Genomic DNA, 114,070 nt, shown 5'->3' on the forward strand with positions numbered 1-114,070 from the left:
GGATATTCACCAAGCTCGAAGGTGGTGCAGTACCTGTGGGAGCGGGTTTACCCGCGAAAAGGCCAGTACAGACAACATGAAGCTATCAGGAAGAAGCGGTAGCGCCCTCAGCCGCCTGCTCACGGCTGGCATAGCGCTGCGCCAGTACCGCACACACCATCAGCTGGATCTGGTGGAACAGCATCAGCGGCAGGATCATCGCGCCGATGCCGCTACCCACGAACAACACCTGCGCCATCGGCACCCCGGTCGCCAGGCTCTTCTTGGAGCCGGCAAACAGGATGGTGATGCGGTCTTCCAGGTTGAAGCCCAGTACCTTGCCCAGCATTCGCGTACCGAACAGCACCACCGCCAGCAGGATACCGCAGACGGCGAACAGCCCCGCCAGGTGCTGTGGCGACACGGTGTGCCACAGGCCGGTGACCACGGCCTCGCTGAACGCGGTGTAGACAACCAGCAGGATCGAACCTTGGTCCACGATCTTGAGCCAGCGGGCATTCTTCTTGACCCAGGCACCGATCCAGCGCCGTGCGATCTGCCCGGCCACGAACGGCACCAGCAGCTGCAGGGTAATTTTCAACACGGCATCCAGCCCCGAACCGGTATCGCCACTGGCCCCCAGCAGCAGCATGACCAGCAGCGGCGTCAGGAAGATACCGATCAGGCTGGAAGCGGCAGCGCTGCAGATGGCCGCAGGCACGTTGCCGCGGGCCAGCGAGGTGAAGGCGATGGCCGACTGCACGGTGGCCGGCAGCGCGCACAGGTACAGCACGCCCAGGTACAGCTCGTTGCCCACCAGCGGCACGAACAACGGTTTGAACGCCAGACCCAGCAGCGGGAACATCACGAACGTGCAGGAGAACACCAGCAGATGCAGACGCCAGTGGCCAGCACCGGCGATGATCGCCTCGCGCGACAGCTTGGCACCGTGCAGGAAAAACAACAGGCCGATCGCCAGGTTGGTCAACCAGCCAAAATACACCGCGCCGTCGCCCGAGCAAGGCAGCACGGTGGCGATCAGTACCACCCCGAGCAGGCATAGGGTGAAGTTGTCGAACAACATGCGCAAATACTTCATAACGTTTTCCATCTTGTCGTTGTGCAAGGGCAGACGATAAGGTCTGAGGCTTTTTCCTGCTAACGCCGGAACCCCCATCGGTGTCGCTCAACGGACACTCTCACAAATAGGACCTTTGCATGCCACGTGTACGTCTCGCCCCACTGCTCATCCTGTTCGGCCTCGCCTCGGCGCACGCTGCCGGGCCGATGCAGGCCAAAGTGGACGAAGTTATCCGGCCCCTGATGAAAGAGCAGGACATCGCCGGCATGGCCGTGGCGGTCTACGTCAACGGTCAGGCCCACTACTTCAATTATGGCGTGGCCAGCAAAGCCGACAGCAAGGCGGTAACTGCCGACACGCTGTTCGAGATCGGCTCGCTGAGCAAGACCTACACGGCCACCCTCGCCGCCCTGGCCAGCGCCGAAGGCAAGCTCGACCTGAACGCCCCAGCCCGGCGCTACCAGCCAGCGCTTGCCGGTGCGCCTCTAGGCGACCTCAGCGTGCTGGAGTTCGGGGCCTACAGCGCCGATTGCCTGCCATTACAGTTCCCGGACGCAGTGCAGACGCCACAACAGACGCTGGCATTCTTCCGCAATTGGCAGCCGCGCAGCGAGCACGGCACCCAGCGTTGCTACTCCAACCCGAGCCTGGGCCTGTTCGGCGACCTTGCGGCGCGTGCGCAGCAGCGCACCTTCGCCGATGTCATGACCAGGCACCTGTTGCCGGAGCTGGGCTTGCGACACACGTACCTGCAGGTACCACAAAGCGAGCAAGGCCTGTATGCCCAGGGCTATGACGCGCAGAACCGCCCCGTGCGGGTCAGCCCTGGCCCGTACGCCGACGAAGCCTATGGCATCAAGACCAGCGCCAGCGACCTGCTGCGTTACCTGCGCCTGAACATGCAAGCGACCGAACTTGCAGCGCCACTGCGCAAAGCCATCGCCATCACCCAGGCCGGTTACTTCAGCGTCGGCAACATGACCCAGGGCCTGGGCTGGGAGCGCTACCCCTACCCGGTCAGCCTGGACACCCTGGTCGATGGCAATAGCCCGCGGCTGATCCGCGAACCCCAGGCCACTCAGCGCCTGAACCCGCCTCTGCCTGCACTGCCGGCGGCCTGGTACAACAAGACCGGCTCCACCAACGGCTTCGGCGTCTACGCCGCCTTCGTCCCAGCCGAAGGCAAGGCCATCGCCCTGCTCGCCAACCGCAATTACCCTAATGAAGCCCGTGTGCGCGCGGCCTTCCAGATCCTGTCCAATTTTGACCGCTAAGTCACCGCCAGATGGATTGTCAGACAACATGTAGTGAGAAAAAATATTCACTACAAAACCATTGACGCCATTCCTCGCCCTTGTGCATGATGAAGCCGTCTCCCTGATCGGGAGCGGTGGCAAGGGTGTTCCAGACGGTTTGCGCGGTAACGCAGGCCGTCCGTGGAGAGGGAATCTGTCCAAAAGGCAGCGTGAGAAAGCCCCTGTTGCGATGCTGCTGTAGCAGCCTTGGTAGTGCGCTACAACCTGTGGCGCCAACTGTGACAATCAACAACAAATAGGTGATGGGGGCTTTATGATGAACTTGAACAACAATCCGACAATCGACCAATTGGCCCAGCTGTTCGCAGTACGCAAGGACAGCCTCGACGACCACCTGCTGTGGGTCAGCCAGACCGGCGAGGTGCGCATCGACCGCCTGCCGCCAAACACTGTCGAAGATGAATTTGAAGCGCACCTGCCTAGCATGCGCGCACGCTTCAAGGTCTACCGCCGCGGCCAGGGCTACGTCGGCAAGAAGGCCGCCGCCGATACCGAGTTCGTCGGCCGCGTCCTGCAGACCCTGCAACAAGAATGGCCCGCCGCCCGTGAGCGGCAGGCAGTCAAGGTGATCGAACCGCTGAACTGAGGGTTCGCCACCACTTACGGAGCCCGGCCTGCATAGGCCGGGCTTTTTCATGCCTGCTAGAATGCCGGCCCGTGATTGTGGAGCCCAGCATGACTACCCCTGCATATGGCACTGGCGACGCTTCGTACCAGGCCGCTGGCGGCATCGACGGCCTGCGCCGACTGGTCGACGACTTCTACCGGCTGATGGACCAGAACCCAGTCGCCGCCCCGGTGCGGCAGATGCACCCGGCCGATCTCGCTGGCTCGCGCGACAAGCTGGCGTGCTTCCTCAGTGGCTGGCTGGGCGGGCCACCGCTGTACGCCGAACGCTATGGCTCGATCGGTATCCCGTCGTTCCATGCGCAATGGCCGATCGACGCGCAACACGCGGGAATCTGGCTGACGTGCATGCGCGATGCAATTGCCTTGCAGCCTTGGGAGCCGGCTTTCGCCGACTACCTGCTGCGCCAGCTTCAGGTGCCGGCCCAGCGCATCGTCCAGGCCGCCAGCGCGCGCCACCCTCAGGCCTGAAGGCGCCGCGGCACCACGGGCAACGGCAACGCACCCGTGGCCAGCGCCCGAGCCCGGTCTACTCCCCACACCAGCGCGCGGGTCATGGTTTCGCCCGGCCGCGCCGGGTAGTACTCCTCCAGCAGCGCCCTGCCGTCCTGGCCGTACAGCCCGAGGAACAGCTGCGTGGCGCCGAGCCGCGACAGACGCACCTGGATGTCCAGCGTGGTGCCGTCGCTGAGTACTTCGTCGTGGCAGCGGCTATGCAACTGTGCATCGGCCCACTGCCAATAGGTCTCGTCCCTGACTCGCATGGAAAATCAATCCTCTCTTTCCTGAATGCCGCGCCAGAAGACCACAACTGCGCAAGCGCCGCGAGGGCAACTCGCGGTTACCATGAGCAGGATCAAGCAACACCAACAAAAACCCCGCCATCGGGCGGGGTTGTGTGAGCAGGTTCACTTTTTCGCAGGCTTACTTTCTGGCCGGCACCCTTGGCGTGAAGCGGCCCTTCTTGCTGCGCTGCAGGTGGGCTGGCTTGAGGTCTTCTGATTCATCCAGGGTCATGTGGGCAAAGCCCAGGCGAAATGCCGCCTGCCCACAACGCACCTGGCTGTTGATCGGGAATGCATCATTCGTGTCTTCGAAAAAGGACTCGCTCATGCCCTGTCTCCATGTCAGTGGCGACCGCGTCGGCCAACAACGGGCTGACCTGAAAAACGCGACCTGTGACTGTGAGACTAGCCGGTCACAAGCGGACTGCCCGGCCAAACCCGGCAGACCCGACCAGTGGCATTTAGCTACCTCAGCCGCACGGCAGTACCGGTGGCGAACACCACGACCATGCCCCCTTGCACTGACGGCATGCTGATCTCGAAGTCCACGCCCACCACTGCATCGGCTTGCAACTGCCGTGCCCGCGCCTTGAGCTCCTCGGTGGCCTGCTCGCGGGCCTCGCGCAGGGCGCTTTCCAGGGTCTGCGAACGGCCACCGAAGACGTCACGAAAACGGGTGAAGAAATCGCGCACGAAGTTGATGCCCTGCACCGATTCGGAGCTGACCACGCCAAGGTACTCGGCAATCGGGCGGCCTTCGAGCTGGCTGGTAGTAGAGATGATCATGCTGAGCTCCTTGGCCTTGCAAAAAAAAACCAAGTCTACCAAACGCCAAAAACCAATCGCCGGCAACCAGCGCTCACAAATGATTCACGGTTTTTCAGGTGTATGCAGTAGCTGTGGGCGCTTCTGTCATGCTCAACGTCTAAAACCTGGCCGATCCATGTGGGCGCCGCGCTTGCCGGCGATGGGGCCTTCAGCTCATTGCGCGCTGGCCGCCCGCAGGCGCTGCCCCAGCTTCGCCCCGAACACATTGACCAGCAGGCCGAGCATCACCAGCAGTGCCCCCCACCCTTGCACCGCCGTCAGCCGCTCACCCAGCAACCAGGCCGAGGAGCTGAGGCCAATCACCGGCACCAGCAGCGAAAACGGCGCCACTTTGCCTGCCGGGTGGCGCGACAGCAACTGGCTCCACAAGCTGTAGCCGAGCATGGTGGCAACGAACGCCAGGTAAGCCAGTGCCAGCACCGAGCTCCAACCGATATTGGCCAGCGAGTGGCCGATCCGCTCCGGCCCTTCCAGCCACCACGACAAGGCCAGGAAGGGCAACGGTGGAATCAACCCGCCCCAGATCACCAGCGCCACCAGGTCCACCGAGCCAAAGCGGCGGGTGATGATGTTGCCCATGCCCCACATGGCCCCGCCACACAAGGTCAGCAGCAACGCCAACAGCGGCACATGGCCACTGTCTTCACTGCCGATCAGCGCCAGGCCGCTGGCGGCGACCAGCAACCCCAGCACACTGGCCAGACGCAGGCGCTCACCAAGGAACAGCGCGGCAAAGCCGAGGGTAAAGAACGCCTGTGACTGCAGCACCAGCGACGCCAGGCCCGGCGGCATGCCGCTGTACATGGCCTGGAAAAGGAAGGCGAACTGGCCCAGGGAGATGGTCGCGCCATAGGCAATCAGCCAGCGCCATGGCAGCTTCGGCCGCTTGACCAGAAGAACCGCCGGAAACGCCACCAGCAAAAAGCGCAACGCCCCCAGCAGCATCGGCGGCAAGCCATCGAGGCCGACCTTGATGACCACGAAATTGACTCCCCAGGCGACAATCACCACCAGGGCGATCAGCAGGTCCTTGAGCGGCATTGCAGCTTCCTTCTTCAGGCGTTCTAGACATATTTCGTAACAGCATAAGGCCATTTTCCCGCCAGGGACCAGCACAGTTGTGGCCAACCCTTGCACAACAGATTGGCTGTTATGCCCTTGCAGGCTTCACTTGACCCTACTTGTATAGACATGCTCATATCAGGCAGACGCCATCTGCGCGGCCTGCAGGCGTCACCCTTTCCCTGACACAAAAACAATGAAGTGGAGCCCACAAATGTCTCGCAAATCCGTGCTCGAACGGCGCTCTATCGATTACATTCCCGAAGCCGAGCGCCATGGCAAGCTGTACAGCCAATTCACCCTGTGGCTCGGTGCCAACCTGCAGATTACCGCCATCGTCACGGGCGCCCTGGCCGTGGTGCTGGGCGGCGACGTGTTCTGGTCGTTGATCGGCCTGCTGCTAGGCCAGCTCATCGGCGGCGCGGTCATGGCCCTGCATGCGGCCCAGGGCCCGCGCCTTGGCCTGCCGCAGATGATCTCCAGCCGCGTGCAGTTCGGTGTCTATGGCGCGGCCATCCCGATGGTGCTGGTGTGCCTGATGTACCTGGGCTTCACCGCCACCGGCACGGTGCTGTCCGGGCAAGCCATCGGCCAGTTGCTGAGTGTCAGCGATAGCACCGGCATCCTCATCTTCGCCTCGGTGATCGTGCTCGCCACCCTGGCCGGCTATCGCGTGATCCACTGGATCGGCCGGGTCGCCAGCGTGCTGGGCATCATTGCCTTCGTGTACCTGTTCAGCCGCATCCTCATGCTTGCCGACATCGGCCAACTGCTTGAAAACCGCCACTTCAGCTGGGCCACCTTCCTGCTCGCGGTGTCGCTGGCCGCCTCCTGGCAGATCGCCTTCGGCCCCTACGTGGCGGATTACTCTCGCTACCTGCCGAGCAGCACCTCGCCGGTGAAGACCTTCCTCGCCGCCGGCCTGGGTTCGGTCATCGGCGCCCAAGCGTCGATGATCCTCGGCGTGTTCGCCGCAGCGATTGCCGGCGGGGAGTTTTCCGGACGTGAAGTGGCCTACATCGTCGGCCTCGGCGGGGCCGGCACCACCGCTGCGCTGCTGTACTTCAGCATCGCCTTCGGCAAGGTGACCATCTCGACGCTGAACTCCTACGGCAGCTTCATGTGTATCGCCACCATCATCAGCGGCTTTCGTGGCCACCTGGCGATCAGCCGCGTTCAGCGCCTGGTGTTCGTGCTGGCCATCGTCGGCGCCGCCACCCTGGTAGCCCTGCTCGGCCAGCATTCGTTCCTCAGTGCATTCAAGTCGTTCATCCTGTTCCTGCTGACCTTCTTCGTGCCCTGGAGCGCGGTCAACCTGGTGGACTATTACTTCATCACCAAAGAGCGCTACGACATCCCGGCCCTGGCCGACCCCGAGGGACGCTACGGCCGCTGGAACTGGCCTGGCATCAGCGTCTACACACTCGGCGTGCTGGTGCAGATGCCGTTCATCGATACCAAGCTGTACACCGGCCCAATGGTCGCGCACCTGGGTGGCGTGGATGTGTCATGGCTGATCGGGCTGGTGGTGCCTAGCGTGCTGTACTACTGGGTGGCGCGCCGGCGGGCCGCAGAGGCACCGGCCAGCATGAGCGTGCCGCGGGCGCGCTGATCGCGTTGCCACCGAAACTGAACGCGCGAATGGCCGTGTACCAAGATCGCCAGTGCCGGCCCTTCGCGGATAAATCCGCTCCTACAACAAGTCCACTGGCGTTGCAGGAGCGGATTTATCCGCGAACGAGTGGTTAGTCAGTTTCGATAATCAGGCGCAATCCGCTCCAGCATTCGCAACAAAGCCCCCCAGGCCAGTTGCAGCGCATCCGGGTCATTCAGCTCGCCCTGTTTCAAGCCCCGCATCGGCTCATTGAACTGCCGTTCGGTATGCGCGCACACCGCTTCCGGGGGCAGTACCAGCGGCCCGGCACTCTGCGCCGCCAGCTGGATCTCGCAGGCCTTCTCCAGGTAATACATGCGCAGAAACGCCTCGGCCACCGAGCGCCCGGTGGTCAACAGGCCATGGTTGCGCAAAATCATCACCGGTTTGTCGCCCAGGTCCGCCACGAGCCGTTGCTGCTCATCCAGGTCCAGGGCAATGCCTTCGTAAGCGTGGTAGGCGACCTTGCCATGGAACTCCATCGACATCTGGTTGACCGGCAGCAACCCGCACTCCAGCGCCGCCACCGCGCAACCGGCGCGGGTGTGGGTGTGCAGCACGCACTGGGCATCCTCGCGGGCGGCATGGATGGCGCTGTGGATGACGAACCCGGCCGGGTTGACCGGGTGTTCGGTGGGCTCTACCGGCTGGCCCTGCAGGTCGATTTTCACCAGGCTCGACGCGGTGATTTCGTCGAACAACAGGCCATAGGGGTTGATCAGGAAATGGTGCTCGGGGCCTGGCAGGCGCAGCGAAATATGGGTGAAGATCAGGTCCGACATGCGGAAATGGGCAATCAGGCGGTAGCATGCGGCCAGTTGCTGGCGCAGGGTCTGTTCCGTGGCGGTCATGGTTGTTCTTCCTGTTGTTTTTTTGGCTGCTGTTCAGCCCATCGCCGGCAAGCCAGCGCCCACACGTACCGCGCAGGTTTGCGTGTGCGGCGGCTGGCATGCCGGCGATGGGCAGCAACGCGGCCCCGATAAGCTACATCATTTACTGGCCCAGGCATTGAAGCGCTGTTCCAGCTCTTCGCCATGGTCGACCCAGAACTCCACATTCATCGCCAGCGCGCCCTGCAGGTTTTCTGGCGAGGTCGGCACCCAGCTGGCCAGCGCCGGGTCAAGCTTGGCCGCCGCCTGGGTGTTGGTCGGCCCATAGGGGATCTGCTCGACATAACGCACCTGGGTATCCGGCTGGTTGGCATAGCTGATCAGCCGCTTGGCCTGATCGACATGCTTGGAGCCCTTGATGATTGCCCAATAGTCCATTCCATACAGGCTACCGGGCCAGACCACCGCCAGCGGGCTGCCCTGCTGCGCGGCCACGGCGATGCGGCCGCTGTAGGTCGAGGTCATCACCACATCACCCGCCGTGAGCCATTGCGCCGGCTGCGCGCCAGCATCCCACCACTGGATATACGGCTTGAGTTCAGTCAGCTTGGCAAAGGCACGTTCGACACCTGCCGGGGTCGACAGGACCTTGTACACGTCCTCAACCTTGACCCCGTCCGCCAACAGGGCGAACTCCAGGTTATACACCGCGCGCTTGCGCAGCCCGCGTTTGCCCGGGTACTTCTGCACGTTCCAGAAATCGGCCCAAGAGCTCGGCGCCTGGGCCAGCTTGTTGCGGTCGTAGGCAATCGCCACGCTCCACACCAGCGCTGCCGAGCCGCAGTCCTGGGCGGCAGCAGGGATCAGTTCGGCGGCATGCCCCAGCCGCTGCCAGTCGAGGTGCTCGTAGATCCCTTCGTCGCAGCCGCGCATCAGGTCCGGCCCCTCGATCTGCACCACGTCCCAGTCGACATTACCGGTATCGGCCATCACCTGGATGCGCGCCATCTCGCCGTTGTATTCGCTCTGGATCAACTTGCTGCCGTCCTGGGCGCTGAAAGGCTGGAAGATCGCCACATCCTGGGCTTTCTGACCGGCGCCGCCATAGCCGACCACGACCATCTGCGGCGCCGCTTGCACACTGCCCAGGCCTAGGGCCAACAGCGCTGCGCAAAGGCCGGTATTGCGGGGAAATGCCTGCATCGAGTTGCCTCCTGTCGGTACCTTCCAGCGAGAGCTCGAAGGCCCGTTTCTTGTTTTGGTGAGGTCACGCGCCACTGCCGTGGCTGGGAAAAAGCTAGTCCGGCACCAGTAAAAAAACAAGTTGATTTTTTACTACCGCTACACTTTCATGAGAAAAACAAGAACAACACCGCACCGGAGCCGCCCGCATGACGACCGCCTTCACCCACCTGTTCGAACCCCTGCAGATCCGCGGTAAACGCCTGAAAAACCGCATCATGTCGACCGGCCACGACACCTGCCTGCCCACCGACAACCTGGTCAACGACAAGCTCATCGCCTATCAGCGCGCCCGTGCCGCCGGCGGCGTCGGCCTTATCGTGCTGCAAGTGGCAGGGGTGCACGACAGTGCCCGCTACACTTCGCACGTGCTGATGGCCACCGACGACGCCTGCATCGACGGCTACCGGCGCCTGGCCGAGGCCTGCCATGCCCACGGCACGGTGGTGCTGTCGCAGCTGTTCCATCCGGGGCGGGAGATCATGGAGTCCGCGGACGGCCTGCTGGCGGTGGCCTACTCGGCCTCGTCGGTACCCAACGAACGCTTCCGGGTGATGCCGCGTGCGCTGGACCAGCCGATGATCGACGAGATCGTCCAGGGCTATGCCAGCGCCGCCCGGCGCCTGCACCAGGCCGGCCTGGACGGTGTCGAGGTAGTGGCCAGCCACGGCTACCTGCCAGCGCAGTTCCTTAACCCACGGGTGAACCAGCGCAACGACGGCTACAACGGCGGGCTGGAACAGCGCCTGCGCTTTCTGCGCGAAGTGCTGGCGGCAGTCAGGGCGGCCACCGACGAGCAGTTCATTGTCGGCCTGCGCATCAGTGCCGACGAGCGCGACAGCGAGGGCCTGAGCGAAGACGAGTCACTCGCCGCCGCCCAAGCCCTGCAAGATCAGGTGGACTACCTGCATATCGTCGCCGGCACCTCTGCGTCGTTGGGCGGCGCCGTGCATATCGTGCCGCCCATGGCTGTCGCGCCGGCCTACCTGGCGCGCGAGGCCGGGACCTTCAAGCAGCACCTGAACATTCCGTTGTTCGTCACCGGGCGCATCAACCAGCCGCAGGAAGCCGAACTGATCCTGGCGCGTGGCCAGGCCGACGTGTGTGGCATGACCCGCGCGCTGATCTGCGACCCGCAGATGCCAGCCAAAACCGAAGGCGGCAAGATCGAGAACGTGCGTGCCTGCATCGCCTGCAACCAAGCCTGCATCGGCCACTTCCACAAAGGGCTGCCGATCTCCTGCATCCAGCACCCGGAAACCGGCCGCGAACTGCAGTATGAAACACCGGTTCCCATTACCGTGCGCAAGCGCATCCTGGTGGCCGGGGGCGGCCCCGCCGGCATGAAGGCTGCAGCCGTTGCCGCGGCACGCGGGCATGAGGTCACGCTGTACGAAGCCAGTACACAACTCGGTGGCCAGATACAGCTCGCACAATTGCTGCCGCGGCGCAGCGAGTTCGGCGGCGCCAGTACCAATTTGCAGCGGGAGATGGAACTGGCAGGCGTACGCGTAGTACGTAATACGCGTGTCGACCGCGCCCTGGTCGAGCGTGAACGCCCCGACCTGGTGATTGCCGCTACCGGCGCCACGCCCTATTGGCCATCGTTCGAACGCAGCGGCGAATTGCAGGTGGTGGACGCTTGGCAGGTACTGCGCAACGAGGTCAGCCTCGGCCGCTCGGTGCTGGTGATCGACTGGCGCAGCGACTGGATCGGCCCGGGCATCGCCGAGCGCCTGGTGCGCGACGGCCACCAGGTGCAGCTGGCAGTGAACGGCACCCACTGCGGCGAAAGCCTGCCGCTGTATGTACGCGACCAGCTGGCCGGCGAACTGCACCGCCTGGGCATACCGATCACGCCTTATGCCCGCCTGTACGGCAGCGACGACAACACCGTGTACCTGCAGCACACCGCCAGCGGTGAACCGATGATCTTCGAGGACATCGACAGCCTGGTGCTGTGCCTCGGCCATCAACCGCAGGACACCCTGGCGGCGGAACTGGCAGGCTTGGTGGAGGTACGGCGCATCGGCGACTGCCTGGCCCCACGCACTGTCGAAGAGGCCATCCACGACGGCCTGACAGTTGCCTGGGCGCTCTGAGCCTGTCCATACTGCGGCTTTCCCGATGGACCGAAACGCATGAGCCAGCACCCCCAGATCCCGCCCGCCGCCGAAGATGGCGGCGCCGCGCCGCAGTTCCTCGGCGGCCGCATCCGCGGCTTGCGCAAGCGCCGCGGCATGACCCTGGCAGAGCTGGCGGCGCACAGCGAGCTGACCGCCGGCTACATCAGCCAGCTGGAGCGCAACCTGTCGTACCCGTCGATCCCGGCGCTGTTCAACATCGCCCGCAGCCTCGGCGTGACCATCCAGTGGTTCTTCGCCAGCGAAGCCACTACCGCCCCCGAAGACCAGGGTTACGTGGTGCGGCGCAACAGCCGGCTGAGCGTGCATTACGAGGACGGCATCGTCGACCAGCTGCTGACCCCGCAACCCAACCGCCAGCTGGAGATGCTGCACTCGCGCTTTCCACCGGGCACCTACAGCCAGCAGAGCTACAGCCATGAGGGTGACGAAGCGGGTTATGTGCTCTCGGGCAGTTTCGAGGTATGGGTGGGTGAGCGCCACTTCCTGCTGGCCGAAGGCGACAGCTTCAGCTTCTCCAGCCAGGCGCCACACCGCTATGGCAACCCTGGTGAAGTGGACGCCGTGGTGATCTGGGTAATCACCCCGCCAACATTTTGAAAAGATCTGCCAGCTGGCCCTGTAACATCGTTGACTGCAATTACGGTCTACTGTGTCTTTCTGACGTTCCAGGAGCACAACGATGAACAATATCCTGATCATTGGCACCGGCATCGCCGGCCCATGGAGCGCCCTGAGCGCAATCCGCCAACTGAACCTGCAGGGCCAGCGGGATGCCCAGGTAACGTTGCTGGCGCCGCAGGCCGAACTGCAACAGCCGTTGGCTCAGTGCAACCTGTGCCTGGTACAAGGCACTGCCTCGCATGTCGACGCCGCCGACCGGCGCGTGCACTACCGCACCCAGACAGGTACCCGCTGCAGCCTGCCGTATGACCGGCTGATCGCGGCGCAGCTGTGGCCCTACGCGCCATGCAGCTGACGCCCGCGCCCAATGCATTTGCGCTTTTCTCCGAACCCGTGGCATAGATGCAGGTCCACCGCCTTACGTGGTCGCTTTCGCGCTTTCCAAGGAGAACTTCTGCATGAGCAAGCCCCCTTACGTCCCGCCCAAGGTCTGGCGCAACGATGCCGCGTCCGGCGGCCAGTTCGCCAGCATCAACCGGCCGATCGCCGGGCCGACCCATGACAAGGACCTGCCGGTCGGCAAGCACCCGCTGCAACTGTACTCCCTGGCCACACCCAACGGCGTCAAGGTCACCATCCTCCTCGAAGAGCTGCTCGCCCTGGGCCACAGCGGCGCCGAGTACGACGCCTGGCTGATCCGCATCGGTGAGGGCGACCAGTTCTCCAGCGGCTTCGTCGAGGTCAACCCCAACTCGAAGATCCCCGCCCTGCTCGACCGCAGCGTCGAGCCGCCGGTACGGGTGTTCGAATCTGGCTCGATCCTGCTGCACCTGGCGGAAAAGTTCGGCGCCTTCCTGCCCAAAACCCCGGCCGCACGCACCGAAAGCCTGAACTGGCTGTTCTGGCAGATGGGCTCCGCCCCCTACCTTGGCGGCGGCTTCGGCCACTTCTATGTGTACGCGCCGGAAAAATTCGAGTACGCGATCAACCGCTTTACCATGGAAGCCAAGCGCCAACTCGATGTGCTGGAACGCCGCCTGGCGGTCAGCCGCTACCTCGGTGGCGACGAGTACAGCATCGCCGATATCGCCGTGTGGCCATGGTACGGCCAACTGGTGCGCGGCAACCTGTACGGTGCGGCCGAGTTCCTCGCGGTAGATGAATACCCACACGTGCAGCGCTGGGCCGAAGCCATCGCCCAACGCCCGGCCGTGCAACGTGGCACCCGGGTCAACCGCACCTGGGGTGATGAAGCCAGCCAGGTGCCCGAGCGGCATTCGGCGGCTGACCTGGATTGAACCAAGGGTAACGGGGCCGCTGTGCGGCCCCGACAATGCCCCGTTGCAAAAAACCATTTCTGCGGCGCAAACCTCCCTCCCCCGATCCCTTCTTGTACACTCCTCGCACTAGCCCCAACCTGCACAAATTTTGGTGAAAGCATGATCGAGGTAACCGAGGTTTCCATTGCCGAGCTGCGCGACGCGCTCGAAACCGGCCGCACGACGGCGGTCGAGCTGGTCAAGGCCTACCTGGCACGCATCGACGCCTATGACGGCGCCGACACCGCCACCGCGCTGAACGCCGTGGTAGTGCGCAACCCTGAAGCGCTCAAGGAAGCCGAAGCCTCCGACGCCCGCCGCGCCAAGGGCCAGCCCCTGAGCCCGCTGGATGGCATCCCCTACACCGCCAAAGACAGCTACCTGGTCAAAGGCCTGACTGCCGCTTCCGGCAGCCCGGCATTCAAGGACCTGGTCGCCCAGCGCGACGCCTTCACCATCGAGCGCCTGCGCGCCGCCGGTGCCGTGTGCCTGGGCAAGACCAACATGCCACCGATGGCCAATGGCGGCATGCAGCGTGGCGTCTATGGCCGCGCCGAAAGCCCGTATAACGCCAGCTACCTGACTGCTCCATTCGCCTCTGGCTCGTCAAACGGCGCCGGTACCGCCACCGCCGCCAGCTTCAGCGCCTTCGGCCTGGCCGAGGAAACCTGGTCAAGCGGCCGCGGCCCGGCCTCGAACAACGGCCTGTGCGCCTACACCCCGTCGCGCGGCGTGATCTCGGTGCGCGGCAACTGGCCGCTGACGCCAACCATGGACGTGGTGGTGCCCTACGCCCGGACCATGACCGATCTGCTGGAAATCCTCGACGTCGTGGTCGCCGACGATGCCGACAAGCGCGGCGACCTGTGGCGCCTGCAGCCTTGGGTAGCGATCCCGGCCGCCTCCTCCGTGCGCCCGGCGTCCTACCTTGACCTGGCCGTCGACGCCAGCGCCCTCAAGGGCAAGCGCTTTGGCGTGCCGCGCATGTACATCAACAAGGACGAAGCCGCCGGCACCTCCGAGAAGCCTGGCATCGGCGGCCCGACCGGCCAACGCATCAATACCCGCGACAGCGTCATCGCCCTGTGGCAGCAGGCACGCCTGGCCCTGGAAGCAGCCGGCGCCGAAGTGCTGGAAGTCGACTTCCCGCTGGTGTCCAACTGCGAAGGCGACCGCCCGGGCGCGCCGACCGTTTACAACCGTGGCATCGTCAGCAAGGAATTCCTCCATGACGAACTGTGGGAGCTGTCGGGCTGGGCCTTCGACGACTTCCTGCGTGCCAACGATGACCCGAAACTCAACCGCCTGGCCGATGTCGATGGCCCGCAGATCTTCCCGCACGACCCGGGCACTCTGCCCAACCGTGAGGACGACCTGGCCGCCGGCATGGACGAATACGTCAACATGGCCAAGCGCGGCCTGAAGACCTGGGACCAGATCGAGACACTGCCCGATGGCCTGCGCGGGCTGGAAAAGACCCGCAAGATGGACCTCGAAGACTGGATGGACGCGCAGGGCCTTGACGCCGTGCTGTTCCCGACCGTGGCCGATGTCGGCCCGGCCGACGCCGACGTCAACCCGGCTTCGGCGGACATCGCCTGGAGCAACGGTATCTGGGTGGCCAACGGCAACCTGGCCATCCGTCACCTGGGCGTGCCGACCGTGACCGTGCCGATGGGCGTGATGGCCGATATCGGCATGCCGGTGGGGCTGACCTTTGCCGGCAAGGCGTATACCGACAATGCACTGCTGAGCTTTGCTGCGGCCTTCGAGGCCACTGGCTCGCGCCGTATGATTCCGCCGCGCACGCCAGCCCTGGGCTAATTTACAGGGGCCGCTTGGCGGCCCATTCGCGGGTGAACCCGCTCCCACAGGTACTGCACAGGCCCTGAAGGCGGTGGAGCTCCTGTGGGAGCGGGTTCACCCGCGAATGAGGCTGGAAAAGCCAATCGCAGAATTCAACTTAATGTGCAAAAATACACAATAAGTTGAATTCAGTGATCACCCCATGTCCCCAGCTGAAGAACGCCAGCTCACCCTCACCGTCCTCAAGGCCGCCATCCAGGCCTTGGGCAGCGTTGCCGCGCGCAACATGGAAATCCTCCTGCACGACCTCGACCACCCGGAACACTCCGTCGTGGCGATCGTCAACGGCCATCTCTCGGGCCGCGCAGTTGGCAGCCCGATCCTCGCCGCCCCGGAGCAAGACCAGGGTTTCAAGGCCCTGATGCAGGCCAGCGCCGATCAGCAAGGCGCCGAGCCCGTGGTACTACCCGACTACCCCACCACCCTCAAGGGCCGCACCCTGCGCAGTGCCACGGCCATCTTTCGCGACAGCAGCGGCCACCCGTTCGCCAGCCTGTGCGTCAACACCGACGTCACCGGCCTGGACGCCGCCATGGATTTTCTTCGCCAGCTGCAGCCACTGGGCGCTACGCCGGCCGAGGCCAATGGCAGCGAGCCCGCCGACATGGCGCTGCTGATGGGCGAGATCATCGAAGGCGCGCTGCAACGCAGCGGCCAGGGGCGGATGAACAAACAGGCCAAGGTCGAAGCCGTGCGGGTGATGCAGGAACGCGGCCTGTTCATCGTCAAAGGCGGCGTGGAAAAAGCCGCCGCTGCCCTTGGCGTGACCCGTTACACCATTTACAACTACCTTGAGCAACTGCGCGGAGCGAGCCAATGACCCTGCACATCCACACCCCTCTGATTGAATCCCGCCCGCTGTCGCTGGCCACCGGCGGTGCCGTGTGGCTGAAGCTCGACGCCCTGCAGCCCTGTGGCTCGTTCAAGCTGCGCGGGGTCGGCCACGCCTGCGAGGTGCACCATGCGCGGGGCGCACGCCACTTCGTGTCTTCGTCGGGCGGCAATGCCGGGCTGGCGGTGGCTTATGCAGGGCGCAAGCTGGGGGTGCCGGTGACCGTGGTGGTGCCCGAGACCACCACCGAACGGGCCAGGCAACTGCTGCGCCTGGAAGAAGCCAAGGTGGTGGTACATGGCAGCTCGTGGCAAGAAGCCAATGAACGGGCATTGACGTTGGTCGGTGCAGATGATGCCTTCATTCACCCGTTCGACGACCCACTGCTGTGGGCCGGGCATGCCAGCCTGGTCGACGAAGTCGCGGCAGCCGGGCTCAAGCCGGATGCGGTGGTGCTCTCGGTTGGCGGCGGTGGCTTGCTCAGCGGTGTGGTCGAAGGGTTGCAGCGCAATGGCTGGGGCGATGTGCCAGTGCTGGCCGTGGAGACCACAGGCGCCGCATCGCTGCATGCAGCCATGCAGGCCGGGCAAACGGTGGAACTCGAACGCATCGCCTCGGTGGCCAGCTCGTTGGGCGCAAAGCGCGTGGCCGAACAGGCACTGGCGTGCACCCGCCAGCATCCCGTGCACAGCCACCTGGTCAGTGACCGGGCTGCGCTGGAGGCTTGCGAGCGCTTCCTGCTGGACCATCGGGTGCTGGTGGAGCCGGCGTGCGGCGCGGCGCTGGCGCTGGCTTATGAAGCCGATGCCCTGGCCAGTTACCAGAACGTGCTGGTGGTGGTGTGTGGCGGGGCAACGGCTACGCTGGATCAGATTCAAGAGTGGTTGAAGGTGGTCGATCAAAGGGTGGAATGAACGACGGCATGGCTGCCGGGTTCGTCGTGGCATCTTTAGCGCCTGTGGGACCGAGCGCCGCCCGCGCGGCGCATCGCGGATAAATCCGCTCCTACATCTGTTTCGGACCAGTAACGCCTGTAACAGTCGCGCGCGACCGCCTTGCTCGTACGACGCGATATCGAGCCATGCGCCAAGGCGTTCGCGCGCAAATCTCCCAGGATCAATTGGCCCGAAACAGACGTAGGAGCGGATTTATCCGCGATGCGCCGCGCGGGCGGCGCTCGGTCTCACAGGCGCTGAAAATGCCATGGCAAGCACAAGCCATTGGTCAGCCTGTCATCAAGCTGTTCATTTCCCCCTGTACTACTGAACCCACCACTGCCGAAACATTTCACCTGCAACTACAGCCGCGCAGACGAAATACACCATCCGCCCTTTCGATCTGCGGCAAGTGAAGGCACAATGCGGGTCTTTTTTTTGGCCGGCCTGGCCGGGGGCCTTTAAATGATCAAGACGCCGTACTACCTCATCGACAAAACCAAGCTGCTGAGCAACATGGAGAAGATCGCCTACGTGCGCGAAAACTCCGGTGCCAAGGCACTGCTCGCCCTCAAGTGCTTCGCCACCTGGTCGGTGTTCGACCTGATGCAGCAGTACATGGACGGCACCACCTCGTCCTCGCTGTTCGAGCTCAAGCTCGGCCGCCAGAAATTCGCGGGAGAGACCCACGCCTACAGCGTGGCCTGGGCCGATGACGAAATCGAGGAAATGCTCGAGAACTGCGACAAGATCATCTTCAACTCGATCGGCCAGCTGCAGCGCTTCGCCGAACAGTCCGAAGGCAAGGTCCGCGGCCTGCGCGTCAACCCGCAGGTGAGCAGCTCCGACTACCTGCTGGCCGACCCTGCCCGCCCGTTCAGCCGCCTCGGTGAATGGGACCCGGCAAAGATCGAACAGGTGATCGAGCAGATCTCCGGCTTCATGTTCCACAACAACTGCGAGAACGGTGACTTCAGCCTGTTCGACAAGATGCTGTCGCACATCGAAGAGCGCTTCGGCCACCTGCTGCACAAGGTCGAGTGGGTCAGCCTCGGTGGCGGCATCCACTTCACCGGCGAAGGCTATGCCCTGGACGCCTTCTGCGCGCGCCTGAAAGCCTTCTCGCAGAAGTACGGCGTGCAGGTCTACCTGGAACCAGGCGAAGCCGCCATCACCAACAGCGCCTCGCTGGAAGTGACCGTGCTCGACACCCTGTACAACGGCAAGCACCTGGCCGTGGTCGACAGCTCGATCGAAGCGCACCTGCTCGACCTGCTGATCTACCGCCTCAACGCCAAGATGGCCCCTAACGACGGCGAGCACACCTACATGGTCTGCGGCAAGTCGTGCCTGGCGGGCGACATCTTCGGCGAATACCAATTCGACCGCCCGCTGGCCATCGGCGACCGCCTGTCGTTCATCGACACGGCCGGCTACACCATGGTCAAGAAAAACTGGTTCAACGGTCTGAAGATGCCATCCATCGTGGTCAAGCAGCTCGACGGCAGCGTCGAGGTGGTCCGCGATTTCGGTTTTGAAGACTACGTTTCCAGCCTGTCGTAAGACCGGCTTTCCAAGTAAGGAGCAAAAGGTAAATTGAAGAAGAACGTTCTTATCATTGGTGCAGGAGGTGTCGCCAAGGTGGTGGCCCACAAGTGCGCGCAGCATAACGACGAACTGGGTCGTATCGCTATCGCGTCACGGAACATCTCCAAATGCCAGGCCATCATCGACAGCGTCAAGGCCAAGGGTAGCCTCAAGGTACCCGCCGACATCCAGGCCTTCTCGCTCAATGCCCTCGATGTCGAGGCGACCAAGGCACTGATCCGCGAGACCGAATCGCAGATCGTGATCAACGTCGGTTCCGCCTTCCTCAACATGTCGGTGCTGCGTGCCTGCATCGATACCGGTGTCGCCTATCTGGACACCGCCATCCACGAAGAGCCGGGCAAGATCTGCGAGACCCCGCCGTGGTACGGCAACTACGAGTGGAAACACCTCGAAGAGTGCCAACAAAAGAACATTACCGCCATTCTCGGCGTCGGTTTCGACCCGGGTGTGGTGAACAGCTACGCAAAACTTGCGCAGCAGCAGTACTTCGACAGCATTGATTCGATCGATATTCTCGACGTCAATGCCGGTTCCCATGGCAAGTACTTTGCTACCAACTTCGACCCGGAAATCAACTTCCGTGAGTTTACCGGGCAAGTATGGAGCTGGCAGAACAGCCAGTGGACCAGCAACACCATGTTCGAAGTCAAGCGTACCGACGACTTGCCGGTAGTAGGTTCGCAGAACCTGTACCTGACCGGCCACGACGAAGTTCATTCCATCTCGAAGAACCTCAATGTGCCGAACGTGCGTTTCTGGATGAGCTTCGGCGAGCACTACATCAATGTGTTCACCGTGCTGAAGAACCTCGGCCTGCTGTCCGAGCAACCGGTGAAGACTGCCGAAGGCCTGGAAGTGGTGCCGCTGAAAGTGGTCAAGGCCGTGCTGCCTGACCCGGCCTCGCTGGCCCCGGGCTACACCGGCAAGACCTGCATCGGTGACCTGGTCAAGGGCACCAAGGACGGTAAGCCGCGCGAAGTGTTCATCTACAACGTGGCCGACCACGAAGAAGCCTACGCCGAGACCGATAGCCAGGGTATTTCCTACACCGCCGGTGTACCGCCAGTGGCCGCGGCCTTGCTGGTCGCCCGTGGCGAGTGGGATGCCAAGCGCATGGTCAACGTCGAGGAGCTGCCAGCCGAGCCGTTCCTCAAGGCGCTGGACGTGATGGGCCTGCCGACCCGCGTGAAAGATGAAAATGGCGATCGTCCCTGGGACGCTGAAGCCTAAGCAGTAAACAGAAGGGGCGCCAACATGGCGCCCCTTCTGCTTTACCAGGCCCGGCCCCTTCGCGGCGGTTCGACGCCTCGAAGACGCCAGTGCCGGTTGTCACCTATTTACGGGCCTCCAGGATCAGGTTGAACGGTGTCTGCGTCGCCCGCCGGAACTGTGTGAACCCCGCCTCCTCGAACACCGCCCGCAACCGCGCCTCCCCGGCCTGGGCCCCCAACCCCAGCCCCACTTCCTGGGACAACGAATTCGGCGTGCAGATGAACGTCGACGCCGCATAGAACAAGCGCCCGACCGGCGTCAGGTTGCCCTCCAGCGAATCCTCGGCATAGGGTTCCACCAGCATCACCGTGCCGTCCGCCTTCAGCGCCCGGTAGGCATGCTTCGCCGCGCCCACGGGGTCGCCCATGTCATGCAGGCAATCGAAGAAGCACACCAGGTCGTGGTCATGCCCCGGGTAATCCTTGGCCGATGCCTGCTGGAAGCTCACGCGCCCCGCAAGCCCCGCTTCGCGCGCACGCTCGTTGGCCGTGGCAATGGACGGTGCGTGGTAGTCATAGCCCGTGAAGGTAGACGCTGGAAACGCCTGCGCCAGGACCAGGGTCGAGGCGCCATGGCCACAACCGACATCCGCCACCTTGGCCCCGGCCTGCAGCTTGGCTACCACACCTTCCAGCGCCGGCAGCCAGTCCGCGACCAGAAAGGTGCGGTAACCGGGCCGGAAGAAGCGCTCGGTGCCACTGAACATGCACGGGTGGTGGTCACCCCAGGCCAGCCCGCCGTCGCCGCGCATGGCCGCCACCAGCTTGTCCTTGTCATGGAACAGCGCCGCGATGACCGCCGCGCCACCGGCCATGTAGGCCGGCGAGTCTTCCAGCGCCAGGGCCATGGCCTGCTCCTCTGGAAGGACGAAGGTGCCCTTGTCATGCACCATGTAGCCAGACGCTGCCTGGGCGTTGAGCCATTCACGCACCAGCCGTGGGTGGCATCCGGTCTTCGCCGCCAGTGCCTCGGGGCTGGTCGGCTGGCTGTCTGCCATGGCCCGATACAGCCCGAGCTCATCGCCGAGGATCACATTGGCCAGGGTCGCCGCAGCGCCCATGTCTCCAACCAGCTTACCCACGAATTCGTGAAGCCTTGCCTCGTCCATGACCTGCCCTCCTCTGCAAGAAGGCCACCGTCGACGAGGAAATCCGGTTCAAGGGGAGCGGTGGTCAGCGGGATAATGGGTATGTATCGGATTTAAGTTTAGTCTCTCGACGCGAACGGTGGACAATGCAATGCCGTGCGCGGCTGACAAACAGGAAAAAGAATCAACCACATCTAAAGCAATTTCTCGACAGTTACTGTCATACAACTGTCACCTCTTACTTCAACTTATTCCTAAGAAAGCGCCCGTCTTTCTGGCACTTCATAAATGGCTGTCTAAGCTCTCGATTTGTGCCTTCCCCTGATTGGGGCGCGTGCACGTTACATGTGCTGATTTTCCCCCGCTAATACCAGGCCTCGCCAGTTGCGCTTTTTCGCGCTGATGGCAGCTGTACGTCTTTTATTTCCAGAAACTAACGGGTGCGCAAGAAGTCGCCAGGCCGAGCAGCATCGGCCGGCGGGCTCAGGTAACAAAAATTAAACAAGAATGTGACATTTTTTTTCAGCTTTTTCGCCAAGGATCTGTCCGGCCGAATCCCAAGCCCCTGCGTGCAGGGCTACCGACTACAGGTTCACACCATGGAGCTGCTGAATGAAGGTTACGGTTTTTGGTACCGGCTATGTCGGCCTGACTCAGGCAGTCTGCCTGGCCCAGGTGGGGCATTCGGTGTTGTGCATGGATATCAATGCCGAACGGGTTGCAACCCTCAGCAAGGGGCATTGCCCGATCTTCGAGCCCGGCCTTGCGCCGCTGCTGGAAAAGAGCCTGGCTTGCGGTCGCCTGCGTTTCACCACCGACGCCCGTGAAGCGGTGCAACATGCAAAATTGCAGTTCATCGCCGTCGGCACCCCGCCCCAGGCCGATGGCAGTGCCGACATGCGCCATGTGTTCGCCGTGGTCGACAGCATCCTCCAACATGCCGATGGCCCCAAGGTCATCGTCAACAAGTCCACCTCGCCGGTCGGCACGGTAGACCGCATCAAGGCGCGCATCGGCCAGGCCGTGGCCGATGGCGAACGCTACCAGGTCATCAGCAACCCCGAATTCCTCAAGGAAGGCTCGGCGGTGGATGATTGCATGCGCCCGGACCGCATCATCATTGGCGGTGCCGCACCGGCCGAGGTCGAGCTGCTGCGCGAGCTGTACCAGCCATTCAGCCGCAACCGCGAAAAGCTCATGGTCATGGATGCACGCAGCGCCGAGCTGACCAAGTACGCCGCCAACTGCATGCTGGCGACCAAGATTTCCTTCATCAACGAAATGGCCAACCTGGCCGAGCTCCTGGGTGCCGACATTGAAATGGTCCGTCGCGGCATCGGCTCGGACCCGCGCATCGGCTATGACTTCATCTACCCCGGCTGCGGTTTCGGTGGTTCGTGCTTCCCCAAGGATCTGCAGGCACTGCGCAAGAGTGCCGAGGCCGTAGGCTTCGACCCGCAGCTGCTAAGTGCAGTAGAGGCTGTCAACCAGCGGCAGAAGAGCCGCCTGTTCAGCAAGATCCAGCGCCACTACCCAGGCGGGGTGCAGGGCAAGGTCTTCGCCTTGTGGGGGCTATCGTTCAAACCCAACACCGATGACATTCGCGAAGCCTCCAGCCTGGTGTTGCTCGAAGCGCTGTGGGCCGCCGGCGCCAGCGTCCAGGCCCACGACCCGCAGGCCATGGAGGACATTCAGCGGCACTACGGCCAGCGCCCCGACCTGACGCTGGTGCCCTGCAAGGACGATGCGCTGGAAGGCGCCGATGCCCTGGTGATCGTCACCGAATGGCAAGACTACCGGGTGCTGAACCTGGACAAGGTCCCGCAGCAGCTGGCTGACCGCGTGGTGTTCGACGGTCGCAACCTGTTCGAGCCCGAGCACATGGCCGCCGCCGGCCTCACGTACTACGGCATCGGCCGTGGCCAGGTGAAACAGCCATGACCGTTCTGATCACCGGCGCAGCCGGATTCATCGGTTTTCACCTGGCGCGCCGTTTGTGCGAAGCGGGCGTCGAGGTGGTCGGCATCGACAACCTCAATGCCTACTACAGCGTCGAACTCAAACTGGCACGCCTGCAACAGTTGCTGACCTACCGCAACTTCCGCTTCCAGACGGTCGACATCGCCAATGCGGCCGACCTGCAGCAACTGTTCGCCGGGCAGCCATTCAGCGAAGTGATCCACCTGGCGGCGCAGGCCGGTGTGCGCTACTCGCTGGACAACCCCAGTGTCTACGGGCAGTCCAACCTGACCGGTTTTCTCAACCTGCTCGAAGCCTGCCGCCAGCACCCACCGCGTCACCTGGTCTATGCCTCCAGCAGCTCGGTGTACGGCGCCAACAGCAAGCAGCCATTCAGCATCGACGACCCGGTCGAGCAGCCGATTTCGCTGTATGCCGCAAGCAAACGCGCCAACGAGTTGATGGCGCACAGCTACGCGCACTTGTACCAGTTGCCGGTCACTGGCCTGCGCTTCTTCACCGTCTACGGCCCGTGGGGCCGCCCCGACATGGCGCTGTTCAAGTTCACCCGGGCGATGCTCGCTGGCCAGCCGATCGAGGTCTACAACCATGGCCAGATGGCGCGTGACTTCACCTATGTCGACGACATCGTCGAGAGCGTCCTGCGCCTGCGCCTGAAGGCCCCGCAGCCCGGCGCCGGGCAAGCACCCTGCCAGCTGTTCAACATCGGCCGCGGCCAGCCCGTGCGGCTGCTGGAGTTCGTCGAGTGCCTGGAAAACACGCTGGGCATCAAGGCCCGGCGCAAGTACCTGCCCTTGCAGGCCGGTGACGTGCTGGAAACCTGGGCGGATGTCGACTCACTGACGCGCTGGATCGATTTTTCGCCGAGCACACCGCTGGAGCACGGCGTTGCCGCATTCGTCGGCTGGTACCGGGATTTCTACCGGGTTTGAACCTCGCCACCATTACAAGAACACAGGTAGCCTCAATGAATGACCCTATTGACCTCTCGGTACTGATCCCCGCCAAGAATGAGGTCGACAACCTGCCGGCATTGCTGGGGGAAATCCGCACGGCGCTGGCCACCGAACATTACGAAATACTGGTGGTCGACGATGGCAGCAGCGACCAAACCCTCAACGTGCTGCAGCAGTTGAAACAACAAGGCTTCACGCAATTGCGCATCCTGCGCCACGACCGCTCGCTGGGCCAGAGCACCTCGATCTGGCACGCCGCCCAGGCCGCTCGCGGGCGCTGGCTGGCCACCCTGGATGGCGACGGGCAGAACGACCCGGCCGACATCCCCGGCATGCTCGCCCTGGTGCGCGGCAGTGAAGACCTCGGCGGCGGCATCAAGCTGGTGGCCGGGCACCGCGTCAACCGCCGCGATACCGCCAGCAAACGCTGGGCCTCGCGTTTTGCCAACGGCCTGCGCAGCCGCCTGCTCAAGGACGCCACGCCAGACACCGGCTGCGGCCTGAAGCTGATCGAGCGTGACGCCTTCCTGCGCCTGCCCTACTTCGACCACATGCACCGCTTCATCCCGGCGCTGATCCTGCGCCACAAGGGCCGCATGCTGGTGCACCCGGTCAACCACCGCCCACGCCATGCTGGGGTATCCAAGTACGGCAACCTGGACCGTGCCCTGGTCGGCATTCTCGACCTGGTCGGGGTCTGGTGGCTGATCCGCCGCACGCGCCTGGACAGCCAACCACAGGAGCTCGAAGGATGACCCGCGAAACCCTCTGGCTGATCGTCGGCTTCGCCGGTCAGGTCGTGTTCACCGGCCGCTTCGTCCTGCAGTGGCTGTACAGCGAATTCAAGAAACGCAGCGTGATCCCGGTGGGCTTCTGGTACCTGAGCATGCTCGGCAGCGCTTTGCTGCTGATCTACGCCATCTACCGCCAAGACCCGGTATTCATCATCGGCCAGTCGTTCGGCCTGGTGGTGTACCTGCGCAACCTGCAACTGATTGCCCGCCACAAAGAGCAGAAGGAATAACCCTTGCCAAGGTTCAAGACGCTCGGGGCCGAACGCCTGGCCCTGGTTGTACTCGCCGTGCTGCTGGTAGGCGCCGGTATCGGCTGGCGCCAGCCGATGAACGTCGATGAGGAACGCTTCCTCGGCGTGGCCCTGGAAATGCTCCAGAGCGGCAACTGGTTCATCCCCCATCGCGCAGCGGAAATCTACGGCGACAAACCACCGCTGTTCATGTGGACCGTGGCCCTGTTCAGTTACCTGACCGGTTCACCAAATGTCGCCCTGTACCTGCCGGGGCTGATGTCGGCGGCGACCATCACCCTGGTGCTGCATGACCTGGGGCGGCGTCTGTGGACCCGGCGTATCGGCGTGATTGCCGCGCTGCTGTTCCTGGCGACCTACCAGAGCTACAGCATCCTGCGGACCGGGCAGATCGACAGCTTTCTGTGCCTGTGGGTAGCGCTGGGCCTCTACGGCATGGTCCGCCACCTCTTGCTCGGGCCGGCCTGGGGCTGGTTTTACCTGGCCTGTGCAGCCATGGGCCTGGGCATCATCAGCAAGGGCGTGGGCTTTGTTCCGGCACTGATGCTGCTGCCCTATGGCTGGGCCGTGCGCAAGCGCTGGCGCGGCGTGGTGGCCTACCCTGGCCAGGCCTGGCGCTGGAGCCTGGGGCTGGTCTGGCTATTGGCAGGTTGCGCCGTGTGGCTGCTGCCGCTGCTGGTCTCCATTGCCCACGGGGGGGGCGCGGCGGAGCTGGCCTACCTGAAGGAGATTCTGCTGCGCCAGACCGCCAGCCGCTATGCCAATGCCTGGGACCATCGCGAGCCATTCTGGTATTTCTTCGTCAAGGTCATCCCACAGTACTGGCTGCCGCTGATCCTGGCCCTGCCGTGGCTGGTGCCGGCCTGGCGCCGACAGCTGCAAAAACGCGATGGGCGTTTCCTGTTGCTGCTCGGCTGGGTCGCCCTGGTGCTGCTGTTCTTCAGCCTGAGCAGCGGCAAGCGCAAGCTCTACATCTTCCCGGCCCTGCCCGGCCTGGTGCTGGCCATCGCCCCGCTGGTGCCTTGGCTGCTCAAACGCTGGTGGCAGCGCCGCCCCGGCTGGCGCAAGGCGTTCACCGCCATTGCCCTGACGTGGTTCTGCCTATGGTTCGCACGTGGCTTCGTCGAGCCCATCAAGGAAGGCCGCAACCCTCACGAAACCTTGATGAGCGACGCCGCACGCGCCACCGGTAGCGCCGAGCTGGTGCTGGTCAACTGGCGTGAAGGGCACTGGCTGTTCGCCCATCAGCCCATCGTTCATTTCGGCTTCGCCAACCAGTCCAAGCCCGAAACGGCGGTGTACTGGTTACGCCATAACCCGGCAGCCTTCGCCTTGATTCCGGCAACGGAACTGGGCCGTTGCTTCAACGCCGACAAGGCTCACCGGCTGGGCGATACCTCGCGCGCCGAGTGGTACGTGGTCGGCGCCGATGCCGACAACGGCCAATGCCAGCCCGCTGCACCGGCGCAGGTCTACCACTTCGCCTGGGCCGACACCCCCGGCAATCTGCAAACCGCCGCTCAGGGGGCTGCACAATGACTACCCAGACCCTGCCCGCCCCGCGCCGGCACCTCTGGCAGCGCTTGAACCGCTGGGGCCAGCTCGGCGCAGTGGCGGTGCTAGTGGCCATGGCCTTGATCGGCATCGAAGCCGCGCGCTCGTTCTGGCCCCAGCAGCTCTACGCGCACCTGAGCAACCACTGGACGGGTGACACTGCGCCCGGGAAGAACCTCTGGCTGCCGGCCTTTCAGGTCACGATCGACGCCAGGGTGGTGGAGCCAGGCCTGAACAACCTGTCCGGCATCGCCTACGACTACGACCGGGACCGGCTGCTGGCAATCACCAATGGTGTGCCCATGGAATTGCTCGAGCTGAGCAAGGGCGGCGACGTTTTGGCGCGCTACCCGCTGGTGGACTTCGAAGACACCGAGGGCCTGGCGTACCTGGGCAATGGCCGCGTGGCCATCAGCGATGAGCAGATGCAACGGCTGGACGTGATCACCCTGCCCGCCCCCCCGCAGCCGATCCATGCCAGCGAGGCGCAGTGGATCACCCTCGACATCAACCCGACCTACCGCAACAAGGGCTTCGAGGGGGTGACCTACGACCGGCAGCACGATCGCCTGTTCGCCATCAAGGAGCGCGACCCGCGGCAGCTGTTCACCGTCACCGGCATGCTCACGGCGCTCGGCGGCGGCCCCCTGCAGTTGACAGTCAGCGACCGCCGCGACTGGGTCAAGCGCAGCGTGTACGCCACCGACCTGTCCGACGGCTACTATGACCCGAACACCGGCCACCTGCTGGTGCTCAGCGACCAGTCGAAGAACATCACCGAACTCGATGGCGATGGCCGCTTCGTCAGCATCCGATCGCTGCGGGCCTGGCTCGGCGGGCTGCAGCATGACGCCCCGCAACCCGAGGGCATGACCATGGACAGCGCCGGCAACCTCTATATCGTCAGCGAGCCCAACCTGTTCTACCGCTTCAGCAAACCCTGAAGCCTGGCACCTCGACCTTTCGCCGCTGGCCCCTTGCAAATGCACAAATCTCGAAATACTGTATGAATATTCAGTATTTCGAGACATCCCCATGCAGCTCATCGCCAAACTCGGCATTCTCGCCGATGCCGCCAAATACGATGCTTCCTGCGCCAGCAGCGGCGCGCCTAAACGCAGCTCGCGCGGCAGCGAAGGCCTGGGCGCGACCGATGGCATGGGCATCTGCCACAGCTACACCCCCGATGGCCGCTGCGTGTCGCTGCTCAAGGTGCTGCTGACCAACTTCTGCCTGTATGACTGCCAGTACTGCGTCAACCGCCGTTCCAGCAATGTGCCGCGGGCCCGCTTCAGCCCCGAGGAAGTGGTGCGCCTGACCCTGGACTTCTACCGGCGCAACTGCATCAGCGGCCTGTTCCTCAGCTCCGGCATCATCCGCTCGGCCGACTACACCATGGAGCAGCTGATCCGCGTGGCGCGCCTGCTGCGTGAGGAGCACAACTTCCGTGGCTACATCCACCTCAAGACCATCCCCGATGCCGACCCGCTGCTGATCGAAGAAGCCGGACGCCTGGCAGACCGCCTCAGCGTCAATATCGAATTGCCCACCGACGCCAGCCTCAAGCGCCTGGCCCCGGAAAAACAGGCGCACACCATCCGCCAGGCCATGGGCGTGATCCATCAGGGCCAGCAGGCCGTAGCCGATGAACCGAAAGCCCCGCGCTTCACCCCGGCCGGGCAGAGCACCCAGGTCATCGTCGGCGCCGACGCCACCGACGACAGCACCCTGCTGCGCAACGCCGAGTCGCTGTATCAGGGTTATGGGCTCAAGCGTGTGTACTACTCGGCCTTCAGCCCGATCCCCGACAGCCCCGGCAGCGTCCCCCTGGCCGCCCCGCCACTGTTGCGCGAACACCGCCTGTACCAGGCCGACTTCCTGCTGCGAAGCTACGGCTACAAGGCCGGTGAGCTGCTCGGCCAGGCCGGCAACCTGGCGCTGGACATCGACCCGAAGCTGGCCTGGGCGCTGGCCAACCGCGAGGTATTCCCGCTGGATGTGAACCGCGCAGAGCCCGCGCTGCTGGCACGCATTCCCGGCATCGGCCTGCGCAGCGTGCAACGGCTGGTGGAACTGCGCCGCGAGCGGCGCGTGCGCTATGACGACCTGATCCAGCTGCGCTGCGTGCTGGACAAGGCGCGGCCGTTCATCGTCACCAGTGATTACCGCCCCGCCGATGGCGAGCTGCGCAGCGGCGTGCTCAGGGCGCGCCTGCGCGAACCCCAGGCGCCGCAGCAGATGGGGTTGTGGGGGTGATTGCGCTCGATTGCGATGACCAGTTCGGCACTTGGCGCAGCCAGGCCCGTACCCTGCTCGGGCACGGTATCGACCCCGCCAACGTGACCTGGGCACAAGGCCCGATCAGCGACCTGCTGGCCCTGCCCACGCCCCTGCCAGAAGGCCCCGGCCCGTTTCGCGCCAAGGTGCCCGCCACGCTGCTGACGCAACTGGAGCAAGCCGCACGCTACCGCGGCGAGCAACGCTGGAACCTGCTGTACGAGGTGCTCTGGCGCGTGGCCCACGGCGACCGCACAGCAATGCTGGCCGGTGACCGCCTGGGCAGCGAATTGCAGCGGCGTATCAAGCAGGTCAGCCGTGAAGCGCACCATCTGCACGCATTCGTGCGCTTCGTGCCACTACCAGAGGCACTGGCCGAGCAATTGCAACTTGATCTGGTGGCCTTCCACGAACCTGCTCACGACATCCTGGAAAGCGCCAGCGCGCATTTCGCCGACCGCCTCGGGCGCCAGCGCTGGCTGATCGCAACGCCACAGGACGGCATTCGCTTCGACGGCCAAGCCTTCGAATATCACCGCCGTTGCCCGAACGATTGGCGCCAATGGGCACAACATGCCGAAGACCCCGGCGCTGAACTGTGGCGCACCTACTACCGGCACACCTTCAACCCGGCCCGGCTCAACCCCGATGCCCTGCGCCTGCACATGCCGGGGCGGTTTTGGCGGCACCTGCCGGAAGGCATGCTGATTCCACAGTTGGAGGGGTTGGCGCGGCAAGGCAAACAGCGCGATGGGCAAGCACTGGAAGTGGCCAGCCAGCGTGGCAAGAAGATCACCCGCTCCGGTGATTTGTGAAAAATTTGTAATAGATTTGGCATACCACCTTCCCAAAGTGCGAAACATCCTGACAAAATTACTGCTAATCATTCTCATATTCACTTGTATTAGCAGTCATCAGGAGCCCACCCGTCATGCTGTCGCCCCTCGCGCACACGCGCCCCCTGCCCGCCCGCAACCTGCTCGCCATGGCCGTGTGCATGGCCATCGTTACCCCGGCCCTGGCCGAAGATGCCCCAGCCACGCTGGAACTGGGTGCCACCGAAATCAGCTCGGACGCGCTGGGCAGCACCACCGAGGGTTCGGGGTCCTACACCACCGGTTCCATGTCCACCGCCACAAAGTTGCCGATGAGCATGCGTGAAACGCCCCAGGCGGTCACCGTGATCACCCGCCAGCGGATGGACGACCAGGCCATGACCAGCGTAAACGACGTGGTCAAGGCCACCCCCGGCCTGTTCCTCGACTATTCCAACGGCCCAGGCCGGCAGAGTTACTCGTCGCGCGGTTTTGACATCGATAACCTGATGTACGACGGCATCCCCAGTGGCTACACCGGCTGGGTGGTCGGCGCCCAGCCGAACCTGGCAATGTTCGATCGAGTGGAAGTGGTGCGTGGCGCCACTGGCCTGGTCACCGGTGCGGGCAACCCGTCGGCGGCCATCAACTTCGTGCGCAAGCGCCCGCTGGCCGAGCAGAAGGTCACCCTCACCGGCGCCGCCGGCAGCTGGGACGACTATCGCGGCGAAATCGATGCCTCCAGCCCGCTCAATGACAGCGGCACCCTGCGCGGGCGTGTGGTGGCGTCCTACCGCGACGCCAACAGCTACGTCGATGATGTCGAGGAAGACCACGGCCTGTTCTACGCGGTGACCGAGGCGGACCTGTCCGATGACACCAGCCTGATGCTCGGTCTCTCGCACCAGAAGGACAAGACCAACTACTTCTGGGGCGCCATGCCCACTGCCCTCGACGGCCATCACATGGGCTTCTCGCGTTCCTATAATCCGGGCACCGACTGGGAGAACAAGGACCAGGAAATCAACACCCTGTTCGCCGAGTTGCACCACCGCCTGGCCAATGACTGGAAGCTTCAGCTCAACGCCAACTACTCGCAGCAGGATGCAACCTTCACCGGCTCCTACCAGTCGCGCTGGGCAGGCCTGCAGGCGCCGCTGCAACGCACGGTCTACCAGTCCAAGCACCAGGAAAACCAGACTGGCCTGGACGGTTTCGTCAGCGGCCCGTTCGAGCTGCTCGGCCGCACCCACGAACTGGTGGTCGGTGCCAGCAAGCGCATCTATGACATGGACACCCGTAACTACAGCCCGTACGACATGTTCTGGCCGATCAACGGCAGCAAACCGGACTTCGTGCACACCGGCAACCAACGCGAAGTCACCACCCAGGATGGCGTGTACCTGACCACCCGGCTGAACCTGGCCGACCCGCTCAAGCTGATACTCGGCGGGCGCCTGGACTGGTACGACTACGACAACCGCGATGGCGACGGCGACTACAAGGTCACCCGCAACGTCACCAAGTATGCCGGCCTGATCTACGACCTAGACGACCACCATTCGGTTTATGTCAGCTACAGCGACATCTTCACGCCGCAAAGCAACAAGGACACTTCCGGTACCCCGGTGAAACCGATCGTGGGCAAGAACTACGAGGTCGGCATCAAGGGTGAATACTTCGACGGCGCCCTCAATGCCAGCGTCGCGCTGTTCCGCATCGACCAGGAAAACCGTGCCACCCAGGTCTTCGTCGCGGATTGCCCGCAGACGTCGTGCTACGAAGCCTCGGGCGAGGTACGCAGCCAGGGTATCGACATGGAACTGCAAGGCGCCTTGACGCCCAACTGGCAGATCGGTGGCGGCTATACCTATGCGCGCGCGCACACCATCAAGGACGCTGCCAACCCTGCCAACGTCAACCAGCGTTTCGACACCGACACACCGGAGCACCTGTTCAAGCTGAACACCGTGTACCACTTCCAGGGCCCACTGGAAAAGCTGCGCGTCGGTGGCAACATCTCCTGGCAGAGCCGTATCTACAACGACTTCACCGTCGCCGATGGCAGCGAGTACCGGTTGGTCCAGGGTGCCTATGCGGTTACCGACCTGATGGCCGGCTACCGGGTCGACCAGCACCTCGACCTGCAGCTCAACGCCAACAACGTGTTCGACCGCAAGTACTACTCGGCCATTGCCAGTTCAGTGGACTATGCCGGCGATACCTGGGGGGCGCCGCGCAACCTGATGCTGACGGCCAAGTACAGTTTCTGATTGTTCGCCGTTACATCTTCAGCGCTTTTGAGACCGAGCGCCGCCCGCGCGGCGCATCGCGGATGAATCCGCTCCTACATTTGTTGCAACGTGGCCACGCCTGTTACGCCAGGGTTGTCAGCCCTGGCGCATGTCTTGAGCCGTGCAAACCGGCTGGCAACCCTGGCGTAACAGGCGTGGCCACGTTGCAGCAAATGTAGGAGCGGATTCATCCGCGATGCGCCGCGCGGGCGGCGCTCGGCCTCACAGGCACTACTGATTCAATCAGCCAAACAGCCTGGCCAGGCAGCTGAGCTTCTTCTTGTACGAACGCCGGGCTGCCAGTGCATCCTCAAGGCTCACCGCCAGGAACCGCGCCTGCTGGTTCGGCTGCATCTGCCCGATCAGGTCCAGGTCGGCACTGATCACCGTGCCGATCATCGCGTAACCACCGCCCGACACCGCATCCCGGTGCAGGATGATCGGCTCCAGCCCTGCCGGCACCTGGATCGAGCCGATCGGGTAGCAACTGTCGACGATGTTCGACGGGTCCGACCCCGCCCCGAACGGTTGCTCGCGTGGCTGGAAGCTCAGCGCACCCCCGCCCTTGTAGCGATAGCCGATGCGGTCGGCCTCGGAGCCGACGGTCCAGGCATCGGTGAAGAAGCGCTTCGCCGCCGCCTCGGTCAAGCGGTGGAAATACAGCCCAGGCACCACCCGCAGCACCACCTCGCCGCCCAGCGATTGGCGCAAGGCCATCGGCAGACTGGCCCCGGCGCGGCTCTTGCCACTCGGCACGCCGACCGCCAACAGGTCACCGGCCACCAGCTTGCGCCCTTGCAAGCCACCGAGCGCACCCAGTGCATAGGTCGAACGGCTACCAAGCACCTCGGGCACATCGATGCCGCCCGCCACAGCCAGGTAGGCCCGCGCGCCGGCCGTGGGGAAGCCGAAGCGCAACACCTGCCCGGCACGCACCGCGAAGGCGGTATCCGGGCGCTGCTCGCGGCCATCGAGCAGCACCGGCATCTGCGCACCGCACACCGCAACCAGCGCGTCATGCTGAAACTCCAGTTCCGGCCCTACCAGGGTGCACTCCAGGCCTGCCGCAGAGGCCGGGTTGCCGACCAGGTGGTTGGCAGCCTGCAGCGCATACTGGTCCAGCGCACCAGAGGGCGGGATGCCCAGGTGGTAATAACCTTCGCGGCCCATGTCCTGCACCGAGGTGGCCAAACCGGGTTTGATGACCTTGATCATGCCAGCACCTCCTGCAGCGATCTGGGGTAGCCGACCGGGTCGGCAAGGAATGCATCCAGCGAGAACTCCACCGGACGGATACGCAGGTCGAAGCGCCCATCCTCCACATCCGCCACAGCCTGGTCATACGCTTGGCGATCAATGGGCTTGAACTGCACGATATCGCCCGGGCGGAAGAACACCATGTGCTCTTTCAGGTACGCCAGCGACTGCTGGGGGTCGTAGATCGGTGCCGGGGTCACGCCGAACATCTGGTAGCCCCCTGCCCCGCGTACCGAATAGATGCAGCCGAAACAGCCACCATGGCCAAGGGTCAGCTTGGGCGTGTCGGTGCGCGGGCGCAGGTACTTGGGCACCTGCAGCTGGCGCTCGCGCTCGACCATCTGGAACATGAACGGCAAGCCGGCGACGAAGCCGACCATCGACACGAACCACGGCGCGCCACTGTGCGCGGCAATGAACGCCTCGACGTCGGCCAGCCCGTTGATACGCGCCGCATATTCCAGGTCGGTGCTGTTCGGGTCCTGGTGGCGGTCACGAAAGCGCATGAGCGTTTCGTGGGTCCAAGGGTCGTTGTACAGCACCGGGATCTCGATGATCCGCGTGCTCAGCGAACGCTCGGCCACCGCTTCGGCCTCGGCGCCACGCACCGCTTCGAGCAGTGCCTCGGGGGCGATGCGGTCGGGGTCGAAGCGGATCTGGAACGAGGCGTTGGCCAGGCAGATGTCGAGCACGCCCTCCAGCGCCAGGCGCTCCACCGCACGGGTCACCGCCATGCCCTTGAAGAAGGCCTCGAGCGACATGCTGTCGCTGACTTCGGCGAACAGGTGCTCGTCGGCACCGAAGCTGTAGCGGATCGGGGTACTGGCCATGTCTGCTCCTTTTTTGGAATCTTTATCGAACGGCAGGCAAAACAATCCTGTGCTGCAGGCCGTGGCGTCTTCGCGCCAGCAGCCACTGAAACTCAACGCGGTGCACGCACCTCGATGCCGGCGGCATCCAGCGCCGTACGCGTGGCTTCGACCAGGTCGAGCGCACCGGGGGTGTCGCTGTGCAGGCAGATCGAATCGAACTCGATTGCCAGGTCCTGGCCTTCCACGGTGCGTACCTGGCCCTCCTGGCAGGCCCGCAGCACCCGCTCGGCGACCCGCTGCGGTTCGTAGCCACGCACGTTGCGGGTGAACACGATGGAGCCACTCAGATCGTACTCGCGGTCGGCGTAGAACTCGCGCACCACCGGCTGCCCGAGGTCCTGGGCAATGCGGCAGATCACCGAGCCGGGCATGCAGTACAGCAACAGCTCGGGCTCGATCACCTGCAGGTTTTCCACCAGCAGGCGCGCGGCCTCTTCGTCACGGGCCAGGTGCATGTACAGCGCGCCATGGGGCTTGATGTGCTGCAGCCTGACGCCCTGCGCCCGGGCAATCTCGCGCAGCGCACCGAGCTGGTAAAGGATATCGTCGACCAGTTCCTGGGCCGGTGCATTGATGTGCCGGCGGCCGAAGCCGACCAGGTCACGGAAGCCTGGGTGCGCGCCCACGCCCACGCCCAGCGCCTTGGCCCGCTCGACGGTGCGGCGCATGGTCCCGGGGTCGCCGGCATGGAAGCCGGTGGCGATGTTGGCCGAGCTGATGAAGGCCATCAGTTCGTTGTCGACGCCATCGCCGATGGTCCAGGGACCGAAGCCTTCGCCCATGTCAGAGTTGAAATCCACTGCCCGCATCGCTGTTCTCCTGGCTTGTGACGGCATGCAAGCCACGGTAGATTCTCCCGACCCCCTTGGGAAGATCTATAAACAGATAGGGTGTCTTCTGAAAATCAGATACCCAGGAGCCCACCGTGTCACTGACCCTGCGCCAGGTTCGCTATTTTGTCGCCACCGCCGAGATCGGCCAGATCTCCCAGGCGGCGATCCACCTCAATATTTCCCAGTCGGCAGTCACCACCGCGATCAAGGAACTGGAAGCGATGCTGGGCGTGTTGCTGTTCCAGCGCTCGGCCCAGGGCATGAGCCTGACCGACGCTGGCCGGCACTTCCTCAACCGCGCCTACGTGATCCTGCGCAGTGTCGACGATGCCCTGAACAGCCCGTTGCCCGATGTGCGCGCCAGCGGCCTGTTGCGCCTGGCGGCGAGCTACACGGTGATCGGCTACTTCCTGCCGCACCACTTGCAGCGCCTGGAACACTGGCACCCGGACGTGACCCTGGAAGTCCATGAGCAGGAGCGCAGCGCCATCGAGCAAGGCCTGCTGGAGGGGCGTTTCGACATGGCGGTGGTGCTCACCGCCAACCTCACCCACCCGGATATCGTCTCGGAAACCTTGTTCAACTCCGAGCGCCGGTTGTGGCTGCCCGGCCATCATCCCCTGTGCGAACGCTCGGCGGTGAGCCTGGCCGACGTGGCCCGGGAGCCGTACATCCTGCTCACTGTCGACGAGGCCGAGCAGAGCGCCATGCGCTATTGGCAACAGGCCGGGCAACGGCCGAATGTGCGGGTGCGCACCAGCTCGGTGGAGGCGGTGCGCAGCATGGTCGCCAATGGCAGCGGCGTGGCGATCCTCTCTGACCTGGTGCACCGCCCGTGGTCGCTGGAAGGCAAGCGCATCGAGACGGTGACCATCACGGACCCAGTGACGCCGATGAGCGTCGGCCTGGCCTGGCACCGCGAGCGCGCGTTCAGCCCGGCGATGCAGGCGCTGCGCAACTACTTCCATGATGCCTTCCTGGCGCCGCAGCAACTCTCGGCCCGGCGCTGAGCCCAAGACCGTTCACAAATCCTGTAGGAGCGGCCTTGTGTCGCGAAAGGGCCGCAGCGCGGCCTCGGCAAATCATGCGGCGAAGCTGAGATTGTGGGGGGCGCTGCGCACCCCTTTCGCGACACAAGGCCGCTCCTACAGGTGTTAGACGCGCCGGCCTTTTTTCAAACCAAGAGCAAGCAATGCGCATCACCAGCGGCCCTGCCACCACCGCCTGCGGTCTGGCGGCGATCCTGCTGTGGAGCACGGCAAGCGGCCTGATCCGCAGTGTCAGCGAGTACTTCGGCCCGATCGGTGGCGCTGCGCTGATCTACACCTTTGGCGCCGCCCTGCTGGTGCTGCTGCTCGGTCGCCCACGCCTGCGCCATGCCTCGCGTTTCTACCTGATCTCCGGCTCCGCGCTGTTCGTCGCCTACGAAGTCTGCCTGAGCCTGGCCCTGGGTTTCGCCGTCAGCCGCACCCAGGCCATCCAGCTGGTCGTGGTCAACTCTCTGTGGCCGAGCCTGACCGTGCGTACTGGGTCAGCAGCGAAACGCTGCCGCCCTTCTCGCTGCGTCGCAGCCTGGAGCTGCTGGCGGCTGCGGTGGGCATGGCCGCCGGCTACGCCTTGTGGAACATCGGCATCCTGCGCGGCAACCTGACCCTGCTGGCGACCGCTTCCTATTCGGCGCCCATGTTGTCGTCAGCCTTCGCCGCCGCCTGGCTGGGCGCTCACCTGGGGCTGCAGTTCTGGCAGGGTGCGTTGCGGGTGACGGCCGGCGCGCTGCTGTGCTGGCAGGCTACCCGCCAGCGCGCAGCCAGCTGAATCACCAGAGCCTGACGGTGTAGTCCAGGTTCACCCGCAGTTCGTTGTCATCGCGGTGGGTCGCCCCCGCCGCGAAGTCATTGCGATACCAGGCATGGCGCAGGCGCAGCGTCACGCCTTTGAACGTGCCCTGCTGCACGGCATACGACAGCTCCACATCCTTCTCGCTCTCGCTTGACCCGCTGCCGCCCAGCTGCGCCAGCTCGATGTTGTCGCCGCGTACATAGCGCAGCATGCCCTTGAGCCCCGGCACCCCGAACGGGGCGAAGTCCTGGTCGAACCTGGCTTGCCAGCTGCGCTCCTTGGGGTTGATGAACTCCGAGCTGAGCGTACCTTCGGTGATCACCAGCGGCTCGGTGCCGTACACGTACGGCATGGCGGTGTCGCCATCCAGGCGCATGTAGCCCACGCCTAGGCTGTGGCTGGCCCAGGTGTAGGTCAGCATCAGCGCGGTGTTGCGGTTGTCGACCTTGCCGGCCTTGGCAGCACCGTCCTCACCGGCAACGAACAGGCGGAAATCGCTCTTCAGGCGGCCGGCACCGACCGCGCGGTCGTCGACGAAACCGAAGTAGTCCTTGCGGTACATCTGGTCCAGTTCGGCATGGTAGTAGCGCAACGTCAACGCGTCGGACCAGGCGTAGTCGCCCCCCAGGAATGTGAAGCGGTCCGAGGTGGCCGCGCCATTGAAGCGGCCGTTGGGCGCGGCGACACTCATCTTCTGATAGTCGGTGGAATCGCGCAGGTTGATCCGGTCGAGCCAGCCGGCGTGCAGGCTGAAACGGTCGATATCGCTGGAGCGCAAGTAGGCGCCCCGGAAGGTCTGCGGCAGCAGGCGCGTGGGGCTGGCAAAGGCGATCGGCAGGAAGGTGCTGATGGTGCCGCCTTGCAGCTCGGTGTGCGAAATCCGCACCTTGCCGGTCAGGCCCAGTTCGGAATACTCGTCCGCGAGTTCACGGGTTGTCCGGTCGAACGGCAGCAGGCCGGTGCCCGCACGGTCAGGCGAAGAGTCCAGCTTCACCCCAAGCATGCCCTTGGCATCCAGGCCGAAGCCGACCGGCCCCTCGCTGAACCCGGAGCTGACATTGAGGATGAACCCTTGGGCCCACTCGCGGGCGGCGGCCTGTGGTGTGGTACCCAGGTAGTTGCGGTCGAAGTAGTAGTTGCGCAGCACCAGGTCGGCGTGGCTGTCTTCGACAAAGCCAGCGGCATGGGCAGCACTGCTGAAGAACAGGCCAACGGCCAGGCAGGTTTTCGGGGCCTTGTGCATGGTCATTTTACTTTCTTGTAGTTGTAGGAAGCCCTGCCGCAGGCGCAGCAGGGAGCACGCAAGGTCGAGCAGCGCGTGGGGTCAGACTGGGCGGCGGCCGATCAGGCGGAACAGCGCCAGCGCGGCAATCACCACACCCGGGGCCGAGGCCAGCAACACGCCGGCGGAACCGGCGCCAAGGGCCAGCATCTGGCCGGCCACCAGCGGCCCGCTCATCGCCCCCAGGCGGCCGACGGCGACGGCCGCACCCACGCCGGTGGCGCGCACGCGCACGGGGTAGAAATGCGGTGCCAGGGCATACAGCACGCCCTGCCCGCCGGTGGCGAAGAAGCCCGCGCAAAAGCCGGCGGCGAGCATGCCGCGCAGCTCGCTGGCCAGCCCCAGGCCGGCCAGCGCCGCGAGAATGCCCAAGTACACCAGCGCCGCCGTAGCCCAGGCCGGCAGGCGTTCGAGCAACAGGCCCAGGGCCAAGGTACCGATGGCTGCGCCGATCTGCAGGGCGAACATCACCCAGCTGGCGTCATGGCTGCTGAAGCCCTGGCCGACCAGCAGGCTCGGCAGCCAGTTGATGAGGATGTACACCACCATCAAGGTGAAGAAGTAGCTCAGCCACAGCAACCAGGTCGCCCCCTGGCCGAACAGCTCGCGGCGCAGGTTCGGCGTGGCCTCGGCCTGGGCTGTGGCGCGAAACTGGCCGGACTCGGGCAGGTAGCGCAGGAGCAACGGCAGGATCAGCAGCGGCCCGGCACCGCCGACATGGAACACCCGCTGCCAGTCACCGCTGTAGCCGGCAATACCGATGCCCGCGGCCAGTGCCGCGCCCAGGGGCACACCACAGTACATCAGGCTCACCGCGCTGCCGCGCAGGCGCTGGCCGGCGGCTTCACTGGTGAGCGCGATGAGGTTGGGCAGTGCTGCGCCCAAGCCGACACCGGTCAGCAAGCGGGCCGCCAACAGGCTGGGCAGGTTCCAGGCATGGGCCGTGGCCAGGGAGAACACACCGAACAGCGCGACCGAACCGATCAGCACACGCTTGCGGCCTACGCGGTCGGCCAGCCAACCGCCGATCAGTGCGCCGGGCAGCAAACCGAGGATACCGGCGCTGAACACCCAACCCATTTGCAGCTTGCCCAGCGCGAAGGCGCTGGCCATGCCGGGGGCGGCGATGCCGGCCGCTTGCAGGTCAAGGCCTTCGAGCAGGGCGACGAGGAAACACAGGCCGATCGTGGTGGCCACGCGCGGCGATGCATTAGCAGAATCAGTCATTGGGGTTACCCGTATTGTTTTTGTATTAGGTCGTCCTTGAAAGGGGGCTGCTTCGCAGCCCATTCGCGGCTGAAGGCCGCTCCTGCAGGGAATGCCGTCTCCCAAAGAACGCGGTCTCCTGTGGGAGCGGCCTTCAGCCGCGAATGGGGCGCAAAGCGCCCCCGGGTCACGATTTCATCAGGTCCAGCGCCACATCGACGATCATGTCTTCCTGACCACCTACCATCCGCCGCTTGCCCAGCTCGACGAGAATGTCCACTGCCTTGATGCCATAGCGGGCAGCGGCCACTTCGGCATGGCGCAGGAAGCTTGAGTAGACCCCGGCATAACCCAGTGCCAGGGTTTCCCGGTCCACCCGTACCGGGCGGTCCTGCAGCGGCCGCACCAGGTCGTCGGCGGCATCCATCAGCGCATACAGGTCAGTGCCGTGGTTCCAGCCGAGCTTGTCGGCGGCGGCGATGAACACTTCCAGGGGCGCGTTACCGGCTCCAGCGCCCATCCCGGCGAGGCTGGCATCGATACGGTCGCAGCCCTCTTCCACTGCGGCGATAGAGTTGGCCACGCCGAGGCTGAGGTTGTGATGGGCGTGGATGCCGGTGTGGGTCGCCGGGTCGAGCACGGCCTTCACCGCGCGCAAACGCGCACGGATGTCGTCCATGTTCATCGCACCACCGGAGTCCACCACGTAGATGCAGGTGGCGCCGTAGCCCTCCATCAGCTTGGCCTGTTGCGCCAGCCCTTCGGGCGTCTGCATGTGGCTCATCATCAGGAAGCCGACGGTGTCCATGCCCAGTTCACGGGCGTATTCGATGTGCTGGCGCGAGACGTCCGCCTCGGTGCAGTGGGTGGCCACGCGAACGATGCGCGCACCGGCGTCGTAGGCGTTCTTCAGGTCATGAATAGTGCCGATCCCTGGCAGCAGCAGCGTGGCAATCTTGGCGTGGTTGACCGCGTCGGCCGCTGCTTCGATCCATTCAAGGTCGGTGTGGGCACCGAAGCCGTAGTTGAAGCTGGAGCCCTGCAAGCCGTCGCCATGGGCCACTTCGATGGAGTCGACCTTGGCCCGGTCGAGGGCACTGGCGATGGCGCGCACGTCGTCCAGCGAATACTGATGGCGGATGGCGTGCATGCCATCGCGCAGGGTCACGTCACTGATGTAAAGCTTCTTGCCGTTCATGCCAGGGCTCCCATCGCCAGGGCCATGCGCTCGGCGGTGGCCAGCGCGGCGGAGGTCATGATGTCGAGGTTGCCGGCGTAGGCCGGCAGGTAATGGGCGGCGCCTTCGACTTCGAGGAACACCGAGGTCTTGAGGCCGGTGAAGGTCCCCTGCCCTGGCAACTTGAGGTTGCGCACTTCTTCGAACTGCACCTGCTGCTTGAGGCGGTAACCTGGCACGTAGGCCTGCACGGCGGCAGACATTTCCTCGATGCTGGCCGCCACCTGCTGCTGGTCAGCGGCCTCGCTCAGCACGTACACCGTATCGCGCATCATCAGCGGCGGCTCGGCGGGGTTCATGATGATGATCGCCTTGCCCTTGGTCGCGCCGCCAATCACTTCGATGGCCTTGCTGGTGGTCTCGGTGAACTCGTCGATGTTGGCGCGAGTACCCGGGCCTGCGGACTTCGAAGCGATCGAGGCAACAATTTCGGCGTAGTGCACCTTGGCCACCCGCGACACCGCCGCGACCATGGGGATGGTGGCCTGGCCACCGCAGGTGACCATGTTGACGTTGGTCGCCTGCAGGTGCTGCTCCAGGTTGACCACCGGCACGCAGTACGGGCCGATGGCCGCCGGGGTCAGGTCGATCATGCGCAGGTCGGCCTTATGCTGGCGCAAGAAGGCGTCGTTCTTCACATGGGCGCCGGCGCTGGTGGCGTCGAAGACGAAATCGATGTCCTTGAACACCGGCAGGCGGGCCAGGCCCTGGACCCCTTCATGGGTGGTGGCCACGCCCATGCGGGCAGCGCGGGCCAGGCCATCGGAAGCCGGGTCGATACCGACCATCGCGGCCATCTCCAGGTGCTTGGCGTTGCGCAGGATCTTGATCATCAGGTCGGTACCGATGTTGCCGGAACCGATGATGGCGACTTTGCGTTTGTGGCTCATGGGGGTCTCCGTCATTCGCCGCTGAAGGTCACGCCGACACGGCCCAGGCCGTCGATTTCGGCTTCGAAATGGTCACCCGGTGCCACTTCAGCCGGCTGTCATTCCACCGTTCAATGGTCGGGCGCCGCCTGCCGCTGCTGGAGACGGCTACCGGGCAGGCCTACCTGGCCTTCTGCGGCGAAGCTGAGCGCGAGCAGATCATCGCCCTGCTGGCCCGCCGTGAAGGGCCCGAATTTCGCTTGGCACGTGACCCGGTAGCGCTCGACAACCTGTTACGTAAGGTGCGCCACCGGGGCTACGCGGAGAACTTCATGGCCTGGAACCGAGAAGAGAAGATCGCCTCGATCGCCGTGCCCTTGTGGGCTGGCGAGCGGCTGCTGGGGTGCTTGAACCTGGTTTATGTGGCCAAGGCAATGAGTATCGAGCAGGCGGTGGTGAAGTACCTGCCGGCGCTGCAGCGGTTTGCCGGGCGGATTGACCAGCTGTTGAGTGAGGGCCAGGAACAAGTGTGATTGCAGGCCTGGCCTCTTCGCGGGTAAACCCGCTCCCACAGGATCGGCACTGCCTTCAGGGTGATGCGGTCACTGTGGGAGCGCCGGTTCGGCGCACCGGCTTGCCCGCGAAGAGGCCAGCGCTATTCTCAAGCCGAACGATCCGCCCGCAATGCCGTCATAACGTGGGCCGGTGCCGCCACGCAAAGAGGACGCGAAATGACCCAGCCCGACCCGTCTTACCTCAAATGGCTCGAAGACCATTCGATGCTCAAGGCCTCGCAGGAGCGCGCCAGGCTGTACTCCGGCCAATCCCGCCTGTGGCAGAACCCTTACGCCGAAGCCCAGCCGCGCCGCGCCACCGAGATCGCCTCGGTGTGGCTGACCGTCTACCCCGACGCCATCATCGCCCCCGAAGGCTGCTCGGTACTGTCGGCCCTCGGTCACGAAACGCTGTGGAAGCGCCTCTCGGAAGTCGGCGTGCAAGGCATCCACACCGGCCCGATCAAGCAATCCGGCGGTGTGCGCGGGCGTGAATTCACGCCCAGCATCGACGGCAACTTCGACCGCATCAGCTTCGACATCGACCCGCTCTACGGCAACGAGCAGGAGCTGGTGCAGATGAGCCGCATGGCCGCCGCGCACAATGCCGTGACCATCGACGACCTGATCCCTTCGCACACCGGCAAGGGCGCCGACTTCCGTCTGGCCGAGCTGGCCCACGGCGCCTATCCTGGGCTCTACCACATGGTCGAGATCCGCGAGGAAGACTGGCCGCTGCTGCCCGAGGTGCCCGCGGGCCGCGATGCGGTCAACCTGCTGCCGGCACAGTGCGACGAACTCAAGCTGCGCCACTACATCGTCGGTCAGCTGCAGCGGGTGATCTTCTTCGAGCCTGGGGTCAAGGAAACCGACTGGAGTGCCACCGGGCCGGTCACCGGGGTCGACGGCAAGACCCGGCGCTGGGTGTACCTGCACTATTTCAAGGAAGGCCAGCCATCACTGAACTGGCTCGACCCCAGTTTCGCCGCCCAACAGATGATCATCGGCGATGCCCTGCACGCGCTGGACTGCCTGGGTGCCCGCGGCCTGCGCCTGGATGCCAACGGTTTTCTCGGCGTGGAAACCCGTGCCAGCGGCAGCGCCTGGTCCGAGAGCCACCCGCTGTCGATCGTCGGCAATCAGCTGATCGGCGGCATGATCCGCAAGGCCGGCGGCTTCAGCTTCCAGGAGCTGAACCTGACCCTCGATGACATCGCGCAGATGTCCAAGGGTGGCGCCGACCTGTCCTACGACTTCATCACCCGCCCGGCCTACCAGCATGCCCTGCTGAGCGGCGACACTGAATTCCTGCGCCTGATGCTCAAGGAAATGCACGCCTTTGGCATCGACCCCGCGTCGTTGATCCACGCCCTGCAGAACCACGATGAACTCACCGTCGAACTGGTGCACTTCTGGACCCTGCACGCCCACGACATGTTTTTGTACAAGGGCCAGACCTTGCCCGGCAGTATCCTGCGCGAGCACATCCGCGAAGAAATCTACGAGCGCCTGTCGGGTGAGCATGCACCCTACAACCTGCGCTTCGTCACCAACGGCATCGCCTGCACCACCGCCAGCCTGATCACCGCAGCGCTGGGCATTCGCGACCTCGAACAGATCAGCCCGGCGGACATCGCACTGATCCGCAAGGTGCACCTGCTGCTGGTGATGTACAACGCCATGCAACCGGGTGTGGTCGCACTGTCCGGCTGGGACATAGTCGGTGCCTTGCCGCTGCCGGCCGAGGCGGTGGCCGAGCGGATGGTCGACGGCGATACCCGCTGGATCCACCGGGGCGGCTACGACCTGGCCGGGCTCGACCCACAGGCCGAGGCGTCGGTGCGTGGCATGCCGCGGGCGCGCTCGCTGTACGGCAGCCTTGACCAACAACTGGAGGACCCTGAGTCGTTCGCCAGCCAGGTAAAGAAACTGCTTGCCGTGCGCCAGGCTTATGGCATTGCCAGCAGCCGCCAGGTGCTGGTGCCCGAGGTCAGCAGCCCGGGCTTGCTGGTGATGGTGCACGAACTGCCGGCAGGGCGTGGTATCCAGATCAGTGCCTTGAACTTTGGCCAGGAGGTGATTGCCGAACAGCTGCAATTGACCGGCTTCACCCCCGGAACGGTAGTAGACATGATCAACGAAACGGTCGAAGGCGACCTGACCGAAGATGGCCGCCTGACTGTCAACCTCGACCCCTACGAGGCGCTGTGCCTGCGTATCGTCAACAGCAGCGGGCATGTCTGATTGGCGATAAAGAACGTGGGCATTCAATAAAATCGTAATATCGGATGGCCATATTGGGCGCCCCTGAACAATAACTCATGGTCGCCCAATGCATTTCACGCCCAATCGCCTTGCCCTGTGCGTGGCACTGGCCTGCGCCGCCTTCGCCCCCGCCGCCTTTGCCAAGAATTACCGGATCGACAGCGCCAGCACCGATACCCTGGAGCTGAAAAAGGCCGACACGCTCAAGGTAACGGCCAACGGCAGCATCGTGGCCAGCGACGACGACGGCGTGATCCTGCCCAAACATACCAGCGGCGCCACCCTCACCGTCGATAACGCCGGCATCATCCGCTCCACCGGTGGCCGCGGCATCGATACCAAGGACGAAGGCGAAGACCTCAGCCACTACGTGATCAACAACCAGGCCGGTGCGCTGATCCAGGGCACCAACGATGGCCTGCGCTTCCAGACCAACCCCAGCGCCGGTGGCAGCCTGAGCATCGTCAACGCCGGCACCATCGAGTCCACCGTAGAAGGCCAGGCCATCGACCTGGAAACCCTGAACAACCCGGCCTTCACCACCACCCTGGTGAACCAGGCTACTGGCGTGATCCATTCGGTTGGCAATGACGCGATCAAGACCGGCTCCAACGCCACCCTCACCAACTACGGGCTGATCTACACCGACACCGCCCCGCAGGACAAGAATGGCCTCGACCAGAAGTGGGACGGCATCAAGATCGGCACCTCGACCGGTGTCACCGTGTACAACCACGGCACCATCAGTGCCGACCGCCACGGTATCGACCTGAAAAGCGACGCCACTTTGTACAACTACGCCGGCGCCAGCGTGACCGGGCGTAACGGTTCGGGCTTCGGCTCGGACGGCAGCGGCACGGTGTACAACTGGGGCACCATCACCGGCGCCATCGCCGATGGCAAGGTCAACGGTGACGGCGACGGGGTCGACATCGACACCATCGGCTACGTGTACAACGCCGGCACCATCCAGGGCCTGGGCGCCAAGGGTGTGGACAGCGGCGGTCGGCCCAACGGCAGCGAAGGCATCGCCATGGGCGGTGGTACCGTCATCAACACCAGCACGGGGGTGATCCGCAGTGTCGACAACGGCATCCTGGTCGACGACGGCGCCGAAGGCGCTGGCGTGGCGGCCACGCACCTCACCAACGCCGGCCGCATCGAAGGCGAGAACGGCTTCGGCATCAAGCTGATCGGCGATTTCGCCGACAGCGTGATCAACAGCGGCACCATCAGCGGCGGCAATGGCCTGGCGCTGAACATGGGCGCGGGCAACGACCGCCTGGTGGTGCAGACCGGCGGTGGGTTCAACGGCTTGGTCGATGGCGGTGACGGCATCGACAGCGTGACCCTCGACGGCACCGGCAGCTTCGGCAACAGCGCCAACTTCGAAATGCTCAAGGTCAGCGGCGGCAGCTGGACGCTGACCAGCATCGACGATTTCAGCCAGGGCGGCGTGGTGACCGGGGGCGCCACCTTGATCAACCAGGGTCGCATCCTGGGTGAAATGCTCATCGAACAAGGCGCCACCTATGCCGGCGGGGGCTCGGTCGGCGGGCTGCAAGTCGACGGCACGCTGTTGACCAACACCGGCCTGGGCGTGGCCACGGTCGCGGGTGACCTGAGCTTCGGCCAGGGCTCGACCTTGGTCTACGGGGTCAACGCCGATGGCAGCAGCGCCCCGCTCAGCGTCAGCGGCAGCGCCAGCCTCGACGGTGCCACCTTGCGCGTGCAGCCGAGCGCCGGCGAGTACCCCTGGCAGAGCCACTACACCGTGCTGACGGCTGGCGCAGTCAATGGCCGCTTTGCCCAGGTCACCAGCGACTATGCCTTCCTCACCCCGACCCTGAGCTACAGCAGCACCGCAGTAGGCCTGGACTACACCCGCAACGACGTGGCCTTCGAGCATTACGCGCAGTCTGGCAATGGCGCCGGTGCCGCGCGCAGCCTGGCCAGCCTCGGGCAGAACAGCAACCTGTACAACGCCGTGCTCGGCACTACCACCGCCGGTGCCGGCAGCGCCATCGAGCAACTGTCCGGCAGCAATACCGCGAACCTGGCGGCAGCCACAATGGCCGGCACCAGCCAGGTCGGCAGCACCATGCTCGGGGCCATGCACAGCATGGACAGTACCGGCGGCCTGCTGGTGGGCATGAACGACAATGACGGCCCTGCCTTGGCCGCCACTGGCGTACCCCGAGAGGCGCGCAACCTCAATGACCCGAACGCCCAAGGGCGCGTCTGGGCGCAGGCGCTGGGCAGCTACGGCAAGGTCGAGGGTAGCCACGGCGCCAGCGCGTTGGAACAACGTACTGGCGGTGGCGTACTGGGGGGCGACTGGGCGCTCGGCGGCGACTGGCGCCTCGGCGTGCTTGGCGGCTATTCGCGCACGCGCCTGGACAGCACCGGCCTGGACGGCACCGTGCGCAGCTGGCACGCCGGTGTGTATGCCCAGCACCACATCGGCCCGCTGGCCGTGCGCCTGGGCGCGGCCTACAGCAGCCACGACGGCGACAGCAAGCGTGAGGTGGCCTTCACCGGCTTCAACGAACGCCTCAAGGGCGACTACGATGCCGACAGCCAGCAGGCGTTCGTCGAGCTGGGCTATGCCATGGGCAGCGGCCGCCTGAGCACCGAGCCGTTCGCCAACCTTGGCTACCAGCGCTACCACCGCGACAGCTACCGCGAACAAGGCGGTGACGCCGCGCTGGCGGTGGATGCCGATACCCAGGACAACTTCAGCAGTACCTTCGGCGTGCGCCTGGCACACCTGGGGCAACTGGCCAACGGCATGAGCCTGACGCCGCGGGCGACCCTGGGCTGGCGCCATACTTACGGCAGCATCGATACTCGCACGCGCCAGTCGTTCATCGCTGGCGGCGCTGCATTCAGCGTCGAAGGCAGTGCGATCGACCGCGACAGCCTGCTGGTAGAGGCCGGGCTGGATTTGGGGGTGAGCGCGCGGCAGAGCATTGGCCTGGGGTATAGCGGTGAGCTGGGCAGCAACAGCCGCAACCATGCTGTTGTCGGGCAATGGCAGTTGAAGTTCTAGATCTTCACTGCCTTTACTGGCCTCTTCGCGGGTGAACCCGCTCCCACAGGTATTGCACAGGTCTGGAAGGCTGTGGTGATCCTGTGGGAGCGGCGGTTCGGCGCCCCGACTTGCCCGTGAAGAGGCCGGTCTTGCAATTGCTGCTCCACGGGCATAGCTTCCTGATGTTTTCCATTTTTGTGCCCAGGAGCAACTCCATGTACACCGGCATCGTCCAGGCCGTCCGCCCTCTGCTTGATGTGACCACCTACCCGGGCCACAACCAGTTCACCATCGACCTCACCCCCGAACTGCTCGAAGAGCTGAAGATCGGCGCCAGCGTCAGTGTCGAAGGCACCTGCCTGTCGGTCACCGAAATCCACGGCACCCAGGTGAAGTTCGACGCCATGACCGCCACCCTCGAACGCACCAACCTGCGCTGCTTCAAGGCCGGCCAGGGTGTGAACATCGAACGTTCGGCGAAGATGAACGCCGAAGTCGGCGGCCACCTGATGGCCGGCCATATCGCCACCACTGCCGAGATCGTCGAGCTGTCGATCAAGGAAACCGGCGCCTTCATCACCTTCCGCATGCCACCTGAGTGGGGCAAGTACGTGTTCCCGCGCGGCTTCATCGGGGTCAATGGCTGCAGCCTGACCGTCGCTGATGTCGAGGACAACGTGGTCACCATCAACCTGATACCGGAAACCCTGCGCCAGACCACCTTCGCCCATTACCGGGCCGGCGAGCTGCTGAACATCGAAGTCGACCACCAGACCATGGTCCTGGTCGATGTGGTGGAGCGCACCATCAAAGGCACCCTGGCCCGCGAAAAACTGCTGCCCTGAGGCCCGCGCATGCTGCCCAACGCCCTCCCCGCACGCACCGCCAGGCGCCTGCGCCTGCAGGTTTTGCGTGGCCGTGTCGGCCTTGGCCTGGTCGCCGGGCTGTCGGTGCTGGCCGGCATGACCGACGCTATCGGCCTGCTGGCGCTGGGTGATTTCGTCTCGTTCATGAGCGGCAACACCACCCGCCTGGCCGTGGCCATCAGCCAGGCGGATCTGGCCCTGGTGCTGCGCCTGAGCGGTGCCGTGCTCGGCTTCGTGGTGGGCAACGCGCTAGGTGTGCTGCTGGCACGCGGCATGCGCCGCCGGGCCTGGCCGGTGCTGCTGGTGGTGGCCGGGCTGCTGGCCTGCGCCGGGTCGTGGCCGTTCGCCGCAACCTTCCCGGCGCTGCTGGCCGCCACCCTGGCCATGGGCATGATCAATGCAGTGGTGGAACAGGTGAACGGCCTGCCCATCGGCCTGACCTACGTCACCGGGGCCCTGTCGCGCTTCGGCCGTGGCCTGGGGCGCTGGCTGTTGGGCGAGCGGCGCAACGGCTGGCGGGTGCAACTGGTGCCCTGGGCCGGCATGCTGCTGGGCGCCTCCCTCGGCGCCTGGCTGCAGCAGCGCCTGGGCTTGCAGGCCCTGGCAGGCAGTGCGGCCCTGGCCTGCCTGCTGGCGCTGGTGTCGCGGTTCATTCCTCGGTCGTGGCAACGCGGCTACATGCCGCGCTGAGGTCAATCGATGCGCGGGTGCTGTTGCGCCAGCAACTGGCGCTTGGCTTCCAGTTCGGCGATCTGCGCATCGATGTCTTCGATCTTCTGCTCGATGTTGTCATGGTGCTCCTGCAGCAGTTCGCGCGCTTCATCGATGTCTGACGCAGCAGGCGCTGCACCCCGCAGTGGCTTGTTGGCAGTTTCCTTCATGGTCAGCCCGGTCACCAGGCCAATCACGGCAATCACCATCAGGTAATACGCCGGCATGTACAGGTTGCCACTGCTTTCCACCAGCCAGGCGGCGAGGGTCGGGGTCAGGCCGGCGATCAGCACCGAGATGTTGAAGGCGCTGGCCAGGGCACTGTAGCGGATGTGCGTGGGGAACATGGCCGGCAAGGTCGAGGCCATGACGCCGATGAAGAAGTTCAGCAGCACGGCGATGATCAGCAGGCCGGAGAAGATCAGCCCGAGTGCGCCACTGTTGATCAGCATGAACGCCGGAATGGCCAGGGCGAACAGCCCGACACTGCCGACCACGATAAACGGGCGGCGGCCATATTTGTCGCTCATCAGGCCGATGATCGGTTGCACGAACAGCATGCCGACCATGATCGCGATGATGATCAGCACGCCGTGGTCTTCGCTGTAGTGCAGGTTGTGAGACAGGTAGCTGGGCATGTAGGTGAGCAGCATGTAGTAGGTGACGTTGGTGGCGATCACCACGCCAATGCAGGTCACCAGGCTGCGCCAGTGCTTGGTGGCGACTTCCTTGAACGACACTTTCGGGCCCGAGGCCAGGCCCTCGCGGTCACCCTGTTCGAGCTTGTCCACGTGCTGCTGGAACGCCGGGGTTTCCTCCAGCGCATGGCGCAGGTAGAGGCCGATGATGCCCAGCGGCAAGGCCAGGAAGAACGGCAGGCGCCAGCCCCATTCGAGGAACTTCTCTTCGCCGAGAAGGGTGGAAATCAGCACCACCACACCCGCCCCCAGCACGAAGCCGGCAATCGAGCCGAAGTCCAGCCAGCTGCCGAGGAAGCCTCGCTTGCGGTCCGGGGCGTACTCGGCGACGAAGATCGACGCCCCAGTGTACTCACCACCCACCGAGAAGCCCTGGGCCATTTTTGCCAGCAGCAGCAGGATCGGCGCCCAGATGCCGATCGAGGCATAGGACGGTATCAGGCCGATGGCAAAGGTGCTCAGCGACATGATCACGATGGTAGCGGCGAGGATTTTCTGCCGCCCGAAGCGGTCGCCCAAGGCGCCGAAGAACAGCCCGCCCAGCGGGCGAATCAGGAATGGCACCGAGAAGGTGGCCAGCGCCGCGATCATCTGCACACCGGGGTCGGCACCGGGGAAGAACACCTTGCCCAGGGCGAAGGCGACGAAGCCGTACACACCGAAGTCAAACCACTCCATGGCGTTGCCCAGTGCGGCGGCGGTGATCGCCTTGCGCATCTTGGCATCGTCAACGATGGTGATGTCTTTCAAGCCGATCGGCTTGACGCTTTTCTTGCGAGATTTCATGCCCGTATCCCTATCGCTGAAGGCTCTAAGGGATCAGATACAACGGGACACTAAATAATTCAGCACTTACTGATTTTTTCTGCTTCCGCCCTTTTTAGGAGCGGCCTTGCCGGTGCGCCGGACCGGTCGGAAAGGGGCGCAAAGCGCCCCCACGAATAGTGCGTAAACATCCATATCGCCGGGGCTGCGACGCAGCCCTTTCCGCCCGATCCGGGCCCCGGCAAGGCCGCTCCCGCAAGGCCGCTCCTACAGGCGGTGGCTTGCCGATATGGGCAGTTGTCAGATGCCTTCGCGGGCCAGGTCCATGGCGAAGTAGGTCAGGATCAGGTCGGCACCGGCACGCTTGATTGCGCCAATGCTTTCACGCACCACCCGGCCTTCGTCGATGGCGCCGGCCAGGCCGCCGAACTTGATCATCGCGTACTCGCCGCTCACCTGGTAGGCCGCCAGCGGCAGGCGCGAGGCGGCGCGGATGTCGGCGATCACGTCAAGGTAGGCACCGGCCGGCTTGACCATCAGCACATCGGCCCCTTCCTGCTCGTCGAGCAGCGACTCACGCACCGCTTCGCGGCGGTTCATCGGGTTCATCTGGTAGCTCTTGCGGTCGCCCTTGAGCGCGGTGCCACCGGCTTCGCGGAACGGCCCATACAACGACGAGGCGAACTTGGTGGAATAGGCCATGATCGCGGTGTCGTGGAAGCCAGCGCCGTCCAGCGCGCTACGAATGGCCTGCACCTGGCCGTCCATCGCCGCCGACGGGGCGATAAAGTCGGCACCGGCGGCAGCGGCGATGACCGCCTGCTTGCCCAGGTTGGCCAAGGTGGCGTCGTTGTCCACGCCGTGGTCGTGCAGCACGCCGCAGTGGCCGTGGCTGGTGTATTCGCAGAAGCAGGTGTCGGACATCACCACCATTTCCGGCACGGTGTCCTTGCAGATGCGCGACATGCGCGCGACAAGGCCGTTCTCGTTCCAGGTGTCGCTGCCGGTGGCGTCCAGGTTGTGCGACACGCCGAAGGTCATCACCGACTTGATGCCGGCGCGGGCGTAGCGCTCGATTTCCTGGGCCAGCAGTTTTTCCGGAATGCGATTGACACCCGGCATGCTGGTGATCGGCACGAAGTCATCGATGCCTTCCTCGACGAAGATCGGCAGGATCAGGTCTTCCAGGCGGAATTCGGTTTCCTGGAAGATCGTGCGCAGGGATTCGTTCTGGCGCAGGCGGCGGGGACGAACGGAAGGGAAACGGTTGGACATGACAGCTCCAGGGCATTTTTAACGGCGTATACCTTATGCCTGTCGGGCGCCAGTGAAAAGGCCAGATGACGAGATTATGTCCTGCGTCAAAGGCAATAAGCTTTTTCCTGTGCGGGCCTCTTCACGGGACAAGCCCGCTCCCACAGGGGTGACACCGTCCTCAAGTCTTGTGGGGTACCTGTGGGAGCGGGCTTGCCCCGCGAAAGGGCCGGTACGGTAGAAACTCAATCCACCAGCCTTGGCGCCCCCACCTCGGCCGCCTGTCGGTCTCGCCCAGCACTTTCTCCAGGTCATTGACCCACAGGTAGCCCTGCACGGTGCCGACCCGCTTGCCTTCCAGCTCGCCGACCGTCGCATAGCCCGGCTTCGAGATAATGCCCATCACATCCAGGTACAGCGGCGCCGACAGGCCCAGCACCTTGCCGCGCCCGTTCGATCTACCTGGCGCAGATCGGCTACATCAGCATGAAGACCGTCGAGCCACTGGAATACCGCATGCGTTTCATACCAGAGTATCTGCGTATTTTTTCCGGCGAGGAGCCGGCGGCACATGAACGGGAGCGCTTTTATCAGCGCAACGATTTTGTGCCGCCGGGTGCGTGAAGTGAGTATTGACGTTCTTGAGCTGGGTCAGGCCGCTACGGCAATGGTCGATTCCCAGCGCTGTGTGGGTGCCTCGGCCAGCAGCTTGCTACTGGCTGGCTCCGGGGCGAACGCCGCCATGGCGTCGACCAGATTGGCAAGGTTGGGCAGCGCTGCAGGTGCCATGGCGGGCAAACCTGACGCTGCAGGTGGAGCGAAGATGAAATCTTCGGCAGTCACCTGGGCCAGCTCCAGCGCATCCAGATACAGCAGCGTCACCGTGCTGCCCTGCCCCGCCACCGTCACGCCGTGTATCTGGGCAAAGCCATTGAGCTGGAAGCGCTCGTCCTTGGTGAGCTGCAAGTCTTCGTAACGGCTGATGCCGGTCTGGCTCAGGTCGATCTTGTCGATACCGTGCCGGAAACCACGTACCGTGTTCTTGTAGTCGGCCACACCCTCCTGCTTGCCCACTACGAAGACACTGGGAGCAACACTTGCCGGGCCATAGATCGTGCCTTTGAGCGATGCGACAAACTGCCCCGAGGCATCCGTTGTCAGTGACACACCTTCAGCCCCCCCACGGAGCAGTACGGTACCGTCAGCAGGCGCAGGCATCTGCCCTTCGGGGCTGCCATCAAAATAGCCCGGCGCAGCAATCAGCGTGTCCAGAAAGCGGAAGTTGCTCGGCTGCAGTTCGGCAATGCCTCGATCGGCAAAGCGCAGCGTCTGCCCATTACCCAGGTCGACCACGGCAGCAGTCCCTTCCTGGCTCAGTTGCAAGTCGGTAAAGGCCTTGCTGCCAAAGCCGATCAGGTCGACGACCTCTCGGGACTGCTCGAACTGTTCGACCTCATCACGACCAGCGGCACGTTTGTGAATGACATAACGGTCCGTTCCGCTGCCGCCCTTGAGCAGGTTGTAACCGCGACCGCCATCGAGCAAGGCGCCGTCCGTACCGGCGATAAGGCTGTCATCACCGTCACCGCCGATCAGGTTGTGCACCGCGCCGGGGGCAAGGGTGAGCGCCGTCCCGGCAATACTGGCAATGCCACTGACCAAATCAACCGAAATACTGCGGCTGACAGCGGCAGCATTCAGGGTATTGCGGCCACCTGCGGTACCGTTGACCGCATCGTCCAGCACCGCGCGCGCAGCGTTCTGGGTCACGGCATCGGCGTAGTCGTTGGTGTAGTAATAGACATCGTTGGCATTGCTGGGGCTACCCACGACACGCAGTGCCCACCGATCAAGCGTCAGTGGCAGCCCGTTGCCGGCATTGCTGACTTCCAGCCGCCATTCGCCTGCCGAGCGCTCACCGCGATGATGGGTCGACATGAATCCGTACTTGAATTCGCCTGCGCGCGGGTTGCCCAGGTCATCATCGCCCGAGCCCGGCGCCTTGCCAGCGCGGTCCAAGAGCACGCTGCGCGTTCCGCCGGGAGACACCAGCGTAACGGTCATATCGCCGAGGCGGCCGACCTGCGAGTGAACATCGACTTCGACATGCTCCACCAAGACCCCGGCCGGTATGCTCAAAGCGAATGTGCTGACCTGACCGGGCGCAACCACCTGCGCAAGCGCTTCGCTGTCGGCCGCCAGCTGCTGCTCGTTAGCCTTGCTTGCCTGGCCAGCCCACGACTCGGCCAGGCGCACGGCGGCGCGAGCGTCGATCATGCCGAACCCGTAGTCGTGACTGGCACGCATGCCACCGCCATTCCAGTTGAGCCCGGCGTTATCACGCCAGGCAGTAACCGGGTCATCGACTTTGCGCGCGGACAGCGCAAGAATCTGCTGCACATCCCGGTAGCCAAGGGCCGGGTTGGCCTGCAGCATCAACGCCACCACACCAGAAACCATTGGCGCGGCGAAACTGGTGCCCTGGGTCGTGCCATAGGCGCTGCCGACCTTGGCGCCGCGCTCGGCTTCCAGGTTGATGCCGCTGGACAGCACATGGCTACCCGGCGCCGCCACCAGCAGGCTTGAACCGGGGTTGGAAAACGGCGCACTGGCCACCTGCAGTACCGAGAGGTCTGCCTTGACATTGACGGCCGCTACTTCGATGGCGTGACGGCTGTTGTTGATCAGCGAACCTTGCGCGCTGCCGCCGTGTTCACGCTGGTTACCGCCCGAGGTGACGATGACGGTACCCAGCCCGCCGCGCCCGTTGGTGGCCGCCAGCGTTGCGCTGAAAGCCAGGGCCAGGGACGTGTCGACCTTGCCTTCGGGCACGTTGCCGATGGCGAAGTCATTCCTGAAACCCCAGCTGTGGTTGGCGATGTCGTAATTGACCATCTGCCCCAAGTTGGTCAGGTCATCGCCTTTGTTGGCCAGGTAGTGCCCGCCGAGTTTCGCGTCGTAGGCAATGCCGATACCCCCTTGATCATTGCGTGCGCCTACCATGACCCCTGCCACCTGCGTCGCATGGTTGGAAGCCAGGGGTGGGAGCGTGCCATTGCTGCGCTGGGTCTGCAGCCAGATGGGGTCGATATTGGCTTTCAGATCCGGGTGTTCGATGTCGAAAATTTCCGGAGCAACGGCGAATTCACCCCCAGGCTCGAACTGGCCGATCCTCACGCCCTTGCCCGTAAACTCACGCCAGACCGGCTGGACATCGATCTCATCGAGGTACCACTGGCGTGGCGCCAACGGATCGACAGGCGACTGTTCGTGACGCAAGGTCACTGTGGCGCGCAAGGGTGCCGATGCGCCGCTGGAAACCTCCGTCACCCCCATCGATGCGTTGCCGGCAGCATCGACCAGGTCATAGCGGAAGGTCACATCAGCGTCATGGCCAGGCAACGGCGTGACTTCGACATCACCCTGCTCGTTGAGCCGGACCGTCGCGCCCTTGCCGTCGCCGACCGAGGCAATGCGCAGTGGGCCAGTACTGTTGAGTGGCAGGTCATTGGCCAGTAGCACCGAGGCAGGAACGACCAGGGCATCTGGCGTGGTGGTGAATGCCGCCATCTGTTCCGGGGCAAGGGTATCGCCAACCGGCAGTGCACCGGGGGCTTGCAGGTCGACCGACGCGATATCGGCAAAACTGAGTTTCTGAACATTGCTCAAGGTCAGGCTGCCGTCACGCCCAGCCTGCCGATCAGTGATCTGATAGCCCGTCGCCGTGCGCGCAATCAGGTACTCATCGTGATTGCCATGCAGGGTGACAAGGTTGACTCCACCTGCGCCGTCGATGATTGCATTGCCGCGCCCGGCCTCGATGACGTCATCCGCCGCACCGCCCATGATCTGGTCTGCACCGCCGCCGGCGTGGATGATGCTGCCAGCGGCCGAGGCCTGAATCCGATCGCCATTGGGGCCGGCATAGATGACCGCCTTGCCAGTGCCGCCGATGATGGTGTTGCGGCCCGTTCCGCCAACCAGCACATCGTTGCCGCCACCACCGATCAGCAGGCTGTCGCCAGACCCACCCTTGATGAAAACGCCGCGCTGCCCGCCGCTGGCAATCACGTCTTTGCCTCGCCCGCCCTGGGCGATGGTCAGCCCGGCCTCAGCCATGTTCAGCCCAACACCCTGCATGCCGACGATCAGCGCAGTGTCGCGCCCGCCGTTACCACGGATGTTGGCCTGCTGGTCACTGGCGCTGATCACCAGCACATCGTCACCGGCGCCGCCTTCATAGGTGTTGCTGCCAGCGCCACCCACCAGCCAGCTGCCGCCTGGTGCGGCCTTGAGCACATCGTCACCCGCCCCGCCCTGCAGGGTATCCACGCCTAGCGCGGCGGCATCGAGCTCGGTACCTTGCGGGCTGTTGCTGATATAGGAACGGCGCGAGATCGTCCCACTGACGGAGGCCAGCAAGGTGGCGCCGTCTTGCTGCTCCACGAGATTGCCTACTGTGTCGGCGAGGTACTTCACTGCCAGCACTTCACGCTCCACGCCATTGGCCACGAACGCGCCGCGGGAGATGACTTCGTTGCCCTGGCGCACCTCGTTCACTGGCTGGACCTGACGCAGGTCGATCTGCGTGATGCCGTGTTCCGGCAGTGCCTTGAGTTCACCGGCATCGGTTCGGCCATCATGGTTGGCATCGACCCACAGCTTCAACTGTGCCCACGCCGCATCGTCGGGGCTAATCAAGCCATCGGCATTGGCATCGACACTGGCCAGCGCGGCAAAACCATCCTTGAATGGTGCCTCGCCCGGTGCGCCATTGCTGCCTGGCTGGCCACCGTAGTATTCAGAGAAAAGCTGGCGGATGCTGACGACCTGCCCACTGCCGTCATCGTGCACCAGCATCCCGGTCTGCCGGTCGGCCCAGCCTGTGCGCCGCAGCTGGCCGCTGTTGTCGACATCGAACAGCACGGCGTCCTCGATACCGGTCATCCCTGCGCCTTGGCCGCTGAGGTCGAACAGCAGCGGGTCGACGAAGGTGTTGACCGTGGTCATGGCGGCCAGGCCGTTCAGGACTGCGGCGTTGCGCAGGCTGAAGTCCGGCGTGTCAGAGCCATCCTGGTAGAACTGGGCCAGGTGCTGGTTGGGGCGCACGTTGGGGTCCAGTTGCAGTTCGCCGGGGCGGATACCGCCGGTAGCCAGGCTGCCCAGCTGGGCAGAGGTGAAATCGGTGTTGTCGAGGGTTTTGTCGGTGAAGGCGATGCTGTGGGTCAGGCGGCGGGTGACATAGCCGGCGGAGACGTCGTTACGGATGTCGTCCTGGCCTTGTAGGTCGCGGCGGGAGTCGGTGGTTGGGGTGATTTCGATCTGGATGGGTTGGGAAGGTGCGGGCTCATCTGTTGGCATCTCTTCGGAAAATACACTTTGGATGCCATTGAACGTGACGGTCCCCAAGCCCACTGCAATGGACGCTAATCCTTCAGGTGAGTCAATTCTCGATAGCCAGGATCTTGCTTGGGCGCGTAGATGAGCCGGGGCCATCGCTGTAGAAAACGAAACCTGCATATCAGTTCTAACTGCCAACAGCCCCTCATCGACCGGGTTACCTGCTGCATCCAACACCATTTTCCAATACGATTCGCGAGCTTTCGGAGGCTTTAAATCAAAAACGGTATTCAGTGTCCAAGCGTCTCTCGACCGTTCTAGACCTTCAAAAACCTCTGCGTGAAAACTCCACACTTCCTTATGATTTATTTCAACCCCTATAGTCCCCTCCTTGACTTTTTTATCCAATAAATCCAGATAAGCCTCCGCCATTCTGAGCCGTACCATTTCGACATCAGCATCTTGCATGGGCCGACCAGCCTCTCGCTCGGTGCGTTTCATAAAATCAACTGCGACAACACCGGCCACTGAGTTACCCTTTGCGACACCATTCGCAAGAACTGCGTACCGATCCCCCTTGCTCGCCAGATAATCATACATCTCACCCACACCCTGAGATTCGTAAAGCTCACGAGCGCGCCTTACATCTTCCATAAGCAAGCCAGACATGCGCCACCTCATTTTTTACTTTTAGTGATAAATACTTCCAGTGCTCGCTGTATTTTTGGCCATTGCACCAATTTCTCGGGCAGCATGGTCACCTCCACATGCAGCACTCCGAAAACAACAAAAGTCATTTGACACGCATAAAAATTTGGTTCTCGCGGACGCCATAAGCATTCAGTCAACGAAGTGACCTCGCCCGATGCCTCACTCCAATAGATTCGCTTCCTCCCCCCTTTCCGGGTCCTGTCTCCACCTTCAACCAGATACAGCTTTAGCAAATCGTCGTAGATAACTTTGCTCCCCGCCTCCCGAACTACTTTGCTTAGCAAATAATCGCGCATGAGACGTAAGTCACCTTCCTTGGCAAAGATTGGGGATATCGCGACAAGCAAGCCCTCATGCTCTAACCCTTGTTCAAAAATAAGCCGATCCTTCGCAGGCTCCAAGCCTGGCCAGGTCATCGCCATGAATACTGAGCGAAGGTTGGCATCGCAGCCTCTCTTATTATTTATAAAATCTGGATCAAATGAACTTTTACCTTCATATTCAGGCCAAAACGGAAAATATACCCTCTGGAACTCATATACGACCCCTGCCATTTTCCCGCAGACTATCGGACCCGGCGGCACATAAGAACTTGTGCTACTCCGCTTTATGCTATCCGCAACAGACGCAACATAAATAACAACAAGAAACAATAAAATCACCCCACTAAAAACCCTCAACACCTGCCAAACAACCACATACAACCAAACAATGAAAAACCTGAACATATTCATCGTTCCCCCAAGCTTTCCCTAACATGCCGCTGCAACGGACTAAGGAAGTAACTAATCACCCTCCGCTTATCAATAATCAGTTCTGCACGCACCGCCATACCCGGCGCAAGCGGCACCTCCTTATCCCCAACCCGCAAAGCACTCAACCCCAACTGAATCCGAGCGTTGTAAACCCACCCCCGCCGCTCATCCTCAACGGCATCGTTGGAAACACTCTGAACAACTCCTGGCACAACGCCATACTTGGTAAATGTGAAGGTCTCGACTTTCACCTCCACGGCCTGCCCCGCCTGTACAAAGCCGATGTCCTTGTTCTCGATCTGCACGTCCACTTCAACCGGCTGATCACTCGGCACAATCACCATCAGTGTTTGCGCAGGGGTCACAACTCCGCCTTGGGTATGAATGGCCAATTGCTGCACCGTGCCGTCGACCGGGGATGTCAGCGCCCGAAGCCGATGCCGTTGCTCGGCCTTGTACAACTCCTGGCTCAGGGTCGCGATCTGCCGGTCTGCCTCGGCATGCAGGTCGAGCATGGCCCGGCGCAGCTGGGCGATGATGCCTTCGCGGCGGTGCTGGGCTGCCAGCCGCGCAGCGCCCAGTTCTTCGATGCGTGAACGTTGAATGGCCAGCTCGCGCTCTTGCTCCAGGCGGGCCTGTTCCTTTTCCAGGTAGGTGTGCTTGGCAACCGCCGACTCGCTGAACAGTTGCTGGTAGTCCGCCGTGAGCTGGCGGGTAATCACCAGCAAGTGCTGCAGCGCATCGGCGCGGGCTTGCGCCGAGCGCATCTCTGCGCCGCGCTGGGCGATTTCGGCATCCGCCTGTTGCAACGAAGTGCGCAGCTCCTGGTACTGCCCATGCAGCCAGCGTTGTGCGGCTGCTTGCTGTAGCGCCGTGGCCTGGGGAATGCGTGGCGCCAGGGAGGCCGGCGCGGTGTTGCCATCGAGCGCTTCCAGCAAGGTAGCAGCGCGTGCCAGGTCGATCCGGGCTGCCAGCAGCTCACTATTCAGGCGCTTGATGTCGGCGGCGGTCAGTTGCCCTTCGAGTTCAACCAGCAGGTCGCCTTTGGCAACGGTCTGGCCATCCACCACATGAATCGCCTGCACCACCGCGACCTCACTGGCCTGGATCACCTTGCTCCTGCCGCTGGGCACGATCCTGCCCTCGGCGCTGGCGACTACATCGATTTCGCCCAGGCAGGCCCACAGCAAGGCCAGCGTTATCAGCGCCAGCAGGCACCATTGCACGCGGCGCGGTAGCGGATGTACCGGGGTTTCCTGCAAGGCCAGCGCCGCGGGCAGGAACGCCAGCTCATCGGCTTCCCGTGGTTCCCCTTGCATGACCCGGCGGCGACCCCAGGCGTTGCGCCAAGCCTCGCGGTAGCGTTCCAGCAGGTCGAGGACAGGCGCACTCATGCTGCCGCCCCCTGTTGCAACCGATGCAGGTAGGCATAAGCGCCTTGCGGGTTGCCCAACAGAACATCGTGAGCGCCCTGCTCGATGATCTGCCCCCGCTCCATGACCACGATCCGGTCGGCATGGCGCACGGCAGACAGGCGGTGGGCGATGATGATCACGGTACGCCGGGCGCAGATACGCGCCATGTTCTGCTGGATGATCCGTTCGGACTCATAGTCCAGGGCACTGGTGGCTTCATCCAGGATGAGAATGCGCGGGTTGCCCATCAAAGCACGGGCGATCGCGATCCGTTGCCGCTGGCCACCCGACAGGCTGGCGCCGTGCTCGCCAACCAATGTTTCATAGCCGTCAGGCAGCTCGAGGATGAACTCATGCGCACCCGCCAGCGTGGCCGCTGCAATGACCTCCTCAAGGGGGGCTGCTGGGTTGGCCAACGCGATGTTCTCGCGCACGGTGCGCCGGAACAGCATGTTCTCTTGCAGCACCACACCGACCTGCCGTCGCAGCGAAGAGACATCGGCCAGCGCCAGGTCGGCACCATCGAGCAGCACTCGCCCCCTTTCCGGCGAATACAGCCGTTGTATCAGCCGGGTCAGCGTACTTTTGCCTGAACCTGACCTGCCGACAATGCCGATGACTTCGCCAGGGCTGATCTTCAGGCTGACGTCGCGCAGGACCTCGTTGCTACCCGGGCGATAACGGAAGCACACCTGATCGAGTTCGATGCCCCCGCTCAACGCAGGCAACTGCGCGCCATGGCTGACCTCGGTACGGTTGTTGAGGATGTCGCCCAGCCTCTGGATCGAGATACCGGTCTGCTGAAAGTTCGTCCACAACTGCGCCAGGCGCATGATCGGCTGGGCCACACGGCCCGCGAGCATGTTGAAGGCGATCAGTTCGCCGACCGTCAGTTCCCCCTCGATGACCAGCCGCGCACCCAGCCACAAGGTGCCGACCGTGACCAGTTTGCCGATGAGGGCAACGCTTTCATTGGCGATGTTGGAGAGGTTCTGGGTCTTGAAACTGGCGGCAACATAGGCCGCCAGCTGCTGGTTCCATCTACGCGTGACGTGCGGCTCTACAGCCATGGTTTTCAACGTGTCGATACCATTGACCGCTTCTACCAGGAACGCCTGGTTTTCCGCGCCACGTTGAAAGCTCTGGTCGATCCGGGCACGTAACACAGGGGTAACCAGCACCGAAACAAGCAGGTAAAGCGGCAATGAAGCGATGACCAGCAGCGTCAGCCAACCGCTGTACAGCAACATGAACGCGATGAATACCGCAACGAACAACACATCCAACAGCAAGGTGATACTGTTGCTGGTCAGAAAACTGCGGATGTTTTCCAGTTCACGCACGCGAGCAACCGAATCTCCGACGCGCCGCGCCTGAAAATACGCAAGCGGTAGTTCTATCAAGTGCTGAAACAACTTGGCGCCCAGTTCGACATCAATGCGCGAAGCCGTATGCGCCGACACATAGGCACGCAAGCCACTGAGCAAACTTTCGAAGAGCAATACAGTCAACAGGCCCAGCGCAATCACATCCAAAGTGGTCAGGCCCCGGTGGACCAGTACTTTGTCCATTACCACTTGGAAGAACAACGGCGTCAGCAGTGCGAGGATCTGGATGATGAGTGAAACCAGCAATACCTCACCCAGCAACTTTCGATGCTTGACCACTGCCGGGATAAACCAGGTCAGGTCAAACCGTTCCAGCCCTCGCGGCAAGGGCGCGTCCGAGCGGACCAGAATCAGCTCCCCGGCCCAGCGCTGCTCGAGTTCGGCCAGCGTCCAGGTTTGCGGCGCAAAAACCCGGGGGTCCTGCACCAGCACGTGCTCGCCCTCTATTCGGGCGATGATGAAATAGCCACCTTGCCTGTCCGCTGCGATGGCCGGTAGCGGCATGTGCGCCAGGCGCTTCAGGTCGGTGCGTCGATATTTGGCTTTCAGGCGAAATTGCTGAAATGCCTGCAATATCTGCGCAACGGAAAATGGCATGCCATCCGTTGCAAACTCATGACTCAGTTGCTCGGAAGAAACCGCTACATCGTGATATCGCGCCAGCATGACCAGGCAGGCCAGGCCGCTATCACGTGTTTGGTGCTCACCGACTTCAGCTTGATCGGACACCTGCCCACCCCATGTGCAATTAGAACATGGGCAGATACTAGCGCCTGGCAATAGGATAATAGTCCTACACGAACCCGACTTATCCTGCGGGAATATTCCCAGCAGCTAACATTACTGTAGGAGTATTCCGAGGAGTACGAACTTATGCGTAGGAATTTATTACCCGCAAAGTAGGGATATATGCGAGAACATTAGATTTAAAGCCGTTATTACTGACGCTGACAAGCCAACGCCTTCAGAGCCCCACCCTACCCAGATAAAGGTGAAGCCCTGAAGAAAGAGGCAAGCTGCGCAGAGTAGCTGCAGTCAAACCGTTACTGCATCCAAGGCGGCGTCGGCTCTTCAGCCTTGGCCGGCCCGTGCTCGGCCTCTTCCCGCGCCGCACGGCGGCGAGCTTCATCACGCAGCGTGGCATCGATCTCGCGCATCACGCCAGATACGTCAGCCTCGTGGTCGTCTTCCTCGAACTGCCCACTGAGCGGGCTGTCCGTGCGCAGCTCACCGGCTTCGTACAACGCCCACATCTCATCGGCGTAGCGGGTGCTCTTGAGCTCCGGGGCAAAGCGCCCGAAGTAATGCGCCATGTTCGCCACGTCCCGCTGCAGCATGCTGAACGCATGGTTGTTGCCCGCTGCATCCACCGCCTGGGGCAGGTCGATGATCACCGGGCCATCGGGGCCGAGCAGCACGTTGAATTCGGACAGGTCGCCATGCACCAGGCCGGCGCAGAGCATCAGCACGATCTGGCGGATGACAAAGGCGTGGTATTCGCGCGCTTGCTCGGCCTCGAGGTGCACGTCGTTCAGGCGCGGTGCGGCATCGCCGTCGGCGTCGGTGACCAGTTCCATCAGCAGCACGCCGTCCTGGAAGTCGTACGGCTTGGGCACTCGCACCCCGGCGCCGGCCAGGCGGAACAGTGCTGCCACTTCGGCGTTCTGCCAGGCGTCTTCGGCCTCCTTGCGGCCGTACTTGCTGCCTTTGGCCATGGCTCGGGCCTGGCGGCTGTTGCGGACCTTGCGGCCCTCCTGGTACTCGGCGGCCTGGCGGAAGCTGCGCTTGTTGGCCTCTTTGTAGACCTTGGCGCAGCGGACCTGGGCACCGCAGCGCACCACGTAGACGGCTGCTTCCTTGCCGCTCATCAAGGGCCGCAGTACTTCGTCGACCAGGCCGTCTTCGATCAGTGGTTCGATTCGTTTTGGTGTCTTCATCAGGCTGCGTTCGGGGTCCTGGCTGGGGTGGTGGACATCCTCTCACAGGCTGGGGCGACTTGCTCGTTTGTCTGCAAGTGCCCTATCGCGGGCCAGCCCGCTGCCACAGTCAAAGCGCGAATTTCAGGGCAGGCGCAAATCCTGTGGGAGCGGGCTTGCCCGCGAAGAGGCCAGCAGCCCTAAATCAAGGCTTCCCGGCTGTACTCACCATCGACCAGGCGCAACAGCCCCAACGGATTGGCGTTCCTCAACGCCTCCGGCAGCAAGGCATCCGGATAGTTCTGGTAGCACACCGGCCTCAGGAAGCGATCAATGGCCAGCGTCCCCACCGAGGTCCCACGCGCATCGGACGTAGCCGGATACGGCCCGCCATGGACCATCGCATCACTCACCTCGACCCCCGTCGGATAGCCATTGACCAACAACCGGCCGGCCTTGCGTTCAAGCAGCGGCACCAGCGCGGCAAAGCGCTCCAGGTCTGCAGGTTCAGCGATCAGCGTCGCAGTCAGTTGACCGTGCAAAGCCTCCAGTACACGGCGCAGTTCGGTTGCGTCGGCCACCTCGACAACCACCGTGGTCGGGCCGAAGACTTCTTCCTGCAACAGCTCATCCCCCTCCAGCAGCAAACTGACATCGGCCTGGAACAGTTGAGCATGGGCTTGGTCGCCGCGCTGCTCCAGCCCTGCCAGGTGACGCACGCCCGGGTGTTGGTGCAGGCGCGCCACACCACTCGCGTAGCTGCGCAAGGTGCCAGCATTGAGCATGGTCTGGCCCGGCTGGTCGGCCATGCGCGCACCGAGCGCCGCAACAAACGCCGCAAACGCGGGCCCGGCAATGCCGATGACCAGCCCCGGGTTGGTGCAAAACTGCCCACACCCCAACACCACTGATGCTGCCAGTTCACCGGCCACCTGCTCGCCCCTGGCCTGCAGCGCTGCGGGCAGCACCAGCACCGGGTTGATGCTGCTCATCTCGGCGAACACCGGGATCGGTTGCGGGCGCGCCGCTGCCAGGTCGCAGAGGGCGCGGCCACCTTTGAGCGAGCCGGTGAAGCCGACCGCCTGGATCGCCGGGTGGCGGACCAGCGCTTCACCCACGCCGGCGCCGTAGATCAGGTTGAACACCCCCGCCGGCATGTCAGTGGCCTCGGCGGCACGCTGAATCGCCTCGCCGACATACTCGGCCGTGGCCATGTGGCCGCTGTGGGCCTTGACCACCACCGGGCAGCCAGCAGCCAGCGCGGCGGCGGTATCGCCCCCAGCGGTGGAGAACGCCAGCGGGAAGTTGCTGGCCCCGAACACCGCCACCGGGCCGACGCCGGTACGGTACTGGCGCAGGTCCGGTCGCGGCTGTGGCTGGCGCTGCGGTTGCGCACGGTCAATGCGCGCCCCCAGATAGTCGCCGCGGCGCAGTACCTGGGCGAACAGGCGCAACTGGTTGCTGGTACGGCTGCGCTCACCCTGGATGCGTGCGGCGGGCAAGGCCGTTTCGCGGCAAACCGTATCGATGAACGCCTCGCCCAATCCATCCAGCTGCTCGGCTATGGCCTCCAGAAAGCGCGCGCGTCGTTGCGGCGCCAGGCCGTTGTACCCGGCAAAGGCCTGCTCGGCGGCGCGGGCGGCGGCGTCCACCTCGTCAGGCGTGGCCTGGCTGAAGACGACCGGCAAGGGCTCGCCACTGCGTGCGTCGAAGCTCTGCAGACGCACGCTGCCAGCGGCGCTGCGGGCGCCGCCGATAAAGTTGCTTCCCGACATGATTGACTCCTGTGACAACGATTGAAGGCTCAGAGGCTTTTCACCAGGCCCGGGCGCGGCGCCCGGTCAGCAGCGGCGATGCCGTTGCGCAATGGCTGGCCGAAGGCGTCGAGGCTGACCTCGAAGGTGTCGCCGGGGCGTGCCTGGATGCCGTCGCCGAACGACAGCGTGGCGGTGCCGAAGTAATGCACGTGGACATCGCCCGGGCGCAGGAACTGGGCGTACTTGAAGTGGTGGAATTCGAGGTTTTCGAAGCTGTGACACATGTTCTGCTCCCCGGACAGGAACGGCTTGCTCCACAGTTGCTGGCCATTGCGCAAGATGCGGCTGCGGCCTTCCAGGTGCGCGGGCAGCGCCCCCAGGCGCAGTTCGGGGCCAAAGCTGCAGGCGCGCAGCTTGGAATGCGCCAGGTACAGGTAGTTGCGGCGCTCCATCACATGGTCGGAAAACTCGTTGCCCAGGGCGTAACCCAGGCGGAACGGTGTGCCGCACTCGCCGATCACATACAGCCCGACCAGCTCCGGTTCTTCTCCGGCATCCTCGGCGAACGCCGGCAAGGGCAGGTCGGCCCCCGGGCGCACGACGATGGCGCCATCGCCCTTGTAGAACCACTCCGGTTGCGCACCCTCCTCGCCCGCTGACGGTCGCCCGCCCTCCAGGCCCCACTGGAACATGCGCATGCTGTCGGTGACGGCACCCTCGGCCTGCTGCTGATGCATCTTGTCGCGGGTGGCGGCGCTGCCCAGGTGGGTCAGGCCGGTACCGGTCACCAGGCAATGCGCCGGGTCTTCATGGTCCAGCGGTGGCAGCACTCGGCCTTCGGCAAGCAGGGCTTGATAGTCATGCCCTTCGCCAAGGCCTGCAGCCCGCACCTGGGCGGCCAGGTCGCGGCCGGCAGCAATCGCCTGCAGGGCCAGTTCACGGGTACTGCTGGCACCACAGATTTCCAGGGCACGCTCGCCCTCCACCACGCCGACCCGGCGCTGGCCGGCGGCGGTTTCGAATTGGATCAGTCGCATGCTTGTGCTCGCTTGTCGGTTGCAATGTTCACGGATGCCTGGCGCTGGCGGCGCTCCAGGCGGTTGTAGACGACGCCGGTCAATGCCAACCCGAACAGCATGACCACGGCCAGGAAGTACAGGCCCGAGGACAGCTGGCCGGTGTGCTCCTTGAGCGCACCGATGCCGAAGGGGCCAAGGTAGCCGCCGAGGTTGCCGATCGAGTTGATCAGGGCGATGCCGGCCGCCGCGCTGGCACCAGAGAAGAAACGCCCAGGCAAGGTCCAGAAGATCGCCGTGCAGGAAAACAGCGCAAAGGCCACCAGGCACAACGCCGCCAGCTGCATTGCCGGCATTGTCAGCCAGGCGCTGAGGAACAGGCCCAGGGCGCCCAGGGCATAGAGCAGGCCGAGGTGGCCATAGCGATCGTTGAGGCGGTCGGAACTGCGCGGAATGATCAGCAGGCCGATGATGCCGAACAGGTATGGCACCGCCGAGACGAAGCCGGTCACCAAGTCGCTGCCGCCGAACTGGTGGATCAGCGTTGGCAGCCACAGCCCCAGGCCGTAGATGCTCAGGGTCATCGGCAGGTAGAACAGCGCCAGCAGCAACACCCGGCCATCCTTCAGGGCATGCAGCGGATTGCCGTGGCGGGTCTGGCCGAACTCGCGCAGGTCTTCGGCCAGCTGCTCCTTGAGCCAGCGGCGCTGAGTGTCGTCCAGCCAGCGCACCTTGTCCGGGCCATCGGGCAGCAGGCGCAGGGTCGGCCAGGCCAGCAGCACCGCCGGGGTACCGATACAGATGAACAGCCACTGCCAGCCGTGCAGGCCGAGGTTGCCGTCCAGGCCCAGCAAGGCGCCCGACAGCGGCCCCGTGACCAGCATCGCCAGTGGCTGGGAGAGGATGAAGAAGCCGAGGATTTTGCCGCGATGGCGTACCGGGTACCACTGGGTGATGTAGTACAGCACGCCGGGGAAGAAGCCCGCCTCGGCAACACCGAGCAGGAAGCGCATCACATAGAAGCCATGGGGCCCGGTGACGAATGCCATGCCAATGGTGATCGCGCCCCAGGTCACCAGGATGCGGGCGAACCAGCGCCGCGCGCCGAAGCGGTCGAGCAACAGATTGCTGGGAACCTCGAACAGGAAGTAGCCGATGAAGAACAGCCCGGCCCCCAGGCCGTAGGCGGCATCACCGATGCCAATGTCGGCTCCCATATGAAGCTTGGCAAAGCCCACCGCCGAGCGATCGACGTAGGCCACCAGGTAAAGCAGGACCAGAAAAGGGATGAGTTTCAGCGTGATCAGGCGGACGAGCCGCTGCTCCTGAATCATGGCGAGGTCTCCGATTGTTCTTGTAATGGGGACAGCACATGGCCGGGGTTTTGTGGGCAGACCTCCGGCGCGGTGAAAGGATCATATAGTATTACTATTTAAAACAACAACCCTTCACAGAGCGCTTTTTTAGCGATAGAGTCGCCACATAACGACAAATAGTAATACTAATAAGGTGTCCGTCATGTCTGATAGCAAACGCCCCCTGCGCTCCGCCCAATGGTTCGGCACGGCCGACAAGAACGGCTTCATGTACCGCAGCTGGATGAAGAACCAGGGCATCCCTGACCACGAATTCCAGGGCAAGCCGATCATCGGCATCTGCAACACCTGGTCTGAGCTGACTCCATGCAACGCGCACTTTCGCAAGATCGCCGAACACGTGAAGAAAGGCGTGCTGGAGGCCGGCGGCTTCCCGGTGGAGTTCCCGGTGTTCTCCAGCGGCGAGTCCAACCTGCGCCCCACCGCCATGCTCACCCGCAACCTGGCGAGCATGGACGTGGAAGAAGCCATCCGCGGCAACCCAGTGGATGCCGTGGTGTTGCTCACCGGCTGCGACAAGACCACCCCGGCACTGCTGATGGGGGCTGCCAGCTGTGACGTGCCAGCGATCGTGGTGACCGGCGGGCCGATGCTCAACGGCAAGCACAAGGGCCGCGACATCGGTGCCGGCACCATCGTCTGGCAGATGCATGAGGCCTACAAAGCCGGGCAGATCGACCTGAACGAATTCCTTTCGGCCGAGGCCGGCATGTCGCGCTCGGCCGGTACCTGCAACACCATGGGTACCGCCTCGACCATGGCATGCATGGCCGAAGCCCTGGGCACTTCGCTGCCGCACAATGCTGCGATCCCGGCTGTGGACTCGCGCCGTTACGTGCTCGCTCACCTGTCGGGCATGCGCATCGTCGAGATGGCCAATGAAGACCTGCGCCTGTCGAAGATCCTCACCCGCGAAGCCTTCGAGAATGCAATCCGCGTCAACGCCGCCATCGGTGGCTCGACCAACGCCGTGATCCACCTCAAGGCCATCGCCGGGCGCATCGGCGTGGACCTGCAACTGGAAGACTGGACCCGTGTCGGCCGCGGTACGCCGACCCTGGTCGACCTGCAGCCGTCGGGCCGTTTCCTGATGGAAGAGTTCTATTATGCAGGCGGCCTGCCGGCGGTGATCCGCCGCCTCGGCGAGCACAACCTGCTGCCCAACCCCGACGCACTGACCGCGAATGGCAAGAGCCTGTGGGACAACTGCCAAAGCGCACCACTGTACAACGAAGACGTCATTCGCCCGATCGACAAGCCGCTGGTGGCCGATGGCGGCATCTGCATCCTGCGCGGCAACCTTGCACCCAAGGGCGCCGTGCTCAAGCCCTCGGCGGCGACGCCTGCGCTGATGCGCCACCGTGGCCGCGCCGTGGTGTTCGAAAACTTCGAAGACTACAAGGCACGCATCAACGACCCGGAACTGGAGGTCGACGCCAGCTCGGTGCTGGTGATGAAGCATTGCGGGCCGAAGGGTTACCCGGGCATGGCCGAAGTCGGCAACATGGGCCTGCCGGCCAAGCTGCTGGCCCAGGGCGTGACTGACATGGTGCGCATCTCGGATGCGCGCATGAGCGGCACGGCGTATGGCACGGTGGTATTGCACGTGGCGCCAGAAGCGGCGGCAGGCGGGCCATTGGCAGCGGTGCGCGAAGGTGACTGGATCGAGCTGGACTGCCAGGCAGGCCGCCTGCACCTGGATATTTCCGATGAGGAACTGGCCGGCCGCCTGGCGGACCTGCAAGCGCCGCAGCCGTTGATCAGCGGGGGGTATGCAAAGTTGTACCTCGACCATGTGATGCAGGCCGACGAAGGTTGCGACTTCGACTTCCTGGTCGGCTGCCGGGGCTCTGAGGTGCCCAAGCACTCCCACTGACCCCGCGCTGGCCCTGCTCTTGTAGGAGGGCCTCGTGTCGCGAAAGGGCTGCAAAGCAGCCCCAGGGTATCAGCAACAATGCACAGATCGCCGGGGCTGCTTTGCAGCCCTTTCGCGACACAAGGCCGCTCCTGCAAGAGCAAGACCTGTGCTCGACTTGTGATGCTATGATGCCCTCCCCGCTCCGATGGACCGCCAGCACCGCCCATGAACTACCGCCAGCCCACCACGCGCAAGAGCATGCACGCCACCCTGGTCCAGGACCTCGGCCTGCAGATCGTATCCGGCCAGCTCCAGCCGGGGCACAAACTGCCCGCCGAAGCCAGCCTGTGCGAAGCCTACGCCATCAGCCGGCCGGTGTTCCGTGAAGCGATGCGCGCCCTCACCGCCAAGGGCCTGATCGAAGCCCGCCCACGCGTCGGCACCTTGGTGCGCCCGCGTCACGACTGGCACATGCTCGACCCGGACGTGCTGCACTGGCTGATGCAGGCCACGCCACAGCAGGAATTCTTCAACACCCTGTCCAGCGTGCGCTGGGTCATCGAACCTGCCGCTGCAGCACTGGCTGCGACCAACGCCAGCCCTGCCGATGTCGCGTCGATCAGCGAGGCCTACCTGCGCATGGAAGCCGCAAGCACTCACGAGGAACGCCTGCAACCGGACCTGGACTTCCACGCGCGCATCGCCGACGCCACCCATAACGACCTGCTCGCCTACCTGTGCAACATGCTCTCGCTGGCGTTGCGTGAGTCGGTGCGCTACTCCAACCAGCGCCCCAACTTCGACGAACTGGCGTTGCCGCGGCACAAGGCGATCCTCACCGCCATCCAGAACGGCGACGCCCTGGGCGCACGGCATGCTTCGCTGGTGCAACTGGAAGATGCCCGGGTGGCGTTGAGCAAGGTGCTCGGCCAGGACCCTATCGGCTGAACCTCACTGCCGCTGCAGGTAGCCCTGCAAGTAGTCGATGAACGCCAGCACCTTGCCGCTGGCACGGCGGTGGCTGGGGTAGACCGCGAGGATGTCTTCACCGAATGCATCCGGCTCGATCACGCAGTGCTCCATCACCCGCACCAGCCGCCCCTCCTGCAAATAGCGGCGCACGCTCCACTGCGGGGTGTGCAGGATGCCGTGCCCCGCCAGTGCATTGCGTAGCAGCAAGTCGTAGTTGTCGCTTTCCAGCCGCGCCTTCTGCGGATACGGCAGGCGCATGCGCACGCCGTCACACTGCAGCCACCAGAACCGCGCATCCAGCGCCGGGTGGATGTACTTGAGCCAGTGGTGCTGGCCGATGCTGTGCGCCGTCACCGGCAGCGGGTTGCGCGCGATGTAGTCGGGGCTGGCACAGAGAACGATGCGGTTGTGGCCGATGACCCGGGCAATCAGGCCCGGCAGGTCGCTGTGCCCTTCGCGCAGTGCCAGGTCGTAACCGGCTTCGATCAGGTCGACAAAGGCATCGGACAACTCCACCCGCAGCTGAATCTGCGGGTATTCGCGCATGAAGCCAGCACAGGCATCCGCCAGGAACGCCCTGCCGAACGCCAGTGGCGCGGTCAGGCGCAAGGTGCCGGATACCCCCTGCAACTGGCTGATCTCTTCACCGGCCTGATGCAGGCTCTTCAACACCTGCCGGGCGGTTTCCAGGTACAGCCGGCCGGCTTCGGTCAGCACGATGCGCCGGGTGCTGCGCTCGAACAGCTGGCTGCCCAGCTCACGTTCCAGGTGAGTCACCGCCTTGGTCAGCGCCGAGGGCGTCTTGCCCAGCGCCTCGGCTGCGCGGCTGAAACTGCCATGCTCGGCAGTGGCGACGAACATCGAAATCGCACCCAAGGTATCCATGCGGTTTTTCCTGAATGGCAAAAGGCTTTTTAGCGTTCTGGCGATTCTATGCCAGGCGCGCGCTGGTTAGGCTCGCGTTACACCCATAAATACAAGAGGCTACACATGTCGAGATGTCTTCCTGGCTTGCTGGCGCTGGCCGTGGCTTTTTGCTCCGGGCAAGCGCTGGCTGCCGCCGAGCTGGTGCTGGTCAATGGCAAGATCTTCACCGCCGACCGCAACAACCCGCAGGTGCAGGCCATCGCCATCGAAGGCGGCAAGCTGGTGGCGGTGGGCTCCGATGCCCAGGCCCGCGCACTCGCCGACTCGCACACCCAGGTGATCGACTTGCAAGGCAAACGGGTCACGCCAGGCCTGATCGATACCCACTCCCACGCCATCTTCGGCGGCCTGCAACTGAGTGGCGCCGACATGGGCGGCGAGGCGCTGCCGCTGGACGACTTCGAAGCCCGCCTGCGCGCCTGGCGCGATGACGGGCGTGCACGCAACGGCGATGTGCTGCACGTGCTCGGCGTCAGCTCGAGCTACTGGGCCCAGGCCAAGGCACTGAATGCGCGCTTCAGCCAGGGCGAGTGGGCCTCGACGCCCATCGTGTTCATTGGCGAGGACTACCACACCGCCTGGGCCAACCAGGCCATGCTCAAGCGCGCCGGTATCGACAAGGCGTTGCTGAGCAGCCTGAGCCCCCAGGAAAAAGACACCATCGGCAGCTTCGACGATGGCCAGCCCAGTGGCTTTCTGGTCGACGCTGGCTGGGACCGGGTCGCCAGCGTACTGCCCAAGGCCGATGCCGCCGCCCTGCTCAAGGGCGCGCAGGCCGCCGTGCAGTTCAACAACAGCCTGGGCATCACCGCCTGGATGGACCCGGCAGCCAACAGCATGCCCGGCGAGGCAATCTTCGCCATCAAACCCACCGATCACACCGTGGGCGTTCTGCCAGCCTACAAGGCCCTCGCCGAGCAGGGTGGGCTCAACGCGCATGTCGCCGCGCTGCTGGTGGTCAACCCGAAAAGCACCCCCGCCGACCTGCAGACCATCGACAACGTGCGCAAGCAGTTCGCCGGTGTGCCGAACCTGACCCTGCCGGGCATCAAGGTGTTCGCCGACGGTGTGCTCGAATACCCCGCGCAGTCCGCCGCCCTGCTCAAGCCGTACCACAACACCCATAAACCGGGTGAACTGCTGATCGACCCGCAACATTTTGGCGAGCTGGTCAGCGCCGCCGACCAACGGGGCTGGCTGGTGCACATCCACGCCATTGGCGACCGTGCGGTGCGTGAGTCACTGAACGGCATCGAGCAAGCGCGCAAGGCTGGCAACAGCGGCATCCATCACTCGATCACTCACCTGCAACTGGTCAACCCCCAGGACTTCGCCCGCTTCAAAGCCCTCGACGTGATCGCATCGATGCAGCTGCTGTGGGCCGCCGGCGACGATTACACCGTCGACATGGTCAAGCCCTACATCGACGCAACGGCATTCCGCTACCAGTACCCGGCCCATTCGCTGCAGAAAAAGGGGGCGACCATCGCCGGGGCCAGCGACTGGCCGGTGTCGTCACCGAGCCCCTGGCTGGCCATCGCCCAGGCGGCAACGCGCAAGGGTGAGCAAGGCGTGCTCAACGCCGAAGAGCGCCTCGACCGCCAGACCATGCTTTATGCCTATACCGCCAATGCCGCCAAGGCCCTGGGCATGGAGCAGCAGATCGGCTCGCTGAGCCCGGGCAAACAGGCCGACTTCGTCATCCTCGACCGTGACGTGCTCGCGGTGAACGACCAGCAGCTCGGCGAAACCCAGGTGTTGGCCACCTACTTCGGCGGCCGCCAGGTATACGCCCGCTAAGCCGCTGCGCCCCCCTTTAGCTGCACGGCATGCCCCCGGCATGCCGCCTTTCTATCTGCCACAACAACCACAACACAAGATAGGGATCACCATGAAACACGCTACCCTGGCAGCCGTGTGCGCGTTCGGCTGCGCCACGCTCGCCCCCGTCGCCATCGCCCTGCCGATCAATGACGACTTCGCGGTCGACATCGACCTGGCGGCGGTCAGTGACTACCGCAGCCGCGGCATCTCGCAAACCCAGGGCGACCCGGCGCTACAGGCCGACATCATGCTCAGCCACGCCAGCGGCCTGTACCTCGGCGCCTGGACCTCGAACGTCGATTTCGGCTTTGCCAGCAAGACCCGCCAGGAAGTCGACTACTACGGTGGCTGGGCTTGGCAGATGGCTGAGCAGGTCAACCTGGACCTGGGCTACATCAAGTACAGCTACCCGAAGGAGAGCCAGTACAACCTGTCCGAGCTTTACGCCATTCTCGCGGTGCAGGGTTTCAAGCTGGCGGCGTATTACTCGACCGACGCCTCGACCCAGTACGGCAAGGAACAGGACAGCCTCTACACCTGGGTGGGCTATCAAACAGCGTTACCGCTGCGGGTCTGCCTGGAACTGCGCTACGGCCGCGTGGACTTCAAGGACCCGAGCTACTGGTCGCAAAGCGGCCAGTCGCGCGACTCATACCGTGAGTGGGAGGCCAGGCTCACACGCGATGTCCTTGGGCTCACCTGGCGCCTCAGTTACCTGGATACCAACCTGTCGCACGCCGAATGCGCCAGTAGTTATGGCTTTGACGATGTCTGCAGCGCCACCGTGGTAGCCGGCGTCAGCAAGCACTTCTGAAGCCTCAGGCCATAGCCCGGCGCTGCACGATGAAGTGCCGGGCCCGGTCGAACGCCCAGTTGTACAGCACGGTGTACGGCAGGATGATCACGAAAAAACCCAGCTCGACCATGAATGCCTGCATCAGCGAGATCTGCAGCATCCAGGCCGCCACCGGCAGGCACCAGACCACCAGCCCCGCCTCGAAGCCCAGGCCATGAACGAAGCGCGCCAGCGCTTTCCACTGGATGCGCGGCGTCGCCACGAAACGGTCGACCAGCGCGTTGTAGGCCATGTTCCAGATCATCGCGATCACCGACAGGGTGACCGCCAGGGCGCCAGCGGTGGCCAGCGACTTGCCCATGATCCACGAGAGCAGTGGCGCACAGAGCAGCACAGCGAAGATTTCATAGCCCACGGCATGGACCATGCGTTCGGTGAAAGAGACCTTTTTCATAACAGATTCCATCATGTGGTTACCTCGTGGCGCATTTTCTTTGATGGAACTGATACCTTCCACATAGCAGCTATCGCTTTTATCAATGACCCGAATGTCACCCGTCTGCAAACCTGCGCCGAACCTGTGGGAACTGTTGCCACCGGCTTTCAGCCCGTCGCTGCCATCTGCGGAAAGAAATTTAAAACATTCTTAATCGTTGATTAATTCTTAGCCGGCTCCACGCTCCGTAAAATTTCGCGCTTTTACATGTGGAGAACGCTCCGATGCTTCGAATGCTGTCCTGTGCTGCCCTCTTGACCACTTCATTCGCCTGCTCGGCTGCTGACGCTGTACAAGGTGGCGAGCAAACGCTGACCGTTCTGAGTTCCGGCGGTATCATGGGCGCTATCCGGGAAGTGGCGCCAGCTTATGAGAAGACACATGGCGTGAAGCTGGAAGTTCTAGCCGCGCCTTCGATGGGGGAAACCCCACAGGCCGTCCCAAATAGGCTCGCCCGCGGTGAGCAGGCGGATGTGGTTCTGATGGTAGGTTCGGCGCTCGACAACCTGGTCGCCAGCGGTCTAGCCGACAAAACCAGCCGAATAGATCTCGGAAAGTCTTTCATTGCCATGGCCGTTCGCAAAGGCGAACCGAAGCCGGACATTGGCACGATGCAGGCCTTGCGCACTGTGCTGCAAAACAGCAAGTCTCTCGCCTACTCCGACAGCGCCAGCGGCGTTTATCTCTCCAAGACCCTGTTCCCTCGCATGCAGCTCGGTGACCAGTTCGTGGCCAAGGCTCACATGATACCTGCCGAGCCTGTCGGGGCGGTGGTCGCTCGCGGCCAAGCACAGATCGGCTTCCAACAGCTCAGTGAGCTTAAGCCAGTAAAGGGGATCGACATCGTTGGTCTGATCCCGGCTGAAGCGCAGAAAATGACTATGTATTCTGGCGCTGTCGTCACCAAGAGCCAGCATCATGCCGCAGCCCAGGCGCTCCTCGACTATCTGGCATCGCCAGAAGCCGACGCCGCGATCAAAGACAGTGGCTTGACGCCGCTCCCCCATGTAGCAAGCTGACAGCGAAACTGAGGCTCGGCAAAACACGAAGATCTTGCCGCAGTCTTCGCTCTGCGAGCGTCTGCTACGGGTCGAAAGCGGCCGGCCGCAGTTGATTTCCCGGCCTGACACCGCTCAGGTGGTCATCGATTTGTGCCTGATGCGATCATCACGATCAGGGTTGGAACCAGCCTGCAAGTTGGCGCAATAGGAATCCACTGTCGGCTCGAACAAATCGTCAAGCAATTCTGCGGGCAGGGGTGTGCCTGTGTTGTGCACGGTCAGCGCGATCGCTTCGTCTTCGAACCTTGAACAGACCGTAACACTTCCTCCCGCCGCGCCATAGGCAATCGCGTTGGCAACCAGGTTACCGACATCTGATAGAGCCGATCACTGTCCGCGCTGTAGTGGCCCTGACCACTGCTCATGACCAGGGAAGGCAAGCCGCAGCTCCTCCAGGCAATCTGCTATCAACCCGTGAAGGTCGACCGGCTCGAACGTCACCTCGATGCCGCGCCCAACTTGCACGAGTGTGAAATCAAGAAGGTCGGCCACCAGGCGCTGCGCCCGTCCCGCCGAATGGGTGATGTGGCCGATACTCTGACCTCAGACTAAGCCTGGACGGTAGATACAGGGTGCCGCCGAAGAATGAATCGACCCTCTGTCGAGCGTAGTAGACGACTGGTCTAATCTGGAATAGACTGCGCCCACTATGAAGAAACCAGCCAATGAAATGCGTGAGCACATCCTCGATGTTGCCAGGGCGCTAATGACCCACAAAGGCTACACCGCCGTCGGTCTCAACGAGGTGTTGAGCACGGCGGGTGTGCCCAAGGGCTCGTTCTACCATTACTTCAAGTCCAAGGAAGAATTTGGCCAGGCGTTGCTCGATGTGTACTTCGAGGCGTACCTGGCCCGTATCGAGCCGATTCTCAAGCAGCAGGCCAATGGCGCGCAAAGCCTTCTGAAGTATTTTCAGTACTGGAGTGAAACCCAGTACGACGACGCCGTCGACAACAAATGCCTGGTGGTGAAGCTCGGCGCTGAAGTCTGCGACCTTTCTGAGGTCATGCGTCATGTGCTGGATCAAGGTACTTCCCGCATCATCAGGCTGATCAGCGATAGCATCGAGCGCGGTATCAATGATGGCAGCATCGTTACCAAAGACAGCGCTGCACTCGCCGAATCACTGTATCAACTGTGGTTGGGCGCATCGTTGATGGCGAAAGTTAACCGCTCTGCCCAACCCTTCCAATCGGCTTTGGCCATGACTAAAAGCCTGCTCGGTTGAGCGGCTTTTTTTTACCCGAAAACTAGACGACTGGTCTACTTACTGGAATCCTTCATGACTGACAACAGCACCCGCACCGATCTGTTCGCCCCCACCCGCATGGGCGCCATCGAACTCGCCAACCGAATCGTCATGGCACCCGTCACGCGCAGCCGTTACGCCGAGGACGGTATACCCAATGAGCTGCACGCCACCTACTATGCCCAGCGCGCCTCAGCCGGCCTGATCATCGCCGAAGCGACCAACATCAGCGCCCAAGGCCGTGGCTATGCTGCCACGCCGGGCATCTGGAGCGATGAACAGACCGCTGGCTGGAAGAAAGTCACGGAAGCTGTGCATGCCGAAGGCGGCAAGATCGTGCTGCAACTGTGGCATGTCGGCCGCTTCTCCAGCGTCGAATTGCAGCCTGGCGGCCAGGCACCGGTAGCACCCTCGGCGATCAAGGCCGAGGGCAGTACCTATACGGTCGACGGTTTTGTCCCAGTGTCCACACCACGCGCCCTGGAAACCCACGAGATCCCCGGCATCATCGAGCAATACCGTACTGCCGCGCGCAACGCCAAGCGCGCGGGGTTCGACGGCGTGGAGGTGCATTCTGCCAACAGCTACCTGCTCGACCAGTTTCTGCGTGATTCCACCAATCAGCGTACCGACCAGTACGGTGGTTCGATCGAAAACCGGGCGCGTCTGACACTTGAAGTCACCCGCGCGGTTGTCGAGATCTGGGGCAGCGACCGGGTTGGCATCCGCCTTTCGCCGGTCACCCCGGACGCTGGCAACACACCCCCCGACAGCAACGTCATGGGCCTGTTCGGTTACCTGGTGCCCCAGCTGAACGCGCTGAACCTGGCTTACCTGCATTTCGTCGAAGGCGCCACGGCGACCAGCCGCGAAATCCCCGCGGGCGTTGATATGGATGCCCTCAGCAGCTTGTTCGCAGGGCCCTATATCGGTAACAACAACTACGACCTGGAAATGGCCATCGAGCGCCGCGCTGACAACAAGATCGACGCCGTGGCCTTCGGCCGCCTGTTCATCTCCAATCCCGACCTTGTTGAACGCTTGCGCCAGGGTGCGCCGCTGACAGTCGCTTCGCGCGAGAGCTACTACGGGGGTGGCGCCAAGGGGTACACCGACTGGCCCAACGGCAATTACTGAAGGACGCGCTGTGTCATGCCGCGAGCCGCCGTGATTGCCAACACCACCGTAAACGACCCGATCGTCCCCCTACCCGGCAAGACTCGTCATAGCTTTATTCACCACAGGAACAACACCATGAACAAACCCACTTATGTGCAGGAATACAACGCCATCGTCGAAGTACTGAATCAGTACAACGAAGGCGGCAAGCAGGCCAAGAGCAGCCTTATGAAACCGGCGTTCAGTGAGCAGGCCACCATTTTTGGCGTCGATGCCAACGCCAAGCTGGTTGGCGGGCCGATCCAGGGCCTGTTCGACATCATCGACAACCCACCTTTCCGCCCCTCGCCAGAGGCCCAGGGCGTCATCGTCAATATCGATATCGTCGGCACTGCCGCCAGTGCGCGTATCGATACCAACGACATCTCAGGTTTCTGCTTCACCGACTTTTTCAACTTGTTGAAAGTCGAGGGTCAGTGGACGGTGGTCAGCAAGGTCTACCACACCCACATCGCGCCCTGATCTGCGCCGTTTCCGGGCCCCCGCTGTCACGTGATACCGGGTAGGCCTACCTGGCCTGCTGATTGAGCTGCCGCCTGGACGATCAGGTCGATCAGCAGGGTGACCTGCTCGCTCAACGCGACATTGGCGGGGTAAACCAGGCCAATGTCGCGATGAAACGTGCTCGCGCCAAGGTCATAGGCTCGAACCGACGCTGGCCAGGCATCCCGCGTGATGGTTTGCGGTACCAATGCCACCCCAACGCCCTTCGCGACCAGCTCGGTGATTGCATCCAGCTCGTCCAGCTCGCACACGTCCCTGGTAGTGAAGTGAGCTTGGCGCAGGAAGCGATCGACCTGCCGGCCACCGAACGAAGAGCGTTCGTAACGAATGAAAGGTTGGGTCGAGAGTATGTCGCGCCAGTCACCCTCTGGCAGGCCTGCGGGAACAATCAAGCGGTAGGGTTCGCTTGCCAGCGTTGTCCAATGCAGGTCACTTTGCAATTCGAACGGTGGGCGGATGATTATCGCACAGTCGATTTCCCGTGCATCTACCGCACTGAGCAACTGCAGTGATACCCCTGGAATGATCCGCGTGCGGCATTCAGCCCGCGTGCCATGGAATTGAGCCAATGCTTGCGGCAGCAGTGACCGTTGTATGGACGCAATCGCGCCGATATCTACCTGTACCGATGGCACGCTACCCAGTGCATTGGAACCCAGGCTGTTGTATAGCCTGATCACTTCCTGCGCCTGGATCAGAATTTGCTGGCCCCGCCGGTTCAACTGCGCGTTCCTGCCTTTGCGCTCGAATATCTCGAAGCCAAGCTCCCCTTCAAGCCTTTGCATCTGGGCACTCACCGCAGCCTGTGTGAGGTTGATCCTCACCCCCGCCGCAGCGAATGTGCCCTCTCGGGCCACCGCAACCAGCGTCTTGAGCTCGCGAATCATTGACAAATTCCCTTTGTGTTTTTGACCAAAATATATTGATTTTTTTATTGATTGGCCACTTCTAAACTCTCTCCCAGAACGAAACATACGAGATGTTGCAACGGCATCTCGCCCAGTCGAACCATCAATAGCCCTCCAGGAGCGCCTGATGAACCTGTCCCCTTTCCACCTTGCGATTCCCGTTTACGATATCCCGGCCGCCCGTAAATTCTATGGCGAGGTATTCAATCTCGAAGAGGGGCGCTCTGCTGCTCAGTGGGTTGATTTCAACTTCTACGGTCACCAACTGGTGATTCACGAACATCCCAAGATGGCGTATCAGGAAAACGCTTTGAGCAACCCGGTGGATGGGCACAACGTCCCTGCTCCACACTTTGGCGTGATTCTGCAGTGGGACCAATGGGAGGCACTTGCCGAGCGGCTTACGGCCCTGGGCACCCAGTTTGTCATCGAACCGTACATACGCTTCAAGGGACAGGTGGGTGAGCAAGCCACGATGTTCCTATTTGACCCGTGCGGCAATGCACTGGAATTCAAAGCGTTCAAAGACATGGCACAGATATTCGCCAAGTCATAGTGATTACACAACGTGCGCCCGCGTGAGCCCCTCGCTCACGCATCTAGCTACTGCCGTCCGTGCAGCACACCTTCTATAAAAAAGGCTAGAGTCATGAAAAGAATCCCACTGGTCTGGCAGATCATTGCCGGCTTGTTCCTTGGCATCCTTGTAGGCGGGTACCTGAATACCCATCCAGAGCATCAGCAATGGGTAAGCAGTGAAGTGCTGAAGCCCTTGGGTGACATCTTCATCAAGATGATGAAGATGATTGTCGTCCCTATTGTCTTCTGCTGCATGGTGCTGGGCATCGCGGGGGGCGGGGACAACAAGTCATTTGGTCGCATGGGGGCCAAATCCCTTGCTTACTTCTTCGCTATCACGACGCTGGCGATCATTGTGGGGCTTGTCCTTGGTAACCTGCTGGAGCCCGGATCGGGCACCGTGATCGCAGGTATGGCGCATGCCGATGCGGTCATGAAACCTGAGCCCTCCAAAGGCGCCCTGATCATTCTGCAAAATATCGTACCGGATAATATCGTTCTCTCATTATCTGAAGGCAAGCTGCTCTCAATTCTGTTCTTCGCCGTGTTGTTTGGCATGGCCTTGAATGCCCTGCCCCGCGAGAAAAGCGCCCCGGTTGTCGCAACACTGCAGGGCACTGCTGACGCAATGTTCAAACTGGTCAGCTATGTCATGGCTTACGCACCGATCGGGGTGTTCGGGATGATCGGCGCTACAGTCGCCACCTTTGGTTTCGCCGCGCTTCTCCCCCTGCTCAAGTTGATCGGTGTTGTTTACCTGGCACTCTTTCTGTTCGCTTTTGTCATACTCGGCGGGATCTGTTATTTGATCGGCGAGCACCTGTTCACGCTTGTTCGTTACTTCAAGGACGAACTGATTCTGGCGTGTTCCAGTGCAGCGTCCGCTGCCGTAATGCCCCAACTGATGGTAAAACTTGAGGACTATGGTGTTCCACGACGTATTGTCAGTTTTGTCGTACCCGTGGGGTACGCGTTCAACCTTGACGGCGCGTCTATATTCCTGGGTGTCGCGACAATATTCATTGCGCAGCTTTATGGAATAGACCTCAGCCTTTCTCAGCAAATTCTACTGGTCGTGACCATGGTGCTGACCTCAAAAGGCGCTGCGGGTGTCCCTGGCTTTGCGATCATCATCCTCTCGGCGACATTGGCATCGGCCGGGCTGCCACTCGAGGCTGTTGCACTGGTGGCAGGGATCTTCCGGGTCATTGAAAGCGGCACCACCACGCTCAATGTTCTCGGGAACGCCATCGCGCCGCTGGTCATAAGCCGATGGGAAGGGGTTCAAAGGAACGTTGCCGAGCGAGACCCGCTTCTGGACAGAAGCTGAGCGGGATACCGATCTGAAATCCGCGAGCCGTCACGGGCCTGGCCCGTGACGGCTTGATGTGCGATGTCAGTTCAAGGGGTCAGAACGCCGGCACCACATCGCCGTGATAACGCTCAAGAATGAACTGCTTGACCTGCGGCGAGTTCAACAACGCCCCAAGCTTCTGCACGGCCGGGTCGTTGGCTTTGTCCCTGCGCACGTACAGGTAGTTGGCGTACGGCGACTCGGAGCTTTCGATGAACAACGCATCCTTGTGCGGCACCAGCTTGGCTTCCAGCGCGTAGTTGGCGTTGATCAGCGCCATGTCCACCTGGCCCAGCACGCGCGGCAGCATGGCCGCTTCAAGCTCCTTGAACTTCAGGTGCTTGGGGTTGCTGGTGATGTCGGCGGCGGTTGCCATGATGTTGCTGGGGTCTTTCAGCGTGATCAGGCCCTGCTTGGCGATCAGCAGCAGGGCGCGCCCGGAGTTGGTGGGGTCGTTGGGAATGGCGACGGTGGCGCCGTCCTTCAGCTCGGCGACCGATTTGACCGTGCTCGAGTAGGCACCGAACGGCTCGATGTGAACGGCTACAACCGGTACCTGGTCGCTGCTCGGGCGGTCTTTCTTGTAGGCCTCGTAATACGGCTTGCTCTGAAAGTAGTTGGCATCCAGCCGCCCCTCATCCACCTGGCGGTCCGGCTGGATATAGTCGGTGAACACCTTCACCTCAAGCTCCACCCCCTGCTTGGCCAGCTCAGGTTTGAGGAACGCCAGAATTTCGGCGTGAGGCACAGGCACCACGGCAATCTTGAGCGTTTCGGCATGCGCAGCACCAACGGAGGCAGCCAGCAGGGCAAGGGAAAATGCAATGCGCTTCACAGGGTTTTTCCTTCGAATCGTTCAAGGGTGAAAGAGGACAGATCAAGGTCGGTAGTGCCGCGTGTGCACCACTGCGCGAAGGCCTCGCCCAGGGCCGCCGAGTGTTTGAAACCGTGGCCAGAACAGGCTGACACCACCAGGGTGTGGTTGAGCGTGGGGTGTTGGTCGATGATGAAATGCCGGTCTGGGGTGACGGTGTAGGCGCAAACGGCCGACTTGAGGACCTTGTCGGTGACCCTGGCAATCCGGCCTTGCACTTGCTGCTGGTACATCTCCCTTCCTTCCGCGGCAGAAACAGTGCGGTCCAGCAGGTCAGGCTGCGAGGCCGTGTGGTACTGGGCCGTGGCGATTTTCAGGCTGCCCTCGCCAGGTTGCGCGGGGAAGCCGTAGTTGATTTTGTCGTCCCCGCGCCCATGGGTGAAGATGAACGTGGGCGACGCGCCCTCTAGGGCCGCGCCGTCTTCAAGCTCAAACCAGAACAGCCTCTGCCGGTAGACACTCAGCAACCGGTCGAAAGGCTCACCCAACAACCCGCCGGCCCAGTTACCGGCGCTGAACACCAGCTTGCGGGCCTTCACCGTGCGCAGGTCGGTGGTGACCGTGACGCCCTCTTCATCCGAGCTGATCTGGGTAACCAATTCGCCCGTGTGCAAGGTGGCGCCGTGCTGCACCGCCAAACGCAACTGCACCTCGATGCAACGCTCGGGGCGCACGAAACCGCCACCCGGCTCGAAGTAGCCGATTGCGTCATCGCGCACGTGGGCGAATTGTGGGAAGCGCTGGCGGATTTGTTCTGCGTCGAGGACTTCGTGGTCGATCCCGTAGGTCTGGGCCAACCCGATGGTGCGCAAGGTGAAGTCGGTTTTATCGGCGGGGTCGAAGTCGGGGCTGGAGGTCAGCGCAAGCAAGCCGGATTGTTCGAACAAAGATTCGCCGCTCTCTGCTTCCAGTTCGCGCCAGATTTGCTGAGCCCGCCTGACGATAGGCACGTACTGTGCCCCTTCCCCCACGGACAGCCGGGTAATTCGCGTATCACCGTGGCTGGAACCGAAGGTATGCGGCGGGTGGTAGCGGTCGATGCCCACCACATCGACGCCTGCCTTGGCCAACTGATACGTGGTAGCGGCGCCCATGGCGCCCAGACCGATGACGACTACTTCACAGTGCTCCACGGACAGCGCTCGCTCAAAAAGGCGCTAGTTGAAAACACATGGTCCCAGGAGACAAAGAATTAAAGGGTATATGGTTATGCCTTAGCGCCTTGGACTTGCCCGCTTAGCGCGCAACCAATAGGTAAACCTTGCCTATGAGGACGACCACACCCAATACCAGTACCGCGATACTGAACCAGGGCTTTTTAGGCGGCGGGCCGTCTGGGTAGTCGTCGACACGGCTGGGCGGCAGTACGCCGGCACGCTGCAGGCGCAACTCCACCAGGCGCTGGCGCATGGCGCGGTGTCGCTTGCTGTTCACCACCAGCAGCCCCAGCAAGGACAGCGTGAGGATCACGTATTGCAACGGGCCGGCATGGCGCGTGCCGAACACGCTGATCGCCGTGAGAGCAGGCCCTACGAGGCACGGCGAGACCAACCAGAGCCCCCAACGAAAGCCGCGGATCATCGCGAACTGGCCGGCGCAAAACAGCATAAGCAGCGTCAGCGCCCCAGTAAGGAGGTAAGCGCCCCTGTCCGGCAGGTTGTGCAGGTAGCTGCTGTCCCACAACCCAATGCCGCTCCCCGCTGCCACCATGCACAGCAAGGTGCCCAGCGCGAAGGTTGGGGCATAGCGTGTCATGAAGGCTTCGTGTTGGTCGGGGGTGAGTCTTCCGGGGGGGGGCATCTTGACGCTCCTTGTCAGCTATTGAGGGGACATGCTGCCACAGGCCGCTCGATATTTAGAGGTTGAGGAGCACCGCTATCGACCCATAGCTGTCACTGATGAACAGCAGCATCCCTTTCTAGAGCCAGCGCCTGACCTGTCTGCTGTGAGGTAGCCCGTATCACCGTGGCAGCATGCGTCTTCAAGTCGTGGTGTGCCAGGCCTGCACAAGCATGAAAACCAATCAGTGCGTAACCAGCGTTACCTACCCGCTCATACCAGTCCTTCAGTGTTCTGGCCAACGCAGGATCGACAGGAACAGGCGAAGGCAGCGTGATGCCCCAGTGCGGTGCTCAGCATTGCGCTGATGGGTATCGCCGTATCAGCGTTGGTAGGGGTACGCCTGGTTGGTCGGCTGAGCCCACGTCCTCCCATCCTGCCCACGCTTAAGGAAGTCTGAAGTGACCAGCGTCAGATGCCAGCTGTATCGTTGGCAGCGACTCTGCTGGGGGATTCAACCCACTGGAAACAGCAAGGTGGCGGCTAGCCCGCCGCTTGCTCGATTACGCAAAAGCACCTGCCCGCCCATCCGGTCAACAATGGTCGCCACGATGGAAAGCCCAAGGCCTGCACCATTGGGACTGTTACGGCTATAGAAGCGCTCGAATACGCGCGACAGACTCGCCTCATCGATACCCGGCCCCTCGTCCTCGACGGTCAGCTCGAAGTGATCGTCCAGGCGTCTGAGTGACACTGCGATGCGGCCAGCGCGCGGTGAGTGCTCCACCGCGTTGGACACCAGGTTCTGCAGCGCGATGCCCAGGGCGCCAGCATCGATCGCCAGGTGAGGGTCGCCTTCACCAATATCTAACGAGGGCTCCAGGCCGCGGCCCAGTATCCACGGGGTCAGGTCAGCCAAGGTCTCGGTGACCACTTCGGCCAGGTCGACCTGAGTGCTGACTCGCTGCCCCAGCCTTGGCTCGACACGGGCCAGCGTCAGCAACTGGTTGACAACCCGGGTGAGCCGGTCGACCCCGCCCATCAAATAGTCCAGCGCTTTGTGCCGCTCTGCCTCGTTGCTGGCCTCCAGCGCGTTCTGCGCATGCAGGCGGAGAACGGCCAGGGGGGTGCGCATTTCGTGGGCGGCATCGGCAATGAACCGATGCTCACGCCGCAGCAGGTCCTCGATCTGCGCCAACAAGCGGTTGATGGCGGCCTGCATGGGCTCCAGCTCCGAGGGCAGCGGCACCAATTGCAGCGGCTCCAGCGAATCGGCGTGACGCCCACGGATGACGTTGGCCATGTTCTGCAAAGGCCGCAGTCCCCAGCCGATAGCGGCCCAAACCAGCAGTGCCAATACCAGGCTGCCAAGCAGGAACGGGAGCAGGGTGTGGCGAACGATACGGTCGATCAAGTCGTAGCGCACATCGTCACGCTCGCCCACCCAGATCACCCAGTGTCGTTCCGGCACCGGCAGCACGAAACCGCGCCATTGCTCGCCACCACTGGAAAAGTCGTAGAAACCGGGGACCGTCGGTGGAGGGTCAATGGTCGGTGCACTGGGTGTGTGCACCAGCAGGCCGGCGCCGTCCTGCCAGACCTGGAATGCCAGCTTGCTCTCGTAGGGGTGGCCTACCCGATGGTGACCCGCCTGGGCCAATGCCTCGTTGAATGCCTGGTACATGGCTTCACGCGACCCACTTTGCACCGGCAGGCTCATGACGCCCTGCAGCAAGCGAGCGTTCTGGGCCAGGTGCGCGTCGTACACCTCGTTAATTTCATGGCGGCTGTCGTGATAGTTATAGAGCGCCAGCAGGCCGGTCCCCAGCAGCAGCAACAGCATCACCCGCCACAGGGTGCGTTGGCGCAGCGAGCTCATGCCTTGGCCTCGACCAGATAGCCAATGCCGCGCACCGTACGGATCAGCCCGTTGAACAGCTTCTTGCGAAGGTGGTAGATGTTCACCTCCAGCGTATTGCTCTCCGGCTCCTCATCCCAGCCATACAGCAACTGGGTCAGGCGTTCGCGGGTGAATACCTTGCCTGGCTGGGCCAGCAACTCGTGCAGCAGCCTGTACTCCTTAGGGGTCAGCACAACTTCAACGCCGTTGTAATGAACTTGCTGGGTAGCGGGGTCGAGGCTGACTCCGGCATGCTCGATCATGACCTTGGCGCGTCCGGCGCTGCGCCTGAGCAACGCGCGCAAGCGTGCCTTCAGCTCGTTGAGGTCGAACGGTTTGACCAGGTAATCGTCGGCGCCGGCATCCAGGCCGGTGATGCGATCATCGAGGGCATCCCGTGCGGTGAGAATCAGCACCGGCAGGCTATCGCCGCCGGCGCGTACCCGCCGCAGGAGCTCAATGCCATCCATGCGGGGCAATCCTAGGTCCAGGATCACCAGGTCGAAGGTCTCGTGCTGCAACGCATGCAAGGCGCTGACACCGTCACGCAACCAGTCAAGGGTGTAGCCCTCCTGGCGCAAACCGTCGCAGATCCCTTCTCCCAGTGCGATGTCATCCTCAACCAGCAATAGCCGCATGTTCAGTCCTGTTTATCCTTGATCGCCTTGAGTAAAGCATCGATATCCGCGCGACGGCCCTGATCAGCCAGCTCACGCCCCGGCCGGGGTGGTGCTTGCAAGGCTTTCTGCAGGGCTGCGGTAGCCTCCGGATAGCGCTTTTGTCGATACAGATGATCAGCCCAGAAATAGTTGCTGTCGATACCGCTGGGGTTGATCTGCAGGGCTTTGCGCAGCATCTTGTCGGCCATCTCGGCATCGCCGAAGCCAATCGGCCAGCCGGGCACTTGATCGTACAGCGTGCCCAGGCTGGTATAGGCCGAGCCCTGCAAAGCGTTGGGGTCCAGTTTCATGGCCTGCTCCAGGCTAGCCTTCGCCGCCTTTACCTTGCCTAGTGCTCCAAGGCCACCGGTAGCCCCCGCCCAGCTGCTGTTGATGATGCCCTCCCAGATCAATGGCTCTGGTGTACCGGGGTACTGATGAACGAAGGCCGCCGCGTCACCCGCTAGCTTTTCGAGGGCGTCAGCACGTTTGTCCTTGGGTAACTGGTACTGGATCTGTGCCCAGCGCTGCTGCAGGTCACTCAGGTGCTGTGTGCCTGTCTGATCCAGTGCCCAGGTGGAAGGTGCGAATGCCAGCAAGCTGGCAATGAACAGTCGCTTCATTTCATCGACTCCTTGGAGTGGCTACCAATGTATCGGCGAATGACAGGCAATTGCTTGCGTAATGCGCGGTCGACTACTCCCGGCAACATGCCGTTAATGCGCACGAAGAGCTTTTCCGGCCAGCCTAGGTAAAGCTCGCTGCGTTCAGACTGCACGGCCTCAAGCACTGCACGGGCGACATCCGCCGGGTCGTCCATGCCGACTTTCAACGCCTGATTGAGCGCTGTGGCAGCACTGCTGTTCATCGCCGTGCGGGTCGCACGAGGTGCTGCATAGAGCACATTCACCGTGGTATCGGCCAGCTCGCGCCGCAGTGCTTCCGAAAAGCCACGCAGGGCGAATTTGCTGGCGCAGTAGGTGGCATAGCCGGGATAGCCAATCGAGCCATAGGTTGACCCGACATTGACCACCAAGGCCTTGGGCTGAGCACGCAGCAATGGCAGGCAGCCACGTGTCAGCTGCAGTGGTGCATTCAGATTGATGTCCAGCAGCTCATCGAGCTCGTGCTCGTCTAATTGATCGAGCAAGGCGAAGCGGTTCACCCCGGCAGCGTTGATCAGAACGTTGACATTGCCCATCTTGCGGGCTCGGTCGACGATTTGTTCACGCCCTACCTGGCTGCGTAGGTCAGCTTCTTGCCAGCGCAAACGGTCCGGGTACCGATTCATCAGGCCAGCCAGCTTGCCCATGTGCCGGCTGACCGCCAGCACCTGGGCACCGGCTGCGCACAGCTGCTCGGCCAGCTCCAAGCCAATACCCCCACTGGCGCCGGTGAGGATCACCACGGATTCAGGCAAGCGCATGATGCACCTCGTGCTTCCCGACGCGCGGCAAGCCCTGGAACATCTCGGTGTACAAGCGGTAGACGACCTTTGCCGCGTTGATGACAGCCTGCTGGTCGCCCTCATCATCGAGGCGGTCCATTAACTGTTTGTAGGTCACCATGTGGTCCTGGTCGAGCGCACCATGGGAACTCAGGTAGCTGAACGCCTGGCCAGGCAAGCCCAGCGTACTCTGGATGGTGCCCGCCGCCTGTGTGGCCAAGGCTATGCTGGTGCCTTCGAGCACATTGACCATGCCGAACAGCCCGACAGGGTTGCCGCGTGCAATCAGGTCGTAGAGGTAGGCGACCATCAGCTCGATTGGCAGCGCTGGCCGACCATCACGCACGGCCTCCCAGTCGCCGCCGCAAGCCTTGATGTCGTTGAGGATCCACTGTTCGTGGCCGTACTCCTCTTGGATGTATTCGCACACCGCACCGCGTAGCCATTCCAGGCGCGACGGCAAACGCGCGCCACAGGCCATCATCAGTGGCACCGTATGGCGGACATGGTGGTAGGCCTGCGTCAAGAAGGCGACGTAGCTCTCCAGACTGACCTGGCTGGCCAACGCATCCCGGATTACCGGCACTGCGAATAAAGCCTGACGTTCCTGGGCAGTGTGTGTTTGCAAAGTATCGAAAAAAGACATGGTGAACCTCACAACGAGATGTCGGATAACAGGGCGTGGTAACGCTGCAAGATCGCCTCGCGTCGTGGGCGGCCGTTGGCAGTCAGGGTTTCATCAATGGGGCTCAACGGGGCCGGCAAACGGCGCCATGTATGCACCTGGGCGTAATCGGGCAGTTGCGCGTTGCAGAGCTGCACGGCCAGCTCGATAGCCTCGTCGCTGGCGGTGGGATCCAGCGGCCACAGCAGTGCCAGGTTGTGCGGCAAGGCTTCGCCATGCACGAAGGCCTGGGCGATGACGCCGCTCTGAGTGAGCTCGGCTTCGACCCATTCGGGGTTGACGTTGCGCCCGAAGCTGGTGATGAACTGGTGTTTCTTGCGTCCGTCGAGGTAAAGGTAGCCCTCTTCGTCGAGGTGACCGAGGTCGCCCGTCGCCCACCACTCGCCGGTGACCGGCGCCTCTTCCAGGTAACCCAGCAAGGTCGAGCCAGCCACCAGTACCTCACCATCCTCAGCAATGCGCACCTGAACATGGGGCAAGGGCTTACCGACGCTGCCAGGGCGAACGGCCCCCGGTCGGTTCAGCGCTACCACTGAGGCACATTCGGACAAGCCGTAGCCTTCGAACACCGGCAAGCCGACCGCATCGGCCCGAGCCAACAGGTTGGCTGATACCCGGGCGCCGCCCACTGCCACGAAGCGCAGTGGGCCGACGCCCATGAGCCCGCGCTCGATGGCGGTGACCAGCCCCATCAGCAGTTGCGGCACCAGGATTAGGCTCTGTGCACCGCTCAGGGCAATCGCAGCGAGCAAGCGCTTGAAATCCACCTGGCTTGCGCCGCCCATGCCCAACTGCTGCTGCGGGTAGAGCTGGACGCAGGCGCCTGCCATGAGCGCAGCATATACACCGAGGTTCTCCAGCAATACACCCAGAGGCAGTACCGCCAAGTATCGCTGCGGCTCGGTGGGTCGGCTTGCAGCCTCCAGTTCCCGCGCAACACGCAGCATGGCTTCGGCGCCCAGGCATACGCCCTTGGGCCTCCCGGTACTGCCGGAGGTATAGGTGATCTTTGCGGTGCCCGTCGGCATTTCAGGCGCGACAACACCATCACGCGCCAGGATGTCTTCTGCCGGCTGTTGGGTAAACCCTTGCTCAAGGAGTTGGGCGGTCCACTGCGTCTCGCACAGCACGCTCGTGGCACCACTCTGCTGCAGGCAGTGTTGGAGCTGAGCCGCACTGAAGAACGGCGGTACGATCACACAAGCGCGCTCGGCAAAAAGAGCCGCCAGGTCCCAGAAGAGCAATTCAGGTCCGTTATCCAGCACCATGGCCAACGTGCCCGGTGGTTGGCTCAACAAGCGGGCTGCACGGCATTCGACCTCGTCAAGCAATTGCAGGTAGGTGAAACGCTGAACCGGGCCCTGAACAGCTACAGCATCAGGTTTTTGCTGGGCATGCTGGAGCAACAACGCCTGAAAGAGGTGCAGTTCATGCGGCATGGCCGGCCTCCTGGGCCAGATTGGGGAATCCAAGGCGCTGGAATACCCCCGTCCGGGTTAAGGCATCGAATCCATAGCCGATGTTGCCGGCGAACACTTGAGGCCGTTGGTCGTAGTACGTCCCCCACTGATTCGACTGCCCCTGCAAACGCTCAGGATCGGCCGCAGCCAAAACGGTAGGCATCAGTCCCAGCCGTTGAAAGCTGTTGATCAGTGTCGCTGCGCCAGTGAATGCCACCCACTCCAGGCCTCGCAAGGCCAACAACCAGGTCACGGCAATGATCATGATGCGGGCGCTGCCAGCGCTGAGTGAAGCCAAGTTGCCCACTTCGACCATGCATGAACGGTCCAAGGCAACGCCAGCGACCTGCGAAACGGCGGCCTCCAAAGGCGCGTCCAGATACCGCTCGAGAAAGAGAGGACCGGCGCGGGCTGGTCGCATGCCGGCCGCTGCGATCAGCCGTCCGTGGCTGTCATGCAATGCCAGCAGCTCTGGCAGGTAATGCTGCACATCCGCTTGGTGCACGGTAGCAAAGCACTGGTGGATGAAGTGCTCCAGACCCTCGCGTGTAGAGTCGCCTGCCAGATGAAGCGACAGCCGCGCGTGATGGTCGGCATGGCTGCCTATAGGAAGCGGGAGCAGGTTGCTCCATTGAGATTCGTTCATGGAACTCCCCCGATTGGGCTCGACGGAGAGAATTATCAGGGTCGAATCTGAATGGAATCTGAAGTCAGACAGCACAAAGCGTCTGAGATCATGATAAGTCGCAGGAGATTGAGCACTGGGCCATTGCACCAGCTGGGAACGGCTCACCTCGAAGGGCAGCTATGGGTCGATAGCGGTCATTCACGACCGACTTTTTTCGACCCATAGCGGTCAGAGAAAGCAGTTTTCCGCAGGCGCGCAGGAGCCGTTACTCCAGAATCGCCACGGCCCGGACAAAACCTGCAGAAGCATGACGGATCTTGTACGGGAAGCAACTGACCAGAAACCCATAGGCCGGCAACTGCTCCAGATTGGCCAGCTTCTCCATCTGTCCGTACCCGATATCGCGCCCGGCCTTGTGCCCCTCCCAGATAAGCGAGGCATCACCGGTTTCATTGAAGCGTTCGCGGGTGTACTTGAACGGGGCGTCCCAGCTCCAGGCATCGGTGCCAACCACCCTCACCCCCCGCTCCAGCAAGTACAGCGTCGCCTCGCGCCCCATGCCCACTCCGGCCTCAAGGTAGCCAGGCTGGCCGAACAGGCTACCCGCCCGGGTATTCACCAGCACGATGTCCAACGGCTGCAATTCGTGACCGATACGTTCAAGCTCGGCCTCGACCTGCGCCGCCGTGACCACGTGACCATCCGGCAACCCCCGAAAGTCCAGCTTCACCCCCGGCTGCAAGCACCACTCCAGCGGCAGTTCATCGATGCCGAAGGCCGGCTTGCCGCCGTCGGTGGTCGATGCGTAGTGCCAGGGCGCATCCATGTGGGTACCGCTGTGGGTAGTGATCTGCAGGCGCTCCGCAGCCCACGACTCATCACCCGGCAGGTCTTCCTTGCGCAGCCCGGGAAACATGGCGGCCATCTCCGGCCAACCCTGCTGGTGGTCCATGTAGTCGATCTTCGGCAGCAGGGGCGGCGGATCTGTGTAGGGGTTGTTATCCAGGGTTACAGACAGGTCCAGCAGGCGACGTGTGTTCAAGGCCATGAGAAGACTCCTTTGCGGCTGGCGGCGCAGCGGTTGCGACGGGATGGCAGGTCAAGGGCATTGCGTAGCAGCCCTGCCACCGAACCGTCATGACAGAAGCCCAGTTCGCGAGCCTGGGGGCTGCGCAATGGTGGATAACGGCCGAACAGGGCTTCGAGCTGCGGGTCCGGGTCGAAGGCGATACGCGCGAGATTGTCCGCGCCAAAACTGTCCGCCAGGCCGGCCAGCACCTGGGCGATGGAAAGGTGTAGCACCGGCAGTTGCCAGATGCGCTGGCTGCCAAGGTCGTCCAGCTCTGCGGCGCGCAGCAGGTTGTCCACGCAGCAGCGCGCAGACATCCACCAGGCACACGCCTCGGGAGAGACCGGACAGGTGTAGGCCTCCCCTGCCGCATAGGCCTGCAGCAGGTCGCTCATGAACGCCGAGCGCAAACCGTTCGGCTCGCGCGGCCGGGCGACGATGCCAGGCAGGCGCAAGGCGCGACTGTCGACTTCGCCACGGCGGGCGAGGTCCTGCACGGCGATTTCCACCATGCGCTTGTGTGCGGCATAAGACAGTTGCGGTGACGCCGGCTGGCCTTCGTCCATGCGAGCCGGCAACTCACCGCCGTACACCGCGACGCTGCTGGCATACACCAGTACCGGTGGGCGATTGGGGTTGCGCAACTGGTTGAGTAGCTCGAGGCTGGCTTGCAGGTTCACCTGGTAACCCAGCTCGTACTGGGCCTCGGCAGCACCGCCCGGTACGCTGACCAGGTGGAAGACCACATCCACGCCATCGGCCAGCGCCCGGCGCAGCAAAGCCGCGTCGGTGATGCTGCCGTGGTGACGACGCAAGCGTGCATCCTCGGGCAGGCCGTCCAGTGCCTGGTCCAGCACCAGCAACGCTTCGATCCGCCGCCCGCGTACCTCGCCGGTCTCCAGCAAGCGCCGCACCAATAGCCGACCGACGAAGCCATTGGCACCGGTGACCATCACACGCATGGCCAGCCTCCCTGGACCACGCGCTGGTCGATGGCGCCGAACAGCACCTCGCCCCCCGGCCCGCGTGCCTCCATCCGCACCCGGTCGCCAAAGCGCATGAAATCTGTGCGCGGCGCACCGGATGCAAGGGTTTCGATGGCACGGCGCTCGGCGATACACGCCGAGCCCACGCTGCGATCGGCGTTGGAAACGGTACCGGAGCCCACCAGCGTGCCGGCGCTCAAGCGCCGGGTCAGCGCCGCGTGGGCAATCAGCTGATGAAAGCCGAAGTGCATGGCGCCCCCATAGGGATGGCCAAACCACTCGCCATTCCACTGCACCTGCAGCGCAAGGTGCACCCGGCCGTCGCGCCAGGCCTCGCCGAGTTCATCCGGGGTGACCGCCACCGGTGCGAAACTGCTGGCTGGCTTGGCCTGGAGAAAGCCGAAACCGGTCCTCATTTCCCGCGGGGCCAGGGCCCGCAGGCTGACGTCGTTGAGCTGCAGAACCAGGCGCACATGCTGCAACGCCTGCTCCGCCGGGCAGCCCATGGGCACGTCGTCCAACAGCACGGCGAACTCCCCCTCGAAATCGATGCCGTGGGCCTCGCTCGGCAAAGGGATGTCCGCGCACGGCCCGAGGAAGTCGTCGCTGGCGCCCTGGTAGATCAGCGGGATGTGCTCGACGCCTTCGATCGGGTCGAGGTTGAAGGCCTTCTGCATCAGCTCGCCATGGCTGAGGAAGCATGAGCCGTCCAGCCATTGGCTGGCCCGTGGCAAGGGCGCGGCCAGCTGCGCCGGGTCGAGATCAAAAGCGTCTGCGGCCACGTTATCGTTGAGTTGCTGGTACAGCGCCTGCAAGCGGGCTTCGACCTGGGGCCAGTTCTCCAGGGCAACCTTCAGGCTTGCGGCGATGTCGCTGGCGTCGACCGCGCGCTCAAGGTCACGCGCCACCACCAGCAGGCGGCCATCGCGGCTGCCGTCGTTGAGCGATGCGAGCTTCATGGCAGCAGCTCCTTCAGGTCATCGGCATAGCGCCCGTCGAGCAGGATGAAGGCCATCCGCGCCATCTGTTCGCTGCGGTTACTCCAGGCGTGGTTGGTACCGCGCTGGACCACGATGTCGCCACGTTTGAGGTGGACTTCGCCATCGTCCAGCACCAGCCAGACCTCGCCCTCGGTGACGATGCCGTAGTCCAGAGTCTGGGTGCGGTGCATCAGCTTGTGCCTGGAGTCCGACTTGCCGGTGCCGGCACTGGCTTCGCCGATTTCGGCGAAGGCTGCCGCCGCTTCTTCGGCACTGACCTGGTTCTGCACGCTGTCCGGTGGAATGTCCACCACACGGATCACGCTGCCCAGCGGGCCAGGGCTCAGTTGCAGGGGCTGCGCGGTCGGATCGTCGCCGTTATCCAGCTGCGCCGGGCTGCCGACACTGTTCCAGACTTCGTAGAACAAGGTGCCCGGCACCGCCTTGAGCGGGAAGTTGTTCGGCGTCGGGCCACAACTGGCGACGACCGCCTGCCCCGCGGCATCGTGGCCGGTGACCACACGTTTGAATGCAGGAAGCGATTGCATGGTGTCTCCTTTCAATTGCCGTCGCCGATGGTCGTGCCACCGTCGACAATAAGATTCTGTCCACTGATGAATGCGCCGCCGGGAGCAGCCAGCAGCAGTGCCAAGGCCGCCACCTCTTCGGGGCGCCCGACCCGGCGCAACGGCGTCAGCGCCAGGCGCCGTTGCAAGACATCCGGGTTATCGGTCAATGGCCGGGCAAACTCGGTCTGGATGACGCCGGGGCTGATGGCATTGACACGAATGTTCGCCGGCCCCCACTCCACCGCCAGGTTGCGCGCCAGTTGTGCCAGACCGGCCTTCGACAACCCATACAGGCCCAGCCCCTTGTTGCCGCGCACACCGGCGATGCTGGCCATCAGCACCACGCTGCCACCACCGCCCTCGGCCATGGCCGGCAGCAATGCAGTGGTCAGCCATACGGCGCTGCGCAGGTTGACGCTGAAGGTCAGCTCCCAATCGGCGTCGCTGGCCGTGGACAACGGCCCAAGGTGCGGCGCGACGCCTGCGTTGCACACCAGCGCGTCGAGCCCTCCGAAGTGCGCCAGGCAGTGATCGGCCAAATCCTGTACCGCTTGGGCTTCGCGCAGGTCAGCCACCAGGGCGATGGCCTCGATGCCCTCTTGCGCCAGCTGTGCCACGGCCTGCGTGCAAGCCTCGGCAGATTCGCTGCTGATGGCGATACGCGCCCCCGCGCGCCCGTACTCGCGGGCAATGGCCAGGCCGATGCCACGGCTGGCGCCAGTGATGAGGGCGGTCTTGCCCGCCAGGGACCACCATTCGCTCATGGTGCACCTATCCCTACCACCGCACGCTGGCGACGCATCAACGCCAGGCACGCTGGCGCCAGCGCCAGCTGACCGAGGGCAATCACCAGCAGCGCATGCGGCAGCTGCATAGCCATACCGGCCATCAGTGCCAGCACCAGCAAGGGGCTGATGAATTCACCCGCGAAAATCGCCGCGGTGAATCCGCCCGTGGCGCGGCCTCGCTGGTCGAAGCCGACCTGCTGCATCACCCACGTGATCAGGGTCGGCAACAACAGCCCCACCCCCAGGCCATTGACCAGCACCGCCAGCACCACCGGCGCATAGCCGCTCGCCAGCGCCAGCAGACCGCCACCAAACCCCGCCGTGGCAAAGCCCAAGGCCAGCAGACGAGCGACCGGCAAGCGCGCCAGCAAGCGGAAGGCCAGGGCACCGGCCAGCACGCCGAGCTGGTTGGCGCCCATGGCCAGGCCGACCTGCCGGGGCGCATCGACCTGCAGCAGTTGCAGCACATAGCCGGCCTGTACCGGGACGATGAACAGGCTGACACCGGCCAGCGCGGTCAGCAGGTACAACGGCGCCAGGGCGGCCCATGGGAAACGCGACTGCGCCGTCGCTTCGACTGCGCTGTGGCAGGCGCGCGGCTCCCACAGCAGCGCGGCCATCAGCGGCAAACACAGCACGCCCACCGCGTAGAGCGCGAACGGCGTACGCCAGTTGCCCTCACCCAGTGCACCGCCCACGCCCATGAACAACGCTGCCGACAACGAGGTGACCACCATCTGCAAGGCGAACAACCGCGCCCGACGCTGGCCATCGAAGTAATCGCCCATCAGCGTGGTGCAGCAGGTCATGATGCCGGCTTCGGCCAGGCCGATGCCGGCGCGGCTGGCAACGATCAGGCCCAGTGAATCCAGCCACAACGGCAACATGCCGCACAGGCTGTAGAGCAACATGCTCGCCAGCAGCAGCGCCCGCCGTCCCATTCGGTCGGCCAGCACCCCGGCCAGCGGTGCCAGCAAGGCGATCACCAGTGCCGGCAGGGTCAGCGCCACCGGCACCAGCACAGCAACGCCCGGTGTCTGGGCAAAATGCGCATGCATGCGTGGCAGCACCGGTGCGATCAGCACCGCGCCCAGCACGGGCAGGCAACTGCCGAACAGCAACAAGGCGGCCTGCGGGCTTGCGGCGGTACGTTCAGCGGCCATGACTGATCTCCTTGAGCGGGCGCAAGCGGGCACCCTGCTCCACCGTTGCACCCGCGTGCTCGTGCTGCCTCGTCGTATGCTCATACGTCGGCAATGCTGGCTGGCGTTCCTGATCCGCGCGCACCTGACGCTGCGGCAAGAGGAAGTAGGCCAGCGCCGGCAACAGGATCAACGCGCCGACCATGTTCCAGACAAACATGAAGGCCAGCAGCACGCCCATGTCGGCCTGGAACTTGATCGGCGAGAAGATCCAGGTGCCGACGCCGATGGCCAGGGTGATGCCGGTGAGCATCACGACCTTGCCGGTGAACAGCAGCGCACGGTAGTACGCCTGGGACAGGCTCGCGCCCTGGCGCAACTGGGCCAGGACGATGCTCATCACGTACAGCGCGTAGTCCACGCCGATGCCGACGCCCAGGGCGATCACCGGCAAGGTCGCCACCTTCACGCCGATGCCCAGGGCAACCATCAACGCTTCGCAGAGGATCGAGGTCAGCACCAGCGGCAGTACCGCGCACAGCACCGCGCGCCAGGACCGGAAGGTCACCAGGCAGAGCAGGATCACCGCGCCGTAGACCCACCAGAGCATGTCGCGGTTGGCCTGTTTCACCACCTGGTTGGTGGCGGCCTCGATACCAGCGCTACCGGCAGCCAGGAGGAAGCTGGCCTGCTCGCTGTCGTTGGCCTTGGCAAAGCCCTGGACGCTGTCCACTACCCGCGCCAGGGTGTCGGCCTTGTGATCGGTGAGGTAGGCGTAGAGCGTCAGCAGGCTGCAGTCGTCGTTGTACAGCCCGCGAGGGGCGCCCGCGGTGACCATGTTCAGGGTCGCCTGGTTGTTGACCAGGTCGTACCACTTCGGGCTGCCTTCGGAGAGGCCGACCAGCACGCGGCGGTTGAGCTGCGCCAGCGAGTTGGTCGAGTCCACGCCCTGCAGGCCACGCAACTGCCAGTCCAGGTCGTCCACGCGTTTCAAGGTGTCGTAGGCCGAGCAGCCACCAGGGGCGGTGCGCACCATCACTGCGAAGACATCGCTACTGGCGCCGTAGTGCCGGGTGATGAACGCGTTGTCGCGGTTGTAGCGCGAATCGGCGCGCAGCTCGGGGGCGCCGGCATCGAGGTCACCGACTTTCAGGTGCAGGCTCACGGCGTAGCCTCCGGCCGCCATCAGTGCGGCCACGGCGATGCACGCGGCAGCCCAGCGGCGGCGAGTGAACAGGTCGAGGAAGCGCCACAGCGCCTGCTTGCGCGCCCCCCTGGCATCGCCCTCTTCGGCACGCAGGCTGCGCTGCGCCGCACGGCCGCTGACGCCCACGTAGGAGAGCAGCACCGGCAGCAGGATCAGGTTGGTGAAGATCAACACCGCCACGCCCAGGCTGGCGATCACCGCCAGGTCCTGGATCACCTGAATCTGGATGATCATCAGCACGGCGAAGCCCACGGCATCGCACAGCAGGGCGGTGAGCCCGGCCAGGAACAGCCGGCGGAAGGTGAAGCGCGCCGCCACCAGGCGATGCATACCGCGGCCGATGTCCTGCATGATGCCATTCATCTTTTGCGCGCCGTGGCTCATGCCAATGGCGAACACCAGGAACGGGACCAGTACCGAGTAGGGGTCGAGCTCGTAGCCGAGCAACGGCAGCAGGCCAAGCTGCCAGATCACCGCCACCAGCGAGCACACCACCACCAGCGCGGTACTGCGCACGCAACGGGTGTACCAGTACAGCACACCGGCGGTGATGGCGATGGCGGCCGCGAAGAACAGCAGGATCTGCTGCAACCCGTCGATCAGGTCGCCGACGACCTTGGCGAAACCACTGATGTGGATCTCCACGCCCTGCGCCTGGAAGCGTTCGCGCAACGTCTCCAGCTCATGGGCGAAGGCCGAATAGTCAAGCGCACGGCCGTCCGGGGTGTTTTCCAGCAGCGGCACGTAGAGGATGCTCGAGCGCTGATCGAAGGCCACCAGCTGGCCAATCTCGTTGGAACGCTCGACGTTGCGCTTGAGCGCCTCCAGGCTAGCGGCAGCGCCATCGTAGCCATCAGGAATCACCGGGCCGCCTTCCAGGCCTTCCTCGGTCACCCCGGTCCAGCGCGTGGACGGGGTCCACAACGACTTCATCGTCGCACGGTCGACCCCCGGCAGCAGGTACACCGCGTCGTTGAGCTGCTGCAGACTATGCAGGTAGGCCTTGTCGTAGATGCTGCCACGCGGGTTGGCTACCGCGATACGCACGGCGTTGCCCAGGCCGGCCAGTTCCTGGCGGTGCTCCAGGTAATTGTGGATGAACGGGTGATCGCGCGGGATCATCTTCTCGAAACTGGCGTTGAGGGTCAGGCGCGAAGCCTGCCAACCGAGCAGCAGGGTCGTTGCCAGGCACAGCAACAACACCAGCGCACGGTGGTTGAACAAGGCACGTTCCAGCAGCGAACCGGACGTGCTGTCGAAGTCGTCGAGACGGCCGCTGGACGGCGCAGGTGAATTCATGGCGTGCATGGCTCAGTCCGTCGTGGTGGGAAGGGAGGAAGATTCCAGGCGGCGCGCGCCGGCCATGCCGACGGCAACGATGGCACCGTCGGCGGCGGCGGTGGCGGCAGTCAGTGGCAGGCCATCGGAGACCGCCACAGGCTGCGCGGCAAATCGCTCCAGGCCACTGCGAAGCAGCATCCCCGCCTGGTTGGCGAGCAACAACTGGCCACCCGCGACGCGCATGGCATTGAGCGATGCCGGAACCGGGTTGGCCAGCGCCTGAAGGCTGTCGCCACCGTCATCGGACGCGAACAGCGAACCGCGCAGGCCGCCGACCAGCAGGCGGCCGTCCGGCAACACGGCGGCAGCGAAGTAGCTACCGTCGTACGGGCTTCGCAGCGCGTCGAAATGCTCACCGCCATCGCGCGAGCGCAATAGCAGGCCCTGCTCGCCGGCGACGTACAGGTTGGCGCCCTGGCGGGCCAGTGCGTAGAGGTGCAGCCCGCGCCGATTCGGCAACAGGCCCATCGCCGACTGCCAGCTGCGCCCACCGTCGGCCGTGCTCATGGCCAGGCCATAGGCGCCCACGACCAGGCCGTGGCGTGCATCGGCGAAGCTCAGCGCGAGCAGCGGCTTGTCCGCGCCATCGGCCTGCAGCCGTTGCGCCGCCGCGAGGCGGCCTTCGTCAGCGGACGCTTGGGCTGCCTGCACCTCCAGGGCGGCAGCGCGCTCGCCGTCGAGTTGCAAGCCCCAGTGCTCGCCGCCATCTTCGCTGTGCAACACCACGCCAGCGTGGCCGACCGCCCAACCGTTGCGCTCGTCGACGAACTGCACGGCGGTCAGGCTGACGCTCACCGGCACCGCCTTGGCCTGGCGCCAGGTCGCGCCGTTGTCGTCGGAAAGCAGCACCACGCCACGCTCGCCCACCGACACCAGGCGCGCGCCGGCGCGGGCCACGTCCTGCAGCACCGCATGCAGGGCCTGGGGCCCTTGCACCGCGGGCTGCGCGAGTACATCCACACTACCGCCGGCGAAGGCCGGCGGCAGCCCGCAACAGGCTGCCAGCAGCCAGCCGTAGAGCATCTTGTTCATCGCACGCAACCTTTTGTTCTTGTAGTGGGTACCGCGGGCGCAGTGCGCCCGCTCAGCGCACGCCCTCGCCCGCCATGGCGTCGGCGGTGAATACCGAGTCCTTATAGGGAGGCACGATGCGGTACTGCTCGTTCTTGCCGGCGAACAGGTCCCCGGCGAACCAGGCACCGGAGAGCAGGTCGTAGAAGCCGTTGGTCAGGGTCACCACGCCTGGCAGGTCGGGCAGCACCACCGGCGAGGTCCAGACCACCTTGGCCAACTGGTCGCGCGCGTCGTAGCGCTCACCCAGCACAGCCGCCCAGGTGTCCTCGTCGAGGTAATAGGTGCTGCGTGGCATCACGTGGCGCTGGCCCTTCTTCAGGGTCGCCTCGACCACCCATACACGGTGCAGCTCCCAGCGGATGGATTCGGGGTTCAGGTGATGCGGAGCGAGCAGCGCCTCGGCGTTACTGGCAGTGAACACCTTGTTGGCGTTGTAGGGGATGTACATCTCCTTCTTGCCCACCAGCTTCCAGTCGAAGCGGTCAAGGCGACCGTTGAACACGTACAGTTCATCGAAACTCATGACGCCTGCGGTGGCCGGGGTCGGCGTGTCGCAGCAAGCATTGGGCAGACGGCGCACACGGCGCTGGCCCGGCAGGTAGGTCCAGACCGCAGCGTTGTCGGCGTTGAGGTTTTCCAGGCCGGTGATGGCCTCGCCGGCGCGCAGTGGCGGGCCGTCGTTGGTCATGCGGATTGACCAGAACACCCCCTTGTCGCCACTGCCGCCAGGCAGGTACCAAGGCATCTGCAGGTCGGCACGCGAGTCGTTGGTGAGCACGTGCTTGCCGTCGGCGGTGGTCAGGTACTGGTTGAAGCTGGCGTGCCAGGACGCACCGCGCCAACGCAGCAGGTGGTTCCACATGGCTTCCACGCCGTTGGCCGGGATCGGGAACGGAATGCCGCCGGATGCGCCTTCAGGCATGGGGCCTGCGGGTCCGTCCACCAGTTTGCCGCTGGTGGCGTTGGCAAAGGTGGCGTCGTACACCGACTGTGGCGCGGCAGCGCTGCGGTGGGTCGGGTAGATATCGAGGCGGTAGCTGTCTGGGTATTTCTTGAGCATCGCCTGGATGCCCGGCGCCAGCTTGTCGGCGTACTGCGCCATGTTCTGCGCAGTGATGGTCAGCAGGGGCTTGTCGCCGGCGAACGGGTCACCACGCTTGCCGCCTTCCTTGTAGGCAGGGTCGGCCTTGGTGTAGCCACCGGTCCAGGCCGGAATGCTGCCCTCGGCATTGCCGGTGCGCTCGCCACCGAGCGGGGTGAGGCTGGTCTTGAGCGTGGCTGCCTGTTCGGCGGACACTGCGGCAACGGCGCCGTGGGCGAACAGGAGTGAGGCGCTCAGGGCAGTGAACAGGGAAACGACTTTCTTGTTGTGTTTCATCGGGTAGTCCTCGGTCAGAAGGTGCGGCTGACGGTGAAGGCGATGAAGTCGCGGTCTTTGAGCGACTGTTCGAAGGTGTAGTGGCTGTCGGCGTCGAGGAAGGTGTTCTCCGGGCCGTAGAAGTGCGTGTAGGTCAGGCCCAGGCTCCAGGTGTTGAGGTAGTTGCCCTTCAGACCGATGTTCAGGTCGCCGCCATGGTCGGTGCCAAAGCCGGTGCCCAGCGCCATCGAGGCGCCGTTGGTGTAGCTCGCACCGATCGGCACCGACAGGTCGAGACCGGGCAGGATCTGCCGGTACATCGGCTCGAACACCAGGCGCAGGCTGGTGGCGTCGCGGTCGGCGTTAGGGTCGATGGCATCAGCGTTCTTGCTCACGCTCATCACCCGGTTCCAGGCGATTTCGCCAAGGAAGCTCGACTCGGCAGCGACGAAGTTCGGCTCCAGGCTGGCAAGCCAGGAAAAGTTGGCGTGCAACGTGCGGCCGGTGGCGTACAGCGGGTTGTCGTCGTTGTCGATTGCCTCGCCCACGGCCAGCGCATGCTGGCTGGTAGAGGCCAGCGGCTGGTTCCAGCGCGTGGACAATTCGCCGGCCAGGTTGAAGTTGCCCAGGGTGGTGGAGAAGCTGGCACCAAAAGCCTCGATGCCTTCGGGGTACACCCAGTAGAACTCGCCGGCCTTGCCGCTGACCGGGTCGAGGCTGGCGAAATCCGGGCGCACGTTGAGCTGCGGCGACTTGTCGTGGAAGCGGATGGCATACAGGCCCCAGTCGACCGTCTCGGTACGCCAGCGCAACTGCACACCGCCCTGCCCCGAGTCCTTGGCTTGCTTGTCGTGGCCGTGGAAGAACGCCAGGGGTTGGCCACCCGGGAACACCGGCGCCCCGACGAACATGCGCTCGGCACCATCGCCGAAAAAGTCGTCCGTGGAAAAATAGCTACCCGCCGCCGGCAGGCGGTTGGCCTCCCACTCGAACTGGTAGTAGGCCCCCACCGATACCTCCGGCGTCAGTTGAAGTTGCCCGGAAATCTGCTGTACCGGGCGAATCAGCTCCTTGAACTGGGTGTTGGGTACCGACAGGCCCTTGACCACATCCACCGGCGCCATGCCGCCGGCGATGCCGTTCATGCCGTAGAACAGGCTTTCGCCCCACTGCATGGCGTACTGGCCAAGACGGCCGGACAGCGGCATGTCGCCGATCTCGGTCTTGCCGAAGATGAAGGCGTCGAGCAACTCGCCCTTGCGCCCGTGCAGGGTGCGGGTGTCGTCGGTAAATTCGTCATAGCCGACTGAATAGCTGTTGGCGCGGCTGGGGTCGTTATTGTCGGTGCCCCGGTTGTAGACATCGTCGTACCAGGCCGCACCACTGACCCGCGCGCCGACGTTGTGATAAGTGATGTCCAGCTCGGACAGCAGGTCGAGGCGATTGGAGATCAGTCCCTTGTCGAAGTTGCGGTCACCATCGTCCAGGTTCAGCGCGGTCTGCCCTTCGGTGAGCTTGCTGCTGGCGTCCTGGGTGCGCCAGGCGGCGCTGTATTTCAGCGTATTGTCCCAGCGCACCCGCAGGTCGGGGTTGCCGGTGTCGAATTCGAAGGCCTGCGCCTGGCTTGCAGCCAGCGCGACAAGCGCCAGGCTGAGGGGCTTGAGTGCCGGCACTGGCCGTGCGAATGCACCTTTGCGAGTCAACATCGTGGTTTCCTCTTTCTTGTTCTTGTGCGTCGGTGTTGGCTTAGGGGCCGGTGCGCCAGGCAGGCAGGGCGCGCCGGTCAGGGAATCAGATCGGTTGCGCGGTAACCTCCAGCATCTGCTTGACCAAGCCGATGCGGTCGAAGGACGGGTCACGCTGGACCTCCTTCTCGCCGGCCAGCAGGGACATCTCGCTGATGAATTTGCAGCGTTCGAAGCGCCGGCCCATGAAGCGCTGCAGCTGTACGTCGAGGCTGCCGTCGGTGGTGAGTTCCTCGGCCAGGACCACGGCATCCTCGATGGCCATGCCGGCGCCCTGCCCCAGGTGCGGCGTGGTGGCATGGGCGGCATCACCGATCAGCAGCACGCGGCCGCGGTACCAGGGTTCGTCGACGAACACCGCCTCCAACGGCTTGTAGACGACCTCGGCGCTGTCATCGATGAGCTCGCGCAACTCGCCGATCAGCCCACCAAAACCGGCCAGGCGCTGGCGCAAGTCCTGCGCCAAGGTGGCGGGCTCCATCCAGGGGTTGCCGGGCTCATGCGAGGTGGTGAACAGGTACATCAGGTCATCGGCCAGCGGCACCAGGCCAGCGTTGCCCGATGGCCCCTGGTAGTTGGCCAGATGGTCGATGCCGGCGGCCCGCGGGAAGTTGTAGCGCCACACCGACTGGCCGGTGAAGCGCGGCTGGTACTGGTCGCCGAACAGCAAGCCGCGCACCTTCGAGAACAAGCCATCGGCGCCGACCACCAGCCCGTAGCGGCCTTGGCTGCTGTCGCTGAACAGGACATCCACGCCGCTGGCATCCTGCTCGAAGCTTTCCACCGAGGTGCCCAGGCGTACCCGCGTGCCGAGTTCGATGGCGGTTTCGCTCAGCACCTTGTGCAGGGCGCGGCGCGAGATACCGACGTTGGCCGGGTACTGCGGGCCGGCCAGGCGCTGGCCGGGGATGCGCGCCAGCTGCTGCCCTTCGGTGGTGTAGATGGCCACGTCTTCGAAGGCGTAGGCCGCATCAAGGTAGGCTTCGAGCAGGCCCAGGCGGTGCATCTCGCGCACCACGTTGCTCTGCTGGATGATGCCGACCCCGTAGACGGTCCACTCGGTCTTCAACTCGACCAAATCGACGGCAATGCCCTTGCGGCGCAGGGCGATGGCAGCGCACAGCCCGCCAATCCCGCCACCCACGATCAGCACGTTGTTCACAGTATTCATGGCATGTCTCACGTCTTGTTCTTGTTGTCCGCCCCGTCATGCGAGGCGACCGTTTCCTGTGCCTGGGCACAGCTTCCCGGCTGTGCCGGGCGTTGACCAATCGCGTCGCGGGATGCGACCTATCGCGCGGCGCGATAGGTCAGCGTTCGAGCTGCACCAGCGGCAATAGCAACCAGCCGTCCACTTCCTGGTGCACCAGCACCTGCAAGGCCTCGCCACGGCAGGGGCCGTGGACGCAGGCGCCGTCCTCGGGCCGGAAGCGCGCGCCGTGGGCATAGCACACGACCCACTGGCCATCGGCACTCAGAAAGCGATCTTTGCGGTACTCCAACGGCACCAGCAGGTGCGGGCAAAGGTTGCGGTAGACCCTGACCTGGCCCCGGTGGCGCAGGGCGAACACGCTGTCCGCGCCCTGGCCCTGCGGGTCGAAGCCGCGCGCCTGGCCTTCGCCCAGCGCATCGAGCCGGCACAGCGCCACGCAACCCATGCTTCAACCCTGCTTCGGCGGTGGGCCGCTCGGTGCCCATTTCTCCCGCGAGGTGAACAGGAACAGCTGCGAGTTGTCGGCCGACATCGGCGCCTGGCGCGCCGCCCACGCGTCATCGTGCTTGTCCATGTCGGCGTCGTACTCGATGTGGCAACCGAGCGGGCTGTTGAAGTACCAGAACCAGTTGGAGCCCAGCAGATGCCGGCCCGGCCCCCAGAAGCTGGTCCAGCCGTTCTGCTGGAAGCGCGTGCCGGCCAGAAGCACCTCGGTGCCGCTGCCCATGTGGAAGGTGAAGTGCTCGCAGCCCTGCATGTGCGGCGGCGTCTGGATCATGAACAGGCAGTGGTGGTCGTCCATGCCGGCTGTGCGCATGAACGGGCCGACGCCGATGAAGCTGTCGGTGGTGACGAAGCCCAGGCGGTCGCGGTAGAACGCTTCGCCCTTGGCCGCGTCGGGCACGAAGTACACCACGTGGGACAAGGTGCGTGGCAGGGCCGGCATGTCTGGAGCGATGCCCAGCTGGTTGAGCGGGCGCTGCGGCGCGCTGCCAGGGGCATTGGTGAGGTCAGCCGGCGCTTCGAAGGCGCGGCGGCAGGTCACCTGGAAGGCGATGGCGAAACCCAGGTCATCGACGGTATGCAGTGCGCCGCCGGCGTCGCGGTGCACCGCGCGGTCACGGCCCAGTTCGTCGGCGATCGCCTCCAGGTCCGTCGCGGCGGCCACGCCGTAGATAGTTTCACGCAGCGACGGCGTAGGGCCCAGCGCTGGCGGCAGGCGGCTGTCGTCGCCGCGGCGGATGATGATCGCGGTGCCATCCAGCGCTTCGAAACGGCCGCCGTCGGCGTCCAGTTGCACGGCCGTGAGGCCGTAGTCTTGCAAGCATTCGGCACAGGCCTGGATATCGTCGACGCCGAATACCAGCGCGTCGAGACCAAGAATGTTCATGGCTACCACTCCATTGAAATTGTTATTCGGCGAGGCAGGGTCACCGGTAGTGGGTCGCGGCGGCATGGCGGCCGTTCGACTGGAGCGCAGGTTGCTCGGTGGTGGGCCGGAGTGACCAATCGCATGTCGGGATGCGAGGCATCGGCAATCGCGATACCTGCGCGCCAGCCCATGGCGCCTGGCGTTGGCTGGCTGCAGCAGGGGAAGGTATTGACGTATCGGTAATCCAGCGGGAAGGTATCGCGAAAATAACTACAAGAACCGAGAGCTATCACATGCGCTTTCACCACCTTGATCTGAACCTGCTGGTTGCCCTGGACATCCTGCTCGATGAGCAGAACATCACCCGTGCTGCCGAGCGCCTGCACATGACCCAGTCGGCCACCAGTGGCGTGCTCGGCCGCTTGCGGACTTTCTTCGAGGACGAACTGCTGGTGCAGGTCGGCCGCAAGATGCAGCCCACGCCCTACGCCCTGGAGCTTGCCAAGCCGGTGCGCGAGGTGCTGCTGACCATTCGTTCGTCAATCACTGCCAAGCCGGTGTTCGAACCGGCCAGCAGCAAGCGGCACTTCCGCCTGGTGGCCTCGGATTACCTGATCAGCGTGCTGTTCGCCCAGGTTCTCCAGAAAATCCACCAGCAGGCGCCGCACATTACCTTCGAAATGATCAGCCCCGGCGACGGCAGCGCCGAGCTGCTGATGCGCGGCGAGGTCGACATGATGATCGTGCCCGAGCGCTACCTGATCGACGGCCATCCGGCACAGCTGCTGTTCGAGGAAGACCATGTCTGCATGGTCTGGCGCGACAACCCCGAGGTCGGCGAGCAGTTGAGCCTGGAGCAGTACATGCAGATGGGGCACATCTCGGTGGGCTTTGGCCGCAACCGCCACCTGAGTATCGAAGACTGGTTCATGAACCAGTACGGCTTCAACCGCCGCCTGGAAGTGATCACCAACGACTTCAACACCTTGCCCCAGTTATTGGTGGGCACCCCGCGGATCGCGACCATGCACCGTCGCCTGGCCGAGCTGTACGCCGGCTACCTGCCCCTGCGCATCCTGCCGCCACCGGTGAAGATCCCGGTAATGCGCGAGTTCATGCTCTGGCACCGCAGCATGGAGGGTGACCCCATGCACCGCTGGCTACGCGAGCGCATCAGCGAGTTCATCCAGCGCGCCGAGACGCAGCCAGGTGCCCTGCGCGCCACCGCCTGAACCGCCACCATCGCCCCGGCCACCGCAACGGTGCCGGGGCATCGCGTTTCACGATACCTCGCATCCCTTATCACGATTGGCCCCGCCCTGCCCTGCCTGCGTACCTTGCTTGCGAACCGCGCCCTGCGTGCCTGCCGCAGTTGTGGGCGCCGTACCCAACGACCGCAGAAGGACAACAACAAATGTTCCGTTACTTTCCCACCAACTACGTCTGGAACCTCTCGGTGGACCTGGCCATCGAGATGGGCGCCCGCATGGGCGAAATCGAAGAAATGTGCGCACCACTGCTGGAAGCCGCCAAGCAGCCAGACGCTGCCGGTACCCAGGCCTTCAGGGAAACCTGGTCGAACATGGCCGACAAACTCTGCGCCTTGGCCGAGGAAGACGAAGCGGCTGGGCGACGCCTCTCCGCCGGTGAGAAATACAACCGCGCCGCCACCTACTACCTCACCTGCGAACGCCTGCAGGCCCATGGCGCGCCGGGTCGCGCAGGCCTGTACCAGCGCTTCCTGGACACCTTCGCGCGGGGTATCGACCTGTCCGCAGAAAACTGCGAGCGGGTGGAAATCCCTTATGAGGGCAAGCACCTCTCGGGCTTGCTGGTGCGCGCCGAGGGCGTCAGCGGCCCAGCGCCTCTGCTGGTGCAGGTCAACGGCCTGGATTCGACCAAGGAGATGAAGTACCGCGTCGGCCTGCCCGCCTGGCTGGCCAAGCGCGGCGTGTCGTCGCTGATCATCGACCAGCCCGGCACTGGCGAGGCGTTACGCCTGCACGGCCTGACCGCACGCTTCGACAGCGAGCACTGGGCCAGCCGCGTGGTGGACTGGCTGGAAACCCGCGCCGACGTCGACCCTGGGCGCATCGGCCTGGAAGGTGTGTCCCTGGGCGGCTATTACTGCCCGCGCGCGGTGGCGTTCGAGCCGCGTTTCGCCTGCGGTGTGGTGTGGGGCGCCAACCACGACTGGCGCGATGTGCAAAAGCGCCGCCTGGAGAAGGAAGGCAATTTCCCGGTGCCACACTACTGGGCACACGTGTGCTGGGTCTGGGGGGCGAAGGACATGGACGACTTCATGCGTATCGCTGAAAACGTGCACCTGGACGGCGTGCTGGAGCGCATTCGCGTGCCGTTCCTGGTCACCCACGGCGAGAAAGACTCGCAGATCCCGCTCAAATGGGCGCATCGCACCTACGAGCAACTGCTCAACAGCCCAAAACGTGAGCTGAAGATCTTCACCGACCGCGAAGGCGGCGTGCAGCACTCCAGCTTCGACAACAGCATCAACGCCGGCCACTACATCGCCGACTGGGTCGCCGAGACCCTCGGTGGCCATACCGCCTGACCTCCCGCGCCAGCAGGTACCCGGCCAGCCTCATCAAGGGCTGACCGGGTACCTGCTGGCGGGTCACCGCGTCATCAGGCCGGTGCCCGCGTGCCGTGGAACGCTGCAATCCGCCACCCCTCCTCGCGTTTCACCCACAGCTGCGTGGCGAAGCCTTCGGCGCGCACCGGCTCGCCGCCGCCACGCTTTTGCAGCAGGTTGCACTGCGCCCCGCTCATCAGCGCCAGGCCATCGGCAAACACCCTCACCGTCAACTCGCCACGCTCTACCGCCAGGTAACGCACAGCGTCACGGGCATAGTCCAGGTACTGCGGCTTGTCGTGCACCAGCCCGGTGGTGTGCACGTAAAGCAGGTCATCGTCGAACAGCGTGTGGAGCCGGGCATGGTCTTCCTGTACCAGGGCCCGCTGGCGTTCTGCCTCCAGGCCCAGCAACACATCTTGAATAGCCTTCATGGAATTGTCCTCGGTGATTGATTGGCGAACGCATCCTCGCGCCACTCCCGCCCCGAGGAAAAATCGCCAATCGCCATGCCAGGCATCGCCACTGCCGATACTCGCTGAGTCCGCCCGACTTCTCCCGTGCAGCCCAGAAAGGACAAGGGCTTGGCCAGGTATCGACGGCATCGATGGCGGGCCATCGACAGCATCTGTTGGTGCGTGGCAGCGCTCACGGCCTAGCCTGCCGGCAAACAACAAGACGAGGAGAATTCGTCCATGAGCGCCCTTCATCTGCACTGTTCCACCTTGTTCGATGGCACGGGCCTGCAGGCCCGCCCGTTGCACACGCTGATCATCGAAGGCGGCGTGATCCGCCATGTCGGGCCGACCGCAGAGGCACCGCGCCCTCGGCCTGGTGACCGTGAAGCCCAGGGGCATTTCGTCATGCCTGGGCTTGTGGATGTGCACACCCACCTGGCGTTCGGCAATGCCCAGAGCGAAGAGGACATCGACATCTGGACCAGCGACGAATTCCGCGCCTTGCGCGGCCTGTTCTTTGCCCAGCACGTACTGGCCGCAGGCGTGACCTCGATGGTCTGCCCCGGCGACAGCGGCCAGCTCAGCATCGCCGTGCGCAACACGGTCAATGCCGGCCTGTTCGAGGGGCCGCGCATCGGCGCCAGCAGCCGCGTGATCACCAACCGGCAGAGCCTGAACGACTGGTTCCCCAGCCGTGTCGGCGCGCCGGAATACTTCACCGCCGCGCTGGTCACCAGCCGTACCGAAGCCATCGCGCAAATCCGCAAGCAGGCCAAGGATGGCGTGGACCTGATCAAGATCGCCATGGACGGCACCCACCGTCGCCCCAACGGTGAAATCATCGCCGCCTTCACCGCCGACGAAACCCGTGAAATGGTCGATGAGGCCCATCGCCTCGGCTGCCGCGTCGCCACCCACGCCTATGGCCGCGAGGCGGTCATGTATGCCGCCAAGGCCGGCGTAGACCTGGTGTTCCACGCCTTCTACATGGACGATGCCTGCATCGAGGCGCTGCTTGAGGCAGGCAGCGTGCTGGCCCCGACCATGACCTTCCCACAGAACACCGTGGACTTCTGCCAGCCCCACGACCCCGCCATCAGCACCGGCTACGCCGGTTACTGCGCACGCACGCTGGAGGTGGGCACACCGGTACTCAAGCGCGCCAAGGCTGCCGGCGTGCCCTTTGCCTGCGGCAGCGACAGCGGCTTTGCCATCACCCCCTATGGAGAATGGCATGCCCGCGAACTCGAATTGCTGGTACGACGCCTGGGCTTCACCCCGGCCGAGGCGCTGTACGCCGCCACCAACGTCGGCGCACGGCTGATGCCCAAGGGCGAGACCCTCGGCACGCTCGAGCCGGGCAAGCAGGCCGACCTGCTGGTGCTGGACGGCTCGCCCCTGGACGACATCCGCATCCTCCAGGACCGCAGTCGCCTGCTGGCCGTGTACAAGGCCGGCGAGCCGGTGCGCCTGCAACGCACGGGCTACAACCCCAAACAGGTGTCGGACTTCAACTCGCTGAAATGGACCGACCTCTACACCCGCGACCGCGTAGCCGAACTCGGCAAATGGAGCCTGTGACCATGCCTACCCTGGACTTCGAACTGGCTGCGCAACTGGCCGCCACCACCCTGCGCCACGCCCGCACCCTGGGCATGCGCCCATTGGCAGCCGCCGTGCTCGACAGCGCAGGGCATCCACTGGCGGTGCTGCGCGACGAGCAGGCCAGCTTCCTGCGCCCGCAGATCGCTACCGGCAAGGCCCGTGGTTGCCTGGGCATGGGCTTGGGTGGCCGCGAACTGGCTCGCCGTGCCCAAGCGATGCCGGCATTCTTCGCGGCCATCAACAGCCTAACCGACGGCGAGGTGATTCCCATGCCCGGGGGCATCCTGCTATGTGATACCGAGGGCTGCGTGCTGGGTGCGATCGGCGTCAGTGGCGACACCTCGGACAACGACGAGCGCTGCGCCCTGCTGGCCATCGAAAGCCACGGGCTGGTCGCAGATACCGGCGACCATCAGCCTTGATCCAGCGCCTCGGCCTGCTCCGTCAGCACCTGGCGAAGCCAGGCCAGGGCCGGGTCAGAGGCTTGCTGCGGCTGCCACTGCAGGACTTGCGAGGCCACCGGAAAGACAATGGGCGACGCCAGCACCCGCAGGGGGTAGCGTCGCGCCAGCGCCTCGGCCTGGCGGCGGAACAGCGTGGCGATACGCGGCGTGCCGACGACGAATTCGGCCATCAGGGCAAAGCTCTGCACTGCCACATCGAGTCGCCGTTCGATACCCATCTCGCGCAGGTGCTGGGTGTCCAGCGAAAGGTTCTGGCCATGGCTGAATTCACGCACCACGTGCCCGGCCGCACAGTAATCGGCCAGGCTCAGGTCCTGTTGGTAGCCGGGGGTGTCTGCGCAGACGATGCAACACAGCTCATCCTGGAGCAGCGAGGCGTGAGGGTAGCGCGGGTTGATGCGCGGCTGCGGCACGATCACCAGGTCGCTGCGGCGATAGTCCAGCGCCTCGGCCACCACATCGCCGTCACGCGGCAGCGGCAGGTCACGCACCACCAGCGAAACACCGGGCGCAACCCGCGCCAAGGTGCGACTGACCGCCGGAACCAGGGTGGCCGCCACATAGTCCGAGGCCACCAGGATGAAGCGCCGGTCACAGCGGGCGGGGTCAAATGCCGCCGACATCTCCACCACTTCGCCCGTCAGGCTCAGCACTTCGCGCACCTTAGGTGCCAGTTGGCGCGCCAGGGCACTCGGTTCCAGGCCTCGCCCTACCGGCAACAAAAGCGGGTCCTGAAAGTGCTCGCGTAACCGGCCCAGCGCAGCGCTGGTCGCAGACTGGCCAAGGTTGAGACGCTGCGCAGCCCGGCTGACGCTGCACTCTTCGAGCAGCACATCCAGGGCGACCAGCAGGTTGAGGTCCAGACGTCGATAGCGCATGAACAGGCTTATACGCGAATGCGCCTGAGCAAGAATGCGTATTTCGTGCTGGCAGGTATCGCCTGGCGCGATACTTGATCGATTCCACAACAAAGACGAAACGGCATGGCTACAGGCCGCATACTAAAAGGGTCGCCGTTTCAGTTTTGGAACCGATTTTCGGCCCATCCCCCCGCCAACGCACCCTCCCCGGCGTTCTGCCAATCGCTTTACATTCCCGAAACTTGGCTCACAGATGACTCGCCCTCGCCTGCCTTCGAATGCCATGGATATACAGTTTTTCAGGGTGCTTGGCGGTGTTAGGGGGGCACGGGAAGCAACATCCCCCTGCTTGGGAGCTATCGCCAATGGCTGCTATCGACCCATTGCGGCCATTCGCGGAGGGCAATGAACGGCCTATAGCGCCCCTTCGACCATACCGCTCGATGGGTGTTCATGGCGTACTTCGATACAGACATGGCCTAGTTCGAAGCTACCATCTTGGCCCTGTGGGGCTATTCCAAGCGTTGCTACAGTGGGCTCCAACAAACTCCACCCACTGCGAGCAACTACCCATGAACAACCGCCTTGATTACTTCAAGCTGTCTCCCCAAGCGTCCAACAAACTGGTGGAACTCACCCTACAACTGAGCAAGAAACCGCCACTGGCCGATCTTGCCCACCTGATCATGTTGCGCGCTTCGCAGCTCAACGGCTGTGCGTTCTGCGTGGATATGCATGTGAAAGAGGCCAAGATCCATGGCGAGCGCGAGCTGCGTCTTCACCACGTGGCCGTATGGCGTGAGTCAGGGCTGTTTTCGCCAGTAGAGCGGGCGGCGCTGGAGTGGACTGAAGCCCTAACCCAACTGCCGCCTCATGGTATCTCCAACAGCCTGTATGCGAGTGCGCTTGAGCAGTTTTCCGAGCAGGAGCTGTCGGATTTGTCGTTCCTAATCGTCGCCATCAATGGCTGGAATCGCCTCAATGTGGCCTTCCAGGCGATCCCCGGCTCGTCCGATGAGCTGTTCGGCCTGAACAAGGCCAACCTCAACTGAGTAACTTGCTGATCAACGCGCCAAGCTGCTCGCCTGGAGCCGTCGTGGCGCAGTTGGTAAAACTCAGGAGCAGACCTGACTGACGCTGCGATGACGCAGCCCAGCGCGACAACGCTTGTACCGACATACCCCTGGCCAGCACCTGCTCGGCCAGGGCGGTGTCGCTTACGTCCTCCGGCAAACGCAGTACTAAGTGCATGCCGCCTGGCGAGCGTTCCACCTGCAGACCCTTCGGCAAACTCCGGTCCAGTGCTTCGATGGTCAATGCCCGTCGCTCGTTGTAGAGGCGGCGCATGCGTTGGATATGCCGAGCGAAGTGTCCCTCGGCAACGAACTCCGCCACCAAAGCCTGGGTAATTGACGGTGACCCGGCAGCAAACAAGGCCCGGCCGACGCGCTCGAACGCTGCCACCTGCGCCTGCGGCACCACCAGATAAGCCAGGCGAATACCGGGAAACAGCACCTTGCTGAAGGTGCCGGCATACAGCACGCGCCCATGGCGATCCAAGCTGGCCAGCGCTGGAAGTGGACGGCTGACGTAGCGGTACTCGCCGTCGTAATCGTCCTCGACAATCCAGCCACCGGTGCGGGCAGCCCAATCGAGTAGCAGTTGCCGGCGTGGCAGCGACAGTGCCATCGACAGCGGGCTCTGATGCCCTGGTGTCACCATGACGACCTGAGCAGTCCGAGAACCCGCGATGGCGTGTTCTACGTTCATGCCTTCGGCATCAACCGGCACCGCTTCCAGGTCCAGGCCGAACTGGCGAAGCACCTGGCGCGTAGTGGGATAGCCCGGGTCTTCCACCCAGGCGCACTCGCCTGGCTGCAACAGGGTATGTGCGACTAAGGACAGGCTATTGCGCCAACCGCTGGTGATAAACACCTGATGGGCACCGCAATCGATACCTCGGGACACCTGCAGATACGAAGCAATGGCGCTGCGCAACGCTGCCAGGCCGTGGGGTGCCGGATAGTCCAGATCTCCAAGACGCATCCCACGGAGATACCGAGCACCGAGACGCGCCCATATCTTGCGCGGAAATGCATCCAGCGCCGGTACCCCCATCTGGAACGGCAACAGCTGCGGTGGACGCCAGAGCGAATCAGGTGCGTCTTCGATCACTTGGCTGCTGACTGGTAATGCGGTGGCCTCCGACACGGGCTTCTGCAGTTCAGGATTGATTACGGTGCCTTTCTGCCCGAGCGCCAGGAGGTAACCCTCGCTGGCCAGCAGCGAATAGGCCAATTCGACGGTGCCACGGGCCACCCCCAGCTCCTTGGCCATGGCGCGCGCCGACGGCAAGCGGTCACCGGGGGACAACGTGCCTGCGGCAACGGCGGCCAGTACGCGGTCGTACAGTTGACGATACAGAGGCAAGGCAGACTGCTCTTCCAAGGGAGCAAAAGGCGGCTTAGGGGAGGTCATCATGGCCTAGTTCATATCCCATTTCTTGGCTCAATCAAGTGGGTCAATGGTAGTCCAATATAGCGCCATCACCTACTCATGAGGGCAACTCCCATGACATCCCCTTTGCACAACTTCATACCCAGCGTGCTCGACCTGGCCGACACGTCCCTGCGCCCCCTGGACAGCACCCATGACCTCTGCAGCGCATTCCCGGTAATGCAGCAATTGCGCCCTCATCTGACGAGCGAAGCTGACTTCGTCAGCCGCATCGAGCGTATGCGCGTTGAAGGCTATCGCCTGATTGGTGCTTATGACTTAGGCGTTCTTGTGGCACTGGCTGGTTACCGCTTACAGGAAAACCTGGTCTACGGCGCATTCCTGTATGTCGATGACCTTGTAACCGCCGAGGCTCAGCGG

100 protein-coding genes and 4 pseudogenes (1 of these 104 cut by a window edge) are annotated in these 114,070 nt (G+C 63.6%); 48 read left to right on the plus strand and 56 right to left on the minus strand.

What is annotated here, in order from left to right:
- Positions 1-85: 85 nt before the first annotated feature.
- Positions 86-1,078, minus strand: a complete 993-nt coding sequence (locus tag APH27_RS04295; protein WP_060484079.1) for a bile acid:sodium symporter family protein — start codon at positions 1,076-1,078, stop codon at positions 86-88.
- 119 nt (positions 1,079-1,197) lie between these two features.
- Between APH27_RS04295 and ampC the strand changes: the two genes are divergently transcribed.
- The 3 genes from ampC to APH27_RS04310 all read left to right on the plus strand — a co-directional run bounded on the left by ampC (position 1,198) and on the right by APH27_RS04310 (position 3,474).
- Positions 1,198-2,334 carry a class C beta-lactamase gene (ampC, locus tag APH27_RS04300; protein ID WP_060484080.1) on the plus strand — a complete coding sequence of 379 codons (1,137 nt, stop codon included), beginning with the start codon at positions 1,198-1,200 and terminating at the stop codon, positions 2,332-2,334.
- A 295-nt stretch (positions 2,335-2,629) separates the two neighbouring features.
- On the plus strand, positions 2,630-2,962 hold the full coding sequence (locus APH27_RS04305) for a hypothetical protein (RefSeq protein ID WP_027916800.1): 333 nt from the start codon (positions 2,630-2,632) through the stop codon (positions 2,960-2,962).
- 89 nt (positions 2,963-3,051) lie between these two features.
- Positions 3,052-3,474, plus strand: coding sequence for a group II truncated hemoglobin (locus APH27_RS04310; protein ID WP_027916801.1), 423 nt, complete (start codon positions 3,052-3,054; stop codon positions 3,472-3,474).
- Here APH27_RS04310 and APH27_RS04315 read toward each other — a convergent pair.
- From APH27_RS04315 to APH27_RS04330, 4 genes are all read right to left on the minus strand, one after another.
- A complete protein-coding gene (locus tag APH27_RS04315) occupies positions 3,465-3,767 on the minus strand; it encodes a hypothetical protein (protein WP_060484081.1) in 303 nt (100 codons plus the stop codon). The genes APH27_RS04310 and APH27_RS04315 overlap by 10 nt on opposite strands.
- A gap of 160 nt (positions 3,768-3,927) precedes the next feature.
- A complete protein-coding gene (locus tag APH27_RS04320) occupies positions 3,928-4,116 on the minus strand; it encodes a hypothetical protein (RefSeq protein ID WP_027916803.1) in 189 nt (62 codons plus the stop codon).
- Between the two features lie 137 nt (positions 4,117-4,253).
- On the minus strand, positions 4,254-4,574 hold the full coding sequence (locus tag APH27_RS04325; RefSeq protein ID WP_060484082.1) for a YbjQ family protein: 321 nt from the start codon (positions 4,572-4,574) through the stop codon (positions 4,254-4,256).
- Between the two features lie 195 nt (positions 4,575-4,769).
- Positions 4,770-5,657, minus strand: a complete 888-nt coding sequence (locus APH27_RS04330; protein WP_060484083.1) for an EamA family transporter — start codon at positions 5,655-5,657, stop codon at positions 4,770-4,772.
- Between the two features lie 235 nt (positions 5,658-5,892).
- Between APH27_RS04330 and APH27_RS04335 the strand changes: the two genes are divergently transcribed.
- Entirely contained in the window at positions 5,893-7,290 is a 1,398-nt protein-coding gene (locus APH27_RS04335) for a cytosine permease (RefSeq protein WP_060484084.1), read from the plus strand.
- Positions 7,291-7,427: 137 nt separating this feature from the next.
- Here APH27_RS04335 and APH27_RS04340 read toward each other — a convergent pair.
- Positions 7,428-8,195, minus strand: a pseudogene (locus tag APH27_RS04340) (class II aldolase/adducin family protein); the annotation flags it as partial.
- Positions 8,196-8,321: 126 nt separating this feature from the next.
- Positions 8,322-9,365 (minus strand): ABC transporter substrate-binding protein, encoded by a 1,044-nt coding sequence (locus APH27_RS04345; RefSeq protein ID WP_060484085.1) that lies wholly within the window; start codon positions 9,363-9,365, stop codon positions 8,322-8,324.
- Between the two features lie 188 nt (positions 9,366-9,553).
- Here APH27_RS04345 and APH27_RS04350 point away from each other — a divergent pair, with 188 nt between their 5' ends.
- The 9 genes and pseudogenes from APH27_RS04350 to APH27_RS04390 all read left to right on the plus strand — a co-directional run bounded on the left by APH27_RS04350 (position 9,554) and on the right by APH27_RS04390 (position 19,965).
- Entirely contained in the window at positions 9,554-11,506 is a 1,953-nt protein-coding gene (locus APH27_RS04350; RefSeq protein ID WP_060484086.1) for an FAD-dependent oxidoreductase, read from the plus strand.
- A 39-nt stretch (positions 11,507-11,545) separates the two neighbouring features.
- Positions 11,546-12,148, plus strand: a complete 603-nt coding sequence (locus APH27_RS04355) for a helix-turn-helix domain-containing protein (protein WP_060484087.1) — start codon at positions 11,546-11,548, stop codon at positions 12,146-12,148.
- Positions 12,149-12,230: 82 nt separating this feature from the next.
- A pseudogene (locus APH27_RS04360) lies at positions 12,231-12,497 on the plus strand (NAD(P)/FAD-dependent oxidoreductase); the annotation flags it as partial.
- 133 nt (positions 12,498-12,630) lie between these two features.
- Positions 12,631-13,470 carry a glutathione-dependent disulfide-bond oxidoreductase gene (gene yghU / locus APH27_RS04365; RefSeq protein ID WP_060484088.1) on the plus strand — a complete coding sequence of 280 codons (840 nt, stop codon included), beginning with the start codon at positions 12,631-12,633 and terminating at the stop codon, positions 13,468-13,470.
- 141 nt (positions 13,471-13,611) lie between these two features.
- Entirely contained in the window at positions 13,612-15,315 is a 1,704-nt protein-coding gene (locus APH27_RS04370) for an amidase (protein ID WP_027916813.1), read from the plus strand.
- 184 nt (positions 15,316-15,499) lie between these two features.
- Positions 15,500-16,177 (plus strand): transcriptional regulator, encoded by a 678-nt coding sequence (locus tag APH27_RS04375; protein ID WP_060484089.1) that lies wholly within the window; start codon positions 15,500-15,502, stop codon positions 16,175-16,177.
- Entirely contained in the window at positions 16,174-17,103 is a 930-nt protein-coding gene (locus APH27_RS04380) for a pyridoxal-phosphate dependent enzyme (protein WP_060484090.1), read from the plus strand. The genes APH27_RS04375 and APH27_RS04380 overlap by 4 nt, the downstream gene beginning before the upstream one ends.
- A 486-nt stretch (positions 17,104-17,589) precedes the next feature.
- Positions 17,590-18,687: a carboxynorspermidine decarboxylase gene (locus APH27_RS04385; RefSeq protein WP_027916816.1), complete on the plus strand. Its 1,098-nt coding sequence runs from the start codon at positions 17,590-17,592 to the stop codon at positions 18,685-18,687.
- Between the two features lie 33 nt (positions 18,688-18,720).
- Complete coding sequence (locus APH27_RS04390) at positions 18,721-19,965, plus strand: saccharopine dehydrogenase family protein (protein WP_054887353.1); 1,245 nt, start codon at positions 18,721-18,723, stop codon at positions 19,963-19,965.
- 103 nt (positions 19,966-20,068) lie between these two features.
- Here APH27_RS04390 and APH27_RS04395 read toward each other — a convergent pair whose 3' ends face one another.
- Positions 20,069-21,115, minus strand: coding sequence for a class I SAM-dependent methyltransferase (locus tag APH27_RS04395; protein WP_060484091.1), 1,047 nt, complete (start codon positions 21,113-21,115; stop codon positions 20,069-20,071).
- 591 nt (positions 21,116-21,706) lie between these two features.
- Here APH27_RS04395 and APH27_RS04400 point away from each other — a divergent pair.
- From APH27_RS04400 to APH27_RS04440, 9 genes are all read left to right on the plus strand, one after another.
- Positions 21,707-23,035 carry a UDP-glucose/GDP-mannose dehydrogenase family protein gene (locus tag APH27_RS04400; RefSeq protein ID WP_060484092.1) on the plus strand — a complete coding sequence of 443 codons (1,329 nt, stop codon included), beginning with the start codon at positions 21,707-21,709 and terminating at the stop codon, positions 23,033-23,035.
- Entirely contained in the window at positions 23,032-24,006 is a 975-nt protein-coding gene (locus tag APH27_RS04405) for an NAD-dependent epimerase (protein WP_060484093.1), read from the plus strand. The genes APH27_RS04400 and APH27_RS04405 overlap by 4 nt, the downstream gene beginning before the upstream one ends.
- Positions 24,007-24,041: 35 nt before the next feature.
- On the plus strand, positions 24,042-24,785 hold the full coding sequence (locus tag APH27_RS04410) for a glycosyltransferase family 2 protein (protein ID WP_027916821.1): 744 nt from the start codon (positions 24,042-24,044) through the stop codon (positions 24,783-24,785).
- Positions 24,782-25,054: a lipid-A-disaccharide synthase N-terminal domain-containing protein gene (locus APH27_RS04415; protein WP_027916822.1), complete on the plus strand. Its 273-nt coding sequence runs from the start codon at positions 24,782-24,784 to the stop codon at positions 25,052-25,054. The genes APH27_RS04410 and APH27_RS04415 overlap by 4 nt, the downstream gene beginning before the upstream one ends.
- A gap of 3 nt (positions 25,055-25,057) precedes the next feature.
- The gene (locus APH27_RS04420) at positions 25,058-26,614 is read left to right on the plus strand and encodes a glycosyltransferase family 39 protein (RefSeq protein ID WP_060484094.1); all 1,557 of its coding nucleotides are present in this window, start codon (positions 25,058-25,060) and stop codon (positions 26,612-26,614) included.
- Positions 26,611-27,573, plus strand: a complete 963-nt coding sequence (locus tag APH27_RS04425) for an SdiA-regulated domain-containing protein (RefSeq protein WP_082434988.1) — start codon at positions 26,611-26,613, stop codon at positions 27,571-27,573. Before APH27_RS04420 ends, APH27_RS04425 begins: the two co-directional genes overlap by 4 nt.
- 91 nt (positions 27,574-27,664) lie before the next feature.
- Positions 27,665-28,885, plus strand: coding sequence for a putative DNA modification/repair radical SAM protein (locus tag APH27_RS04430; RefSeq protein ID WP_060484095.1), 1,221 nt, complete (start codon positions 27,665-27,667; stop codon positions 28,883-28,885).
- Positions 28,876-29,721 (plus strand): TIGR03915 family putative DNA repair protein, encoded by an 846-nt coding sequence (locus tag APH27_RS04435; RefSeq protein ID WP_060484096.1) that lies wholly within the window; start codon positions 28,876-28,878, stop codon positions 29,719-29,721. The genes APH27_RS04430 and APH27_RS04435 overlap by 10 nt, the downstream gene beginning before the upstream one ends.
- 170 nt (positions 29,722-29,891) lie before the next feature.
- Positions 29,892-31,994, plus strand: coding sequence for a TonB-dependent siderophore receptor (locus APH27_RS04440; RefSeq protein ID WP_371262694.1), 2,103 nt, complete (start codon positions 29,892-29,894; stop codon positions 31,992-31,994).
- A gap of 264 nt (positions 31,995-32,258) precedes the next feature.
- On the opposite strand, the gene APH27_RS04445 is transcribed toward APH27_RS04440, so the two are convergent.
- The 3 genes from APH27_RS04445 to APH27_RS04455 form a co-directional block, all read right to left on the minus strand.
- Positions 32,259-33,230 carry a biotin-dependent carboxyltransferase family protein gene (locus APH27_RS04445; RefSeq protein WP_060484098.1) on the minus strand — a complete coding sequence of 324 codons (972 nt, stop codon included), beginning with the start codon at positions 33,228-33,230 and terminating at the stop codon, positions 32,259-32,261.
- On the minus strand, positions 33,227-34,102 hold the full coding sequence (locus APH27_RS04450) for an allophanate hydrolase subunit 1 (protein ID WP_027916828.1): 876 nt from the start codon (positions 34,100-34,102) through the stop codon (positions 33,227-33,229). The genes APH27_RS04445 and APH27_RS04450 overlap by 4 nt, the downstream gene beginning before the upstream one ends.
- 92 nt (positions 34,103-34,194) lie before the next feature.
- Positions 34,195-34,953, minus strand: coding sequence for a 5-oxoprolinase subunit PxpA (locus tag APH27_RS04455; RefSeq protein ID WP_060484099.1), 759 nt, complete (start codon positions 34,951-34,953; stop codon positions 34,195-34,197).
- A 116-nt stretch (positions 34,954-35,069) separates the two neighbouring features.
- Here APH27_RS04455 and APH27_RS04460 point away from each other — a divergent pair, with 116 nt between their 5' ends.
- From APH27_RS04460 to APH27_RS27000, 3 genes are all read left to right on the plus strand, one after another.
- Entirely contained in the window at positions 35,070-35,987 is a 918-nt protein-coding gene (locus tag APH27_RS04460) for a LysR family transcriptional regulator (RefSeq protein WP_027916830.1), read from the plus strand.
- Positions 35,988-36,169: 182 nt separating this feature from the next.
- Entirely contained in the window at positions 36,170-36,628 is a 459-nt protein-coding gene (locus tag APH27_RS04465; RefSeq protein WP_305728785.1) for a hypothetical protein, read from the plus strand.
- Entirely contained in the window at positions 36,577-36,792 is a 216-nt protein-coding gene (locus APH27_RS27000) for an EamA family transporter (RefSeq protein ID WP_305728786.1), read from the plus strand. The genes APH27_RS04465 and APH27_RS27000 overlap by 52 nt, the downstream gene beginning before the upstream one ends.
- A 1-nt stretch (position 36,793) precedes the next feature.
- On the opposite strand, the gene APH27_RS04470 is transcribed toward APH27_RS27000, so the two are convergent.
- The 4 genes from APH27_RS04470 to APH27_RS04485 form a co-directional block, all read right to left on the minus strand.
- A complete protein-coding gene (locus APH27_RS04470; protein ID WP_060484182.1) occupies positions 36,794-38,059 on the minus strand; it encodes an OprD family porin in 1,266 nt (421 codons plus the stop codon).
- An 81-nt stretch (positions 38,060-38,140) separates the two neighbouring features.
- Complete coding sequence (mhpT, locus tag APH27_RS04475; protein WP_060484100.1) at positions 38,141-39,325, minus strand: 3-(3-hydroxy-phenyl)propionate transporter MhpT; 1,185 nt, start codon at positions 39,323-39,325, stop codon at positions 38,141-38,143.
- Positions 39,326-39,491: 166 nt separating this feature from the next.
- Entirely contained in the window at positions 39,492-40,502 is a 1,011-nt protein-coding gene (gene mhpE, locus APH27_RS04480) for a 4-hydroxy-2-oxovalerate aldolase (protein WP_027916833.1), read from the minus strand.
- Positions 40,499-41,431, minus strand: coding sequence for an acetaldehyde dehydrogenase (acetylating) (locus tag APH27_RS04485; RefSeq protein WP_027916834.1), 933 nt, complete (start codon positions 41,429-41,431; stop codon positions 40,499-40,501). Before APH27_RS04485 ends, mhpE begins: the two co-directional genes overlap by 4 nt.
- A 68-nt stretch (positions 41,432-41,499) precedes the next feature.
- On the opposite strand from APH27_RS04485, the gene APH27_RS04490 reads away from it, so the two are divergent.
- From APH27_RS04490 to APH27_RS04510, 5 genes are all read left to right on the plus strand, one after another.
- Positions 41,500-41,943 (plus strand): IclR family transcriptional regulator C-terminal domain-containing protein, encoded by a 444-nt coding sequence (locus APH27_RS04490; protein ID WP_082434990.1) that lies wholly within the window; start codon positions 41,500-41,502, stop codon positions 41,941-41,943.
- A gap of 198 nt (positions 41,944-42,141) precedes the next feature.
- Positions 42,142-44,208 carry a maltose alpha-D-glucosyltransferase gene (gene treS / locus APH27_RS04495; protein ID WP_060484102.1) on the plus strand — a complete coding sequence of 689 codons (2,067 nt, stop codon included), beginning with the start codon at positions 42,142-42,144 and terminating at the stop codon, positions 44,206-44,208.
- Between the two features lie 88 nt (positions 44,209-44,296).
- Positions 44,297-47,281, plus strand: a complete 2,985-nt coding sequence (locus APH27_RS04500; RefSeq protein WP_060484103.1) for an autotransporter domain-containing protein — start codon at positions 44,297-44,299, stop codon at positions 47,279-47,281.
- Positions 47,282-47,478: 197 nt separating this feature from the next.
- On the plus strand, positions 47,479-48,108 hold the full coding sequence (locus APH27_RS04505) for a riboflavin synthase (RefSeq protein ID WP_027916842.1): 630 nt from the start codon (positions 47,479-47,481) through the stop codon (positions 48,106-48,108).
- Positions 48,109-48,117: 9 nt separating this feature from the next.
- Positions 48,118-48,819 (plus strand): YoaK family protein, encoded by a 702-nt coding sequence (locus APH27_RS04510; protein WP_060484104.1) that lies wholly within the window; start codon positions 48,118-48,120, stop codon positions 48,817-48,819.
- 2 nt (positions 48,820-48,821) lie between these two features.
- Here APH27_RS04510 and proP read toward each other — a convergent pair whose 3' ends face one another.
- The 3 genes and pseudogenes from proP to APH27_RS25595 form a co-directional block, all read right to left on the minus strand.
- Complete coding sequence (gene proP, locus APH27_RS04515) at positions 48,822-50,324, minus strand: glycine betaine/L-proline transporter ProP (RefSeq protein ID WP_060484105.1); 1,503 nt, start codon at positions 50,322-50,324, stop codon at positions 48,822-48,824.
- A 279-nt stretch (positions 50,325-50,603) separates the two neighbouring features.
- Positions 50,604-51,578, minus strand: a complete 975-nt coding sequence (gene hemB / locus APH27_RS04520; protein WP_027916845.1) for a porphobilinogen synthase — start codon at positions 51,576-51,578, stop codon at positions 50,604-50,606.
- Between the two features lie 268 nt (positions 51,579-51,846).
- A pseudogene (locus APH27_RS25595) lies at positions 51,847-52,017 on the minus strand (amino acid ABC transporter substrate-binding protein); the annotation flags it as partial.
- Here APH27_RS25595 and APH27_RS25600 point away from each other — a divergent pair.
- Positions 52,002-52,181: pseudogene (locus APH27_RS25600) on the plus strand (TetR/AcrR family transcriptional regulator); the annotation flags it as partial. The pseudogenes APH27_RS25595 and APH27_RS25600 sit on opposite strands and share 16 nt — an antisense overlap.
- Before the next feature lie 27 nt (positions 52,182-52,208).
- Here the strand turns inward: APH27_RS25600 and APH27_RS04530 are convergent.
- The 8 genes from APH27_RS04530 to APH27_RS04565 all read right to left on the minus strand — a co-directional run bounded on the left by APH27_RS04530 (position 52,209) and on the right by APH27_RS04565 (position 67,189).
- Positions 52,209-56,918, minus strand: a complete 4,710-nt coding sequence (locus APH27_RS04530; RefSeq protein WP_256250547.1) for a S8 family serine peptidase — start codon at positions 56,916-56,918, stop codon at positions 52,209-52,211.
- A gap of 656 nt (positions 56,919-57,574) precedes the next feature.
- Positions 57,575-58,342, minus strand: a complete 768-nt coding sequence (locus APH27_RS04535; RefSeq protein WP_177331639.1) for a hypothetical protein — start codon at positions 58,340-58,342, stop codon at positions 57,575-57,577.
- Positions 58,339-59,757, minus strand: a complete 1,419-nt coding sequence (locus APH27_RS04540) for an HlyD family type I secretion periplasmic adaptor subunit (protein WP_060484109.1) — start codon at positions 59,755-59,757, stop codon at positions 58,339-58,341. Before APH27_RS04540 ends, APH27_RS04535 begins: the two co-directional genes overlap by 4 nt.
- The gene (locus tag APH27_RS04545) at positions 59,754-61,895 is read right to left on the minus strand and encodes a type I secretion system permease/ATPase (protein WP_060484110.1); all 2,142 of its coding nucleotides are present in this window, start codon (positions 61,893-61,895) and stop codon (positions 59,754-59,756) included. The genes APH27_RS04540 and APH27_RS04545 overlap by 4 nt, the downstream gene beginning before the upstream one ends.
- 314 nt (positions 61,896-62,209) lie before the next feature.
- Positions 62,210-63,103, minus strand: coding sequence for a PA4780 family RIO1-like protein kinase (locus APH27_RS04550; protein WP_027916851.1), 894 nt, complete (start codon positions 63,101-63,103; stop codon positions 62,210-62,212).
- Between the two features lie 179 nt (positions 63,104-63,282).
- The gene (locus APH27_RS04555; protein WP_060484111.1) at positions 63,283-64,857 is read right to left on the minus strand and encodes an aldehyde dehydrogenase (NADP(+)); all 1,575 of its coding nucleotides are present in this window, start codon (positions 64,855-64,857) and stop codon (positions 63,283-63,285) included.
- 29 nt (positions 64,858-64,886) lie between these two features.
- On the minus strand, positions 64,887-65,876 hold the full coding sequence (gene araD1, locus APH27_RS04560) for an AraD1 family protein (protein ID WP_060484112.1): 990 nt from the start codon (positions 65,874-65,876) through the stop codon (positions 64,887-64,889).
- Positions 65,867-67,189, minus strand: coding sequence for an MFS transporter (locus tag APH27_RS04565; protein ID WP_060484113.1), 1,323 nt, complete (start codon positions 67,187-67,189; stop codon positions 65,867-65,869). The genes araD1 and APH27_RS04565 overlap by 10 nt, the downstream gene beginning before the upstream one ends.
- Before the next feature lie 184 nt (positions 67,190-67,373).
- Here APH27_RS04565 and APH27_RS04570 point away from each other — a divergent pair, with 184 nt between their 5' ends.
- Complete coding sequence (locus tag APH27_RS04570) at positions 67,374-69,107, plus strand: IlvD/Edd family dehydratase (RefSeq protein ID WP_027916855.1); 1,734 nt, start codon at positions 67,374-67,376, stop codon at positions 69,105-69,107.
- 207 nt (positions 69,108-69,314) lie between these two features.
- Complete coding sequence (locus APH27_RS04575; RefSeq protein ID WP_060484114.1) at positions 69,315-70,037, plus strand: FadR/GntR family transcriptional regulator; 723 nt, start codon at positions 69,315-69,317, stop codon at positions 70,035-70,037.
- A gap of 3 nt (positions 70,038-70,040) precedes the next feature.
- Here APH27_RS04575 and APH27_RS04580 read toward each other — a convergent pair whose 3' ends face one another.
- Positions 70,041-70,946 (minus strand): LysR family transcriptional regulator, encoded by a 906-nt coding sequence (locus APH27_RS04580; protein WP_027916857.1) that lies wholly within the window; start codon positions 70,944-70,946, stop codon positions 70,041-70,043.
- 105 nt (positions 70,947-71,051) lie between these two features.
- Here APH27_RS04580 and APH27_RS04585 point away from each other — a divergent pair, with 105 nt between their 5' ends.
- Together APH27_RS04585 and APH27_RS04590 are read left to right on the plus strand one after the other, a co-directional pair.
- Positions 71,052-72,788 (plus strand): amidohydrolase, encoded by a 1,737-nt coding sequence (locus tag APH27_RS04585; protein WP_060484115.1) that lies wholly within the window; start codon positions 71,052-71,054, stop codon positions 72,786-72,788.
- A 91-nt stretch (positions 72,789-72,879) separates the two neighbouring features.
- The gene (locus APH27_RS04590) at positions 72,880-73,626 is read left to right on the plus strand and encodes a TorF family putative porin (protein ID WP_060484116.1); all 747 of its coding nucleotides are present in this window, start codon (positions 72,880-72,882) and stop codon (positions 73,624-73,626) included.
- Positions 73,627-73,630: 4 nt separating this feature from the next.
- On the opposite strand, the gene APH27_RS04595 is transcribed toward APH27_RS04590, so the two are convergent.
- On the minus strand, positions 73,631-74,062 hold the full coding sequence (locus tag APH27_RS04595) for a multidrug/biocide efflux PACE transporter (RefSeq protein ID WP_027916860.1): 432 nt from the start codon (positions 74,060-74,062) through the stop codon (positions 73,631-73,633).
- A gap of 266 nt (positions 74,063-74,328) precedes the next feature.
- On the opposite strand from APH27_RS04595, the gene APH27_RS04600 reads away from it, so the two are divergent.
- On the plus strand, positions 74,329-75,123 hold the full coding sequence (locus APH27_RS04600; RefSeq protein ID WP_060484117.1) for a substrate-binding domain-containing protein: 795 nt from the start codon (positions 74,329-74,331) through the stop codon (positions 75,121-75,123).
- A gap of 114 nt (positions 75,124-75,237) precedes the next feature.
- Here APH27_RS04600 and APH27_RS27090 read toward each other — a convergent pair whose 3' ends face one another.
- On the minus strand, positions 75,238-75,468 hold the full coding sequence (locus APH27_RS27090) for a sensor histidine kinase (protein ID WP_371262695.1): 231 nt from the start codon (positions 75,466-75,468) through the stop codon (positions 75,238-75,240).
- 60 nt (positions 75,469-75,528) lie between these two features.
- Here APH27_RS27090 and APH27_RS26300 point away from each other — a divergent pair, with 60 nt between their 5' ends.
- The 4 genes from APH27_RS26300 (at position 75,529) to APH27_RS04620 (ending at position 78,055) form a co-directional block, all read left to right on the plus strand.
- A complete protein-coding gene (locus tag APH27_RS26300; protein WP_060484118.1) occupies positions 75,529-75,717 on the plus strand; it encodes a hypothetical protein in 189 nt (62 codons plus the stop codon).
- Positions 75,718-75,814: 97 nt separating this feature from the next.
- Positions 75,815-76,393, plus strand: a complete 579-nt coding sequence (locus tag APH27_RS04610; protein WP_060484119.1) for a TetR/AcrR family transcriptional regulator — start codon at positions 75,815-75,817, stop codon at positions 76,391-76,393.
- A 54-nt stretch (positions 76,394-76,447) separates the two neighbouring features.
- Positions 76,448-77,551 (plus strand): alkene reductase, encoded by a 1,104-nt coding sequence (locus tag APH27_RS04615; protein WP_027916863.1) that lies wholly within the window; start codon positions 76,448-76,450, stop codon positions 77,549-77,551.
- Between the two features lie 117 nt (positions 77,552-77,668).
- A complete protein-coding gene (locus APH27_RS04620) occupies positions 77,669-78,055 on the plus strand; it encodes a nuclear transport factor 2 family protein (protein WP_027916864.1) in 387 nt (128 codons plus the stop codon).
- Positions 78,056-78,081: 26 nt separating this feature from the next.
- On the opposite strand, the gene APH27_RS04625 is transcribed toward APH27_RS04620, so the two are convergent.
- The gene (locus APH27_RS04625; protein WP_027916865.1) at positions 78,082-78,984 is read right to left on the minus strand and encodes a LysR family transcriptional regulator; all 903 of its coding nucleotides are present in this window, start codon (positions 78,982-78,984) and stop codon (positions 78,082-78,084) included.
- 148 nt (positions 78,985-79,132) lie between these two features.
- Between APH27_RS04625 and APH27_RS04630 the strand changes: the two genes are divergently transcribed.
- Together APH27_RS04630 and APH27_RS04635 are read left to right on the plus strand one after the other, a co-directional pair.
- Complete coding sequence (locus tag APH27_RS04630; RefSeq protein ID WP_027916866.1) at positions 79,133-79,561, plus strand: VOC family protein; 429 nt, start codon at positions 79,133-79,135, stop codon at positions 79,559-79,561.
- 93 nt (positions 79,562-79,654) lie between these two features.
- The gene (locus tag APH27_RS04635; protein WP_027916867.1) at positions 79,655-80,914 is read left to right on the plus strand and encodes a cation:dicarboxylate symporter family transporter; all 1,260 of its coding nucleotides are present in this window, start codon (positions 79,655-79,657) and stop codon (positions 80,912-80,914) included.
- A gap of 79 nt (positions 80,915-80,993) precedes the next feature.
- Here the strand turns inward: APH27_RS04635 and APH27_RS04640 are convergent, their stop codons facing one another.
- The 23 genes from APH27_RS04640 to APH27_RS04750 form a co-directional block, all read right to left on the minus strand.
- The gene (locus APH27_RS04640; protein ID WP_060484120.1) at positions 80,994-81,773 is read right to left on the minus strand and encodes a MetQ/NlpA family ABC transporter substrate-binding protein; all 780 of its coding nucleotides are present in this window, start codon (positions 81,771-81,773) and stop codon (positions 80,994-80,996) included.
- On the minus strand, positions 81,770-82,945 hold the full coding sequence (gene solA / locus APH27_RS04645) for an N-methyl-L-tryptophan oxidase (protein ID WP_082434992.1): 1,176 nt from the start codon (positions 82,943-82,945) through the stop codon (positions 81,770-81,772). The genes APH27_RS04640 and solA overlap by 4 nt, the downstream gene beginning before the upstream one ends.
- Before the next feature lie 103 nt (positions 82,946-83,048).
- Positions 83,049-83,567: a hypothetical protein gene (locus APH27_RS04650; protein ID WP_050437156.1), complete on the minus strand. Its 519-nt coding sequence runs from the start codon at positions 83,565-83,567 to the stop codon at positions 83,049-83,051.
- Positions 83,568-84,105: 538 nt separating this feature from the next.
- Entirely contained in the window at positions 84,106-85,470 is a 1,365-nt protein-coding gene (locus tag APH27_RS04655; protein ID WP_060484122.1) for an ATP-binding protein, read from the minus strand.
- A complete protein-coding gene (locus tag APH27_RS04660; RefSeq protein ID WP_027916871.1) occupies positions 85,467-86,129 on the minus strand; it encodes a response regulator in 663 nt (220 codons plus the stop codon). Before APH27_RS04660 ends, APH27_RS04655 begins: the two co-directional genes overlap by 4 nt.
- A gap of 2 nt (positions 86,130-86,131) precedes the next feature.
- Positions 86,132-86,773, minus strand: coding sequence for a hypothetical protein (locus tag APH27_RS04665; RefSeq protein ID WP_027916872.1), 642 nt, complete (start codon positions 86,771-86,773; stop codon positions 86,132-86,134).
- The gene (locus APH27_RS04670; protein ID WP_060484123.1) at positions 86,770-87,576 is read right to left on the minus strand and encodes an SDR family oxidoreductase; all 807 of its coding nucleotides are present in this window, start codon (positions 87,574-87,576) and stop codon (positions 86,770-86,772) included. Before APH27_RS04670 ends, APH27_RS04665 begins: the two co-directional genes overlap by 4 nt.
- Complete coding sequence (locus tag APH27_RS04675) at positions 87,563-88,243, minus strand: TenA family transcriptional regulator (RefSeq protein WP_027916874.1); 681 nt, start codon at positions 88,241-88,243, stop codon at positions 87,563-87,565. The genes APH27_RS04670 and APH27_RS04675 overlap by 14 nt, the downstream gene beginning before the upstream one ends.
- 8 nt (positions 88,244-88,251) lie before the next feature.
- Positions 88,252-89,721, minus strand: a complete 1,470-nt coding sequence (locus APH27_RS04680; RefSeq protein WP_060484124.1) for an AMP-binding protein — start codon at positions 89,719-89,721, stop codon at positions 88,252-88,254.
- On the minus strand, positions 89,711-90,388 hold the full coding sequence (locus APH27_RS04685; protein WP_060484125.1) for a thermostable hemolysin: 678 nt from the start codon (positions 90,386-90,388) through the stop codon (positions 89,711-89,713). The genes APH27_RS04680 and APH27_RS04685 overlap by 11 nt, the downstream gene beginning before the upstream one ends.
- Before the next feature lie 247 nt (positions 90,389-90,635).
- Positions 90,636-91,418 carry a cyclase family protein gene (locus tag APH27_RS04690; protein ID WP_027916877.1) on the minus strand — a complete coding sequence of 261 codons (783 nt, stop codon included), beginning with the start codon at positions 91,416-91,418 and terminating at the stop codon, positions 90,636-90,638.
- Positions 91,409-92,401: an NAD-dependent epimerase/dehydratase family protein gene (locus tag APH27_RS04695; RefSeq protein ID WP_027916878.1), complete on the minus strand. Its 993-nt coding sequence runs from the start codon at positions 92,399-92,401 to the stop codon at positions 91,409-91,411. Before APH27_RS04695 ends, APH27_RS04690 begins: the two co-directional genes overlap by 10 nt.
- The gene (locus APH27_RS04700; protein ID WP_027916879.1) at positions 92,392-93,384 is read right to left on the minus strand and encodes a fumarylacetoacetate hydrolase family protein; all 993 of its coding nucleotides are present in this window, start codon (positions 93,382-93,384) and stop codon (positions 92,392-92,394) included. Before APH27_RS04700 ends, APH27_RS04695 begins: the two co-directional genes overlap by 10 nt.
- Positions 93,381-93,953: a cupin domain-containing protein gene (locus APH27_RS04705; RefSeq protein ID WP_060484126.1), complete on the minus strand. Its 573-nt coding sequence runs from the start codon at positions 93,951-93,953 to the stop codon at positions 93,381-93,383. The genes APH27_RS04700 and APH27_RS04705 overlap by 4 nt, the downstream gene beginning before the upstream one ends.
- Positions 93,954-93,964: 11 nt before the next feature.
- On the minus strand, positions 93,965-94,738 hold the full coding sequence (locus tag APH27_RS04710) for an SDR family NAD(P)-dependent oxidoreductase (RefSeq protein WP_060484127.1): 774 nt from the start codon (positions 94,736-94,738) through the stop codon (positions 93,965-93,967).
- Positions 94,735-95,925, minus strand: coding sequence for an MFS transporter (locus APH27_RS04715; protein ID WP_060484128.1), 1,191 nt, complete (start codon positions 95,923-95,925; stop codon positions 94,735-94,737). Before APH27_RS04715 ends, APH27_RS04710 begins: the two co-directional genes overlap by 4 nt.
- On the minus strand, positions 95,915-98,419 hold the full coding sequence (locus APH27_RS04720) for an RND family transporter (protein WP_060484129.1): 2,505 nt from the start codon (positions 98,417-98,419) through the stop codon (positions 95,915-95,917). The genes APH27_RS04715 and APH27_RS04720 overlap by 11 nt, the downstream gene beginning before the upstream one ends.
- Positions 98,420-98,422: 3 nt before the next feature.
- Positions 98,423-99,484 (minus strand): YCF48-related protein, encoded by a 1,062-nt coding sequence (locus tag APH27_RS04725; RefSeq protein ID WP_060484130.1) that lies wholly within the window; start codon positions 99,482-99,484, stop codon positions 98,423-98,425.
- 52 nt (positions 99,485-99,536) lie between these two features.
- Positions 99,537-100,904, minus strand: coding sequence for a DUF1329 domain-containing protein (locus APH27_RS04730; protein WP_060484131.1), 1,368 nt, complete (start codon positions 100,902-100,904; stop codon positions 99,537-99,539).
- 14 nt (positions 100,905-100,918) lie between these two features.
- Positions 100,919-102,589, minus strand: coding sequence for a DUF1302 domain-containing protein (locus APH27_RS04735; RefSeq protein ID WP_027916886.1), 1,671 nt, complete (start codon positions 102,587-102,589; stop codon positions 100,919-100,921).
- Between the two features lie 85 nt (positions 102,590-102,674).
- The gene (locus tag APH27_RS04740; protein ID WP_027916887.1) at positions 102,675-103,799 is read right to left on the minus strand and encodes an FAD-dependent oxidoreductase; all 1,125 of its coding nucleotides are present in this window, start codon (positions 103,797-103,799) and stop codon (positions 102,675-102,677) included.
- 139 nt (positions 103,800-103,938) lie between these two features.
- Positions 103,939-104,286: a Rieske 2Fe-2S domain-containing protein gene (locus tag APH27_RS04745; RefSeq protein ID WP_060484132.1), complete on the minus strand. Its 348-nt coding sequence runs from the start codon at positions 104,284-104,286 to the stop codon at positions 103,939-103,941.
- 3 nt (positions 104,287-104,289) lie between these two features.
- Positions 104,290-105,231 (minus strand): VOC family protein, encoded by a 942-nt coding sequence (locus tag APH27_RS04750; protein WP_027916889.1) that lies wholly within the window; start codon positions 105,229-105,231, stop codon positions 104,290-104,292.
- A 275-nt stretch (positions 105,232-105,506) separates the two neighbouring features.
- On the opposite strand from APH27_RS04750, the gene APH27_RS04755 reads away from it, so the two are divergent.
- The gene (locus APH27_RS04755) at positions 105,507-106,445 is read left to right on the plus strand and encodes a LysR family transcriptional regulator (protein ID WP_027916890.1); all 939 of its coding nucleotides are present in this window, start codon (positions 105,507-105,509) and stop codon (positions 106,443-106,445) included.
- A 182-nt stretch (positions 106,446-106,627) separates the two neighbouring features.
- Positions 106,628-107,785 (plus strand): S9 family peptidase, encoded by a 1,158-nt coding sequence (locus APH27_RS04760; RefSeq protein WP_060484133.1) that lies wholly within the window; start codon positions 106,628-106,630, stop codon positions 107,783-107,785.
- A gap of 74 nt (positions 107,786-107,859) precedes the next feature.
- Here APH27_RS04760 and APH27_RS04765 read toward each other — a convergent pair whose 3' ends face one another.
- Entirely contained in the window at positions 107,860-108,240 is a 381-nt protein-coding gene (locus tag APH27_RS04765) for a nuclear transport factor 2 family protein (RefSeq protein ID WP_060484134.1), read from the minus strand.
- Between the two features lie 261 nt (positions 108,241-108,501).
- Here APH27_RS04765 and APH27_RS04770 point away from each other — a divergent pair, with 261 nt between their 5' ends.
- Positions 108,502-109,845, plus strand: coding sequence for an amidohydrolase family protein (locus tag APH27_RS04770; protein ID WP_060484135.1), 1,344 nt, complete (start codon positions 108,502-108,504; stop codon positions 109,843-109,845).
- A gap of 2 nt (positions 109,846-109,847) precedes the next feature.
- Positions 109,848-110,291 carry a heme-binding protein gene (locus APH27_RS04775; protein ID WP_027916894.1) on the plus strand — a complete coding sequence of 148 codons (444 nt, stop codon included), beginning with the start codon at positions 109,848-109,850 and terminating at the stop codon, positions 110,289-110,291.
- Here the strand turns inward: APH27_RS04775 and APH27_RS04780 are convergent.
- Positions 110,282-111,211 carry a LysR family transcriptional regulator gene (locus APH27_RS04780; protein WP_060484136.1) on the minus strand — a complete coding sequence of 310 codons (930 nt, stop codon included), beginning with the start codon at positions 111,209-111,211 and terminating at the stop codon, positions 110,282-110,284. The two genes, APH27_RS04775 and APH27_RS04780, sit on opposite strands and share 10 nt — an antisense overlap.
- Before the next feature lie 554 nt (positions 111,212-111,765).
- On the opposite strand from APH27_RS04780, the gene APH27_RS04785 reads away from it, so the two are divergent.
- On the plus strand, positions 111,766-112,245 hold the full coding sequence (locus APH27_RS04785; RefSeq protein WP_023532684.1) for a carboxymuconolactone decarboxylase family protein: 480 nt from the start codon (positions 111,766-111,768) through the stop codon (positions 112,243-112,245).
- On the opposite strand, the gene APH27_RS04790 is transcribed toward APH27_RS04785, so the two are convergent.
- Complete coding sequence (locus APH27_RS04790; RefSeq protein ID WP_033728313.1) at positions 112,238-113,674, minus strand: PLP-dependent aminotransferase family protein; 1,437 nt, start codon at positions 113,672-113,674, stop codon at positions 112,238-112,240. The genes APH27_RS04785 and APH27_RS04790 overlap by 8 nt on opposite strands.
- Positions 113,675-113,764: 90 nt before the next feature.
- On the opposite strand from APH27_RS04790, the gene APH27_RS04795 reads away from it, so the two are divergent.
- Positions 113,765-114,070, plus strand: the 5' portion of a protein-coding gene (locus APH27_RS04795) for a GNAT family N-acetyltransferase (protein WP_023532427.1). The gene runs 177 nt beyond the window's last position; only the first 306 of its 483 coding nucleotides appear in the window; its start codon is at positions 113,765-113,767; the stop codon falls past the right edge of the window.

It is taken from the genome of Pseudomonas sp. NBRC 111123 (assembly GCF_001320205.1).
Classification (GTDB): domain Bacteria; phylum Pseudomonadota; class Gammaproteobacteria; order Pseudomonadales; family Pseudomonadaceae; genus Aquipseudomonas; species Aquipseudomonas putida_J.

Excerpts from the sequence above, each read along its gene's own strand:
- APH27_RS04295 (WP_060484079.1), bottom strand. The coding sequence starts at position 1,078 with ATGAAGTATTTGCGCATGTTGTTCGACAACTTCACCCTATGCCTGCTC.
- ampC (WP_060484080.1), top strand. The coding sequence starts at position 1,198 with ATGCCACGTGTACGTCTCGCCCCACTGCTCATCCTGTTCGGCCTCGCC.
- APH27_RS04305 (WP_027916800.1), top strand. The coding sequence starts at position 2,630 with ATGATGAACTTGAACAACAATCCGACAATCGACCAATTGGCCCAGCTG.
- APH27_RS04310 (WP_027916801.1), top strand. The coding sequence starts at position 3,052 with ATGACTACCCCTGCATATGGCACTGGCGACGCTTCGTACCAGGCCGCT.
- APH27_RS04315 (WP_060484081.1), bottom strand. The coding sequence starts at position 3,767 with ATGCGAGTCAGGGACGAGACCTATTGGCAGTGGGCCGATGCACAGTTG.
- APH27_RS04320 (WP_027916803.1), bottom strand. The coding sequence starts at position 4,116 with ATGAGCGAGTCCTTTTTCGAAGACACGAATGATGCATTCCCGATCAAC.
- APH27_RS04325 (WP_060484082.1), bottom strand. The coding sequence starts at position 4,574 with ATGATCATCTCTACTACCAGCCAGCTCGAAGGCCGCCCGATTGCCGAG.
- APH27_RS04330 (WP_060484083.1), bottom strand. The coding sequence starts at position 5,657 with ATGCCGCTCAAGGACCTGCTGATCGCCCTGGTGGTGATTGTCGCCTGG.
- APH27_RS04335 (WP_060484084.1), top strand. The coding sequence starts at position 5,893 with ATGTCTCGCAAATCCGTGCTCGAACGGCGCTCTATCGATTACATTCCC.
- APH27_RS04345 (WP_060484085.1), bottom strand. The coding sequence starts at position 9,365 with ATGCAGGCATTTCCCCGCAATACCGGCCTTTGCGCAGCGCTGTTGGCC.
- APH27_RS04350 (WP_060484086.1), top strand. The coding sequence starts at position 9,554 with ATGACGACCGCCTTCACCCACCTGTTCGAACCCCTGCAGATCCGCGGT.
- APH27_RS04355 (WP_060484087.1), top strand. The coding sequence starts at position 11,546 with ATGAGCCAGCACCCCCAGATCCCGCCCGCCGCCGAAGATGGCGGCGCC.
- yghU (WP_060484088.1), top strand. The coding sequence starts at position 12,631 with ATGAGCAAGCCCCCTTACGTCCCGCCCAAGGTCTGGCGCAACGATGCC.
- APH27_RS04370 (WP_027916813.1), top strand. The coding sequence starts at position 13,612 with ATGATCGAGGTAACCGAGGTTTCCATTGCCGAGCTGCGCGACGCGCTC.
- APH27_RS04375 (WP_060484089.1), top strand. The coding sequence starts at position 15,500 with ATGTCCCCAGCTGAAGAACGCCAGCTCACCCTCACCGTCCTCAAGGCC.
- APH27_RS04380 (WP_060484090.1), top strand. The coding sequence starts at position 16,174 with ATGACCCTGCACATCCACACCCCTCTGATTGAATCCCGCCCGCTGTCG.
- APH27_RS04385 (WP_027916816.1), top strand. The coding sequence starts at position 17,590 with ATGATCAAGACGCCGTACTACCTCATCGACAAAACCAAGCTGCTGAGC.
- APH27_RS04395 (WP_060484091.1), bottom strand. The coding sequence starts at position 21,115 with ATGGACGAGGCAAGGCTTCACGAATTCGTGGGTAAGCTGGTTGGAGAC.
- APH27_RS04400 (WP_060484092.1), top strand. The coding sequence starts at position 21,707 with ATGAAGGTTACGGTTTTTGGTACCGGCTATGTCGGCCTGACTCAGGCA.
- APH27_RS04405 (WP_060484093.1), top strand. The coding sequence starts at position 23,032 with ATGACCGTTCTGATCACCGGCGCAGCCGGATTCATCGGTTTTCACCTG.
- APH27_RS04410 (WP_027916821.1), top strand. The coding sequence starts at position 24,042 with ATGAATGACCCTATTGACCTCTCGGTACTGATCCCCGCCAAGAATGAG.
- APH27_RS04415 (WP_027916822.1), top strand. The coding sequence starts at position 24,782 with ATGACCCGCGAAACCCTCTGGCTGATCGTCGGCTTCGCCGGTCAGGTC.
- APH27_RS04425 (WP_082434988.1), top strand. The coding sequence starts at position 26,611 with ATGACTACCCAGACCCTGCCCGCCCCGCGCCGGCACCTCTGGCAGCGC.
- APH27_RS04430 (WP_060484095.1), top strand. The coding sequence starts at position 27,665 with ATGCAGCTCATCGCCAAACTCGGCATTCTCGCCGATGCCGCCAAATAC.
- APH27_RS04440 (WP_371262694.1), top strand. The coding sequence starts at position 29,892 with ATGGCCGTGTGCATGGCCATCGTTACCCCGGCCCTGGCCGAAGATGCC.
- APH27_RS04445 (WP_060484098.1), bottom strand. The coding sequence starts at position 33,230 with ATGATCAAGGTCATCAAACCCGGTTTGGCCACCTCGGTGCAGGACATG.
- APH27_RS04450 (WP_027916828.1), bottom strand. The coding sequence starts at position 34,102 with ATGGCCAGTACCCCGATCCGCTACAGCTTCGGTGCCGACGAGCACCTG.
- APH27_RS04455 (WP_060484099.1), bottom strand. The coding sequence starts at position 34,953 with ATGCGGGCAGTGGATTTCAACTCTGACATGGGCGAAGGCTTCGGTCCC.
- APH27_RS04465 (WP_305728785.1), top strand. The coding sequence starts at position 36,170 with ATGCGCATCACCAGCGGCCCTGCCACCACCGCCTGCGGTCTGGCGGCG.
- APH27_RS27000 (WP_305728786.1), top strand. The coding sequence starts at position 36,577 with ATGGCCGCCGGCTACGCCTTGTGGAACATCGGCATCCTGCGCGGCAAC.
- APH27_RS04470 (WP_060484182.1), bottom strand. The coding sequence starts at position 38,059 with ATGCACAAGGCCCCGAAAACCTGCCTGGCCGTTGGCCTGTTCTTCAGC.
- mhpT (WP_060484100.1), bottom strand. The coding sequence starts at position 39,325 with ATGACTGATTCTGCTAATGCATCGCCGCGCGTGGCCACCACGATCGGC.
- mhpE (WP_027916833.1), bottom strand. The coding sequence starts at position 40,502 with ATGAACGGCAAGAAGCTTTACATCAGTGACGTGACCCTGCGCGATGGC.
- APH27_RS04485 (WP_027916834.1), bottom strand. The coding sequence starts at position 41,431 with ATGAGCCACAAACGCAAAGTCGCCATCATCGGTTCCGGCAACATCGGT.
- APH27_RS04490 (WP_082434990.1), top strand. The coding sequence starts at position 41,500 with ATGGTCACCCGGTGCCACTTCAGCCGGCTGTCATTCCACCGTTCAATG.
- treS (WP_060484102.1), top strand. The coding sequence starts at position 42,142 with ATGACCCAGCCCGACCCGTCTTACCTCAAATGGCTCGAAGACCATTCG.
- APH27_RS04500 (WP_060484103.1), top strand. The coding sequence starts at position 44,297 with ATGCATTTCACGCCCAATCGCCTTGCCCTGTGCGTGGCACTGGCCTGC.
- APH27_RS04505 (WP_027916842.1), top strand. The coding sequence starts at position 47,479 with ATGTACACCGGCATCGTCCAGGCCGTCCGCCCTCTGCTTGATGTGACC.
- APH27_RS04510 (WP_060484104.1), top strand. The coding sequence starts at position 48,118 with ATGCTGCCCAACGCCCTCCCCGCACGCACCGCCAGGCGCCTGCGCCTG.
- proP (WP_060484105.1), bottom strand. The coding sequence starts at position 50,324 with ATGAAATCTCGCAAGAAAAGCGTCAAGCCGATCGGCTTGAAAGACATC.
- hemB (WP_027916845.1), bottom strand. The coding sequence starts at position 51,578 with ATGTCCAACCGTTTCCCTTCCGTTCGTCCCCGCCGCCTGCGCCAGAAC.
- APH27_RS04530 (WP_256250547.1), bottom strand. The coding sequence starts at position 56,918 with ATGCCAACAGATGAGCCCGCACCTTCCCAACCCATCCAGATCGAAATC.
- APH27_RS04535 (WP_177331639.1), bottom strand. The coding sequence starts at position 58,342 with ATGAATATGTTCAGGTTTTTCATTGTTTGGTTGTATGTGGTTGTTTGG.
- APH27_RS04540 (WP_060484109.1), bottom strand. The coding sequence starts at position 59,757 with ATGAGTGCGCCTGTCCTCGACCTGCTGGAACGCTACCGCGAGGCTTGG.
- APH27_RS04550 (WP_027916851.1), bottom strand. The coding sequence starts at position 63,103 with ATGAAGACACCAAAACGAATCGAACCACTGATCGAAGACGGCCTGGTC.
- APH27_RS04555 (WP_060484111.1), bottom strand. The coding sequence starts at position 64,857 with ATGTCGGGAAGCAACTTTATCGGCGGCGCCCGCAGCGCCGCTGGCAGC.
- araD1 (WP_060484112.1), bottom strand. The coding sequence starts at position 65,876 with ATGCGACTGATCCAATTCGAAACCGCCGCCGGCCAGCGCCGGGTCGGC.
- APH27_RS04565 (WP_060484113.1), bottom strand. The coding sequence starts at position 67,189 with ATGATTCAGGAGCAGCGGCTCGTCCGCCTGATCACGCTGAAACTCATC.
- APH27_RS04570 (WP_027916855.1), top strand. The coding sequence starts at position 67,374 with ATGTCTGATAGCAAACGCCCCCTGCGCTCCGCCCAATGGTTCGGCACG.
- APH27_RS04575 (WP_060484114.1), top strand. The coding sequence starts at position 69,315 with ATGAACTACCGCCAGCCCACCACGCGCAAGAGCATGCACGCCACCCTG.
- APH27_RS04580 (WP_027916857.1), bottom strand. The coding sequence starts at position 70,946 with ATGGATACCTTGGGTGCGATTTCGATGTTCGTCGCCACTGCCGAGCAT.
- APH27_RS04585 (WP_060484115.1), top strand. The coding sequence starts at position 71,052 with ATGTCGAGATGTCTTCCTGGCTTGCTGGCGCTGGCCGTGGCTTTTTGC.
- APH27_RS04590 (WP_060484116.1), top strand. The coding sequence starts at position 72,880 with ATGAAACACGCTACCCTGGCAGCCGTGTGCGCGTTCGGCTGCGCCACG.
- APH27_RS04595 (WP_027916860.1), bottom strand. The coding sequence starts at position 74,062 with ATGAAAAAGGTCTCTTTCACCGAACGCATGGTCCATGCCGTGGGCTAT.
- APH27_RS04600 (WP_060484117.1), top strand. The coding sequence starts at position 74,329 with ATGCTTCGAATGCTGTCCTGTGCTGCCCTCTTGACCACTTCATTCGCC.
- APH27_RS26300 (WP_060484118.1), top strand. The coding sequence starts at position 75,529 with ATGACCAGGGAAGGCAAGCCGCAGCTCCTCCAGGCAATCTGCTATCAA.
- APH27_RS04610 (WP_060484119.1), top strand. The coding sequence starts at position 75,815 with ATGAAGAAACCAGCCAATGAAATGCGTGAGCACATCCTCGATGTTGCC.
- APH27_RS04615 (WP_027916863.1), top strand. The coding sequence starts at position 76,448 with ATGACTGACAACAGCACCCGCACCGATCTGTTCGCCCCCACCCGCATG.
- APH27_RS04620 (WP_027916864.1), top strand. The coding sequence starts at position 77,669 with ATGAACAAACCCACTTATGTGCAGGAATACAACGCCATCGTCGAAGTA.
- APH27_RS04625 (WP_027916865.1), bottom strand. The coding sequence starts at position 78,984 with ATGATTCGCGAGCTCAAGACGCTGGTTGCGGTGGCCCGAGAGGGCACA.
- APH27_RS04630 (WP_027916866.1), top strand. The coding sequence starts at position 79,133 with ATGAACCTGTCCCCTTTCCACCTTGCGATTCCCGTTTACGATATCCCG.
- APH27_RS04635 (WP_027916867.1), top strand. The coding sequence starts at position 79,655 with ATGAAAAGAATCCCACTGGTCTGGCAGATCATTGCCGGCTTGTTCCTT.
- APH27_RS04650 (WP_050437156.1), bottom strand. The coding sequence starts at position 83,567 with ATGACACGCTATGCCCCAACCTTCGCGCTGGGCACCTTGCTGTGCATG.
- APH27_RS04655 (WP_060484122.1), bottom strand. The coding sequence starts at position 85,470 with ATGAGCTCGCTGCGCCAACGCACCCTGTGGCGGGTGATGCTGTTGCTG.
- APH27_RS04660 (WP_027916871.1), bottom strand. The coding sequence starts at position 86,129 with ATGCGGCTATTGCTGGTTGAGGATGACATCGCACTGGGAGAAGGGATC.
- APH27_RS04665 (WP_027916872.1), bottom strand. The coding sequence starts at position 86,773 with ATGAAGCGACTGTTCATTGCCAGCTTGCTGGCATTCGCACCTTCCACC.
- APH27_RS04670 (WP_060484123.1), bottom strand. The coding sequence starts at position 87,576 with ATGCGCTTGCCTGAATCCGTGGTGATCCTCACCGGCGCCAGTGGGGGT.
- APH27_RS04675 (WP_027916874.1), bottom strand. The coding sequence starts at position 88,243 with ATGTCTTTTTTCGATACTTTGCAAACACACACTGCCCAGGAACGTCAG.
- APH27_RS04680 (WP_060484124.1), bottom strand. The coding sequence starts at position 89,721 with ATGCCGCATGAACTGCACCTCTTTCAGGCGTTGTTGCTCCAGCATGCC.
- APH27_RS04685 (WP_060484125.1), bottom strand. The coding sequence starts at position 90,388 with ATGAACGAATCTCAATGGAGCAACCTGCTCCCGCTTCCTATAGGCAGC.
- APH27_RS04690 (WP_027916877.1), bottom strand. The coding sequence starts at position 91,418 with ATGGCCTTGAACACACGTCGCCTGCTGGACCTGTCTGTAACCCTGGAT.
- APH27_RS04695 (WP_027916878.1), bottom strand. The coding sequence starts at position 92,401 with ATGCGTGTGATGGTCACCGGTGCCAATGGCTTCGTCGGTCGGCTATTG.
- APH27_RS04700 (WP_027916879.1), bottom strand. The coding sequence starts at position 93,384 with ATGAAGCTCGCATCGCTCAACGACGGCAGCCGCGATGGCCGCCTGCTG.
- APH27_RS04705 (WP_060484126.1), bottom strand. The coding sequence starts at position 93,953 with ATGCAATCGCTTCCTGCATTCAAACGTGTGGTCACCGGCCACGATGCC.
- APH27_RS04710 (WP_060484127.1), bottom strand. The coding sequence starts at position 94,738 with ATGAGCGAATGGTGGTCCCTGGCGGGCAAGACCGCCCTCATCACTGGC.
- APH27_RS04715 (WP_060484128.1), bottom strand. The coding sequence starts at position 95,925 with ATGGCCGCTGAACGTACCGCCGCAAGCCCGCAGGCCGCCTTGTTGCTG.
- APH27_RS04720 (WP_060484129.1), bottom strand. The coding sequence starts at position 98,419 with ATGCACGCCATGAATTCACCTGCGCCGTCCAGCGGCCGTCTCGACGAC.
- APH27_RS04725 (WP_060484130.1), bottom strand. The coding sequence starts at position 99,484 with ATGAACAAGATGCTCTACGGCTGGCTGCTGGCAGCCTGTTGCGGGCTG.
- APH27_RS04730 (WP_060484131.1), bottom strand. The coding sequence starts at position 100,904 with ATGAAACACAACAAGAAAGTCGTTTCCCTGTTCACTGCCCTGAGCGCC.
- APH27_RS04735 (WP_027916886.1), bottom strand. The coding sequence starts at position 102,589 with ATGTTGACTCGCAAAGGTGCATTCGCACGGCCAGTGCCGGCACTCAAG.
- APH27_RS04740 (WP_027916887.1), bottom strand. The coding sequence starts at position 103,799 with ATGAATACTGTGAACAACGTGCTGATCGTGGGTGGCGGGATTGGCGGG.
- APH27_RS04745 (WP_060484132.1), bottom strand. The coding sequence starts at position 104,286 with ATGGGTTGCGTGGCGCTGTGCCGGCTCGATGCGCTGGGCGAAGGCCAG.
- APH27_RS04750 (WP_027916889.1), bottom strand. The coding sequence starts at position 105,231 with ATGAACATTCTTGGTCTCGACGCGCTGGTATTCGGCGTCGACGATATC.
- APH27_RS04755 (WP_027916890.1), top strand. The coding sequence starts at position 105,507 with ATGCGCTTTCACCACCTTGATCTGAACCTGCTGGTTGCCCTGGACATC.
- APH27_RS04760 (WP_060484133.1), top strand. The coding sequence starts at position 106,628 with ATGTTCCGTTACTTTCCCACCAACTACGTCTGGAACCTCTCGGTGGAC.
- APH27_RS04765 (WP_060484134.1), bottom strand. The coding sequence starts at position 108,240 with ATGAAGGCTATTCAAGATGTGTTGCTGGGCCTGGAGGCAGAACGCCAG.
- APH27_RS04770 (WP_060484135.1), top strand. The coding sequence starts at position 108,502 with ATGAGCGCCCTTCATCTGCACTGTTCCACCTTGTTCGATGGCACGGGC.
- APH27_RS04775 (WP_027916894.1), top strand. The coding sequence starts at position 109,848 with ATGCCTACCCTGGACTTCGAACTGGCTGCGCAACTGGCCGCCACCACC.
- APH27_RS04780 (WP_060484136.1), bottom strand. The coding sequence starts at position 111,211 with ATGCGCTATCGACGTCTGGACCTCAACCTGCTGGTCGCCCTGGATGTG.
- APH27_RS04785 (WP_023532684.1), top strand. The coding sequence starts at position 111,766 with ATGAACAACCGCCTTGATTACTTCAAGCTGTCTCCCCAAGCGTCCAAC.
- APH27_RS04790 (WP_033728313.1), bottom strand. The coding sequence starts at position 113,674 with ATGATGACCTCCCCTAAGCCGCCTTTTGCTCCCTTGGAAGAGCAGTCT.